This window comes from Vibrio sp. JZG10 (genome assembly GCF_054064075.1).
Window position 1 is genome coordinate 1 of sequence record NZ_JBSUGE010000006.1, and the last position, 115,343, is coordinate 115,343.

A 115,343-nucleotide genomic window follows, 5' to 3' on the forward strand; every position below is an offset into this window, starting at 1 on the left:
GCGACACACGAGGTTCGAACTCGTGACCTCAACCTTGGCAAGGTTGCGCTCTACCAACTGAGCTAGTGTCGCATTTATTCTCGAAAGCTATTCACTCTCAAAAGAAAATGGAGGCGCCTCCCGGAGTCGAACCGAGGTCCACGGATTTGCAATCCGCTGCATAGCCACTCTGCCAAGGCGCCTCATCTGTGAATAAAGCTAAGCTTTTTTCACCACCCTACTGAGCTGTGCTCTCTTGGGTACGGGATGCATTCTACGGATTCGAGCGATCGAGTCAATACTATTTTTATTTTTTTAAATCGTTTGACTAGAATTTGTGCGAAAGACGGTAGATTGCTTAGTTTTAATACTAAAAATCGCTTAAATACACTTGTTTATCATAAAACTTTGGCTACGCCTTACACTGATGGCCGTGCGTTACGTGTATTGAAGCGTTAATAATCAGGAGGCTCGCTTCTCTGAGACTCTCCAAGGGTGAAAACAAGACTTAGATCACATATGGAACTCTATCGAAGCAAAAGCCCCAGATACAAATTTCAAGCATGACCGTTAGCAAGCATTGAAAAACGTGAGAAGCAAAGAAATGCTGTAGATTATCTTAGATACAAAAAAGCAGGCTATTAAGCCTGCTTTCTAATATCAGAATTTAATGATGCTCTTCATTCAACAGATCGTCTTTCGCAGCAGCTAAATATTGAATCATTGACCAGTACGTCAAGAAAGTTGCCACATACAAGGCCGCAAAGCCTAGCCAAACCATCCATTCATCGTAACGCCATATCAACACCCATAAGGCGAACATTTGCGAAACAGTTTTTACTTTGCCAACCCAAGATACCGCAACACTCGCTCGCTTACCTATTTCAGCCATCCACTCTCGCAATGCTGAGATAATGATTTCTCGCGCGATCATCGTTACCGCAGGAATGGTCACCCAAATTGAATGATAATGTTCCGTGATTAAAATCAATGCCGTTGCCACTAGCACTTTATCAGCAACAGGATCAATAAACGCACCAAAACGAGAAGTTTGGCCAAGTTTACGGGCCAACATACCGTCAAGCCAGTCAGTAAAACCCGCTACCCAAAACACCATTGCTGCTGCAAAAGGTGCCCATGAATAAGGCAGATAAAAGACAACCACAAAAACAGGGATTAGGAACAGTCTAAGAAGAGACAGAATGTTCGGGATATTCAAACGCATTTTATTATTCTCTTACACATTGCGGCTTAATGTTGCGCGATTTTCCTTATTGTTTCAATGCTTGGAAAATAATTTCTGCTAAAGAGTGACTTATTCCCGGTACTTTGGCGATTTCTTCGACACTTGCACGTTTAAGTTCTTGTAACCCACCCATGTACTTGAGTAACGCCTGACGTCGTTTAGGGCCGATTCCCTCAATCCCTTCAAGTGCACTAGTACGTCTGGTTTTACCTCGCTTAGCACGATGCCCCGCTATAGCATGGTTATGGCTTTCATCACGAATATGTTGAATAAGGTGCAGCGCTGGAGCATCGCTTGGTAAATGAAACTCGTCCCCATCGACTGTAATCAGCGTTTCTAAGCCTGGTTTGCGAGTGACCCCTTTCGCAATACCAATCATGATGGGACGCTTTGGCCAATCACCCCAATATTGCGAAATAATATCATGCGCACGATTTAACTGGCCTTTACCACCATCGATAAAGATGATGTCGGGAATTTTCTCTACGTCCAATTGCTTCGAATAACGGCGCTCCAACGCTTGTCCCATTGCAGCGTAATCGTCACCACCGGTAATCCCAGTGATGTTATAGCGACGATACTCCTGCTTAACGGGGCCTTCATTATTGAACACCACACACGATGCAATCGTACTTTCCCCCATGGTATGGGAGATATCAAAACACTCCATTCGAGCAATAGACTCCAACTTCAATGTTTCGCGAAGCGCATGAAAACGCTGATTAATCGTCATCTTGTGATTGATTTTGGTGGTAATCGCCGTTAGTGCATTCGTGTTCGAAAGCTTGAGATACCTTGCTCGAGAGCCAGTTGGCGAGGTATGGAAATGAACCTTACGACCTGCCACTTCACTTAACGCTTTCTGTATTGGCGCAATATCTTCTGCCAACTCTTGATTCAAAATAATACGAGAAGGAATCGTGCGCGCTTCGTTATGGCTCAAATAGTATTGAGTCAGAAAACTATCGAACACTTCCTGCTGGCTTGTATTTTGTGGGATTTTCGGAAAATGGCTACGGCTACCAAGCACTTTACCTTGGCGTATCATCAGGATATGAATACACGCAATACCATTCTCCTGAGCAAACCCTAGTACATCCATATCATCCATGCTGTCTTCTGAGACGTACTGCTGCTCTTGAACACGTCTAATCGCTTGGATTTGATCGCGAAATTTAGCGGCATCTTCAAAGCGTAATTGCTGACTGGCAACTTCCATTTTCTCGATCAGTTGTTTGAGTACTTGCTGGTCTTTGCCTTGCAAAAACATGCGCACAAAGCTAACCAACTCTGCGTATTCTTCATCAGAAATGATGGTATCAACGCATGGCCCTGCACAACGGCCAATTTGGTACATCAAACATGGGCGCGTTCGGTTGGAATAGACGGTGTCTTCACACTGGCGCACAGGAAATATCTTTTGCAGCAAATGCAATGTTTCTCTTACTGCACCAGAATCTGGGTAGGGGCCAAAATATTCACCTTTGCGCTTCTTGGCGCCACGGTGGATAGAAAGCCGTGGGTGCTTATGACCGCTAATAAAGATATAAGGGTAAGACTTATCATCTCGCAGCAAAACATTGTATTTCGGTAAATACTGCTTGATGTAGTTATGCTCTAAGATGAGCGCTTCTGTCTCAGTGTGAGTCACTGTGACGTCTATTTTGGCGATATTACTGACAAGCGCGCGAGTTTTCTCACTGTCTACTTTTTTTCGAAAGTAGCTTGAAAGGCGCTTTTTTAGATCTTTGGCTTTACCTACATAGATGACAACAGCTTCGGCGTTGTACATTCTGTAAACGCCGGGCTGATGAGTTACTGTCTTGAGAAAGGAAGCCGAATCGAAGGGAGGATTCACGCTAAAGGGTCTCGGTGTCCAGCATTCCGTGGCGGATCGCTAAGTGAGTTAACTCAACGTCACCATTAATGTCCAATTTACTAAAGAGTCGGTAGCGATAGCTGTTGACTGTCTTTGGACTTAAATTAAGTTGCTCAGAAATATCCGTTACCTTTTGGCCTTTGGTGATCATAAGCATGATCTGCAATTCACGTTCGGATAAGTCTTTAAAAGGGTTCTCAGAGGCTGGAGAAAATTGACTCAATGCCATCTGCTGCGCAATCTCTGGTGAGATGTAACGCTGCCCACTATTAACTACACGAATCGCATTCACCATTTCATCAGGGCCAGCACCTTTGGTTAAATAACCAGACGCACCTGCCTGCATCACCTTGGTTGGAAACGGGTTTTCTGTATGAACGGTAAGTACGATGATTTTCACATCAGGATTCACGCGAAGAATCTTTTTAGTGGCTTCCAATCCACCAATTCCTGGCATGTTCATGTCCATTAAAACGACGTCAGCATGATTACTGCGACACCATTTTACTGCATCTTCACCGCTGTCAGCTTCTCCTGCTACGTTCATTCCACGGACGTCTTCAATAATACGTCGTATCCCTGTGCGAACCAGCTCGTGATCATCTACAAGGAAAACATTTATCAAACTTGTATCTCCACACTTTGTATTGGTTCTGCACCCACATAACCATTATTTGTTAAATGTGGATATCAGTATGACTGCCTATATACTAACGTAATCGACAAAAAATTGCTTTCTATGAATATGTGCTGAAACGCAAACTTTAGCAAGAACTTATTCATAAACCACTCTATTATTTTAGAGCGTGATGAGCAGAACCGAAATCTAAGAAAAGACAATTAACAACATTAAGTACAATAAATCAAGTAACTAGGTTTCATATTGCCCAGAGAAACACGCTATAACTTAAAATGACACTGCCCCTCTTGCACCAAAGGCTAACTTGTAATCACTAATTCCAGCAAAAATTTGAACCGCTTTCTTTACTGGTTATTTTTACAGTTCTTAATGTTAAACTAGCGTTCTTCAAGTTTTCTAAGGTTTCTCACATTTGAATATCCAACAAGGCTTTCTGCTTACTCGACAGGCACGAGACATCAAAGGTCAAACTCAAATCGAGCTGTGGCTTTCAACAGAAGCAGGTCCTACTCAGTTACTTATTAATGGTGAGAAGCCAGTATTTTTCATCGCTCAGAAACACTCAGAGCAAGCAAAAACACTCGCGCGAGAAAAAAACATACCCGTCGACATCCGCCTTTTGGATCTCAAAACGTTTGAACATACACCTCTTTCTGCATGCTATACCAACGTAACCAGAGACGCTCTCACACTTAAAGACACGTTCGCTCAAAATGATATCACCACTTACGAAAGTGATATTCGCCTCGCCGATCGCTACCTCATGGAGCGTTTTATTAAAGGCAGTATTGAGTTTACAGGCAATGTGACTCGTACCAATGGCTACCAACGCGTCCAGAACGCAAAATGCCGTGCGGGGCAATATGAGCCGAAGTTAAACGTTGTCTCGTTAGATCTAGAATGCTCTGAGAAAGGCATTCTTTACTCCATCGGGTTAGACAGCGTCATGGATTCCCGCGTTATCATGATCGGAGAACCAGAACCTTCGGATACACCGATACAATGGGTCCAGGATGAAAAGGCGCTTCTAGAAGCACTCATCGATTGGTTTAAAAAATTCGACCCCGATGTCATTGTCGGTTGGAATGTCATTGATTTTGACTTTCGTCTGTTACACAAACGAGCAGAATGGCACAACATGAAACTCATGCTTGGCAGAGCAGACCAAGCCAGTTTTTTCAGAAGCTCATCTCAAAGCCAACAAGGGTTTATTTCCATTCCCGGGCGAGTTGTAATGGACGGTATCGATACGTTAAAAACGGCGACTTATCACTTTCGGTCTTGGTCATTAGAGTCTGTATCTCAAGAACTCTTGGGGGAAGGTAAAGAAATCCACAACGTTCATGACCGTATGGATGAGATCAATCGTATGTACCGCTCCGACAAACCATCGCTGGCTAAATATAACTTACAAGACTGCGTGTTGGTGAACAAGATTTTCAATCACACTCACCTGCTCGACTTTGCAATTGAACGCTCTCGCCTCACTGGTGTAGAACTGGATCGTGTCGGTGGCTCGGTAGCGGCATTCACTAACTTATACATGCCGCAAATACACCGCGCAGGCTATGTTGCCCCGAACCTACACCCAGAAAATTGGATTGCGAGCCCCGGCGGTTACGTGATGGACTCCATCCCTAACCTATATGATTCCGTTTTAGTGTTGGACTTTAAGAGTCTATACCCATCGATTATTCGCTCTTTCTTGATTGATCCTATGGGTTTGGTTGAGGGGTTATTACTCGATATTGGTAAAGAAGATGATCAGGCAGTACCTGGCTTTCGCGGTGGTCAGTTCCATCGTACGAAACACTTTTTGCCAGAAATGATTGAAAAGCTTTGGGCGGCACGTGATGTCGCAAAAAAGAACAATGAAAAAGCTTTTTCTCAGGCAATCAAAATCATCATGAACTCCTTTTATGGCGTACTGGGCTCATCGGGATGTCGTTTCTTTGATACTCGATTAGCTTCTAGTATTACCATGCGCGGACATGAGATCATGAAGCAAACTAAAGTGCTGATTGAGGAACAAGGCTATCAAGTGATTTACGGCGATACGGATTCCACATTTGTGTCGTTGAATCGACCATACACTCAAGTAGAAGCCGACGCTGTTGGAAATCAATTAGTTGATTACATCAACTCTTGGTGGCAAGAACATCTGCGCTCTGAGTACAACCTAACATCTATGTTGGAAATTGAATATGAAACCCACTATCGCAGATTCCTTATGCCAACGATTCGTGGCGCAGAAACTGGCTCGAAAAAGCGCTATGCGGGTTTAATCGGTGAAGGAGAGCAAGAGCGGATTGTATTTAAAGGGTTAGAAAGTGCCCGTACTGACTGGACCTCGTTAGCACAGAAATTTCAAAATACACTCTATAGCATGATTTTCCATGGTGAAGACCCAAGCGACTATGTCCGAGAGATGGTTGAGAAAACTAACAACGGTGAATTTGATGAACAGTTAGTGTATCAAAAGCGACTGCGCAGAAAACTGCATGAGTATCAGAAGAACGTCCCGCCACAAGTGCGTGCAGCTCGTTTAGCGGATGAGATAAATGCCAAGCTTGGACGCCCATTACAGTATCAAAACAAAGGACGAATTGAATACATTATAACCGTGAACGGTCCTGAACCTTATGAGTACCTCAATAGCCCGATTGATTATCAACATTACATTGATAAACAACTCAAACCCGTTGCAGATGCGATTCTCCCTTTCATTGGGACGGATTTTGACAGGCTTTCAGCGCCTCAAATGGGGTTGTTTTAACCGATACGAAACTCTGTTTTCTGGTACTGTTTGACTAACCAATCACCAAACGCATCAATTAGCCCGATAACAGAACGCTTGGGAATACCCCGGCCAGAAAGTAAAATTTCTAGCCGCTCGATCTCAAGCTGCTTTTCAGGATGATAAGTTAAGAATACCTTGCCACATTGTATAGGGTCATCAAACCAACGTTTATCTCGATACATCACCAAAGAGTATGACGCTCTTAGTAACTTTTTAGCAATCACGCGCTGGGCGGCCACCTGCTCTTCTATCGTCTTCGCTTGGACGATTTTTTTGCGATACACCGTAATCCAATCTTCCACATCCATATTCCAGTGCTTAGCAATTTCCCAACTTGGGACGTAATCACCAAAACAGTCTGCTAGATCATCACCATAAACACAGACACAGCAATGCTTAAGCATAAAGCCCCAAGTGAAAATACTATCTAAATTAGCTACTTCGCTCACTAAGGCTGTACGGACCGATACACCATTAACTTGAGGGTAACTCTGCTGCGCACGCCACTTAATTGTGTTGAGCAAAGTCGCGCGATTGTGCTCAAAGGATGATTGAGTAACGACAACCAGGTCTAAGTTCGACCTCCCAGCGACCGCTGTTTTGCGAGCGACGCTACCATACACATAAACGCTGTGTAAGTTTTGCCCCAGTCCACCTTTGAGACAAGCGGTGACTTCTCTAATTAAAGGCGCAAACTCTGGTTGAAATGGTTGTTTAGGATCGATAACAGGCAGAGACATGACTTAAAACGTGATCTCAGATGGTTCAAGAAGTTGAGCTATATGTTCTCTTAGCCGACTCACTGAATCAAGTCCATTCAGGTGTTTAGTCATGGGAGTAACAGCAAGTTTCTGCAATGAATTTTAATGCTAGGCGGCTAACTTAGCGCTATAATCACCGAGTTTTGCTTAATAAGTATGAATAGGAATATACAATGCCAAAGGCAAGTGAAATCAAAAAAGGCTTCGCAATCGAGTCTAATGGTAAAACTCTTCTAGTTAAAGACATCGAAGTAACGACTCCTGGCGGTCGTGGCGGCGCTAAAATCTACAAAATGCGTTGTACAGATCTAAACACGGGCGCACGTGTAGATGAGCGTTACAAGTCTGATGACGTTGTTGAAACGGTAGAAATGAACAAACGTGCAGTTGTGTACTCATACGCTGACGGCGATGAGCACATCTTCATGGATAACGAAGACTACTCACAATACACATTCAAGCACAATGAAGTTGAAGACGACATGCTGTTCATCAACGAAGATACACAAGGTATCCACATTATCCTTGTTAACGGTGCTGCTGTGGGTATTGAACTACCATCTTCTGTTGAGCTAGTGATTGAAGAAACTGACCCTTCAATCAAAGGTGCTTCTGCATCTGCTCGTACTAAACCAGCACGCTTCGCTTCAGGTCTTGTCATCCAGGTTCCTGAGTACATTGCAACTGGTGACCGTGTTATCATTAACACAGCTGAACGTAAATACATGAGCCGAGCATAAGCATGTCTGATTTGATTTCTTACGACGACGTCATCGACGCAGCGTACGACATTTTCCTTGAGATGGCTCCAGATAATCTAGAGCCTGCTGACGTGATTCTGTTTACTGCGCAATTTGAAGATCGTGGTGCCGCAGAACTTGTTGAAACTGGTGATGACTGGGTTGAACATGTTGGCTTCGAGATCGACAAAGAAGTATATGCAGAGGTTCGTATCGGCCTAGTAAATGAGGAAAATGACGTTCTTGATGACGTATTTGCTCGTATGCTAATCAGCCGAGACCCTGAACATAAGTTCTGCCATATGCTTTGGAAACGCGATTAACGTTTCTTCATCATGATAAAAAATACCAGCCTAGTGCTGGTATTTTTTATCTGCTGTTTTTGTTTAGCTGCGATATTTTTTTATCCAAAGTACCCTTCTCTATATCGGCTTTAGATCCTTTCGCTATGTAACAGATAAGAAAAAGGCTTGCCGAATTGGCAAGCCTTTCTGATGTTTTGCTATCGATTAACGATGCTTGTTACGTGCGCCTTGGTCACCAGCAGTCTTCTTCGGCTTACGACGAGAAGGGTTGTTGCTGCGGCCTTTTGGCGTGTTAACACGCTCTTCATGGCGCTTAACTGCGCGACGAATTTTTTGGCTGCGTGCACGCTCACGTTTGCGTGACGTGTTGTCTTTGTTCAGATCAAGCATGGTTTCTTTCTCTGGACGAAGCTCTACAAGCTCACGCAAGTAGTTTACTTCTTTCAGGTCAAGCTCCATCCAACCGCCACGAGGCAGTTTCTTGTCTAAGAAAATGTCGCCGTAACGAACACGTTTCAGACGACTAACGGTACACTCTTGCGATTCCCATAGTCGACGAACTTCGCGGTTACGACCTTCGTTGATAACAACGTAAAACGTGTGGTTCATGCCTTCACCACCCGCGTAAACAACATCTTCAAAGCGAGCTAAACCGTCTTCCAGTTCAACACCTTTTACTAGATTACGAACTTTCTGTTCAGTTACTTCACCGAACACACGTACTAGATATTCACGTTCAACTTGGCGGCTTGGGTGCATTAAGCGGTTCGCCAGTTCACCATCCGTTGTGAAAAGCAGAAGACCAGAAGTGTTCGCATCCAGACGACCAACTGAAATCCAACGAGAGCCACGAATTTTTGGCAGACGATCAAAAACAGTACGACGACCTTCTGGATCGTGACGAGTACACAGTTCACCCTCGGGTTTGTAGTACGCAAGTACACGACAAATCACTTCTTCTTGAATCTTTGCAGAGACAATGTGACCATCGATACGAACTACGCTGCTCTCGTCTTCAAGTCTTTCACCAAGCTTAGCGACTACACCGTTCACGCTAACGCGACCAGATTTAATTAACGATTCAATCTCACGACGAGAACCGTGACCAGCACGTGCTAATACTTTTTGTAACTTTTCGCTCATTTATCTACCTATGTGTCGTCTTCACAGACGTCTAGACCAGGATTGGTCTGTATTTTGCTAATTACCCATTTCAGTGGGATTTTTCGGTCCGACATTATACGTAACTTTCTCAGTTAATGTAAGCTAAATCGGCGCCATTCTCCACACCCAAAATTCACTTTAGAACGTCGAAAATATTTACTCTATTCTGCAACTTTTTTCCTACTTAATACTGATATTGCCCAGCGAGAATCCCACTAATATCGGTCTTCCCGAGCCACTTTAACCGTGCAGTACCTGATAAAATTGTCAGGGTTACAACAATAACCACTTGGGGTGTGTTTACTGTTCGTATTGCTAGAAAGCAACGAAGAATAAGCCGTCCCTGTTTGCTGCTAAGTAATACCAATCATCGTGGATAAATGAGCACTCATAGCAAGACAAGAAGCATCGGTAAGTCACTATTTACTATCAAAAAATGACACTAACGTTATCGTGTATTTTAACTAGCTAGATTGGCTCTACATTTTCGGCGATTGGCATAAATCAGACAAAAAGGAATAGAACAATGTCTATGCTAAATCTAGACCTAAATTGGATTTTTGGGACATCTCAAGATGACAATATGACCGGTACAAAAGGGTCTGAAACAACCGATATTTTCTTCGGCTTCTGTGGTGATGATAAGTTCGTAGGATACGGAGGCAATGATGTCGCCTTCGGGGGCTGGGGAGACGATACCTTGCTCGGTGGCCGAGGGAACGACTTTGTTTCTGGCGGCTTTGGCAACGACTTCCTATCGGGCGGATTAGGAAATGACAAGCTCTTTGGTGGTTGTGGCGATGATACAATTTTTGATTACTCAGGCAACAACTACTTGAGTGGGGGTTGGGGTAACGACACGCTCGTCGTTGGCGATGGTGAATCAGTACTGAGCGGCGGCTGTGGAGACGACACTTTCGTGCTTACAAACCGCCTGGCTATTGGTGTACCGGATCAACCTGTATCCTCCAACGATATTGATATTAAAGCCGATATTGTCGATTTTAATATTTTTCATGACAAACTTGTCTTCGATATGGGCAGAGACACCGACAATGATGGCATTCGAGATACGTTCTTGGATTCAGCGGATGATCTGACTTTATCTTATAATGAGTGTGGCTGGGCAGTATTCTCTAGTGATGAATACAATGTCGAAGTAACATTAAACGGCGTGAGCTCTGCATACATCAACTATGCTGAACAAAATGGTATCGACATTTTCGATTTCGCTTAATCTCAATCAGCGAAGTTCGCTGAGATACTCAATAATAAGAAACTAAAATAGGAGGCGCGATGCCTCCTATTTTGTTTGACGGTGGTGTACGTCTATTAATCGAATTATTCGAATGGTGCCGGGTCACCTGATCCCAAACGCACCACAACAGGTTCACCTTCGCTAAAGTCAATGACGGTCGTAGGTTGTTCACCTAAGTAACCGCCATTAAGAATCACATCAACCGCATGTTCTAGTTTATCGCGAATATCTTCCGGATCAGACTCTGTTACGTCACTGCCAGGTAGAATCAACGACGTAGACATCATCGGTTCACCTAATGCTTCCAACAAGTCCAAGGCAATTTGATTGTCTGGAACACGGATACCGATGGTCTTACGTTTCGCGTTCATCAAACGACGCGGCACTTCTTTCGTGCCTTTGAAGATGAAGGTGTAAGGACCTGGTGTGTTGTTTTTCAGTAGTCGGAATGCAGAGTTATCCACTCGCGCATATAGAGAAAGTTCCGACAAATCACGACACAGTAATGTAAAGTTATGCTTATCATCCAGACGACGGATCTGACAGATTCGTTCCAGTGCCTGTTTGTTCTCCAACTGACAGCCAAGTGCGTACCCTGAATCGGTAGGGTACACCACAACGCCGCCGTTACGAATGATTGCTACTGCTTGATTAATCAAGCGAGCCTGTGGGTTTTCTGGGTGAACGTAAAAAAACTGGCTCATTGTAATTCCTCATTATCGAGCCTCTCGGCTCTATATTCTTATGTGGAGCTTGAATGCCGCCTTGTTGTGCTTTATCAAGTGACTTCAAGATTCAAAGTGTTGTGCAGTTCCAACGACAAGGAAAGCCACATTAATACCTAATATACACTTTCCAGTTATTTGATGCTGAAACCCACGCTTTGAGGTTACTTTGATATATCCAACGAAGGATCAATACCCCAATCTTTCCAAACTGGTTTGACGCCTGCGGGCAACCAAAGGTTCCTTCCTAGCTCCATCCAAGGGGATGGGTAGTGAAAATCACTGCCTTGAGACGCTAATAGTTTGTATTGTATAGCATAATCAGCCAAGTTGCGCCTTTCTTGTTGCGCTTGCTGTGGCTGTGCAACTTCCATCGCATCGCCGTTTGCTTCTACAAACGCTGCTAGAAGACGCTTAATCCACTTCGCTGTCAACTTATATCTTCCAGGATGCGCCAATACCGCCATCCCACCAGCCGCATGAATAGCATCAACCGCATCTTTCATCGAACACCAATTCGGTGGTACATAACCTGGGTTATTACGCGTTAGGTATTTTTTAAACACCATTTGCATGGTTTTTGCGTAACCATTATCCACCAGCCATTTCGCGAAGTGCGCTCTCGTAACAGGCGCATCACCGGCGATCTGCCTTACCTCTTCGAGCACGCCTTCCCGAGTTGCTTTTTGTAGTCGCTCTGCAATCAACTCTGACCTTGTTATGCGATACTGCTTCTGCTGCTCGATGAGGGCGGATAATTGTTCATTTTCCGGATCGATATTCAAGCCGACAATATGAATGTCTTTGTTTTGCCAGACAGTCGATATCTCAATGCCGTTGATGATTTTGATCGGCAAGTTATTGTCTTGAACGTGTTGCTTGGCTAACGCCAAACCGTCAACCGTATCGTGATCAGTGATCGCCAAAACCTCGATATCAAAACTCAGCGCCCTTTCCACTAAATCTTTAGGCTCTAACCGACCGTCCGATGCAGTGGTGTGACTATGTAAATCAATTCTCATATTTTTATCGTTTTAATGCTGTTTTGGGGTTGACTTTTTACTCTCGCACTAGTTAACTAGTACACAAATACAAAGTACGTAATTTAAGGTTCACCATGTTACAAGAATTTAACCAAAACCAAAAAGCGAAAGTTGCGGTTTGTCTTAATAAGACAAACTCATCAGATCTTGCTTGGTGGCGCACTTGGACTAGTTCTTGGTGGGCAAACGTATACTTCTAGTTTATAGAACCAAACGTTGTAAAGCCCGCTACTCAAGCGGGCTTTTTTGTTTTTTTGCTCATTTCACACTCAACTGCCTAAACATTAATCGAATATGGCTAACTCTAGATTGGGAGAACGTTTGCTTTATGCGACTATGTACGGCAGGAAGATTTAGACAGCTACAAGGAGGTCTTGTGAATAAGGCCATAGAAATCAAGAAACTTGGATGCCTAGAAGTATTAAAGACTTCGGTTCCTTACACTCAAGACCCAACACGTTTGTTCCATACCATTTGTGAGAACAAAAGAGATAGCTTGCTTCTCGAATCCGCTGAAATTGATTCGAAACAGAATCTAAAATCACTTTTAATCGTCGATTCAGCGGTGCGCATCGTTTGTTACGGCCACACTGTAAACATGCAGGCGTTAACCAACAACGGTAAAAACCTACTGTCTCACCTAAACCAGAACATCCGTGGTGACGTTGAAAGTAAGTTCGATGGCGAAACGCTGACTTTGGAGTTTAGCCAGCCATGCGACACGTTAGATGAAGATTCTCGCCTACGTAAAGCCTCTTCTTTCGATGCGCTGCGTTTGGTTCAGCATAGTTTTGATATTTCACAGCAAGACAAACACGCGATTTTCCTTGGTGGTCTGTTTGCCTACGACTTAGTCGCAAACTTCGAGCCGCTTGGTAATGCAGAAGTAACAAATCAGTGTCCAGATTACGTTTTCTACGTCGCGGAAACACTACTTGTTGTCGACCATCAAACGGAATCTTGCCAGCTTCAAGCGACGTTGTTTGTTGACGGTTCAGAGAAAACAGCGTTAGAGACTCGTATTGCAGAAATTAGCGCTCAGTGTGCAGCGCCAAAACTACTGCCAAGCGCAAAACAAATCGCTGACGTAACGGTAGAACCTAGCGTATCTGATGCAGACTTCTGCCAAACTGTTCGCGACTTAAAAGAGTTCGTAGTGAAAGGCGATGTATTCCAAGTTGTACCATCTCGCCGATTCACTCTACCTTGCCCTGCTCCACTCGCGGCTTACAAAGAACTGAAACAAAGTAATCCAAGCCCTTACATGTTCTACATGCAAGATGAGCTGTTCACTCTGTTTGGCGCATCACCAGAAAGTGCGCTTAAGTACGAAACCGACACTAACCAAATTGAAATCTACCCAATCGCAGGCACTCGTCGCCGTGGCAAGCACCCTAACGGCGAGATTGATTTCGACCTAGATAGCCGCATCGAACTTGAACTGCGCACCGACATGAAAGAAAACGCAGAACACATGATGTTGGTTGACTTGGCACGTAACGACGTCGCTCGTATTGCTCAAGCTGGCACTCGCCACGTAGCAGACCTTCTAAAAGTCGACCGCTACAGCCACGTAATGCACTTGGTATCTCGTGTGGTTGGTCAACTGCGTGAAGACCTAGACGCGTTGCACGCATACCAAGCATGTATGAACATGGGAACGCTCACTGGCGCACCAAAGATTCGTGCAATGCAGTTGATTCGCGACGTAGAAGGCGCACGACGCGGTAGTTACGGCGGTGCTGTGGGCTACCTAACTGGTGAAGGTACACTCGACACATGTATCGTAATTCGCTCAGCTTACGTTGAGAACGGCATTGCTCAAGTTCAAGCTGGTGCTGGCGTGGTGTTCGACTCTGATCCACAAGCGGAAGCAGACGAAACGCGCGGCAAAGCACAAGCGGTAATCTCTGCTATCCAAGCAGCGCATAAGTCACAATAAGGAATAGGGTTCAGAGATGGCTAATATCATTTTTATCGACAACTTTGACTCGTTCACCTACAACCTTGTGGATCAATTCCGCTCGCTAGGTCACTCAGTCAAGATTTACCGAAACAACATTCCAGCAAAAACCATTGAACAAGCAGTGAATGAGCTTGAGAACCCTGTGGTACTGCTATCGCCAGGTCCTGGTGCGCCGTCTGAAGCAGGCTCAATGCCAGAGCTAATTCAATTGCTGAAAGGCAAAGTTCCTATGATTGGTATTTGTCTTGGTCACCAAGCGATTGTTGAAGCATACGGCGGCACCGTTGCTGGCGCAGGCGAAATCATTCACGGTAAGGTCTCTATGATGGAGCACCAAAACCATGCGATTTACCAGAACCTACCATCACCACTTGCGATTGCACGTTACCATTCGCTGGTTGCGACCAAGGTTCCTGAGAGTCTAACCATCACGGCAGAAGTGGATGACTTGGTGATGTCTGTTGTACATGAAGAAGATAAAGTTTGCGGGTTCCAGTTCCACCCGGAATCTATTATGACGACCTACGGAGCAACACTGTTGGCCAATGCCATTGAATGGGCACTTGAAGAACAAACTTCAATGAACCCACTCACTGCTTAAAAAGCACTGGCACATAAGAAATTTAGGAGAGGAAATATGGACGCAATCATCAACCCTATTATTACCAAATTGTACGAGCAAGAATCGCTTACTCAGGAAGAGAGCCAACAGCTATTCGACATCATTATCCGTGGAGAACTAGACCCAATTTTAATGGCGTCAGCACTGACTGCACTAAAAATCAAAGGCGAGACACCGGATGAAATTGCGGGTGCGGCAAAAGCACTGCTGGCAAACGCAATCCCATTTCCTCGCCCAGATTACGATTTCGCAGATATCGTAGGTACCGGCGGTGACGGCCACAACACCATCAATATCTCAACCACTGCGGCGTTTGTTGCTGCAGCATGTGGTCTAAAAGTAGCAAAACACGGCAACCGCAGCGTTTCAAGCAAATCGGGTTCTTCTGACCTTCTTGATTCATTTGGTATCAACCTAGCCATGAGCGCAGAAGATACACGCAAAGCGGTCGACGATATCGGTGTTGCTTTCCTATTTGCACCTCAATACCACGGTGGTGTGCGCCATGCGATGCCTGTGCGTCAAACTATGAAAACACGAACCATCTTTAACATTCTTGGTCCGCTGATTAACCCAGCTCGTCCAAACATCGAATTGATGGGTGTTTACAGTGAAGAACTGGTTCGTCCTATCGCGGAAACCATGCTACAAATGGGTATGAAGCGCGCCGCAGTGGTACACGGAAGTGGTTTGGACGAAGTCGCGATTCATGGCGAAACAACGGTTGCAGAAATCAAAGACGGCAAGATCACAGAATACAAACTAACGCCTGCAGACTTCGGTCTAGAAGCGCACCCGTTAGAAGCAATCAAAGGTGGCGATCCTGAAGAAAACAAGGCGATCATTACCAATATCCTGACGGGTAAAGGTACAGACGCACAATTGGGTGCAGTAGCGGTGAACGTTGCTCTGCTAATGCGTCTATTCGGTAACGAAGATTTAAAAGCCAACACGCAACAAGCGATTGAGGCAATGAATTCAGGCAAGGCGTACCAATTGGTACAACAACTTGCCGCACACGCTTAAGGAATTGAAGAATATGACTGACTTCAACACTCAGCAAGCTGACAATCTGTCTGAACACGTTTCTAAGAAAGAAGCAGAAATGGCAGAAGTACTGGCAAAAATTGTCCGCGACAAATATCAGTGGGTAGCAGACCGTAAGGTATCTCAACCGCTAAGCACATTTCAGTCTGATTTGCTGCCATCGGACCGCAGCTTCTACGATGCACTGAGTGGCGAAAAGACAGCATTCATCACCGAATGTAAGAAGGCGTCTCCTTCCAAAGGTTTGATTCGTGATCACTTCGACTTGGATTACATTGCATCGGTTTACAACAACCATGCTGATGCAATTTCAGTATTAACAGACGAGAAATACTTCCAAGGTAACTTTGACTTTCTTCCTCAAGTGCGTGGTCAAGTCAAACAGCCAGTTCTGTGCAAAGACTTCATGGTAGATACCTACCAAGTTTACCTAGCACGTCATTACAGCGCTGATGCCGTGCTACTGATGCTTTCTGTCCTGAATGACGAAGAGTACAAAGCGCTAGAAGAAGCAGCACACAGCCTGAACATGGGTATCCTGACCGAAGTCAGCAACGAAGACGAGCTTCATCGTGCCGTTAAGCTAGGCGCACGCGTTATCGGCATCAATAACCGTAACCTTCGCGACCTAAGTACTGATTTGAATCGTACAAAAGAACTGGCACCGACCATTCGCGAACTGGCTCCCAACGCAACAGTAATCTCAGAATCTGGCATTTATACCCATCAACAAGTTCGTGATTTAGCGGAATACGCAGACGGCTTCTTGATTGGTAGTTCACTGATGGCAGAAGACAACCTTGAGCTTGCAGTACGCAAAGTCACGTTAGGCGAAAACAAAGTCTGTGGCTTAACGCATCCAGACGACGCAGCAAAAGCATATCAAGCTGGTGCGGTATTTGGTGGCCTGATTTTTGTCGAGAAGTCGAAGCGTGCGGTTGACCTTGAAGGTGCTCGCTTAACCATGAGCGGTGCTCCTCTGAATTATGTAGGCGTTTTCCAAAATCACGATATCGATTTCGTTGCTTCTGTCGTGACCTCTTTGGGTTTAAAAGCGGTGCAACTGCACGGTCAAGAAGACCAAGCTTACGTAAACCAACTCAAAGCCGAACTGCCAACAACAGTAGAAATTTGGAAAGCTTACGGCGTGACTGATGTCAAGCCAGAACTGCTAGCAGACAACATTGACCGCCATCTATTAGATGCGCAAGTTGGCACTCAAACCGGCGGTACCGGCCAAGTGTTCGACTGGTCACTGATCGGCAACCCAAGTCAAATTATGCTAGCGGGCGGACTGTCGCCAGAAAATGCTCAACAAGCAGCGACACTCGGTTGCTTGGGATTAGATTTAAACTCTGGTGTAGAAAGCGCACCAGGCAAAAAAGATTCACAGAAGTTGCTCGCGGCCTTCACCGCCATTCGCAACTACTAAAGCTGGATATCAGCTAAAAAATTTAAAGCTATTCGTAGCGAAAAATACGAGAAGGAATATAACGATGGCAAAACTGAATGCCTACTTTGGCGAATACGGCGGTCAGTACGTTCCGCAAATTCTAGTTCCAGCACTGGAGCAACTAGAGCAAGCGTTTATCAACGCGCAAGAAGATCCAGAATTCCGCAGCGAATTCATGACACTTCTTCAAGAGTATGCGGGCCGTCCAACGGCTTTGACTCTAACTCGTAACCTAACCAAAGGTACGAAAACCAAACTGTACCTAAAACGTGAAGACCTGCTTCACGGTGGCGCCCACAAGACCAACCAAGTGTTAGGTCAAGCTCTGCTTGCGAAACGCATGGGTAAAAACGAAATCATCGCTGAAACTGGCGCAGGTCAACACGGTGTTGCAACCGCACTAGCGTGTGCACTACTTGGCCTTAAGTGTCGCGTTTACATGGGAGCAAAAGACGTTGAGCGTCAAAGCCCGAACGTATTCCGTATGAAGCTAATGGGCGCAGAAGTCATTCCGGTTCACTCAGGTTCAGCGACACTTAAAGACGCATGTAACGAAGCGCTGCGCGACTGGTCTGCAACTTATGAAGATGCGCACTACCTACTAGGTACAGCAGCTGGTCCTCACCCATTCCCAACCATCGTGCGTGATTTCCAACGAATGATCGGTGAAGAAACTAAGAATCAGATTTTGGCACGTGAAGGTCGTCTTCCTGATGCAGTTATCGCGTGTGTGGGCGGCGGTTCAAACGCGATTGGTATGTTTGCTGACTTCATCGAAGAAGAAAGCGTTCGCCTCATTGGGGTTGAGCCAGCAGGTAAAGGTATCGATACAGACCAACACGGTGCACCACTTAAACATGGCAAAACGGGCATCTTCTTTGGTATGAAGGCGCCATTGATGCAAGATCCTAACGGCCAAGTTGAGGAGTCTTACTCTGTATCTGCGGGTCTTGATTTCCCTTCTGTAGGACCACAGCACGCGCACCTAAATGCAATTGGCCGTGCGGAATACGACAACGTAACGGACGACGAAGCGCTCGAGGCATTCCAAGAACTGGCTCGCAGCGAAGGGATCATCCCAGCTCTAGAGTCTTCTCACGCTCTAGCTCATGCATTGCGCATGGCTCGTGAGAATCCTGAGAAAGAACAACTATTGGTCGTAAACCTATCTGGTCGTGGTGACAAAGACATCTTCACCGTACACGCCATCCTAGAAGAAAAAGGAGTGATTTAATGAGCCGTTATGAGAAGATGTTTGCGCGTCTAAACGAAAAAAGCCAAGGCGCATTTGTACCGTTCGTAACGGTTTGCGATCCAAACGCAGAACACTCTTACAAGATCATGGAAACCCTCGTTGAGTCTGGTGCAGACGCCCTTGAACTTGGTATTCCATTTTCAGATCCGCTTGCAGATGGCCCAACCATCCAAGGCGCTAACATTCGTGCGCTGGATTCAGGCGCTACACCAGATATCTGCTTTGAACAAATTGGTAAGATTCGTGCTAAATACCCAGATCTGCCTATTGGCCTTCTGATGTACGCGAACCTAGTTTACTCACGCGGTGTCGAAAACTTCTACGAGCGCTGTGCAAAAGCAGGCATCGATTCTGTTTTGATTGCAGACGTACCAACCAATGAAAGTGCAGAGTTTGTTGCAGCAGCAGAGAAGTTTGGTATTCACCCAATCTTCATCGCACCGCCAACGGCAAGTGACGAAACACTGAAGCAAGTATCAGAACTGGGTGGTGGCTACACTTACTTGCTTTCTCGTGCTGGCGTGACAGGCGCAGAGACAAAAGCAAATATGCCAGTTGGTCACATGTTAGATAGATTAAACCAGTTCGATGCACCACCAGCGCTGCTTGGCTTCGGTATTTCTGAACCAGCACAGGTGAAACAAGCAATAGAGTCTGGCGCAGCAGGGGCCATCTCCGGCTCAGCTGTGGTGAAAATCATTGAAGAGAATGTCGAGCAGCCACAAATTATGCTCGATAAACTTGGTGATTTTGTGTCAGCGATGAAAGCTGCCACTCAGAAATAATTTCCATTTGATGTAACGCTATAGCGCCCGCTTAACATTCTGTTTAGCGGGCGTTTTCTTGTATGGCGTTTATACCATATCATTTTTTATTCAACGCCCGCACTTTCCAAACCAATCTAAAGCATAGCAATCAAAGAGTGATAAACTTTGCCACTTAACCAGCACAAATAATAGCTAGAGCAGGATGCAGTAAGGTTGCACATGGAAGAAGTCAAAGCATTATTAGCCAAATGTCCTGTATTATCAGGGCTGCCCGAGAAAGGACTTAGTGAAGCAGCACAAATAGCTAAAATTCGCTGTTTCGACGAAAAAGCACTGATTTGCAATAAAGGGGAACCTCAATCTTCTCTTATGGTCATAGCACAGGGTGCCGTACGAATTAATTCGATGAGTTCAAAAGGCAAAGAAGTCACATTAATGATTTTCGAGGCAGGAGGCTGGTTTGGAGACAATGTTTTTTCTCCCGGCATGCCCCGTATTTTTGGCGCAACCGCGCATTCGGGCGTGACCTTACTGGAACTACCTGGTGATAAATTTCGCCAATTACTCGCCAAATATCCTCAAAGTTACCCTACGATTCTCGACTTACTTAGCCGCCGCTTATGGTCTGCCATTTCTGTTATCGAAGATGATGCGATTAGAGGAATCGAAGAGCGGATTGCAAGAAGGTTGCTGTTGCTTGCTGAATACCAACACAACCAAGCTATCAATACTCAGCCGTGTGTCGTGAGAGTGACTAGAGAGCATATCGCCAACATGATGGGGCTAACTCGTCAAAGTGTTCATAAAGTACTAAAAAACTTAGAGAGTATTGGGATGCTAGAACTGAAATATGGTTCAGTGACCATTACCAATCCAAAACGCTTAGAAGCGCACATAAAACAACTCGAACAATAGAGTAAACAGATAGTTCATGTGTACACGCTAGCGAGAGATTGCCATCTTCTATTCTTGAGTAACGTGCACAACACCACTCGCTCCAGACAAGTGGCGCTGTGACCCGAAGTTCATTGAATTGACTAAGCCACATTCAATTCAGATTTCAATTCACGCTTTAAAATCTTTCCTGTTGCACTCATCGGGAGATGCTCACGAATTTCAACATAACGAGGATATTTAAAAGAGGCTAACTGCTCTTTGCCCCACTTTTGTAATGTTTCCGCGTCAATGTACTCTCCCGGTTTAAGCACAACGTAAGCCTTTATCTCTTCGCCATACTCTTCATTTGGAATCCCTATCACCGCTACCATTGAGATTGCAGGATGAGTCATAAACACTTCTTCAATTTCTCTAGGGTAAACGTTAAATCCACCTCGAATGATCAGATCTTTCATTCTATCGACGATAAATAGATTACCTGAACTGTCAAAACGGCCAACATCACCAGTATGGAACCAGCCATTTTGTAGCGCGGATTCAGTGACTTCCGGGCGGCCAAGGTATCCCTTCATAACATTATGCCCACGCACAACAATCTCACCTTCTTCACCGATCGGTAGCGCATTGCCTTCAATGTCGACAACTTTTACTTCAACGCCTTGAATCGCTTGACCTACCGATCCTGGTATACGTTCCTGATCTAAATGATTAAAACATGCAATAGGACTTGTTTCTGATAACCCGTATCCTTCAAGAATTGGGACATTAAATTGTTCCTCAAAGGATCTAAATATTTCGGTTGGCAACGGGGCTCCACCGCTGATAGCAACACGTAGTGAGGATGTATCAAATTGGTGTTGGACATGAAGCAAACCGATATACATCGTTGGCACTCCAGCAAACAACGTCACTTTGTGTTTTTCCATCAGCTCAAGAACATATTTAGGCTCAAACCTAGGCACTAACACCAAGGTTGCCCCGCCCAAAACACTGGCATTTAAGTGGACGGTTTGACCAAAGGTATGAAATAAAGGCAAAGTTACTAAGTGAATATCATCGGCCTGGCTGCCCATAATGTTTTGTGCCACCAGAGCATTCATTATGATGTTCTGCTGCGTCAGTTCAGCTCCTTTTGGTAAGCCTGTCGTCCCTGATGTATACAAAATAACACAAGTATCATCCGCATTACGCGGTACATAATCTGACAATGGTTTTGCATCCGCTATAAACGCATTGAGAGTTGGCACACCATTCCATTCGTTTTCACTTTGAGATTGAGTCATCACGACCATATTTTCACATATATCAGCCTGCTCAAACGCTTTAACCCCCTCTTTTGCCATTGGCAGTTCTGATGTCCCTTCAAAACAGAAGTAAAACTTCGCTTTTGAATCTTCTAAGTGATACTTAATTTCTCGCGCTTTCAAAAGCACATTTAATGGGACAGCAACCGCGCCAGCTTTTTGTATCGCATAATAAACAAACGCGAAAAAAGGAATGTTTGGGCATGAGAGCGCAATACGATCGCCCGGAACGACCCCTTTGTTGATTAAAGATGCCGCGATCTTTCCGGTAATCGCATCAAACTGCGCATAAGTTATCTCGACATCACCACATATCAACGCCGTCTTATCTGGTTTACTCGCAGCATTTCTTTGTAATGCAGCAGCAAGATTCATCATAATCGCTTCACCTCTTACTTGTTGATTTTCGTTTTATCGGCTCGGGAGCATTAACAGAGAGAGCACTCCCCTACACTAAAATGTTGGTACTTAATATTTGTCTCGCCCATTCCTGATTAACATTATGTTTACAATGCAATCAAAACTAAGAATGTAAAACAATTAACATTTCACAAAGCTAATTGGTAAAAGTGTGAGCTTGAAAGAAATTAATTGTTATAAATATCAATCCAAGTCACGCAAGACGCAGACTACGCTCGCAAACGCAAAACTCATCTCAGTTAACAAAAAATAAACAAGAAAAAGAAATAAACAAAAACAATTACACAGCTAACAGGCATAACAAAAATCAATAGCAAACGTTTGCTATTGAACAAAACTTTATCGTTCGTCAATAAAATATCGATTAATCCATCAATAATACCTTGCTGCATATTGCCAATTGTAAACGATAAGTGTAAAAAGCAAGGCGAGATAATTATCCATAAAACCATTTATGGTTAGTGGGTAATTTTAGGATTTTACATTTTATTAGCACAGAGGTTATGGAAGTGTTAAAAGAAAAGAGTTTGCTAAACAACATTGGCGTACAAGTCGTAATCGCCATGATCGTGGGCACAGCCGTTGGTGCCATGATGGGTCATGATGCGACGGTGTTCGCTCCTTTAGGTGCTATCTTTATCAACTTAATCAAAATGTTGGTTATTCCTTTGGTCGCTGTAGCCTTGATTTCTGGCGCAGCTGGTCTTGGGAACAGCCAGTCAGCAGGCAAAGTTGGCATCGTCACTCTAGGTTATTTCGGTTTAACATCCGCCCTAGCCGTTGCGCTTGCACTATTTATGGGTGAAGTATTCCAACCAGGCATGGGGATCGACGTCTCTGGCGTTGAAGGCATGTTCTCAGCAGAATACGCTTCAAAAGGTGAGCTACCTACTTTCTGGGCAACCATCACTGGTATGATCCCAACCAACGTTTTCCAATCACTAAATGAAGCAAACATCCTACAGATCCTCGTTTTCTGTATGTTCTTTGGTATTGCAATTTCTAAGCAAGCAAAAGAGCGTCGTGAGCCAATCATTAATGGTGTTAACTGCATCGTTGACGCAATGGTTTGGATGATCAACAAAGTGATGATCATTGCCCCTATCGGCGTGTTCGGTCTGATGGCAGAAGCAGTCGGTACATTCGGTTTTGGCGCACTAATGGTGGTATTCAAACTGTTCGTTGTTTACGTTGCCGCAATCCTAATCTTCGGTTTCGTTGTTTACCCAGCAATGGTGCATATTTTCACCAAGACATCAGCGAAGAAGTTCCTGTCTTCAATGAAAAAGCCACAAGCTGTTGCGCTTTCAACGGCTTCTTCTATGGCGACACTGCCTGTCACAATGGACACCTGTGAAAAAGAACTGGGCGTAAAAAATTCAACCGCGTCATTTGTTCTGCCTCTAGGCGCAACGATCAACATGTCAGGTAATGCGATTTACTATGGCTTGGTTGCTATCTTCTTTGCTCAACTGTTCAATATCGACCTAGGTATGGGCGCTTACATTGCAATTATCGTAACGTCTACATTGGGTGCGGTTGGTCAAGCGGGTGTTCCTGGTCCTTCTTTCCTAGTGGTTGCCGTACTTCTTGCCGCTGGCATTCCAATTGAAGGTCTACCACTGCTATTCGCTCTTGACCGTATTTTCGATATGATTCGTACAGCACTAAACATCACTGGTGATGCAGCATGTGCAGTTATCGTTGATGCGCTAATAGAAGAGGAAGCGGCAGAAGCTGAGCTTAAAAAGCAAGAAGCTTAGTCCTTTCTCGAATGAACTAAAAACCGCTCACTATGAGCGGTTTTTTTGTCTTTTCTTGCATTACATAACTATATAAATAGAAACCAATAGCATAAATTTATCAAAATGATATAAACCATTACAAAATATAAAAAACGTCAGAACTAGGTTATATCATGAGTCTTAAGCTGTCTTTGGAGCCCCTCGCCAGTACAGATTTGCCGATCGAGTCAAAACAACAGGCGCTGGTTGACACGGTTCTTCTTACTCTTACACCGCAAGAAAGATCTTCTCTTTTTCAACAAGTTGCTTTGTATAGAATAAAGCTTCTTAAATCCCTCTTTCCTAAATACGCATCTAAGAGTCTGTCCGTACTGTTTGAATTAATGGATTATCGAGATTTAGTACAGCAGTATCCAACGCCTTTCTCCGAAGAGGCGCTCTTAATTGAACAAATTGCCGCAGATTGTTACCCGCATTGGATGGTTTTCTGGTGTGAATGTGAGATTGCTGCGATCAAGCAAAAGCACCCTTTAAATGAAGCGACAAGACCAACTCAGCTCTCGTTTGACGACCGCGACTATTCAAGCATATTGATCGAAGATATTGCCGAATGCGACCTAAAGGTAACACTGCCAAATCACGCTGCATTAATGCCGATTTCCGAAGCAATCACACTGAGCAATCTTGAGCTCTTCGTCCAAACTGAACAATGGTTTGAGATATTGCCTCTATTATCACTCTCGCAGAAAGGTCAACACTTTGTGCTATTGTTCAAGCCGTCATCTACACCAATCATGGTCTCCTCCGCTTTGGTGCAAAACTGGCACCAAAGAAATACCTGGCTCAGCTATTCATCACCATTTAGTAGTGAGCAATGGCAGTTTTGCCTTCCTGATTATGGCTACATTACTCTTAATCAATTAGGCCTTTTTGGAGGTAACGATCTAACTCGCCAACGGACTCTTATTGAATTTGATGCGCAGTTCCAATCTCACTTGAAAAACACTGAAGCGGTTTGCGAAGTGCTGCGTCTGACAGTGGGTGGCAACATCCAACAAAAACTGTACTTTTTGTATTTGGCACAAAAAGCATTGATGAGTGAGCTATATAAAGCAGGCTATAAGCTCAGCTTTACCATTATTGAACAAATATTTATGTTAAATTTCTATCAATCTATTGATTTAGAGGCCTACTTTCACTCAGGATACCGCGACATTAACGGTGACGGTACCAAGACATACCGCGGTTTCTGGAATTTAGGTATGATGGTTGAAGCATTTCAAGACATACAGTTTCGCGACTACAAACACCGCGTACGAACAAAAAGAATTGATGAAAAGGTGAATGAACATGCTTGATATTCATCTTCACGGCCTTTTTTATCCAAAAGCAATGACGCTATACGCTACTGTACTGGTGGTGTTCGCTTGGTTGTTATATTACTGCTATCGCCTAAAACAGAAGAGTGAAACGATTTTAGGCTCGCATCATGCGCCGTACATTGCTTATTCTAGTTGCATCATCGTTTGGATCAGCAGCAATGCATACTTCCATACCGATTTATTGCCGGAGTTGGGCTCCGCTGGCGGTATTTTTATGGCGAAGTTGGCGAACTTGGCGTCATTCTTTGCCTTTGCATTCGCGTTCTATTTTTCTTGCCAGCTAGCGGCTGATATCAAAAAAACTGCGGTCAAAGCCTGGCAAAAAATCATCTTTGTGGCACTAGCAACGTACTCGCTTTACATCAACTTAGTGCCAAACCTTACTGTCGAAAATGTCACCATTAGCGGTCCAAGCCAGTTCGTGATCGAGTTTGGTCCCCATACCTCATATTTCTTTATTAGTTTGCTGACATTTGTGGTATTAACCCTGCTGAACTTGATTACCATGCGAGCGAACAGCAGCAAACTCACGCTGGCAAAAAGTAACTATATGATAGCCGGCATTTTGGTCTTCATGTTATCAACTGCAGTGATACACCTTGGAATGACTTACTTCCTTGGTGACTTTTCCTTAACCTGGTTACCACCAGCACTTTCAATTAGTGAAATGTTGTTTGTAGGCTATGCCCTGCTTACTTCTCGCTTTTATAGCGCTAAATACCTCACATACTTAACCGTTAGCGCGCTGTTTGTCTGTGCCATTTTCGTCCTCCCGCTGGGCGCAATATTTATTCCTATCTCGGAAGATAACCAATGGCTTGTAGCGGTGCCTTTATGCGCACTCATCGGTATCACTTGGCACTTGCTTTACAAACGCGTCAGTCGTTTCGCGTCCTATTTTATTTATGGGAAACGACATACACCCGTTCAACAAATTCTTGGATTAGAAGAAGAATTTAAACGCTCAATAGATGATGCAATGCGCCAGTTAGCAGCGTTACTGAATATACCAAATAATAAATTGCAGCTCGTCACCAGCAGTTACACCGAAACGTTTTATGAAGATTATCTACCGTCAAGCAAGTCTGTTCTCGTGCTTGATGAACTGTCTGAAGAAATTGATTATGCCTCCTCGTCTAAAGGCTCAATGCGCAAGCTCTACGAACGTATGCGATCCAGCAATACGGCGCTCGTAATGCCTCTTTTTGGTCGTGGAAAGTCCGTTACGCACTTACTGATTTCTTCACACAAAATGGATAATAAATTGTTTTCTAATGAAGAAATTTCAGCATTGCAAACCTTATTAGTTCGCATCCAGAGCACCATCGAGGCCGATAGAAAAGTACGCCAAAGCCGTGCGCTCGCTAACTCTATTGCGCATGAAATGCGTAACCCTCTCGCTCAAGTGCAATTACGATTTGAAGCTTTAAAACAGCATATCGAATCAAACGCTTCACTTGAGACGTTAAAGAGTGAGATTGATAAAGGAGAAGCAGCGATTCAGCGTGGTCGCCAACTTATCGACATTATTTTACGAGAAGTCAGCGACAGCTCACCTGAGCACGAACCCTTAACTATTACTTCTATACATAAAGCTGTCGATCAAGCGGTCAGCCGTTATGGCTTTGAAAACGATCAAATAATTGAAAGGATCAATCTGCCCCAAGAGCACGATTTTGTCGCGAAGTTAAACGAAACTCTGTTTAACTTTGTCATTTTCAATTTGATTCGCAATGCTATCTACTATTTTGATTCTTATCCCGATAGTCAAATTGAGATTCGTAGCCAAACGGGGGCCTACGAAAACATTCTGGTCTTCCGAGATAGTGGCCCTGGCATAGATAGCAGTATCTTACACAAGATATTTGACGACTTCTTCTCGTATCAAAAAAGTGGCGGCAGCGGCCTTGGCTTGGGCTACTGTCAACGCGTTATGCGCTCTTTTGGCGGACGAATTGAGTGCCAGTCTGAATTAGGCGAATTTACTGAGTTCTACTTGTATTTCCCGGTCGTCCCAAACGCACCCAAACCAGAGACGTTGAGAACACCGGACTTCAATGGCTGGAAAGTAAATGCACCACATTCTGAACCTCGCACAGACCAACACGTACAAGTAAGTAACGATGCACCAACAGTGCTCATTGTTGATGACAAAGAGGTGCAGCGTACTTTGGTTCAAATGTACTTAAAAAGGCTGGGAGTCAACAGCTTACAAGCAAATAATGGCGCTTCTGCGGTGGAGCTATTTCAGTCGCACAAGATTGATTTGGTGCTTATGGATGTACAGATGCCAGTGATGAATGGATTTGACGCAAGCCAACGAATTAAGCAAATTGCGCCTTCCGTTCCTATCATCGCACTATCTGGAGAGTCTGGAGCTAAAGAGCTGGAGCTCATTGCGAAACTCATGGATGACAGACTTGAAAAGCCAACCACGTTAAATGCGCTCCAAACCGTCATCAAGCGCTGGTTGCAACATGAGAGTTTTGCTACTTCCAACACTTTCTAATTTGCGAAGATAAAACTGGCACTAGATGTGCATTACTGAAGTAAATCGAATTATCCAGAGGGTCAAGCAAGCTGCAAATGGTTAGCGGATGAGCTTGATAAGGAGATCGCCATGTTACTTCATCGACACACATACTACGGCTTGATTCATCATGGAATCAAAGCACTACTACTCGATCGCTTAGGCCACTATACAGAAGAAGAATACCATCAGTATCTGAGCCTAATGACCGGCAAATCCACTTGCTTTACGATGTCTCTCGAAGAGCTTGAAGCAACCGTTGATAACCTGTTACGTGAAGGCTATTTAGAAGATGTCAAAACGCTTATTTCTCAATATCAACGTGTTGCTTAAATCTTAAATTCTATCAACTCAATTGCCGCTTTATCGCGGCAATTTTTATGCCTTCGATTTGCTACTTCATCTTTGCGAAATGTTGCTTGTTGCATCATTCAGTCAGGGGATTACTTCTCTTACCTCTAACCTTGACGGTATTCACATATTGTCAGATTCCGTTAGACTGTCTTCAATTCACTAATTAGGTAGATTTTGCCACCATGAAGCAAATCCTAGATTTTATCCCACTCATCGTCTTCTTCGCTTTGTACAAGATGTACGACATCTACGCAGCAACAGGAGCGCTGATCGTCGCAACGGCAATTCAGCTTGTCGTCACCTATGCTCTGTATAAAAAAGTCGAGAAAATGCAGCTAATTACGTTCGTTATCGTGACGATATTTGGCAGCATGACCCTTTTCTTCCACGACGACAATTTCATAAAATGGAAAGTCACCATCATTTATGTGATTCTAGCTATCGGTTTAGCAGCGAGTCACGCAATGGGGAAATCGGCCATTAAAGGCATGTTGGGCAAAGAAATTTCGCTACCTGATGCTATTTGGGCGAAGATCAACTGGGCTTGGGTCGGCTTCTTCTCATTCTTTGCTGGTCTGAACATTTATATCGCTTACGAGCTACCACTGGATGTTTGGGTCAACTTCAAAGTATTCGGAATGTTGATTGCGACATTTGCCTACATGATTGCGACTGGCTTCTACATTTACAAACACATGCCAAAAGAACAAAAAAATAACTCATCCGATGTGTCGACTGATGATTAAAAACTCAGTTTTGCTATAATCCGCGCACTTTGCAGCGACCTTCGGGTCGCTGTTTTGCTCCATGTATCACTAAACCGATCAAACGGCATACCGGAATCAGACCATTCTTGCTGCTGTAAACCAACTTTCTCTGGTCCGGTGTCTGCGGTTTTTTTAAGGACCTTTGGTTCTAGGTATTTACTATGTTGGCGCTTAGTTTGAGCGCCTTTAAGATTTAGGATGTCACAATGAGTCAAGAAATTAGCTCTCCGAAAGGTCAACTACTGCTTCGTACCCTTGCAATGCCTGCCGATACTAATGCCAATGGCGATATTTTTGGTGGTTGGATTATGTCTCAGCTCGACCTAGCAGGTGCAATTCTGGCCAAAGAGATCTCTTCTGGTCGCGTTGTTACCGTTTCAGTGTCCAGCATTACCTTCAAGAAGCCTGTAGGTGTTGGCGATGTCGTTTGCTGCTATGGCGAATGCACTAAGATTGGTCGCACCTCAATGAGTGTCGATCTGGAAGTATGGGTCAAGCCGGTAAAAGCACACGGTGTCGGCGAGCGCTTCATGGTTTGTGATGCGACTTTCAACTACGTAGCCATTGACAGTGAAGGCAAACCACGCCCGGTTCAGAATTAGTCAACCTACAGCGCTAACTGTTAGAAAGGATCTCACATTTTCTGTTGTTCACTTGTGAGAGACACAAAAAAGGCGTTAAATTAACACTTTACCCTACCAATTAAGGAACTATGCTATGTGGTATGTCATCTTTTCTCAGGACGTCGAGAACTCGCTGGAAAAACGCATGAGCGTTCGCCCGCAACACTTGGAGCGCTTACAAAAGCTTCAAGACGAAGGTCGCCTTCTTACTGCTGGCCCTATGCCTGCGATAGACTCTGACAACCCAGGAGAAGCTGGATTTACGGGCTCGACTGTCATCGCTGAGTTCGCCTCTCTAGAAGACGCTAAAGCGTGGGCAGAAGCCGATCCTTACGTAGCGGCTGGTGTTTACGATAATGTAATCGTGAAACCGTTCAAAAAAGTGTTTTAATTTATGAAAAAATTACTGTGTCTTTTCTTGGCATTTGGTGCGTTAGCGGGCTGTTCATCTACCGATGATAATCAACGCCAGCTTGAGCTATTGGCATCAAACCGAGCGGGAGTCTTGTCCGCAGGTCTCCCTTTGGAATACGGTCCACTGCAGATAATGCGTGTCTCATCCAACAAAAATGTTGTTGAAATGATGATGATTTATAACGATGACGCACTCGGTGCAAAGCCGTTAAATCAAGTACTGAATACCAGTATCTACACCTATTGCAATAACCCGGAAGTTCGTAAGCAAATTGATATGGGCTTAATGTACCGTATTAAAGTGCGTAACTCTCGCGGTCAGTTGATGGCAGATGAGTTGGTTTCCGCGCAAACTTGTACTCAAATGAAATAGTCACAGTGAGTACGTTGTTTTCGATACGAGCAATTCATCCGCTATTGCGGGATAGTATAACGACGAAAATGAACGGCTAAGAATAGAAAAACGGAGACAACGGTCTCCGTTTTTATTTGCTAAAAAGGTGCCTTACGCCAGCTCAGCACGAAGTTTCTTCGCCGCTGACACGAGGTTCGCCAATGCCGCTTCTGTCTCTGCCCAGTTACGTGTTTTCAGACCACAGTCTGGGTTCACCCACAAACGTTGTACCGGAATCTTTTCTGCCGCTTTCTTTATTAGGCCTTCAATCCACTCTTCCGTCGGAATGTTTGGTGAGTGAATGTCATAAACACCTGGACCGATTTCATTCGGGTAATTGAACTCTTCAAACGCTTTAAGCAGTTCCATATTTGAGCGTGATGTTTCAATGGTAATCACATCCGCATCGAGCGCCGCGACTGAATCAATGATTTCATTGAACTCGCTGTAACACATGTGAGTGTGAATCTGAGTCTCTGGTTTTGCACTCGCTGCCGAGATCTTAAATGCATCCACCGCCCATTCTAAATACGCTTTGTGATCGCGCTTTTTCAACGGGAGACCTTCACGAATCGCAGGCTCATCGATTTGAATGATATTGATGCCTGCATCTTGCAGATCAGAAACCTCATCACGCAGTGCCAGTGCCAGTTGCTGGGCGATTTCTTGACGAGTAATGTCTTCACGCGGGAATGTCCAACATAAAATCGTTACCGGGCCCGTCAGCATACCTTTCATCTGCTTGCAGGTTAGCGATTGTGCGTACGTCGACCATTCCACCGTAATCGGCTTTTCACGCTCAATGTCAGCAACCACAATGGCTGGTTTCACACAGCGAGAGCCATAACTCTGTACCCAACCAAATTTCGTCGTTTGGAAGCCCGCCAAGTTCTCCGCGAAGTATTCTACCATGTCGTTACGCTCAGCTTCACCGTGAACAAGCACATCTAGGTCAAGGGCTTCTTGGCGTTTTACGGCATCCGCAATATGTCCTTTTAGTGCTTGGATATAGTCGGACTCAGATAACTGGCCAGTGCGATAAGCGCTGCGCTGAACACGAATTTCACCCGTTTGAGGGAAAGAACCGATTGTCGTGGTTGGTAACAGAGGCAAGCCCAATACTTCAGCTTGATGCGCAGCACGCTCCGCGTAAGGTGCGCTGCGCTCGGCAAGTGACGCAGTAATACTGTTTAAACGTGCTTGAACTTGTGGCTTATTCACATGCGTTGCCGTTTTACGTGCTTTGATTGGCTGGCTGTAGGTATCACAAGCGAGAATCGCATCTTGATCACCATCGAGTGCGCGGCCAAGCAAGGCGACTTCTGTTACTTTTTGTTTTGCGAACGCAAACCAGCTTTTCACTTCCTCACTGAGTTCTGTTTCCAGTTCCAGATCAACCGGGCTATGTAGCAAAGAGCATGAGCTCGCAACCCAAAGGTTGTCGCCCAGTTTTTCTTTTACTGGCTGTAGGCGTTCAAGTTGCGCACTCAAATCCGAGCGCCACACGTTACGACCGTTGACCACGCCAGCAGACAGCACCCAACCCTCCGGTAGTTTGGCAACCACGTCGTCAAGCTGCTGAGGCGCGGCAGATAAATCGATATGTAAACCATCCACTGGTAGCTTTACAATTTTGTCTAGCGTATCGATTATAGAGTCAAAGTATGTCGTTAGCAGCACTTTTACATCGCTTCGAATCACTTGGTACGCTAGCTTGAACGCATCAGCCCACTTACTTTCAAGCTCTAGTGACAAAATTGGCTCATCAATCTGAACCCACTCAACACCTTGACTCGCAAGCTTTGCCAAAATAGCTTGGTAAGCCGTAAGCAATCGTGGCAGTAGCGTCAGGCGATCGAACCCTTCTTCTACCTCTTTACCTAAGTAAAGATAACTGACTGGGCCAAGCAAAACTGGCTTCACTTTATGCCCAGCTTGGGTTGCTTCGTTGACTTCTTCAAACAGTTGAGGCCAGCTCACTTCAAATGTATCGTCCTTGCTAAATTCAGGTACGATGTAGTGGTAGTTTGTGTTGAACCATTTAGTCATATCCGATGCTGCAGCGCCCGCACAGCCGCAACCCGCTTGAGATTGACCGCGACCCACTTTGAATAGCGTATCCAAATCAGGGAAACCGTTTGCGTGACGTTTTGGCACGTGACCCAGTAACAACGTGGTCGTCAGTACATGATCGTACCAAGCAAAATCGCCAGCGGTGGTAAAACTCAAGCCAGCATCTGTTTGCGTTTGCCAGTTTTTAGCGCGCAGATCTTCCCCAACCTTTTTAAGCTCTGCTTGATCAATTTCTCCGCGCCAGTATTTTTCCTGAGCGAATTTTAATTCTCGTTTTTCACCGATGCGTGGATAACCTAGTACGTGCGTTGTTGTAGCCATGTCCCTATTCCTTTTTCAATCTTGTTCAATTTGTTTGGGTCAGAGTATCTTTCGTCACAAAAGATGTCTGGATGGCTAAACTATCGCTCTCATCTGCGGTTTGAACAACGTCCATTTATTCAACTTGTTTATTAAAAAAATTCATCATGAGGAGACATGATTCGCAAATAAACACAACAAATAGACGTCTAGACGTTTACACATCCATTTTTTGTCGTTAAGTTATTTATACGATTGCTATTCTGTTCATAGCGAGCAACAAAGGATGAAAGGAATTCATGATAGAGCTAAAACATTTGCGGACACTCACTTCGCTTCGAGACACCGGCTCTCTAACCGCGACCGCGACCGCGTTGCATCTCACTCAATCGGCCTTGTCTCACCAGATCAAAGATTTAGAGGCACGGATTGGGGGACAATTATTCCTTAGAAAAACTCGTCCGGTAAAGTTCACTTCAGAGGGAGAAATCCTATTGCGTCTTGCAGAAGATATTCTTCCCAAACTCGCAAGAGCAGAAAATGATTTGGCAAGCTTGAAAGAAGACGTCAATGGTCGGTTGCATATGGCGATTGAATGTCACTCATGTTTCCAATGGCTCATGCCTGCTCTTAGGGAATATCAACTTGCCTGGCCTAGCGTAACACTGGATTTTTCATCAGGTTTTGGCTTTGAACCACTTCCTGCACTGTTAGCTGGCGAGTTGGATCTCGTTATCACGTCAGATATTCAACCTCGTTCTGAAGTGCATTATGAACCTTTATTCGACTTTGAAATGCGCTTAATTACCGCGACCAACCACCCATTGGCGGAAAAAGAAGTTATTGATCCGCAAGATCTCGCAGATCAAACCATGCTCTCTTATCCGGTTCAAAAACAAAGGCTAGACGTCGTAAAACACTTCTTGCAGCCAGCGGGTGTAGAGCCCGCCAAATGGAAGCAAGCCGACAATACTCTGATGTTAGTGCAAATGGTCTCCGCAGGATTAGGGGTTGCAGCACTGCCAAATTGGGCTATTTCTGAATTTTCGCGCCAAGGCCTTATTACCAGTAAACCTTTTGGCCAAGGCTTATGGCGTCGCTTATTTGCTGCAACGCGTCACTCAGAGAAAGATAAACGTTACTTACAAGCCTTTTTCGCAACCGCAAGGCTACAATGTAAAAGCCACCTTGACGGAATCAAGATGGCTTAGGGATATGGATTAAGAAAGGTTTAGCGTTGATATGCTTTAAATTGGTTGGTCAATGGATCGTACTGATAACCAAGCATATCAAGCTTGCCTACAACGGACTCTACATCCATTTCATACACCGATACTAACTCGTCAAAACTGTCGCACTCTAACCGTAGCTTTTCATTGACGATACCTAGCAAAATAATGCTGTCCAAATTACCTACATTGCTTAAATCCATCGCGACTCTCCTCTTCGACAAGGTATATAAACAAGCGTAGACGTAATCACGTGAATTTAAAGTGAGCGCGATCCAAAACCGTGAGTGCCTTATACTCAAGCAACCTAGAAAGGACTTGAGTACAAGCAGTATTGCTCTGTTTCTCGACTCGCGATTAAGCCGCCAGAGAGAATAAACCTTGTAGGCTCGTCATTGACGCAAGCGCGAGCAACAGGGCGACGCTCAGTTGAACCTTTTCCGGTTTTTTATGTGTGAAGATATGCCAGCACCAAACAATGATTGAAGAAATGAGCATGGCTAAAGACAATAAAATTGGTTGTGTTGCGGCGCTCAATGTCGCTTCATTTAACTGGTAAGAAGCAAATAGCGTTGCGATTACCAGCAGCATTCCAGACACAATGCCCGTAACTGGCAAAATACGGTGAAATGCCTGCAATCTGCTACGAGCGATAGTCAGAAGCAATTGAGAAAATGACGCCCCAAGGAAAAATATCATTATTGCCATCGCAATAGACGCAGGCCAGCTTGGCTGTTCAAATGCTTGAATACTTACATACGCAAAAGCCAAACCATTCGCTAAATGCATCGCCCAAAGAGGGCCTTTTTCACGCGTTTTCTTGGTTTGAACCTGAGAGTAGAAATAGAAAATAGCGAACACGATCATAAATGCTTCAATGCGAAGAGAAGCAACCGCAAGCCACAATAACGCCACTGCTGGCAACATTTTATGAAGACGGCCTCTCTGCCCCGGACAAATATCGCCCTTGATGAGAAGTAAAGTCAGTAGCGCTTGCGCGCCAAATAGCATCGGAGGAAAAGTAACCAGCAATTGTTGAATCATGTTAAATGCACGCTCAAAAGTCATTTTGGGGTGGCGATAATAGCAAATCACCTATCGTCAAACCACCGAAAGTCTATCCCCAAATGTACTAGAACAGCGAGACTTTTTATTCAACAAGAAGCGAGATACTTCAACGCATCTTCTTGAGTTAACACGCCTCTGTATTCTTCTTTTTCATCACATAAAACCCACGGGAAGCGAATGCCTGTTTTGATTAGCTCTCGAATAGCAGCGACGGACAAATGCGCATTGACGAGCACAAATTCCGTGCTCATAACCTGGTTCACTGGGCGTTTCCAAATCCAATTTTCTCGCTCAGTCTCTAATTCGGTCCCCATGGAAGGCGTTAGGTGTAAGTTAACTTGCTCTTTGGTAACTAAACCAACACAGCGCTTTTCGTTAATGACAACCAACGGCGAACTTGGACTTAAATTCATATATTCCACCGCCAACGATAATGGTTCCCCGGGATCAAGGTGCCTTACCTCTTCATGGCTCAGTGATTGCAATACATCATCTTGTTTTGGTTTGACAGCAACACCCGAAAACAAATGTTCGTAACTTTCCGCTTTCTCCATCAAATCGACAGGCCGAGCACGAGAGAACAAAAAGCCTTGCATGTAATCCACACCTATTTCAGCCAATGTTTGAAGCTCCTGTTCTGACTCCACGCCCTCGGCAACCACTTTTACATTCATTTGCTGAGCAAGATCAGTGACCATTTTGACAATATTATAACTGGTATTGCCATGCTGAATGTTCTTAACGAATTTTCGGTCGATTTTCAGTAAATCAAACTGCCCTTTCTCTAGGTAAGAAAAAGAAGAATACCCTGTACCGAAGTCATCAATCGCAATTTTAATGCCCTCTTTGCGCACTTGCTCTAGCGCTTGCGTATGCTCTTCGTCTTGCTCAAAATACGCTGTTTCCGTCAGCTCAATCGTGACTCGTTTAGGATCGACACCACTGGCTTTAATTAGGTCATGCGAACGCTGAAGAACCTGGAGCGAATCCAATTTAGTATTCAGTGAGCGATTGATGGTTAACCCTATTTCCTCGCCATATATGTCTTGCAAGCGCGGAAAGTGTTTGAGCGCGGCTTGACAAACCTCATCATCCAGAGCCGCAATCAACTCTAAATCTTCAATAACAGTAATCATCTCTTGAGTGCTATAGGCATCACTTTCATGATAAAAGCGCGCTAAGGCCTCGAACTTAACGACTTTACCAGTTCGGCTATCAATTATGGGTTGAAAATGAACATCCACCAGCCCACTGTCGATTTGCGCTTCCAAAAATGCCTCTAAATGCTGGCGTTTGACTAACTCAGAATGAAGCTCACTATTATAAAAATTAAAATAGCCACCTTCTCCAGAAAGTGAGGACAACATCGCCTGGGCTGCATGCGCTAACGCTTGCTTTGGCCTGTTTGTATCATAGCCGAGGATTGACACACCCGTTTGTCCCTCGACGATAGTGGTATGCATTTTTGTTCCCATTTCATTCCTAAGCTCAGTGAAGAACCCTTTCATTGCAATTTGAATCAAACGTAAAGGACTTAGCCATTGACAGTGAGGAGTTTGTAAACAGACAACAAACACATCCCTAGAAAGTTGACCCGCTATACTGGTGTAGCGGCTTCGCATAATAAAATCGGCGAAGCCTAGTTGCTGTTCAAGTAAGCATTTTTCAGAAAAATTTGGTCTGAGAGTCATGACGATATTGAGTTCTTTACTCCCACTTTCGTTCGCCAAATTAGCTAATTGCAGTTCGAACTCTTCTCTAGAAGGCAAAAAAGCTGACCAATCATGTTGTTGTTCACAGCGATTTTTCATCCACAACAAGGAAGCCGAAATGTCAGTAGAGAAGCCGAGATAAAGAATCCGTCCAGAATGAAACGTTAGCCGATAGATACAAAGATGATGAGCCTGATTACTACCATTTGCAGTTCTACTCAATAAATTACCGCTCCAGTATCCTTCATCATCAATATGTTGCCAGAGTTGGTCGTAAAACGCCTGACTATGGTGAGATGTGCTAAAGATATAGGTTTTAAGTCCAACCAAATCACGGTTTTGATAACCCATTTGCAATTCAAAGGCGCGGTTACAACCCAAGATTCGGGTGTCTTCGTCCGCGACTAAAACCCCTACATTCGGTAAATCAAAAATCGTTTCGAGAATTTTCGCTAACTCTTCGCAGCCAGTGATCGTCAATTGCGGGATGATAGAGCCTTGAACAATACGCTCATTGAGCTTTTCAAAGCTAATTGTGACATGTATTAAGCGAGCTTCATTAAGCATCATGCAACAAGAAAAACGACCTTGCCCACCTAGGATCTCCACTTCTAAAATTCGTTGCCTTAGTGTTTCCTGTTGCCCCATCAGCATGTGCTCAAACAAATCATCTAAGCAGGTGACTGGCGTATTTAACCCAAAAGCATTTGCCATTCCTAGCTGGTCGCATTCGAACTCGCGAGTATCAATCTTGTAAGACCATTCAATCACTGGAGTCGGATTGGATGTCGGTTGCACTTTTTCATGTGCTATTGTTGTTGAGTCACTCATTCCCTAGCCCCCTTTTTAATTAGCCTCATGCTCAAGGTTCGTAGTCAACGTGCCTTATTCCATTTGGGACCTGCTGATCCTCTTGTAAAATAGATTCTGGCAACGTAAGCCAATCGACTTAGAACCTTTTCAGAGCTTGTTCGGCTTTTTGCATTTTCCTATGCATTAATTTGATTATAGGCGTTGTTTTTAATAAGCACACCATTGCTTATTGGTTGTATTAACATTGCGACATTTTTCACGACTCGACCTATAACCATGAGGCTTTCAAGGTGATATTAGACATAAAATCGCCGATATAGCCTTGATATTTTTGCAAACCAAATAAAACTCGATGAACTAAGCTTGAATAGACGAGTTTGGTATAGATACCTGATCCTCAAATCGCTATAATTCGCGCTCCCTGGAACAGAGAGCAAAATATGACCAATAACATCACTCCTATTCATGAGTACAAAAAATACTGGGCAGAGTGTTTTGGTACGGCACCTTTCTTGCCGACCAGTTGCAAAGAAATGGACGCCCTAGGATGGGATAGCTGTGACATTATCATCGTAACCGGTGATGCTTACGTGGATCACCCAAGCTTTGGTATGGCTATCATTGGCCGTCTGCTAGAAGCACAAGGTTTCCGTGTCGGTATCATTGCTCAACCAGAATGGCAAAACAAAGATGCATTCATGCAGCTTGGTAAGCCAAATCTGTTCTTCGGGATCACTGCGGGTAACATGGACTCCATGATCAACCGTTACACCGCGGATAAAAAACTTCGTCACGATGACGCGTACACACCAAATAACGAGGGTGGCAAACGGCCAGACCGCGCGACTTTGGTTTACTCTCAACGTTGTCGTGAGGCATACAAAGAAGTACCTATTGTTTTAGGTGGTATCGAAGCCAGCCTACGCCGTGTTGCGCACTACGATTACTGGTCAGATAAAGTTCGCCGTTCGGTACTGTTTGATGCAAAAGCAGATATCCTACTTTTCGGTAACGCAGAGCGTGCACTTGTAGAAGTAGCGCATCGCATCGCAAATGGTGAAGACATCAGCACCATGACTAATATTCGTGGTACAGCCGTGAACCTGCCAGCCGCGCCAGAAGGCTACACGGTTATCGATTCTTCTCGCATTGAAAAACCTCGTAAAGAAGCGTTCGTACCAAAGAACCCATACGAAGTAGAAACTCAGTGTGAAACTAAAAAAGATGAGCCAGTTGCACAACCAATCACGATTCGCCCATCACGCCACGATGCTGCAACAACTGCGGTTCGCCTGCCTTCGTTTGAAAAGCTAAGAAACGATCGCATTCTTTATGCTCATGCAAGTCGTGTATTGCATTTAGAAACGAACCCGTACTCTGGTCGAGCGTTACTTCAAAGCCATGGTGATCGTGAACTTTGGGTAAACCAAGCCCCAATCCCATTGACGACCGAAGAGATGGACTTTGTGTTTGGCCTGCCTTACGCGCGTGTTCCTCATCCTATGTACGGCAAAGCAAAAATTCCAGCGTATGACATGATCAAAACGTCTGTGAACATCATGCGTGGTTGTTTTGGTGGCTGTTCTTTCTGTTCAATTACCGAGCATGAAGGTCGAATCATTCAAAACCGCTCGAAAGAATCTATCATCAACGAGATTGAAGAAATTCGCGACAAAGTCCCAGGCTTTACAGGCACAATTTCCGATCTTGGTGGCCCGACTGCAAACATGTACCGCCTAGGTTGCAAAGACCCAAAAGCGGAAGCGAACTGTCGTCGTCCGTCTTGTGTATTCCCGGGCATCTGTAACAAGCTAAATACAGACCACAAACACACCATCGACCTATACCGCGAAGCGCGTAAAGTAGAAGGCGTGAAGAAAGTGATGGTCGCATCTGGCGTACGTTACGACCTTGCGATTGAATCACCAGAATACGTGAAAGAGCTCGTAACTCATCACGTAGGTGGTTACTTGAAGATTGCACCGGAACATACAGAGAAAGGCCCTCTTGATCTGATGATGAAACCTGGCATGGGCACGTATGATCGCTTTAAAGAGATGTTCGAGAAGTACAGCGCAGAAGCGGGTAAGAAGCAGTACTTAATCCCTTACTTTATCTCTGCGCACCCAGGCACAGAAGACGAAGACATGCTGAACCTTGCTCTGTGGCTGAAGAAAAACAACTTCGAGTGTGACCAAGTACAAAACTTCTACCCTTCGCCAATGTGTAACGCAACGTCGATGTACTACTCAGAGACAAACCCTCTGAAACGAGTGAAGTATAAGAAACGTGAAGATGTACCTGTAGCAAAAGGTGAACGTCAACGTCGCCTACATAAAGCGCTGTTGCGTTACCACGATCCAGCAAACTGGCCAATGATCCGAGAAGCCCTAATCAGCATGGGTAAAAAACATTTGATTGGTGACAAACAAGGCTGTCTCGTTCCTGCGGAAGACATTGAAGCACAAACACCTTCACAACGTCGTAAATCTGGTCGTCACGGGGCAAACCGCTTTGCAACCAAACATACCAAAAACCAACCGGGCTTCGGTGGCCATTTGAACAAACGCTCTGAAGGCGGTTCAAAAGGTAGTCAACGCCCTGCAAGCAACGGCCAACGTCCTAGCGGCAACGGTGCAAACCGCCCAGCAGGTAGCAAGCCGCAAGGTCAAGGTCGCCTGCAAGGACAAGGCAAACCAGCTGGTCAACGTAAACCAAAGCGTCGTTAATTCTTCAGCACTTAAATACTAGAAAGGGCTCCAGAGGTAACTCTGGAGCCCTTTTGTTTTGTTCGATATTTCTCGCCAATCGTTTTGCCGGAAATGAACCGAGTGAGCTGGCTTGAACTCACTCGCTTGATTAAGACAACTTGAACTTACTCAACTCACCGTGAAGATCGCTGGCTTTTACTGTCAGTTCGTTACTGATCGCTACAGAAGATGACATGGTATCCATCACTTCCATCGCCGTATCATTAATCACAACCACATTACGGTTGATCTCTTCCGACACCGAGCTTTGCTCTTCTGCCGCTGAAGCGATCTGATTATTCATATCATTAATCACTTCAATAGCTTGGTTGATTTCGGCCAACGCCAACTGCGCTGCTTGTGTTTCTTCTTTGGTATCCACCGCTTGCTTCTGGCTTTGCTCCATCAACACGACGATTGATTGCGTTTCTTGCTCCAAACGAGCCAACATTGCACGAATTTCTTCTGTCGAGCCTTGTGTGCGCGTTGCAAGGTTGCGGACTTCATCGGCTACCACAGCAAAACCACGACCCGCTTCACCAGCACGCGCAGCTTCAATCGCAGCGTTTAGAGCCAACAAGTTGGTTTGATCGGCAATGCCACCAATCTCACTCAGAATACCCTGAATAGCCGTGCTTGAAGCCACCAAATTCTGCGTCTGGTGCTGTGCATCATTCACTTGCGAAGCGAGGTTATCCACCGCGCTTGCAGCATTGTCCATACGCGACATGCCATTCGCACTATTGCTTTGAACTTGGCTTGCCGCCGCTGCTGCTTGTACCGCAGAATTTGCCACTTCTTGTGCGGTTGCGCTCATCTCATTAATCGCCGTTGCTAGCGAGTTGACTTCGTTCACTTGAACGTTCAGTTGATCTCTCGAAGCCGCCGCGCGAGCTTGGCCTTCACTTGCGTTTTTATCAACTTGGTCTGCCGTCGCCATTACGGTTAAAAGCATTTCCTGAATACGAGCGAGGAAGGTATTAAACCAGTGCGCCAGTTGGGCGGTTTCGTCCTTACCTTTCACCTCAATGCGGTAAGTTAGGTCGCCCTCGCCTTGTGCTGCGTCTTTAAAACGCTCCACTAAGTTAGTTAACACTTTGCCCAACGAGGTCGCTATCATCGTCATCGCAACAATACCAATCAGAGCCGCAATAATCCCTGCCCACACTCCCTTTTCAAGAGCTTCTGCACTTTGTTCTTCACTCCATCGCTCGTAGTCATCCACGTTCTTTTTAAGGAAGCTACTGGGAACCGACACCATAACGATCCAAGGCGCATCGCTGGTTTCAATTGCAGTAATCGCATACTCATCCCCACCAAACGTCACAAGGCCTGCGCCTTTTTGTTTCGCAATGGATTGAATACGCGCCCATTGAGACGCCAACTCATGAGAGACTTTCTTGCCCACTTGATCTGCTTGGCTGCTGTTCGCCAGCGTGATGCCTTTCCACGAAGAAATCAGAATACGGCCTTGTCCATCAAATAAGTCGCTCGCGTAATCTTCACTTTGGATTTGTAACTCGTTCAATGACAAATCAAAACCGAGAGAGCCAATGATCTCGCCACGTAACTTGATTGGTTGGCTGATGGTCGTGATCAGTTCTTGTTTGCCGCGAACCGGATACATGTATGGTTCCATCACGAACGTTTTGCCCGTTTCGTAAGGCATCAAGTGCCAATCGTCTTTACGCTCACCGTTGTTGTTTAATTCAGTATTACTAAAGCTATCCATCGCCACAACATCAAAACTGTTGTGCGAATTTGGCGAAAAGAATGGCGCTAAGTAGCCTTCGCTATTAAAGCCAAGGCTTTTGTCTTGAATCGTTGGCTCAACCCACGATGGCTTTTCCCACACCATGTAACCAGCAAACACAGCTTTGTTCTGAGCTTCTAGCGACGCAATAAACTGTTTAACAATAATGTCTGGCGTCGCGGTCGTCTCTGCGCTTAATTCGATAATTGAACGCGCTTGCTTTAAGTTCGCCAACACTGGTTCTAACTGGTTGGAAATATTCAGCCCTTGCTGAATCGCCGTATTGCTCAGGTCGGTCGTGGTGGCTTCGGTCAGTTGAGATTTTACTTTTGTAGTGATTTGTTCATTCACTTGAGTGAACGCATTGGTTGTCATACCCATTGCAATCAATAGAGTGAAGGCCATTGCCCCACCCGCACTGACAGCAATTCGAGTGCGTATACTGTTAAACATGATAGCCTCACAAATTGATTTTTATCTGGCATTAAGCATTGGAAGGATCATGGATTTTAAACAAGTAAAGTTAATGGAAGGCTTTCATTTATGAACAGAGCAAGAACAGAAAATGTAGTTTTATTAATAAAAATAAAATAATGCAGATTTTCGCTTATACATGAAGCCATTGATTTAATTGAATTATCTCAAAAGGGAGAATCTAAGCGTTTGTATTTAAAAGCAATAACCATAATTTAAAAAAGGATTTAAGAGAAGTAAGAACTTTTTCTATGAGTGAGTCAGTAAAAATCAGCAATTACTAACAATGTGCTCAAGATCACATAAATAATTTAGTATCTTCATGTTTTATATAGAGTTAACAGAATCAAACAATCTGCCTCATTTATACACCAAGAAAAATTGATAGATATGAACAAAAGGTCGTAGATTTACTTGGATAATAAGACGGTATTTAAGCTAGACATTGAAAACCGACACAAAGGTGAGAAAATCATTATCGACAACTTTTTCACACCTATAGTGAATAATGTTCGTTAAGATCAGCATTCGAATTTATCGAGATTGGATAAGAATAAATGAAACGTGTACTTTTGGTAGAAGATAATCGTGAAATAGCGGGAATGTTGTTCGATTATTTTGAGTGTGCTGGCATGCAGCTGGATTATGCAGACAACGGTGAGCTAGGCTTAAAACTGGCGATAGATAATACGTTTGACATCATTTTGCTCGACCTCATGCTGCCGCGCATGGATGGCCTAACACTGTGCAACAAGCTGCGCGATGCGGGTAATAACACTCCGGTGTTGATGTTGACTGCACTTGATAGCCGAGACGACATGCTCAAAGGCTTCCAACACGGCGCCGACGACTACCTCACCAAACCGTTTGATCTCGATATTCTTGAAGCACGCATGACTGCATTGATTAAACGCTACCGCGGTACGGTTGCATCAACCAAACTCCAGTATGGCGAAGTGTCTATCGATCAAAAAACGCATCAAGCCTACCGTCAAGATAAGCTGTTGGCGTTGAATCCAACCACGTACACGATTCTAGAAATGCTGGTGAAAAACGCGCCAGAAGTGGTCACACGTGAGGAGATTGCTTTCCGGTTGTGGCAAGAAGACGAGCCGAATAACGATGTGCTGCGTAGCCATATTTATCAACTGCGAGGGCAGCTCGACAAACCATTCAAAGAGCACGTTTTGAAAACCATTCCAAAAGTCGGCTTCCGATTGGAGCCCGGGGCATGATTCGCCGCTTATTTAACAATACACAAAGCTTAACCGGACGCCTTGAACTCTTCTTCCTTCTAGTGTCGGTTGTGATTGGCTTGCTATGCTTCGCATTGGTTAGCGGAGCGCTATTATGGTCGGAAGATCGCGTCGGTGAACGACGTATTATGATCGATAAAAAAGAGGCGATTGAGCACTTTCGAAACCATCCTGATAGCGGAATCATCAAACTAGATTTACTGACAACGGCATACAACGACATCAATCTCGTCCCTGAGCTCTATCAACCCTTCATTCAAGATAAAAAGTACTTTCTCGCTGAAGTTGCTGACGAACCAGACACTCGCATGATTTACATGAGCACCTACACGCAAGATGGAGAGGAACATCCTATTATTCTGATCTCTCTGATTGATGAGATAGAAATTACATCTAACGAGTTCATGTTTGTTCTCGTTATGGTGCTGGCGGTTGTCATCGGGTTACTTTTGATTTTTGGCAGCCTATTATCGAGACTTTCTCTGCGTCTCATTGAACCTGTCAGTGCCCTAAAAACACAACTGGACCGCCATCAAGGTGACACTACACAAAAATTTGTTGTCCCTGAAGGCTCTGCAAATGAATTCCAAACGCTCGCAAATCAGCTTAATGAATATCGACATCAAATCAATCAAGTGATTAAACGTGAACAAGCTTTTGCACGATATGCCAGCCATGAACTGAGAACACCGCTCACAGTGATGAAAGGCTCAAGCAGCTTGCTAGCCAGAAGTCCAAGTACATCGTTTCAAGAACGTCAGATTGGCCGTATTCAAGATGCCACTTTGCAGATGTCGACCATGGTTGATGCTTTGTTGGGTTTGGTGCGATATGAACGCAACACAGACGACAGCCCCGTTCGAACCATATCAGAGCAAGAGCTTCACAACATCGTTGCTCTTAGCCAAGCGCAAGCCGATGAAAAATCGCTGGAATTTAATGTACAAATATTGGGGCATCCGCAAACCAAAGCGACCACTGCAGTTCTTAACATTACGTTGAGTAACTTAATTCGCAACGGCATTGCAGCCACGTCAGCGGGAACGATTCATATCACCATGACCGATACCACACTGTCGGTGAGAGATGAAGGCGAAGGCTTCTCTTCCGTGCCAGATGCCGAAGGCCATGGTTTGGGACTCATGATTGTGGACGACTTATGCCGACGCTATGGCTGGCAATTCACTATTGATACACATCCAAATGACGGCTGCGTGGCTACTATCGATCTTTCAACCGAGGTAACTGATGGCGAGTCGCAAGACGAAGAAATGTAGAACACAAGATCTCGATACTTTTGATCTTCATTCAATAACGGGTACACTGTGCCACCTTTTTAAATGGCAAAGGTGACACGGTTTATTCCGTCAGCATCGACATGAAACTCTCAGAAAGTCCTATCACCCAACATAGCTTTAATGGGCGCAAATTTTTCCTTAAACGTGACGACATGCTCCACTCCCACTTTTCTGGGAACAAAGCACGTAAGTTTATGACGTTAATGGAAGAGCAAAATCCCGACATCACCACGTTAATAAGCTTTGGCTCCGCTCAATCTAATGCCATGTACTCGCTAGCGGCTCTCGCCCAGATTAAAGGTTGGGCATTTGAGTTTTATGTTCATCACATTCCATCTTGGCTAAAAAGCTCCCCCATCGGAAACTATCGCGGCGCTCTCGATTTGGGTATGAAAATCACCGCCATGCAAGACATCGGTAGCGAACTCCACCCTAGTGAATACGTCCACCAGGTACGAAGATTAGATGAGTCGACATTGCTTATTCCAGAGGGTGGACGTTCCCACCTCGCTGAAGCTGGCATCAAACAGTTAGCACGAGAAATTCTTGATTGGACACGATTGAGAGGTAAAGAACAGTTTACCGTCGCCCTGCCATCAGGCACTGGCACGACCGCTTTATATCTTCATAAACATTTAAGCCCACACGGCATAGAAGTGCTAACTTGCCCTTGCGTAGGCGATGCAGATTACTTAACCGAACAGTTCAACCAGCTCGGTGAAAACAGCCACCCAACCATTTTAACCGTGCGCAACAAACACCATTTTGGCCGCTTGTACGAAGAAGATTACATCACATGGAAAGCACTCTTTGAACAAACCGACCTCGAATTTGACCTGTTATACGACCCGTATATGTGGCAATGCCTCACCCCTTGGTTGGAAGAGAACACTGATAAAACGGTGATTTACATTCACCAAGGCGGGTTACTTGGCAACGAGTCGATGTTGCCAAGATATCAACGAGAATTTGAATAGCGTGTTCAAATAAAATTGTTGCTGATTACAATGATTACACTATTTGATGAGCGCCAGAATTTCTTTGAATTCAGGTGCTCGGCAATCTTCGACCATTTCATACAAACACATTTCTAGCCCAGTGAGCACCACACCGTTAGCGGTTAACTTCGCAAGAGCGAGCGCTTTATTGGCAGCGGTTCGGGAAGATACACAATCCGTGACTAATTCAACGCGATAACCGGACTGGCGCAGAGAAACCGCGGTTTGATAGACGCAAATGTGGGATTCAATACCGCAAACCAACCAGGTATCAACTTTCGCGTTCTCCACCGCGACCTTAAACGTCGCCTCTTTGCAACCATCAAACGTGTACTTGGTAATAGGTAAATGCGTGCTTTCAAGCACTTCACGAATCGGCTCCGCGGTTGAGCCCAACCTTTCTGGATTCTGTTCTAGCCACAGAATAGGCAAATCTAGCGCTTTGGCACCCTTTACCAGTTTCGTGATATTTTCAATCAGTGCGTTGCTTTCATGCATTAATGTAGCGAGTTTGCCCTGAACATCCACCACAATCAGGCCCGTGTTTCCTTTCGATAACATTTCCATCTCCTATCTTGTGCGACCACAAACCATACTCAACAAGTTGAGCAACAGTTAATGTATCAGAACCCTTTCATGTTAGAGCAATAAAACCTAGAAAGATGACCTTTGCTCACACATTTGCCCTTATTTAAGTGTGGTTTGAACTGACTATTTAAATCTCTCTCGAATTAGTTCAATCAAGGCTTTGACTTTATTGGGCAGAAATAAGGCCGAGGGATAAATCAGAGTAAGATGCTGCTTCGGATGCGCGAATTGAGGCAGCACCTCGACCAACAAACCATCTCGCAATGCAGGCTTAGAATGAATTTGTGGAATAAACGCGATGCCGTTTCCTGCTATCGCCATCGAGCGCAGCAAGTTGAGGTCGTCCGAGCGCAACGCCACATGCAGATCTGAATCGAGCAAATCGGCATTGTAACGATTAGTTAAAAGGCGATGCTGCTTAAGATCTTCCACCGTTTTTACTGGCGGATGCGATTCTAGATAGGCTTTTGACGCAACAAAGTGACTACGATAAGGCAAAAGACTGAACTGCACATAGCTGTCATCGGTGACTTTGACCACGCTCGGAAGAAGCTGCAAATCAAACGATTGACGCTTGAGATCGACACTCTCTTGATGGTTTTCAATCTCGACCGAAATCTCCGGATACCGCGTTGTGTACTCGGTGATGATCGCGTTAAACGCGGCAGAACTCATCAATGCGGAAGGAATGGCTAAACGCACCTTGCCCGTCAGCTCTTGTTGATATTCGTGCATGGCATTTAAACCTTGCTGAATATGGTCAATAGGCTGCCCCACCAACTCAAACAAGCGTTTCCCGTGCTCCGTCAACTCAATGCTGCGTGTTGTGCGGATCAAAAGCTGTACCCCGAGCGATTTCTCTAATTCTTGCAGGCGACGACTCACTTTTGAGCGTTGTAGTTGATTCGCCTCTGCCGCTGCACTTATACCGCCGTGAACCACCGTCTGAGTGAATAGGTAAATATCATCAAAACTAACGTTCATTGTCCTATTTTTAGGTCATTTATGTTCGTATTATCATTCTACTGAATTGTGAGTGACTTCTCTATAATCCGCTATCCAATATGTTTAACGGAACTTGTAATGACGGCTGACCAAAAATTCAAACACTGGATGCGAACTTTGATTGTCCTGTTCATCGTACTTTTTTTGTACATTATCATTGCTGACCGCCACGCCCCCTTAACGACCGAAGGACGAGTGCAAGGATACGTTGTCCAAGTCGCGCCCGAGGTATCTGGTAAAGTGACCGACGTTCTCATCGAGAATAACCAGTCCGTTCAAAAAGGCGATGTGTTATTTACGATTGATGATCGTAAATACAAGATAGCGCTTGAACAGGCGGAGCTGTCTCTGCAATCCGCTTATGAAAAAGAAGCAACGCTGTATTCTCAACGCGAAGCCGCTCTTGCCAATATTGCCCGCGCACAAGCGACATTTGATAATGCACACCGCGAATACAACCGCTTACTGACGTTATCGAAGCAGAAAGTCATCTCTCAATCGACACTCGACAATGCCTTTGCCCAAAATCAGGTATCACGTGCAGCGCTTAAAGCGGAACGACAAAACTTAAAAGTCATTGAGGCGCAATTAGGCGATCAAAAAGGTCAAAGCACCGCCGTTCGAATTGCCAAAAACGGCATCGAAAAGGCGCAACTTGATTTGGCAAATACCGCGGTACTCGCTCCCAGTGATGGTGTCGTGACCAACCTGCAACTAGAAGTTGGCACGATGGCAAACACCAACATGCCATTGCTGACATTTGTACCAACAGGATCACTCTGGGTAGCCGCTGATTTTCGTGAAAAATCCGTCGCGAACGTAGACAAGACTTTCCACGCCCTGGTCACATTTGATGCCAACCCAGGTTCGGTGTACGACTTTGATTTAGCTAGCCGCGATTACGGTGTAGCAGCCGCACAACAAACGCCTAATGGCGCACTAACCAAAGTGGAAGTAAACAACCGCTGGGTACGTGATGCGCAGCGTACACGAGTGAACCTAACCAGCAGCGAAGAGTTACCACCAGCACTGTTTGTCGGCTCTCGCGCTACCATTGTTTTGTACCCAGACAACAACATTTTCTGGCAGTGGATGGCGCAAGCACAGATTCACCTCGCAAGCTGGTTCCACTTCATTTACTAGGTGGCGACAATGAAAACCTTACGAATTTGGTTCGGCTGCTCTTTAGGGCTCGCGCTAAGCATGATCTTCGGTTGGTCTTACGGATTTTTTGCCATCATGATGCCGCTGTTTATTTTGGGCAGAATGGACCACTTTAATCTTTCGGCTTTATTGATTGTGTTTTTCTCTGCGGTGTGGACAACCATACAAGCCACATTTTTACTGGAATACTTGCAGTTTCATCCAACATTAATGACCGTTGCCGTCGGAATCATGATGCTGTTTAAGTGCATTGCAATGATGAACCAGAAAACCTATTTGTTTGGTTACATGGGGCTGTTGGTGGGTTCAATTGTGTTGAACTTTGCCAGCTATAACTTCATGGATATTGAAGAGTTCAACGTTAACATGTGGGTGATGGCGTTCAGCAATATTTTTGTTTGCGCATTCGCGTATTGGTTGTTCCCGGAGCCAAAATCCTCCGCCGAGCACATTGAGATGTCGACCCCAGTGAAAAGCGATATTGACTACATCAGCCAAGTTGCCATGGGTTGGGTAGTGGCGATGGCGGCATTTATCGTATTCCAAGTAGCAGACTTATATGACTCGCTATCCGCACAAGCTTCCATTTTGATCATCCTAACCCCAATGACTTTAGCGGGCTCGCTCGCCATGGCAAAAATTCGCATCATCGGCACCGCACTAGGCTGCATCGCAGGGATGGCTGTTCAGCTGATATTGGGCAGTTGGTATGGGCATGGGCTACTCTTTTGGCTCGCCTTTACCATTGCAATGGGGCCATTCTGCTTGTGGCTCACCAAGGGGCAAATTAAAGCGGCTATCGCGTTTTCTGCCATGTCTGCCCTATCGGTTCCGCTGACGACCTCATTGGTGCCAGAACAAAAAGACGCGTTCTTTTCGATCTTGTACCGTTTCAGCTCGATTTTCGTCGCGGTTCTGCTCACCGCGATGGTGATGTGGGTAGTGCATCACTGGATTCGTGTGATGTTGCTAAAGCACCCTGAGATGAGGAACGTGGAGTTGAATTAAGCCTTGGCCGAGGCTGAAAACGGGAAATGTATGCCGCTCACTTTACTGTGAGCGGCATTTTTATTTAAAACGGTCATCCTGAACATCGAGGGACGAGCGTGATTCAGGAGCTGCCCACCGAGTGCTTTGAAGTGCGAAAGTTATCGCCATTTTCCAGTGAGTTGTTAGTAGATTCCTAGTCTCGTTTAGACTCGCTGGAATGACCCAACTTTGGATACAAACCAAATAGTTGTGTACATGAGTAACGTATATCTCAACAACCGTCATCCTGAACAGCGAGGAACGAGCGTGATTCAGGATCTACCCACAGAGTGCTTTGAAATGCGAAAGTTATCGCTATTTCCCAGCGAGCTGTAATCAGATTCCTAGTCTCGTTTAAACTCGCTGGAATGACCCTAACTTTAGTTCATGGTGCGGAGCCTAAGTATTAATATCAACCCACCAACTCTCTACGAACAATCTCCGCTCCCGCACTTAGCGCATTGAGCTTAGCGGTTGATACTTCACGAGACAAAGGCGCCATACCACAGTTGGTACATGGGTAAAGCTTGTCGGCATCAACGTACTTCAATGCCTCTCGCAGTGTGTTCGCCACTTCTTCTGGCGTTTCAATTTCGTTGGTTGCAACGTCAATCGCACCAACCATCACCTTCTTACCGTGAATCAACTCAAGTAACTCAATAGGCACTCGCGAGTTATGACATTCGAGCGAAATAATATCGATATTCGATTGCTGCAATTTAGGGAATACTTCTTCGTATTGTCGCCATTCAGTGCCTAGCGTTTGCTTCCAATCCGTGTTCGCTTTGATGCCGTAGCCATAGCAGATATGCACCGCCGTTTCACATTTCAGCCCTTCAATCGCACGCTCTAAACATGCAATGCCCCACTCGTTCACATCATCGAAGAACACATTGAACGCAGGCTCATCAAACTGAATGATGTCGACACCTGCCACTTCAAGCTCTTTCGCTTCTTGATTGAGGATCTTTGCAAATTCCCAAGCCAGCTTTTCACGGCTACCGTAATGATCATCATAAAGCGTGTCGATCATCGTCATAGGGCCTGGCAGCGCCCACTTGATAGGTTGCTTAGTTTGCTGACGCAAGAACTTTGCATCTTCAACAAACACGGGCTTTGTGCGGCTTACTGGCCCAACCACCGTCGGAACACTTGCTTCATAGCGGTTGCGAATGGTCACCGTTTTACGGTTTTCAAAATCTACGCCGCTTAAATGCTCAATAAAGGTCGTCACAAAATGTTGGCGAGTTTGCTCGCCATCACTGACGATATCAACGCCTGCCAGTTCTTGTTCTTGCAAAGCGACACGTAGCGCATCGCGTTTGCCATCAATCAGTTCTTCACCTTGTAGTTTCCACGGTGACCAAAGTTTTTCTGGTTCCGCTAGCCAAGAAGGTTTCGGCAAGCTGCCAGCCGTTGAAGTCGGTAATAGTGTTTTCATCGTCATTCCTTTCTAGATTCTCGTTGTCGGTTACGCGTAGTTTGCAGACCATTGTTCAAGCACAGATTGATAAGGTTTGATGAAATGCTCCTCGGCAAATTTCCCTTGTTCAATCGCCAGTTGGCTGCGCTCTTCTCGGTCGTAAACGATTTGAGTTAGCGAGTGGTCTAGGTTTTTTAGGTTTGGCTGGTAGCAATTACCGGCAACCGCATTGGCATTATAAATTTCTGGTCGGTAAATCTTCTGGAATGTCTCCATCGTGCTTATCGTGCTGATAAGCTCTAGGTTTGAATAGTCGTTCAACAAGTCACCGAAGAAGTAGAATGCCAACGGTGCAACGCTGTTTGGCGGCATAAAGTAGCGCACCTGTAAGCCCATCTTCTTGAAGTACTGCTCCGTCAACGAAGATTCGTTCGGCTGATATTCAAAGCCCAAAACAGGATGTTGATTTTCGGTGCGTCGGTATACTTTGTTGTCCGATACGCTCAAACAAATCACAGGCAGCTTTTTGAAATGCTGTTTATAAGACTCAGAATTAACGAAAGCTTTGAACAGTTTGCCATGCAAATCACCGAAGTTAGCTGGGATGCTGAAACGGGGCTGGTTTTTGTTGTGGTCCAACAGCAAAACGCTAAAGTCGTAATCACGAACGTATGAAGAGAAGTTGTTGCCCACAATGCCTTCGATGCGCTCGTTAGTGTTGTGGTCAACAATGTTGGTTTTAAGCACTTCAATCGATGGGAAGGCTTCACCACTGCCTTGGATATCCATATCAACAGAGATGATTTCAAGCTCTATTGAGTAGCGGTCACCTTGCGCATTATCCCAATGTGCCAAGGCATTAAAACGATTGTCGATCATTCGGAGTGCATTGCGCAGATTCTCTCGGCGGTAGTTTCCACGAGCCAGATTAGCAAAGTTGGTAGTGATTCGCGTATTGTCTGATGGTTGGTAATTCTCATCAAAGCGAATGCTTTTGATAGCAAATGTGAAATCGTTATTCATCGTGAGTTGGTATCCTATTTCCTTAGATAAAGCAGACTTTTCCTAACTCTGTGCATGGGGATATTTTTGTTTTTTGGTTTTCCCAATCGTTAGGTTGCGCGGCGTTCACGACGAACAGTTCGTACTAAAAACGGTGGTCGCAGTGCCTAACACCAGAGCAGTCCGTTTTTTATACTTGCTTCACGAGTTGAATAATATTGGTATTGTTTCACATTGAACATGAAAGAAATTCATGGTGGGAGTTCCAACCCAGAGGGAACTATCGTAGATACTGTTTTCATTGACACCAATACATGTAACTTGGCGAGCATATTGCCAATATGTGTAATTAAGAAACTGATAAGGGATTAACAGTACGTAAACCAGTTTTAAGCCTAGAAAACGCATTGTATAAACAAGACGCTACCTGGAATATAGGACAGCGTAGCTTAAATAGCACTTTTTCACACTCCATAATTTATTCAAGCATTCGTTTAATTAAAAGTACCTTACATTTTATATCCTCGGAAACATGATTATTTAATTATTTCTTTTCCTATATTTACCATCTCAAACGTAAAGTTTAATTTTTCTGTTTTAAAAGAACATATAACCTCATACACGAATATGACAAATTCATTGACGGACTTTGTCACCCAACTATTACATTAAGCTCGAAACAACCAATAATAAAACAAACATAAACCACTGTTTTAATTTAAATTAAATTCAGGAAGCCGTAATGACCACATAACGACACTTTACTTAGTTTGGCATAACAAAAACCTCAACAATAACATGGTTAACATTTATAAACTTCACTTCTATCAATAAGGAACTTAAACATAACATTAGAAAATAAAAATTAAGTAATAACTTAAAAAGGTAAGACTTAATAACCACATTCTTATTTATTATAGTTGAGTAATGAATTTAAAAACTATGAGACATTAATCCCACGAATCTATACTTTTCCTTTTTTTATTAAAAAACAAGATGCAATATTTCACCGCTCAATTATTGAGCACCAATTAATAACCTGTCCATAATTATAAAACACCCATAGAGTTATTGTTAAAAACCAATAATAACCTTTATGGGCTGACTAATAGGAAACAACAATGGAAAAACAGCATCTTTCCGCGAGTATTATCGCGCTCGCATTACTTGGTTCTCTAGCTCCAGCACATGCTGAAGATACATTAAAAGCTTACACTTCGACCTTGCTACAGCTCGATGATAGCGATGCACGCTCGAAGAAGATCCGCTTAATTTACTCCTTAGAAAATGTCTGGAACCAATCTTTGCTGCCGAATGGAGCTAAGGAAGCCAAGTTGCTTCTAAACGGAGGTTCTGGTTTCGACATGACTAATGTACCGAATAAAGAGCAGATCTATGGTTTTGCCACCGGTGGAGACTACCGTTACACAATCCCAACAGCCTTTAAACTGGCACTGAGTTATTTAAATGGTGCCCCTTTACGTCATATGAGCCATGCTCCAGAAAACACTATTGCAACAGCATCCGTAAGTGAGTCTCTGGACTTTAATCTTGGCTTCAGTGCTTCTGATTCTCCAAATATTAGCGGTGGGATCTCCTGGAGCAACCGTGTAACTTACGATCAACCAGAATTTCAGACGGTGGCTGATTTTGATCAGACCAATGAGAGCATTAATTGGCTTATCGAAAACCAGACTATCCGCCACAATACTCCACCTAAAGACTGGTTATTGTACCGTTGGACCAGCTGTGACATGGGCAACCTAATTGACTATAGCGAATTACCTGTCGTGATGCGCTCTGACTTTAAACCGCAAGTCGGTGTTGTATATCGAAAAAATGATATTCAAGATGGCCTAGATACGTCAGAAGTCAAGCTGGTTGCAGGTTGGCGAAAAACCAATTACTACTTTGGTCGTGACTGGTGTAGCTGGTATACCACCCCAGAAAATACCTGGAAGAAAAATCGTGATAGCAGTCAATGGACAGAGACTAGCCGAGCCGTAACTATCTCTTGGAATGACGCGCTCTACCACTAACTTATTAGCCTGCGGCCACGGAATGAATAAGTGGCCGCCGTATTTACTAATGAAATAAACGGTAAGACATGACAAGTAATAAAAAACTCTTGACTGGATCGGCGCTAGCACTTGGTGCAGTACTCGCCATATTTCTAATTAATTCAAATAACAAGAATTCCCAGAGCGATTCTGTTGCAAGCTTTGACGAGCAAATCAAGACAGAGAAAACTGAAACAAGAAGTGTAACGCCTCCTGAGAGCGATGCAGCTCAAGAGGTGGTTACCGTTCCAACACCACAGAATGACAATGACGCTACTTCCGATGTCATTCCAGCTACACCTTGGATATCTGCCCCATTAAATGAATTGAGCAATGAACTGTACGATTTTATTGAAGCTGAACAGGTAAGTTACATCAGCACAACCGACTATCCATTCGACGAGCAAAAGCAAAAACAATTGCGAACATTAGCTAAACAAGGGGTTCCTATCTTGTTTGACAACACGGAATCATCCTATTTGGATAGTTACGGTGTCAGCGAAACCAAAGTCGTTTCAGAGTATTTTGGTACGGCGTCTGAAGGTGATGTCATCATTGCTACCGGAGTACAGAATGAGGATGGCAGCATTCATTATCTGGTTTTGCCTTTGAAGAGCAAAGATCTCAACGATAACAGTAAATTGATTGAGGACACTAAGCTCGCAATCACTCTACTGAAAGAACAAAAGCATGACTTGATAAAAGAGAGACAAAGCGAACATCGCGAATAAAAATAAAGGAAGATAGCTTCTCCTATTCCATGGCTATCTTCCTTAAAGTAACTCCAGTCTCAATCAAGAAAAATTCATTTATCTTCCCTCCGGAGCCCTATCCGAAATCACCTTACCATCTTTGATAGTGATGATGCGCTTGGTGCGTTCTGCGAGGGCGTTATCGTGCGTCACGATGATCAAGGTTCTGCCTTCAGCGTGGAGTTGGTTGAACAAGGCTTCAATCTCTGCGCCGGATTTTGAATCCAATGCACCCGTTGGTTCATCCGCTAAGATGATTTGCGGATCGTTGACCAAGGCTCTTGCAATCGCGACCCTCTGTTTTTGACCGCCAGAAAGCTGGTTTGGTTTATGATCTAAACGATCCCCTAGCCCGACTTGCTCTAGCAATTTAGCTGCGCGCTGGCGACGTTCTTTGGCTTTGATGCCAGAGTAAACCAACGGCAGCGCCACGTTATCGAGCGCCGTCGCGTATTCCAATAAGTTAAAGCTTTGGAAGACAAATCCAATCTTGTGGTTACGAATGCCAGCCAACTCATTCGCACTTAAACTTGCTACGTTTTGGCCGCCAAGTTGGTACTCGCCATCGGTGGGCTTATCTAAACAGCCGAGCATGTTCATTAGCGTTGATTTACCCGAGCCAGACGGGCCAAGAATCGAAAGAAACTCACCTTGATTGATGGTTAAGTCTACGCCGTCGAGCGCACGTACTTCCGCCTCTCCGCTTGAGTAGTATTTGCAGATGTTGGTTAGCTCAACAAGCGGCTGGTTCGACATGTTCTCTCCAGAGTTATTGTTGTTATTCACTTTGTAGCGCCTCCAATGGGCTGACTTTTGCGGCTCGGTTTGCAGGTAACCATGCAGATGCCACACCAATTATCACTAAGGTGAGGATGACAATCGCGACAACGACCCACGACAACTCAGGGACAGGTTTACCCAGTTGTTCATAAAAGGCATTGCCTTCTAAAGGAATGGAACTGATGGCAGACACCAGCGCGTACGTCACGGCTAATCCAAGCGCGCCCCCCATCATCATTGTCAATAAAGACTGTACTAAATAGTGCATACGAATGGCCGTTGGGGTTGCACCGACTGCCATGCGCACGCCGATATCACGCGTAGATCGCTTTACGGTGGCATACATCACATTGGCAATGCCGACGCCAGCAACAGCTAACGTCACGAAGCCGATAATGCCAAGAAAACTCTGCAAACCTATCAGAAACTGCTGCATACTCTTTTGCTTAAGGAACATATCATCGACTTGGACGATCTGTTCATCGCTGACACTTGCCCCGTGTTTACGGGCAATCACTTGCCTGATCGTCTTTGCTAAGGCTTCTCGGTCTACATCCGCTTCTGGCTGCACATTGATGCCACCAATTTCACCGTTGACATGAAATCGCTTCCACGTCGCTAACGGCACAAAGCTGGAATAGTTGATAAGATCCCCCTGTTCTATTTGGGCGCTGTTTTTCTCCAATACGCCCACAACGGTGAACTCCTCATTGCCGATTTTTACCTTTTTCCCCACAGGGTTGACTTGCAATGTGACTGTCGCAAACCAACTAAAGTCCTCATTCGGGTTGAATAAGTCGGCTGCCAGTTCATAACCCAGTACAACGACTTTGCGCGTCTCTTTTTGATCGAGTGGATTTAACCATCGCCCCCCCGCCATCGGCACCAAATTGGTCATGGATTGAAACTCACTCGTGACCGCTAACGGTTCTTGCCACGAGTTTCTATCACCAACGGTGATGCGCTCTTTCCACTTCGCAGTTGGCGCAACACTTTTTACATCGGGTAACGCTCGAACGACCTCTGAATCGTCCATTTTTAATGTCAGAAACTTACCTTGGTGAAAAGCACCGTGGTCGACGGTGGCCATCCCTCCGGTCAAATAGATCAAGTTGCCGTTACCATTTTGTGCGGTTTTCAATACGCCCTGACGAATACCCTCACCTACCGCCAACATGGCAGCGATACAGAGGGTCGCCCACGCTACAGCCAGAATGGTCAAACCCAATCTCAGCTTTTCTGCGGCCATTTCTTGGAAAATTTGTCTCATCGGTAACAACATGACTACGCCCTCGCACTCAAAGCAATGACTGGCGTGAGACGCGATGCTCGCCTTGCTGGGAAATACGACGCCATCAATGCCAAGATAAGCGTCACAAGTAAAGACCAAGCAATGGAATCTGGCGTGATCACAGGCAAACCCATCCATTCCGGTAATGCCATGCTGCTTAGGACAGACACCACGGCATACGAAAACATCAGACCTAATGCCGTGCCCACAGCTACCAAAATAAGCCCTTCAAGAATAAACTGACTGAGTATGGATTTTTGAGTCGCCCCGGTCGCCAAACGCACACCGATTTCACGCGTGCGCTCCGTGACGGATAAAAACATGATGTTGGCAACGCCAAGCGCACCGACCGCCATTGTCATCGCGCCGCTCGCTCCGAGAAAAATCTGAATGCCACGCAAAATTCCACTGATGACCGCCGCACCTTCACTAAAGTCGGGTAATTCGACCGCGTCTTTATCACTTGGGTCAAAATGAAGCTGCTTGGCGAAAAAGTTCACGATATTTTGTCGAAACGACGGTGCATCCATCCCGTCTCTCGGCTTCATCAATACCATCCAAGGTTTCGCATCCCACAAATCGCGGTACGTTGTTTGAGGAATGAAAACAGTGCGGCTATCGCCAAATGAAATGCCAGTGTTCTCACCGACGGTGACACCAATCACCAAAAACGGAATGCCGTTGACTTTGAGCCTATCCCCGATTTGAATTCCGCCCATTTGCGCAATTTGATCGCCTAACACTGCCACGCGAGTGTGGTTGTTCATATCACTTGGTGACAGGTTTCTCGAACCGGATTGCAGCTTGCGTTGCATTAAAGGAAAGTAAGACGTATCAATACCGCTGACCGTACTCGATAAGTTCTGTCCTTTGAGGTTGGTGATATTCGCATCCCATTTGGCGTAGACGCTCGACGCCTGTTGCACGAAGCCTGACTGTTTGATCATGTCGACTTTTTCTTGTGGAATATCAATTTGTCGTCTTGAAGGTAACCCTTGCCACGGTTTGCTGGTACTCGACGGAAACACCACTTGCACATTGTTGATCATAAATGAAAACGACTGGGTCTGATGGCGATAAAAGCCTTCGCCAAGTGCGATTAACACCACCACAGAGATCACGCCCCAAGCAATCGCGATAATGGCTAGCACGCTCTTCATGCGATGCGCCATCAACGTTTGCCAAGTTTGTTGCAATAGACTGCTCATGAATGAAAAGCTCGAGAGATCAACGCCATGGTATCGTCATCGAGTTTCCCTGCGGTTTGCAGTAAGCCGATTCTCTTACGCCAGTAGCTGTACAAGTTGGTTTGCAGACTGTTTTTCGCCTCAAACAAGCTGTTGTGTGCGCTGATAACTTCCGACACTTCAAGCAGGCCAGCGTCGTAAAGTTTCTCTTTGCTTTGCAACACTCTGGCGCGCGACTCAACCAGCTCGTTCGCTATCAAAACTTGATTCCAGTTGATATCGACCTGCGTAAACTGCTGAATAACTCGTTTCTGAATATCAATTTCCACTCTACGCATATCTTGCTTGGCGCTTAAAATGTTCAACGATGCTTCGTCCACTTTCGCTCGCACTGCACCATTGAGGTCAATCGGCAAACTCAAACTAATCCCAGCGTTAAACTCGCCGTTTGAACGACTATCACTATCGCTGTAGCCCACACTGCCTTTGACGGTTGGGTAGTATCCACCTTTAGCTGAATCTTTCGCGAACTCGCTCGCTTTCACCATTTGCGCCGCCACCAACAGCTCTGGACTACTGTCTTTCGCCAGCTTTAGCCATTGCTCCTGAGAGTCCACCAGCATCGGTGGCTGAATTAAAGAATCCGTTCGAATTTGGTCGACACTCTCCGGCATTTGATTGATTAACACCGCAAGCTCTGCTTTTTTCACTTCGAGATCGGCTTTTGCATTGAGGATACTTGCTTGCTCGGAGACTTGATTCGCTCGCATCTCTTCAACATCAACCGACTTCACTTTGCCTGCTCGATAGCGTTTCTCAATGATGTTGAGAAGTTCCTTCCCCTCCTCCAGCTTGGACTGCGCCAATTTGAGGTCGCCCTGTGCGCTTGCCACATCTAGGTAAGCGGTGAGCAGCTTCTGCGCAAGCTCGTTATGCGATTGAGATAGCTCTAACTGTGCTTTGAGATAATTGGCATTCGCTTGATCCAGTTCCGACCACAAACTGCTATCCCAAATAGTTTGAGATAAGGTAGCGCCGTAACTGTTCGAATGGCTTGAGGACTCATTCCAATCCACTGACGCACTGGCACTTAAACCCGGTAATAACGCACTGCGGCTACTCTGTACGCCAACCTCGCCAAGCTGGACGCCGATTTTCGCTTTTTCGTAATTAGGATCGTTCTGCTTTGCTTGTTGCCAAGCTTGTTCAATAGAAATTGCGTAGGTCGGCAAACTGAGTGTGGCAGCCAACAATGCAAAGGCGATTTTTGATCGTTGCAGTTTAACCATGCGCCGCTCCCATCATGCTGTTGTCGATAACCTCTTCATCAAGCTCCACGCCGTCAAGCACTTCGACATTGATGCCATCTGACAGACCGAGTTTCACCGGTTGTTTATGAAACCCTTGTTCTGAGCTATCGGGGATCAGAACATTCGGTGCGTCACCATCAAATTGCAGAGCGCGCTCCGGTAGAGTGAGCACGTTTTCAGACTTCTTCAGAATGATTTGAGCCGTCGATGAAAAACCAGAACGAAGCAACACATCTTGTGGGATCTTGAGTTCTCCCACTTCAACCTCAAAACCGTTATCAAAACTTTTTGCAGAAGCATTGCCCTCTGGTGAGTTGAGGTTCTCAGATTGAATCGCCACTTTGGTTAGCACACCAGAAATCGCCACATCAGGATAAGGCGCCACCGTCAACATAACGGGCATTCCCGGAGACAACTGCGCAGCATCATGCTCACTGACGCTACCTTTAAAAATCAGACTGTTCATGTCGGCCAATGACATCATTTCAGTCGCGGCTTGGCTTGATTGAGTCGAGATGATCGGCTCTCCGACCTCAACTTTCTGGTTGAGTACCGTGCCATCAATTGGCGCGTAGATCGTCGACGTTAAACGTGCATCACCGATAGACGCCTCACCACTGCGGATGAGTTCGAGATTCTGGCGCTTTTGCAATACGTCCGCTTGCGCAGATTTGACTGCCGAGCGCGCACTTACGTATTCGTCGTAGTTACTTGGAATAATGTCCTGCTTGACCAAGCTTTCTAGGTTAGACAGTTTTTGTTTGGCGGATTCCAGATCGGCTTCGCTACGCATGAGTTCTGCCGATGCATCCGTTAATGCTTGGGGGGTTGGGTTTGGACGCACTTTGATCAGCGGCTGGCCTTGCTTCACCTTTTCACCAACTTTCGCGTAAATTTCACCGACAATACCGTCGATTTGTGACTTGATAGACACAGAATGTGCAGGGACAATTTTACCAACAGCCACCGCTTGTTTTTCAATCGTGCCTTTTTCCACAATCAATGTAGGCAGCAATTCTGGTTGAGCAGCAGATTGGAGATAGAAATACGTTCCACCGCCGAGCAGCGCAATGCTCACAGCGGAGACAAGCCAACGTTTCGTCATTATTTATTCCAACAATTATTGGGTAGTCTAATGACTACTCCTAAAACACAAAGTTGAAGGAATAATATCCTGCTTTAATAGCGGTTTGGTTGTCACAGTTGGTATGGTTTTGTCAGTCGCCTCTGACAATCAAAGACTAAAAAACCTCGACGAATCATTCAGCAAAGACGCTGTCTACGATGGCGACTAACAAGCTCTGTAACCGCTCGTTTCAACCGCTATCCATTTCATTCTGAACAATGTGCAAAATGGCGCTGCTCTGTATCCAAGTGAGCAGCTGTTTCTTGAGCGTTTAATATATTCTCTTGATTAGCCCCAAACTCAGCCCCTGTTCCAGGCCAATAATATGTATCTTTATCACGACATAGTGTGAGAATGACAGGATCATTGTGTATATTGGGCTCATCTCCTAGCTCGCCATACATACTGAAAGTAATCTCAGACCCAACGTCTCCACGAAGTTTCTGAATCACTTCTGCTTGAACTTTAAAGAGAACATCTTCCTCGTGTTCAGCAAACTTTTCAAAACCTGTAATTTTCACCACTGCAGAATAGGGCGTTTGAACTATCGCATCTTTGAGTACCTCATTCTGAGAGTACACTCCCTGTGAAGCACAAGCTGATAAGCTTACACAGCCTAGCAAACTTATAAATTTCTTCATATTTAACTTTCCGTTCCTGCTAAGGCAGAGCCTTTTGTATATACAGGTAAAGTACCTTTTGTTTCATCGTAGTTACTCGGTACTACGAACTTGTCCCAGACATCAATAGAGTACTTTGCTATGTTGACTTGGTTGCTTTGGTTTCCTCCTAACATGTACAAATGCCTACCATCAGGGCTCTTTCCCACGACAAAAGCAACATGCCCACCACCTTTTCTCGATTTAATCCCTAGAGCTCCATGTATAGGTTCTGAGATGTTTTTACCAAAACCCTTCCACTCCTTTGCTCGATAAGCTTCTTTTACTGGAGTGATTCCGTGTTGTTTAAAAACCCAAGCGGCAAACGAACCACACCAAGCATTTTGATCTCCAGAGTCATCAGTGCCCCAGAACTTAGATGCTGTAAAATACTCTAAAATCCTTGGATTGGCCTTAGTGCCTGAAACTTCTTTTTGTCCAATTTCTCCCAACGCTGTTTTCATCCAAGGTACTTTGGTTACTAGTTTTTGAGCATCATGAGGATCATTTTTCACTGAGCTATAGGTTGGTAATCCATTGAGCTTACGATGAGTTCTACCATTTACATCAATCCGACCATCTGGCTTTACCATATAAAGCAGCTTACGCTGACACACTTTTATTGCCTCTACTGTTTTCGATAAATGAGGGCTCCGCCCTAACGAGCCATCAACAACCAACAGTCGGGTAAACCCTATTCTCTTTTGGTTATCATTTAAAAATTGTTGAACTGCTTTAACATCATTTTTAGAGTTAGTGCCATTTATACCAACAGAACCACGGATTTTTAGTCCCATTCTCATTACCTTTATAGCTAATCATATACTTAAGAAAGTACGCCTTAGCGTGGCAACAATAAAGATGAAATATTTTTTATACGATTAGCCATACGAGGGAAATTAGGTGTTGAAAATATAGATTACAAATAAACTCAGCTCATATCACTAAAAACACCTATCTAGCATCTTTTGGTAACGCTTCAAAGCAGAACAGCCGGATGTTTTTAAACTACACGTATTAGTAGACGATAAACTGTATATGAAAGAACACTTAAATTAACATAACAAACCTATCGCTTATTATTTTCCATTTAAATAATGGTTCTTATTTTTAATATCATTCTATAATTAAAGTGCTCAAATTCTCATGTTGTATTAACTTGAGGTTTAATTTATGAAACTAACTCCTTATTTAACTGCTGTTGTTTCGGTCAGCTGCGCTTTTGGCGCAATCGCAGCCGATGATTCAAAAGCACTTTTAGAAGATGCACTGAGTGCAGCACCACCGACTATTCGTGATAAAGTAACTGTGATGGACTGGAACAATAACGTTCTTCAAGAAGGTTCTAGCCAATACACTTGCTTCCCAACGCCTCCTCAATTGGAAGGCATTGCTCCAATGTGTATGGATGGTCCTTGGATGGAATGGGCAGACGCTTGGATGAACAAAAAACCTTTCCAAGCCAAAGCATTAGGCATTTCTTACATGTTAGCGGGTGATGGCGGTGCCAGTAACACCGACCCATTTGCAGAAGGGATGACGGACGATAATCAATGGATTGTGGAAGGACCACACTTGATGATTATTACCCCAGACCAAGCGTTGCTGGACTCTCTACCAACCGATCCAAGTTATGGTGGCCCATACGTGATGTGGAAAGGCACGCCATACGCACACATTATGATTCCCGTTGGAGCGAGAAAATAAAAAGAAAAAATCCGATATTCAGTATTTTGAATATCGGATTTTTATTTCGTTATCGAGCCAACCAAATTCTCGCCAATATTCCTATCGGCGTTGTGATGCCTGTCGTAATAGAGGTCACTTCACCATTTCTTAAAATATAAATGGTTGGAGTCACGCTAATTTTCCATTCACGCATAATATCGCTTGAAGGATCGTTTATGTTTTCAAAACGATATTCTTTTGCCTGCATAAACTGCGCCACACGCTCATTCGGCCCCGATGAGCCAGAAACGCCAACTACGGCATAGTCATCACTCAGCCAGCTCACGCTTGGGCTTACAAATTTACAAGCGGGACACCAAGTCGCCCAAAAATAAATAACGACAGGTTGTTCATGACTTTGCGCGATTGCATCGAAGTATTCACCATCGCTCAATACTGAGCTCAATGGTGGTGCCTCTTGTTTAGGAATATCTTTGGTGCGATACCAATCCATCGCGATAGAAATAACGGTGACAATGAGCACCATCTGTACGATTTGAATGAGCCAATATCGGAATGTTCTACGCTGCTTTGTCGAACTCATTGAATAGTTCCCCCACTCGCTTGTTTCACCGCGCTTAAAACAACATCATCAGTCAAAATCACAGGTAACGGGATACCTTGTGGCGCCGCCGGGCCATAGACGATGTTAAACGGCACGCCGTAACGCCCATGAGCTCGTAAAAAGTCCGTTACCGAGCCGTCCGGATGTGTCCAATCCCCTTTTAGCGTCGCCACATTAGGGCTTTGCAGCAATGAGTAGACAGGATCTTGCCAGATCACGCCGATCTTGTTCGCTTTACACGTGACACACCAATCCGCAGTCACATCAACAAACACCACTCGCCCATTATTGACGTGCTCTTCAATCGCTGAATTAGAAAGCTTCTGCCACGCTAAGTCCTCAGGAAGCGGTGTCGCCCATTGGTCGGCAGTGACACTACCAAGTAACAGGCCACCAGCTATCAACACTAACGATGCGGTCCCCGATACAGCAAGTGCTTTCTCACCATACACTTTCTTAACTCTTGCCATCATTACTACAAAAGCAACCACAGCGATGAGTGCAATCCATAACATCGGTACATGATTTGCCATTAATGAAAGTAGCCAAACGCTGGTTGCCAACATCATTATGCCAAACACGATCTTAACGACATTCATCCATGGACCAGGCTTTGGTAGTTTCAGCGCGATACTTGGAAACACAGCGACTAAGATCCAAGGCAGTGCCATACCCAATGCTAATGCTGTAAAGGTTGCAAATAACGTTAATACGTCCGCGCCCAAGGCAAAAGCAACGGCAGTGCCTAAAAACGGTGCGGAACAAGGTGTCGCAAGCAAAGTGGCGAACATACCTTGAACGTAGTGACCCACTAGAGAGTTATCACCTTTCGATGCGAGCCATGTATTAGTACCCGATGACAGACGGATTTCAAATAACCCCAACATATTGGCGCCGAACAAAGCAGTGACTAGTACCATCAATCCTAGGAACCAAGGGCTTTGGAACTGTACGCCCCAACCGATCGCGTTACCCGTAAGCTTCAACACCAAAATGAATCCAGCTATCAGCCAGAACGAAGTGAGAATCCCCAGAGAAGAAGCGATAAACTGGGTACGAATTTGACGGCGCTCTACACCATGCGCAGCCACAATACTGCTGAGCTTCATCCCCAATACAGGCAGCACACATGGCATAATGTTCAAAATCAAACCGCCTAACAATGCAAATAAGAAAATACTCGCTAAAGAGGTAGTTGGCAGTGACGATGTAACCGCTCCTGCTTGTGCTTGTGTTACCTCTTCGACCAGCAAGTTATCATCTTTGATAGAAACATATAACGATTGTTCATTAAGCTCTACCTCACCCAGCCAGGTATCAACCGAGTAATTTGCTGTGACGATATCACCTTCTTGCTGAAGTCCATCCAACTTGAAGCTGTAGTCACGAATCGCATCACCAACACCATCCACCAACACTTGAGGATTTTGCCAACCTTGCGTGTTCTTTAGTTTGATTTGTAATTTGGATTGAGTCGCATCCCAGTTTGTTTGCATGACCTCAACAAAAGGCGAAGATTGAGGAACATTACTCACCGCTTGGGCGTAACTGAACATCACGTCTTCGTCCACTTTCAGCTCAGAAGGTAAGAACGTCAATTGAATTTGGTAGTCCGTCAGCACACAAATCGTCGTACAGGAAGAAAGCGTGAGCACTGCATCAATCGTGACGGGTTTCGACATATCGTCGATATGCAGCGTCATTGGGAACAAAGTGTCGCCTTTGTAACCGAGAGTCTCAATGCCCAATAACTCGAACTTTTGCGGATATGGCCATTGCCAATCAACCTTGCTCAGGTTTTGCGAGTTTTGCCAATCTATCGATGGCGCGACACCACCCTCGCCCGGCGATCGCCAATAAGTTTTCCAGTCTCCGGTTAACTTGACATCCAAATAACCTGTAAGTGTTTTGGCTTGCGGATCTTGTTGACCCGTTAGTACAAAGCGCGTTTGCACTGGAGGATGTTGCGGGTTGGTCATCCAACCGGTATCGGTAGTTTGTGCTGAAATATTCAGAGAGAACAAACTCAACGCCAGCGTCATAAAGAACATAGACGCGAACTGAGTCAGTTTGGTAGTTTGATTCATAGTAATTCCTAATAATAAAAACAAAATGTGTTAAATCGCTGACGTTATTGGTCAGAAAACACGTTTTTATTCTTGGAATACACAGAAAGTCAGATGGACTCGATACTTACGACCTATCGGCTCCGTCCAATGTTGTGCGCGAATATAAGCGCAGCACATCCAAATAGCCGACGCCAAAAGACCGACAAACAGAACAACAATAAATGCATCGAGTTGATGTTGAGAAAATTGAATTAACTTTTCAGACAATTCGCATTTGCTGGTTTCTTTAGCATCAATCGACTTGACGCTCGAACCCTCATCAGTAAGTGAAACAGCAGGCGATATCGTCTCGTACTTCATAGAGCATGACGATGCAAAGCCTGAATTTTGCATCAGACACACGACAACCACCCAGCCAATAATCGCTAGTAGCCATTTCACCCGTTTATGTGGCGTGTGATGTCGTTTAGTCAATAAACTCATAAGAATTCAGATAAAGTAGGAACGAAGAAGATAATACGCGAGTCGTCATAAAGCTCAAGTTGTATCCACAAATAACATTAAGAAGCTTCACTCACTAAGCTCTAATCTAGCTTGCCATAAATATATGCCAACTCTGCGACGGTTTTCGCTGAGAACTTTTTCAATAGGTTGGCGCGGTGTACTTCAACCGTTCGCATTGCAATGCAAAGCTCATCAGCAATTCGAATGTTCCGCTTGCCTGCAATGATCAAACGTAAAATGTCTTTTTCTCGGGGAGTGAGCGATTCATACGCCGATTTTGCCGCCGCCATATCAAGGTTTGCAGCCGACTGCACTTGCCCCTGCAAAATGGCTTGTGCCAACTCATCTCCTTTGACTGGCTTTTGGAAAAAATTGACCGCGCCAGCTTGTAATGCATCGACCGCCATCGGGACATCACCATGTCCGGTCAGGTAAATAACGGCCAAGGGACTGTTGGCTTGATTTAAAATTTGATGGACTTGCTGACCACGAAGATTTGGCATTCGACTATCAAGAATGATACACCCCGCTTGCTGAACGTCCACCTCATCGAGGAAAGACTGCCCATCAGCAAAAGTGGTGACGTTGAAGTCATGTTCTTCCAACATAAAAGCGAGCGAGTCACGCACCGATTCATCATCGTCGACTACAAAAACAGGTAACTGCTTTTCACCGCTGCTCATTGAATGCTCCTATGCCTAGTTCAGATTAGTTTTGATACGGAAACACGAGCTCAACCAAACAGCCATGTGGCGCTGTCGAGCTGATGAGAAACTCGCCACCATGCATTTCCATTACATCACGACAAATGGCTAACCCCAGCCCGAGCCCCTCTTCTTTGCTACTCACAAACGCTTGAGTTGGATTCTCTTGCTGCAACCCTGTGCCGTTGTCCAATACTCGAATGGAAAGTTGATTGACTTGGTAGTCACTATGCAGGGCAATTTTACCTTGATAACCTGACGAGTGATATTTCTCTTGGAACAAAGTACACGCATCAATCGCGTTACTGATCACATTAACTAAAACCTGTTGAACGCCCACAGCGTCGACAAGTACCGGACAGACGTTCCCTTCTATACTGGTCACAATCGAAATATTTTGCTTCTGCATTCGAAAATGGAGCAATTCAATCGTGTCATCAATAAGAACTTGAAGATCGCACGGCGCTTTGTCGACACTACGCTTGCGGATCAACGTTTTTAAGCGCTGAATAATTGCATCGGCTCGTTCAACTTGCTCCTGTATTTTCTCAAGCACTGGGACAATATCTTCATGAGGGCGTTTTTTGGCCAAGCGAAGTAAACCGCCTTCACTGTAATTGCGAATGGCCGCCAATGGCTGATTGAGCTCATGGGCAAGACTGGTGCCGATTTCACCGACAATCGCGACTCTTTGTGAATGCTCTAACTGTTCACTTTTCTCTTTTAAACGTAACGATGTCTGCTCCAACGCTTGCTTGCTCTTGCTAAATCGATACTCAAGCCAAAAGTGGTAAGCGTTCAATACAATCACAAAAATGAACAGCGCCCACGCCCATTCCTGATGACTACGCAGCCAACGCAATGCTTCTTGCCACCAAGGCTGCTGCAACGGATGGAGGTCTAGCGCCTGATAAAGTTTGTCGATGCTCAGCAAGCTGACGGGTGACGTCCAACCTGACGCGCCTGCCGCAATAATCGCAGGGTGATCTGGCGGCATAGCAAGCAAGACTTGCGCAATCTGTTTGGCGAGCTGAGCTGAGCCACGCTCTGTTTTGGCAAATGACCAGTTTGGATAAAGCGGTGTGGAAACCGCGCATAACGAGCGCTCGTTCGGCTGTTGATTTAAAACTCGGTAATTACCCGGTTGTAAAAGCCCTTCACTTAACATCTGTTCCAATAAACAAGCAGGGACGACGGCCGCTTCCACATTGCCATCACGTAATTGGTACAGGTTGGCATCAATAGGAAAACCAAGATAGCGGACATCGGAAAAGAAATCGTTTGGATTAAGCCCCATTTTGACTATTTGATAGCGCAACGTTAAGTAACCACCAAAGGCTTTTTCTGATACAGCCGCAACAGGAAGCCCTGAGACATCTTGCAATGTTTGATAGCTTGAATTGGCTCGAACCACCAGCGCCGAACCAATGCCGTAGTTCGAATTTTGCGGCGCTCGGCTGGTTAGCGTTGCCATCCACGATAGCGCGTATTGCCTACCCAATCGCACTGCCTGACCTGGGTTAGTTAAGATGAAATCCATCGTCTGAAACTTCACCGCTTCGCCCATTTCATCCAAGTTAAGGGGATGAAGAACAAAATGCACATCAGAAATTTGCTGATTGAGCCAATCAATGGTCGGTTGCCATCTCTGCTCAGCATAAAGGTGACCACGTATCGCTAACACGCCCACTTCGACTTTCTGCTTAGCCTCTGGCTGCACTGCGTTTTGCTCTTGCAGATCTGCTTGTTCAGAAACAGCGCCCTGAGCTAAAGATGCAAAGGCAACCAAGCAAAGAATCCAAAACTGAAGCAACCGTGGCGTTTTATTCATGATGAGTCGAATCGTTCCGTCAAGAGAGTGCGACAAGAATAACAGCTACCTTCCCTAAACCACATTTGTTTTAGATCAAGTTTGATCTGGGTATGTGGAAATCCACAATATAAGCCTCGCGGTGCATTTCTCACAATGGAATCAGTCAATTCAAATACAACAAAAAAAGCAGGTGAGTTATGGATTCCACCAAACGTCGCTTTCTCAGCGCGGTCACAGCCGGAGCCGCGTTAATACCAGTCGCGGGCATTGGCACGGCAACCGCGGGAAACATTATTCGCAATAACCAGTCCGCCGACCGAAAAGGACAAGTGGGGAAACGTTATGCCATGGTGGTGGATTTGCGAAAATGCGTCGGCTGCCAGGCTTGCACCGTGGGTTGCAGCATTGAAAACCAAGCACCTATCGGTCAGTTCCGAACCACAGTAAAGCAGTACGAAGTCACGCTGGATGACGGTTCGAAAGCCACGCGAGAAGCGAAAGCCTTTATGCTGCCTCGCCTTTGTAACCACTGCGAAAACCCACCCTGTGTGGCTGTCTGTCCGGTTCAAGCGACCTTTCAGCGCGAAGATGGCATCGTCATGGTGGATAACAGTCGCTGTGTCGCCTGCGCGTATTGCGTACAAGCTTGCCCTTACGATGCTCGTTTTATCAATGAGGACACCCTCACTGCAGACAAGTGCACCTTCTGTGCTCACCGGCTAGAACAAGGCCTATTACCTGCCTGCGTGGAGACCTGTGTTGGCGGTGCGCGTGTGATTGGTGATTTAAACGACCCAACAAGCGAGATTCGCCGCTTAATCAAAGAACATCAGGACGACATCAAAGTGCTGAAACCCAATGAAGGTACCAATCCACACGTGTTTTATATCGGCATGGATGAACGCTTTACCAGCCATATCGACGGGCAGCCAGCTATTTACGACCCACAAGGAGAGCGAGCATGAACATCACCGAAGTGTTAGTCCAACCTCAAGCGATGGCTTGGCTCCCGTGGGCGGTACAGTATTTCTTCTACATCGGTTCGGCTTATGCGGCTGCTATTTTATTCCTAATCGCCCTATTATTTGAAAAACACACCAGCCACAGACTGCGCGCTGCGCTTGTGCTGACGCTGGCCATCGGCGCCATCGTGGGGCCATTAGCGTTAACTGGTGATTTACACCAACCGGGACGCGCATGGCATTTTTACGCGCACATCACACCGTGGTCATGGATGTCTTTAGGATCTCTTTTCTTGCCTGTTTTCTCAGGTTTAGCGGTAGTGACTGCATGGCTGTATCTCCGCCAGGATCTGATCAACTTACGTGATCAGCCTGGGAAAGTACTGCCTCTAATTTCAAAGCTGTCACTGGGTGACTGGGCGCTATCTCGTAGAGCCATGCTTATGGTGTCTGCCATCACTGTGCTATCAGGCATCACCATTGCAGTCTATACAGGCGCTGAAATTGCGGTCGTTAAATCGCGCTCTTTATGGCACCAACCCGCGTCGCCGGTTCTTTGGTTTGTCACTGCATTTATGGGCGCGGTCGGGTTTTCTCTACTGATTTGGTTACTGCTGCCTAGCCAATCGAAGATACTGACATCTGGCGATACCCATTTACTAAAAAAATCGGTCGTCATCAGCGGTGTATTGACGCTGATACTGCTGCCAGTTTGGGCATCCAACAATTCCGCATTTTCACTCTACTCCAGTGAGCAATGGATACAAAACATCGCTCTGCTCACTTTGGTTATTTTGGGCAGCATTACCTTCGCGTTTATGACGATGAGAGACACCAAATCGTCAACAACGTCTCGTATACATCGTGTCATGGGCTCGTTGTGCCTGTCGTTGATCACGTTGGCAAGCGCATGGCTGATCCGCTGGTTCACCATCATGGAAGTGCAAACCATCGCTAAATTCGATGCTGGGCTTTATCCATACCAACTCACTGTGGATGGAAATGGTTGGATAGCCATTATCGGGATGCTCGGATTGTGGCTTGCATTGGCATTACTGGCTTCAGAGTTAATCCAGCCAAAGCAAAACTCCGAAGTGACACCAACATCACTCACCTTAACTGAACGCTAATCAAAGAGGATTTCATCATGGATAACAAACGCCGTCAGTTTTTGAAATCAGGCATTGCAGTGGGTGGGCTTGGCGCATTCGCTGCGGGTTACGCCACCACAACCAAACATATGGTCGAGGGTGCGCTCGAAGGCACCGCAGGAGAAAAAACGCGTGATATTCACAACGGTAATTCTCTTGAACCAGAGTACACGGTCAACAACAAAGGCAACCTGATCCCTAATCCAAACCAGCGCGTCGCTCCATCGATGTGCTTTGGTTGTTGGTCACTGTGCGGGTTGCGTGTGCGCATTGATAACCGTAACGACGAGATTTTGCGCATCACTGGCAACCCATATCACCCGCTGTCTCATCAGCAACACATTCCGTTTGAAACGCCAGTCAAAGATGCTTATTTGAGTTTGGCAGGAGAAGCGGGCCTTGACGGCCGTTCGACCGCCTGTGCGAGAGGAAACGGGATGCTAGAAATTCGCAACAGCCCGTACCGCATTACTCAGCCGCTGAAACGAGTTGGCAAACGCGGCGAAGGAAAATGGATTCCGATCAGCTACGAGCAATTGATAGAAGAAGTCGTTGAAGGTGGTGATTTATTTGGTGAAGGCCATGTTGATGGCTTACGCGATATTCGCGATTTAACAACGCCCGTTGATCCTGAAAACCCAGAATATGGACCGAAAGCCAACCAATTGTTAATGACCAACGCTGGTAACGAAGGCCGAGACGACATATTCAAACGCTTCGCGTTCAACAGCTATGGTACGCGTAACTTTGGGCATCACGGTTCGTACTGCGGCTACGCATTTCGTGCTGGCAGCGGTGCATTTATGAATGATTTGGATAAATTTGCCCATTTAAAACCAGACTTCGATAATGCCGAATACATCATCTTTATTGGTATGTCACCTGCTCAAGCGGGTAACCCTTTTAAGCGTCAGGCGCGCCAACTCGCCAATGCGCGAACAGAAGGCAGCTTGGAATACACCATCATCACACCAAGTTTGCCGGCGGGTTCATCGAGCTTGGCAGCAGGTGACAATAACCGCTGGATACCAATCAAACCGGGCACCGACTCTGCCCTCGTGCTTGGCATGATCCAATGGATCATCGAAAACCAACGCTACAACAAAACCTTCTTGGCGCAGCCGGGGGCGAATGCGATGAAACGTGCAGGCACAGCGCACTGGTGTAATGCTACGCATCTCGTGATAAGCGATGAGCAGCACCCGAGAAACGGCACGTTTTTACGCGCGTCGGATTTGAATCTGCCATTCGAAGGCGAAGCGTTGTCTGACTCCGATCCGTACGTCATCGTGGATGATCAAAGCGGCGAATTTGGTGTTCATACCCAGACAGGGGAAGCGGCACTGTTTGTCGATAAAACGGTTTCGCTTGCATCAGGCGAAGTGCGAGTAAAATCTTCCCTGCAAAGACTCAAAGAAGAGGCGTTTAAATACAGCCTTGAGTTCTACAGCCAACAATGTGAGATTCCTGTCGAACAAATTGTTGAACTAGCAAAGCGCTTCACCAGTTACGGAACAAAAGCGGTAGTCGATACCCACGGTGGCAACATGCACACCAATGGGTTCTATAACTCGTTTACCATCATGATGCTCAATGCGTTGATTGGAAACATCAACATGAAAGGCGGAGCGATGGCCAAAGCGGGTGGCTACCCAACTTCCGCTGCGGGTCCTCGTTACGACTTCACCAAATTTGCTGGCAAAGTCGGCCCGAAAGGCGTCTTTCTGTCGCGCAGTAAATTCCCCTACCACAAAACCAGCGAATACAAACATCGCGTTGAGGCAGGTGAATCCCCTTACCCAACTCGCGCCCCTTGGTATCCGTTTGCCGCGCCACTGCTGACAGAGCACCTATCTGCGGCTATTGATGGGTATCCATACCGCGTTAAAGCGTGGATCAACCATATGGCGAACCCAATGTATGGTGTACCCGGTTTAAAAACGCTGCTGGAAGACAAGCTTAAAGATCCAAAGCAGCTCGGTTTGATTGTGTCTGTTGATGCATTCATTAACGAAACCACCGCGTTGTCGGATTACATTGTGCCGGACACCGTGACTTACGAAAGCTGGGGCATGGCAACGCCTTGGCACGATGTTCCAGTGAAAACCGTCACCGCTCGTTGGCCGATAGTGGAAGCGCGAACAGAAAAAACCGCCGACGGTCGCTCGATTTGCTTAGAGAACTTTCTGATTGATGTCGCTAAAAAAATGCAACTGGGCGGTTTCGGTGACAACGCGATTCAAGATGCACAAGGAAATTGGCACGCTCTCCATCGCGCCGAAGATTTCTACTTACGCTCTGCGGCAAACTTGGCTTATGTGAAAGGCGGCGTGCCTGAAGTTTCGGCAGAAGACATTGCGTGGTCCGGCCTAGAGCGTTTAATGCCAGCCATGCAGAAGACGCTGACAGTAGATGAGATGAAACGTGTGGCGTTTATTTTTGCTCGCGGTGGACGCTTTGAAAATGCCAGCGAAGCGTATCAAGGTCAGCAGATGAAGCATAAATGGACACGACCAGTTGCGATATGGAATGAACGTGTCGGCAGCGCAAGAAACACCATGACCGGTGATTTCTACACCGGTTGCCCAACATGGCATCCACAAAAGCTGGCCGATGGCACACCAATGGAAGAACAGTTCCCAAGCTCAGAATGGCCATTCAGCCTGACGAACTTTAAATCCAACATTCACAGTGCGGTATCCAACCTATCGCCAAGGTTGAACTCGATCAAAGGCGTAAACCCTGTGTACATCCATCCAACCGATGCCGAGCGCGCAGGCATTAAAACGGGTGATGAGTTTGTTATCGAAACTCCATCTGCAAGCACCAAAGCACTTGCGATGATAGTCAGCGGGATTCGCCCTGGCACACTCGGGTTTGAACATGGGTTTGGCCATACCGAGCTAGGGCAACGCTCACACTGGATCGGTGATAAACAGCAACCCGTAAAAACGCGCAGCCAAGATGGCGTCAACATTAACGACATTGGCTTAATTGACCCAACCCGAGAAGGCAAAGGCGTGTTGTTGGATTGGGTGGTAGGAGCAGCGGCTCGCCAATCATTACCCGCCAAAATACGCAAGGCGTAACGCTGCAAGTTAAAATGCCTCTACCTTATAAGAGCTGCCATTTAGCAGCTCTTCACATCCTCTAAATATGTGGAAATCCACAATACCTTTCCTTATTGACAAGGCCGACAATATCGTCCCAGTGACTACCAAGTAGCACTTAGACATATTAATAAGAATTAAAGTGAGTCAGCATGTCAAAGATTCTTCCAGTGGTGACAGCCTATTTGCTAGCCACCACTATGGGCGCAAGCGCCTCGTCTATTCCGGAAAAAGCCAGCGTGTGTAGTGGTTGTCACGGCCAAGATGGTATGGGACAGCCAAATATCGCTCCGATGATCGCTGGTTTAAACGCGAATTATCTCAACACTCAAATCGAACTATTCCTTAGTGGTGAACGCCAAAACGTAGTCATGCAAGGCATGGCGAAAGAGCTTAGCGATCCTGCCGTTCGTAAAGAAGTCATGGATTACTTTGCTAACCTCCCGAGCTACGAGTTCACTAACCCAGAGCAACGCGGCGACCAAGCCGACATTCGTAACCCGTATCGTAAATTAATCTTCCAAGGTGATTGGGATAGAAACATTCCAGCTTGCGCGACTTGTCATGGAGCCAGCGGAATGGGCGTCGACAAATTCCCTCGCCTCGCAAGCCAACATGCTGATTACTTAAAAACGCAATTAATGGCATGGAAAAACGGCACTCGCAGTGGTGACCCGCTCAATATGATGAGTACTATCGCGAAAAATCTCACTGACGAAGAGATTGAAAACCTTTCCTACTACTTTGCCTCATTACGTTACTAGGAGCAGACATGAAACGTTTATATTCTTTGTTCGCATTGCCTCTCATCTCTGCTGCTACTTTGGCCAACGAGCCACTGCCGGATCGTCAAACTGAACTGCCCGCGGTGAAAAAAGAGAATCACGGTGAATATTTGCAGCCTCGCGATCTCAGCACTATTCCAAATACCGAATTTGGTGAGCAAGTAAAACGTGGTTATTCCCTATTTGTTAACTCGCAACAAATGCGCGGAAAATACGTTGGCAACGAACAAAACTGTGTGAATTGCCATATGGAAGCAGGACGAAAAGCCAACGCTGCACCTCTATGGGCGGCATACATGGCCTACCCTGCTTATCGCAAGAAAAACGATCGCGTAAACAGCTATGCTGACCGTATCCAGGGTTGTTTCGAATATTCCATGAACGGTAAAGCTCCCGCTTACGATTCGCCAGAAATTGTTGCCCTTAGTGCTTACGCCTACTGGTTGGCGATGGGCGGCTTGCTCGACAAACATGGTATGACGGATGAACCAATTCCGGAGCTAGACGCAAAAGCGTTGCAAGTTGGTGGAAAAGCAAAAGACTTCCCGCTGCCAGAAGCCATCGCGCAAGCATTACCAATTGAAGAACGAGGTAATCTCTCTGGACGTGGCTACCCAAAAATCGCCGCACCGAAGCAAGAACCATCACCAGAGCGAGGGGCTTTAGTCTACGAAAAGAACTGCGAAACTTGCCATCGCGCCGACGGCTCGGGTATCAAAGGCACCGACGGCCATTCATACATTCCTCCGCTTTGGGGCGAATTTGCGTATAACTGGGGCGCAGGTATGCACCGGATTAACACCGCGGCCTATTTTATTTATGAGAACATGCCGCTTGGGAAAAGTGTCCAGTTAAGCAAACAAGAAGCGTGGGATGTCGCGGCATACGTCAATAGCCACGAGCGTCCACAAGATCCTCGATTTAAAGGCAACGTGGGCGCAAACGCAGAGAGATATCACCAACATCAAGGCTATTACGGAAAAACAATTAGTGGAAAGCAAGTCGGATCGAATGCTTTCAAGAGCGGAACCATCGAGTAAAAAACAACCGTTCATCTTAAATACCAGTGCTCCCACCTCCCTGCTCAGGTTCTCTGAGCAGGGGTGTTTTACTCTCCTGAAGCAATTCACTTACCCTCTCCAAACCAGCAACGTTAAGTGGTTTTCGGCTTCCAACATACCAATCTTCGCAGTAAAATAATGCGCCAAACGCGACTTTGTTTATATCTTAGAGCTTCCATATACTATGGTGCCAAAAGTAAGAAACTCGTAAACTCCTGAATCAAAACAAGCGTGTCTAATTAAAAAAGAGTATTCTTAGGACAAATGAATCCAAAACCTACCCGATGAGTATTCAACCTAATTCCCGTCAGTTAATTTCATGCGAAGAGTGCGGCCTTGTTGTTCGTATTCCCGATATCGATCAAGGGCAAAAAGCTCAATGTCCTCGATGCGCGCATTCTCTGACAAAAGTGAATGCTAAGCCCTATCAAAGCGTGATCGCCATTTCATCGGCATGTTTGATCATGTTGGTGTTAAGCATTTCTTTCCCTTTTATGTCGTTCAGTGTGCAAGGGCTATCGCAAGAAATCACCTTATTGCATGCAGCCAAAATGCTGGCTGAATTTCAAAATGTACTTTTAGGTGTGTTGCTTCTCGCAACGGTCGTCGTATTGCCTGCTATCTATGTCGGTCTCATTCTCTTTCTTCATCTCGAAGCATTAAAAGCGCGTAAACATACGCCATCCAAAAAACAGCAACGAATGGCGAAAGTTTTATGTCGCCTTCTGTTTCGAGTCGAACCCTGGCTGATGGCCGATGTATTCTTGATTGGCGTATTAGTCAGCTTAATTAAAATCGCTTCTCTGGCAGACATTGGAATGGGGACTTCATTCTGGGCGTTCTGCGTTTATACCGTACTGGTAGTCAAATGTATTTCTATGGTTGACAAAAGCTGGCTCTGGGGACACTTCATTCCAGCCATCGTGCTGCCCGATGTAAATGAGGGCGATACGCACCATAACCACAACCATATTGGTTGCCATACATGTCACCAACTCAACCCAATTGAAGCGAAAAAACACCAATACTGCATTCGTTGTAAAAGCCCTATTCATAAATACAACCCAGCAGATAATTTACAAAAAGCTTGGGCGCTTTTGTTTGCGTCAGTCATTTTCTATATACCCGCGAACCTTTATCCAATGATGTATACCGTAAGCCTTGGACATTCAGAAGGCTCGACTATCATGGAAGGGGTAATACTGCTTTGGCATTTAGGTTCTTACCCTATTGCGATGGTAATTTTCTTTGCTAGCGTATTCATTCCAATGGCGAAAATGCTGGCACTCGCGTGGCTGTATTACAATGCGCAAAAAGCGCGATATCTTCCTCCTGAAGAAAGTATTTCACGCTTAAAGATATACCGCTTAACTGAGTTTATTGGTCGTTGGTCCATGATCGATATCTTTGTCGTTGCCATCTTAGTTGCACTGGTTCAGTTGCAAAACTTAATGGCGATTTATCCAGGCCCTGCTGCGCTCTCTTTCGCGGCAGTGGTCATTTTCACTATGCTTTCTGCAATGATATTTGACTCACGTTTGTTGTGGCAGTTGCCACAAAACGAAGTGCAGGAGCCGATTTCTGACAACTTAAACGAGAAAGCCAAATATGAGTGATGAGAACAACGTAACCGCTCAAATAAAACCGCAAAAGCAGATTTCTGCGATCTGGATTGTACCGATCCTTGCGCTAGCCATGGGAGCGTGGATGCTGTTCCATTACATCAACAGTACAGGCCCACAAATTACTCTCCAACTGCCAACCGCAGATGGGATTGAGGTTGGTAAAACCGAGATCCGAGCATTGAATGTTAAAGTCGGTCTGATTACCGAAGTCACTCTCAGTGAAAACTACGATCACATCATCGCTAAGGCGCAGATGAACAAAGATGCTGAACGCATGCTGCGTGACGATACCATGTTCTGGGTGGTTAAGCCTCGTATTGGCCGTGATGGCGTTTCAGGTTTAGAGACCTTGCTATCTGGCGCTTATATACAACTTCAGCCGGGTAAATCTAAAGTAGAAAAGGAGCACTTTACGGTATTAGATGTGCCACCGGTCGCTTCTCCTGATGCAGAAGGCCTACGTCTTGTATTAACACACCGCGAAGCTGGCAAACTAGGTGTTGGTGACCCGGTTATTTATAAAGGCTTTACCGTTGGTCGTGTAGAGAAAACCAGCTTTGATGTTGATACTCGCAAGGCGCTGTATCAACTCTTTATTTTCAAACCTTATGACAGTTTAGTGCGCACTCGTACTAAGTTTTGGCTGAATTCTGGTGTTGATTTACAGCTCAATGCCGAAGGGTTTGAAGTTAAGTTTGGCTCGCTAGAGAGCATGCTAACGGGTGGCGTTACCTTCGATACTGTTCCAGGTCTTGAGTCCGGTGAACCACTCACAGAAGACATGGTTAACTTCCGCTTATACGATGATATTAAGCAGCTGAGAGAAGGCATGTACGATGACTACATTGAGTTCGTCATGTTATTTGATGAATCGGTACGTGGCTTAAAAGCGAATGCGCCTGTTGAGTACCGCGGTCTTCGTATTGGTACCGTAACGAGAGTACCGATGCGTTTACCAACACCAGAAGAAAACTTCTCTGCGAAAAAAATTCCTGTTTTGGTGCGCGTTGAGCTCGGTCGAGTGTACGGAGATTTAGAATCCCAATCTTTATCTATGTTCAAAGAGAAGTTGAAGGAAGAGTTTGCTCGCGGTCTCCGTGGCACCTTAAAGACTGGTAACTTGTTAACTGGCGCGCTTTATATTGATGCAGACTTTTACCCTAATGATGATCAGTACGTTCCAAGTGAATTTGAAGGTTTAGATGTTTTCCCAACCATGCGTGGTGGTTTTGCCCAAGTTCAGCGCCAAGTTAATGACTTCCTAAATAAGATTAATAGCTTACCAATGGAAGAAACGCTTAACTCTCTCAATTCAACGTTAAAAACGTCGGAAAAGACGTTGGCGTCAGCAGAACGTGTCGCGGACAGTATTGGTAAACTTTTAAATCAAAAAGAGACGCAAGAGATCCCAACAGATATTCGCCAAAGCTTGCAGCAGTTGCAAAAAACACTCGATGGTTATGGACCAAACTCAACCATGTACAATGAAATGGAAGCCACGCTCAAAGAACTAGAAAGCGTGATGACAGAGTTTAAACCCGTACTTAAACAGCTAAACGAAAAGCCAAACTCTCTCGTGTTTGGAGAAGATGAAATCAGTGACCCAATCCCAGTTAAAGGCCAAAACTAATGAAACGAGTATTCTTTTTGTCTATCGCGCTATTTGTCGGTCTAACGGGTTGCAGTAGCACTCCAGAAACTAAAGGGGCTTTGTACCTTCTACCTAAGGCGGAACCAGTAACTCTGAGCTCTTCTGATATCTCACAGCGCCCTACTTTAGTTGTTCGTCCAGTAAAACTGGCAAGTTATTTAAACGATAGTGGTATCGTTTACCGAACCTCTGAGACTCAAGTTATCCAGGCAAGAAACAATCAATGGGCGCATAGTATTTCCGAGCAAATCACTCAGAGAGTCGTCACAGAACTACGCCACAAACAGACTCATTACTGGCCGACTGAAATGAACAACCTGTTGGATCAAAATGGTGAAGCCAAACTACAGCTTACGTTAAATAAATTTAATGGTAGCTACAAAGGAAATATCGAAATTGAGGGGGAATGGTTACTCATTAATGCTGAAGGTAAGGTAGAAAAGAGTGCACCAATACAAATCTCTCAGCCTCTACAGGACGAAGGCTATGGAGCACTTGTCGACGCACTGTCCGTCGGGTTGGAAGAACTGACTTCGGAGATTGCCAAAAAAATCTAAGATCGATGTTAATTACAGGGAAGCAAGTTGCTTCCCTTTTTTGTGCTGCGAGAAGTTTTCCGATCGAAATAGATGTAGATAATCAAGCGAGACAAATTGATCTTAGTCAGACTGCAATCCGTTCTTTGGTGCTACTCTACGGCAAAATATAAAGCCCCATCCTATGACCTTATGTAAGGTCTTGTTGATAAGGTTCTTGAGTAGCAATGTCGATTAACATTTCCGATTTAACCACCGCCCTAAATAAGGTGGAGCATATTCATAAAGTTCAGCTTGAAAATGTGCATCAGTTCTTTAAAGCAAACGAAGCTTTCTCGGTAAAAACGTTCAGCCAACTTATATCTAGTGACTCACTTGATGAGCGATTTAAAACCATCGACAAGGCCTTCTCTTTGCTTGGTGATGTGAAAACCTACCTTTTAGAAGCGTCCTACTTAGTTAAGTAAAAATAAAAAAGCCCCTGTAACTTAATTACCGGGGCTTTCATTTTTATCGCCGCTAAGTTGTGGAGTTACAACTTGTAGCGATCATCAATGACCGTTGTCTCTGGGAAGGTTTTACCCTCGTCCATCGCTTCCTCAGTCTCTTCTTTTACTTTGCTATCGATCCAGAAATTACCAATATCCATTGGATGAAGCACCCATTCTGTCGCTTTTGTCATGCCATCTTTAGGAATTTTAACCCAGCGCCAATGCGCAACTCGAGAATAAGGCACCATGTATCCAGGAACGATGATATTCGCTTTGCTGACATAGTTTTGGATTTGATGCGATAAATCGTAACGCTTCTCCTGATCAAACTCAGAGTCATAAGCTTCAATCAACTGGTCCAGCTCAGGGCTGCTGTAGTTGGTGTGAGCATTCGTTTGTGGTCGATTCGCATTATCAGAGTGCAGGTATTCCCAATACGCAGGAATCTCACCAGAACCCATATTCAAGAACGCTAACTGATGCTTTTTCTCAAGAATGTATTTAAACGCAGATGAACCATCAACCAAGTTTAACGTGAACTCAAGACCAGCAAGTTTCGCTTGCTCTTTCAAGTACGCAATACGCGGTGTCCAAGAGTTGTATCCATAGGTGATAGCAAAGCTCAAGCGTTGGCCCTTGTCGTTGACACGAATACCATCTGCGCCAACTTTGTCAAAGCCCGCTTTTTCGAAATGTTTAACCGCCGCATCGGCATCAAACTTAGGCGGTGTATTGTTAGGATCATCGTATTCGCCATGACCAAAGCCGAGTCCATGTGGTTTACGTGAATAATCTCCACGCATGATATTTTCAATCATGCCGTCATAGTCAGTGGCTGCCATAACGCCTTTGCGCACTTCTAGGTTATCCAACACCGGCATCGCGGTGTTCATCCAAAGGCCACCAGCGCCTTGTGGTGCTTCGTTAAAGCCCCAGTACTTTTGGATATAGCCTTTTTTGTACACATCACTATCGGTTTTGTCATGCCAAAAGCTTGGTAGCACCATCTCAAAGTAGTCCAAGTTGCCTTTCTCAAAGTGCTTCATGGCAATATCAGGATCGCGAATCACCTTAATGCGGACTTTTTCTACGTTGTAACGGTTTTTATAGTAGCGGTTGTTATACCCCCACCAATCTTCGCCCACGTGTTTGAATGTCACGCTCTTACCTTTCTTCACTTTATCAATGTAGTAAGGCGCCGCAGTTGGCTCAGATTTAAAGTTGAACTTTCTGACGAAGTTATCAGGCATGCCATCGTTATTTGCGTCCTTTTCTCCTTCAAAGAAGTGTTCCGGACGAGGCTGAAAACCATTACTCGGCATGTTAATCATAACCATGAGCGAGTCATGACTTTGAGCTACAGCAAGATTGACTTTGATCGTGTAGTCGTCAATTTTTTCAACACCAACAACGCTGTTCGTGAAGAAGTCGTTGTACCACGGGTCGATAATGTCTTTTGACGTGTAGTACTTCATCATAAAGACGTAATCATCTGCCGTAATTTTTTCACCATCTGACCACTCGGCCGTTTCATCAAGCTTAAAGAATACGGTTTTGTTGTCCTCTCCAAATGCCCATGACTTAGCAAGTTGGGGGATCCATTTACCAGTATTTGGATGACGCTGAGCAAGCTTTGGTGAACCATCCATTAAATATTGGCGCAAGCCAGAGTTCGCATCTGGACCAACACTTCGTAATGTCTGAGGAAAGCTCTGAATGTAAGTACGATAAGTACCACCTCGTACCGCTTCTTCAGAGGCGAACAGAGGTTCATTGTTATTTGAAATCCATTCTATATCAGCAGGTAGCTCTGCCGCACTCAGTTGAAAACTGGCAGCGGTCAGTGTTGCAAGTACTGAAAATGGCAGTTTTTTAGTCATGTTTCTTCCTTGTTGTGTTTGCGATTAAGGTCGTAGCAAGGAAGACGGCGTGTGAAAGCTGCAAATAGAAAATACGCAGATAGGAAATAATAGGAGCGTAATATGAAGTGACTTCCTGCCAGCTTCTATATTAATTTCAAAGAGTTTCACTAGGTCATCCTAGACCTTACAACGCAGTGAATGCATCTTCGCCATAGTATTCTTTAGGCTTTTGTAACGCAAGTCATCAATAATACATGGTCGCATTTTCTATGCATCACAGTGAGTTATGTTACAAAAGTGTGATCGATATAGTACCAAGCCCTACTTTCCTCATAATAAACCGTAGAACCTTTATCCGAATAAGCTCCCCCCTACACCAATTAAAGCAAGTAAGCGAGCAGATATAACTGGTAAAAATGAGCAGTTGCTTACTACGGTTGGTATTTTTATTAGATACAAAAAAGTGAGGCATCACAGCCTCACCTTTCTTTATACAATACAAGACTGTGCTTACATACTAGACAAGCTATCATTGATCGATTTCAACACTGCAGCAGGATCCACAGCTTGAGTAATTGGACGCCCAATAACAAGATAGTCAGAACCAGACTGAATAGCCTCTACTGGTGTCATGATACGGCGCTGGTCACCTTGCTCAGAGCCAGCAGGTCGGATTCCTGGTGTAACTAACTTAAAGTCTTGACCAAGTTCGCTCTTAAGCAATGAAGACTCTTGAGCTGAACATACGACACCATCTAAACCAGCGTTTTTGGTCAATGTCGCCAGACGAATAACTTGATCCTGAGGCGCAATGTTCAAACCAATACCCGCTAAATCACTTTGTTCCATACTGGTTAGTACCGTTACTCCTATCAGAAGTGGGCGTTCTTTACCGTATGGCTCAAGAATTTCACGTGATGCCGTCATCATACGCTCACCACCGCTCGCATGCACATTCACCATCCAAACCCCTAATTCCGCGGCTGCGCGGACCGCCTTAGAACAGGTATTTGGAATATCGTGAAATTTCAAATCCAGGAAGACTGAGAAACCACGTTTGTGGAGTTCACGTACGAAATCAGGACCAAATAGCGTAAACATTTCCTTGCCAACTTTTAGGCGACATGACGCAGGATCAATTCTATCTACAAACGCAAGTGCGTCTGCTTGGTTATCATAATCCAGTGCGACAATAACTTTTTGGTCGATCATTTCATCTCCTAACTATTTTGGTTCTTATTAAATAAAAAGTTAAAAAAATGCAGCGGACAGAAATTCTGCCAGCTGCATTAAAATTATTCACCATCCAATCCGCGGATTGGCTTGATCGTCCCCCACCCTTTACAGGACGGGCAGTGCCAATAAAGGGAATGAGTAGAAAACCCACACTTCCGGCATCGGTAGTGTGGTTTCACTTTTAACTGTTCACCCACCATCGCTTGTAGCGTCGATAGACTGTCCTTCGCGCGACCGTCTTCTGCTTCAGCAATGTGGTAGTCAATTAATCGATAAAAGCCCTTCATGGTTGGATTTTTCAGCAGCTGTTTGGTCAGCAGCTCTTGTGCAGCCCCTACGTTCTCGTGGTGAGCAACCAACTGAGCCAACATTAACTCGGCTGATACGCCTGCTTTCTTATCAATACAAGCTCGCAGAAACTCTACAAGTTCATCTTCCTGGCCCAAATGATGGTAGCACTCTGCAATGGTTGGTAAGACATCGCTGATAAAGTCTTTGTCTTGCTCAAGCACACCCGTTAGGTATTTTATCGTGTGTTTATAATCTTCAGACTCTAGATAAATTCGTCCCAAAGCAATACTCGCTCGAACACACTTTGGGTCTTCTGCTAGGGCTTTTTTAAAGTGCTGTATTGCCTTATTAGTATTACCATCGGCTTGGTCGAGCATGGCAATTTCACACCAAAAATGAGCAATATTCGCACGCATTCTGGAGCGTTTATTACCCAACTTAGCCAATTGATTGGCGTAATAAATTGCTTTTTCCCATTCACGCGTTTGTTGGTAAATGGTTACCAATTGCTGAAGGGCCGCTTCTTTGTAATCTGGCTCTTCGACTAACTGTTCGAAGATTTTCTCTGCACGATCGAGAAAACCAGAGACCATGTAATCTTTCGCCAACTGTTGAAGTGCAAGATTCTTTTGATCCAGTGTTAAGCCAGAGCGAGAAATGAGATTTTGGTGAATTCGGATTGCGCGGTCGACTTCGCCACGAGACCGGAACAAATTACCCAACGCAAGGTGAGTATCGATTGTCTCGTTATCAACTTGGAGCAATTCAATAAAGTGATCAACAGCCTTATCTGATTGGTCAGAGAGCAGCAGATTAAGACCCGTCATATACTGACGAGAGATTTGATGAGATTGCTTCTGCTTGTCTTGCTGAGCGCTGCGATGCCCCATATACCAGCCATACGCAGCAGCTATAGGCAATAACAAGAAGAGTAGTTCAAGCATTAAAGTTAAGCCTTATCCTTATGCCTGTTTTTCGATGGCTGGCTTATCAGCAGGTTTGTTTGCATCTGTAGGTTCGTACTTTTTCAGTTTTTTCTTTAAACGACGAACTTGTAGCTGAGTTTTCAGCTGGATACTACCAAAGATAACCCACGCTAAAGCAAAGCCAACCACAAATACCACACCTAATAGTGTAGATAAGTGGAACTCTCCTTTGGCTAGAAGATAGTTAAAAGTCACGAGCTCTTGGTTTTGGGAACCTAACGCCAATGCAATTAAAAAGAGAGCTAAAACAGCAACGATTTTTATAATTTTCATTTACATCACCCTTCTAGGAGTAAGTCGGTAAGATTATGCAGGAAAATGCTTCTTCAGACTACGTATATTAGCAATAATCTATACCCAAGTAACCTCAAGATGCTTAGTTTGTAGACACGCCTAGAAGTTAAAGTTACTTGGGTGTAGAAAGCTGCAAAGAAAACAGCCAGAATCAACAGCTCGCTTCGTTAACTGCTTGGATACATTACAAAAAAGCGGCATACACAAACGTATGCCGCTTTTTTCAAACTAATAAGAGTGCGTTAGCCAATATTTACACGCTCACGAAGCTCTTTACCAGGTTTGAAATGTGGAACGTATTTACCTTCCAATTCCACTTTATCGCCCGTTTTAGGGTTACGACCTACGCGAGGCTCGCGGTAATGAAGAGAAAAACTACCAAAGCCGCGGATCTCGATACGGTCACCGCTCTCTAGCGTAGAGGCCATGTGCTCTAAAATATCTTTTACAGCATCCTCTACCTCTTTCGCTGATAAGTGTGTTTGCTCAGCGCAGAGTCTTTCAATCAGTTCAGACTTAGTCATAGTTGCCCTCTTTGAGTATCTTTATCACTTATTATAGTAAGTAATACTAATTCCAACAAACACTTGCTGACAATTCTAGACAAATTTTATGCAAAATGCGCAATGAAGAAATGCCTTTTATTAAGATAGTTTACCGTCATTAGTATTACTACTTAAATATGCTCAAATATAAAAAAGGAGCCTTGCGGCTCCTTTTTTGCTTAAGCGAGTATATTATTCGCCTTTAGCAGCTTTGAAAGCGTCAGCCATTGCGTTACCGAATGCATTGTCATCTTGCTTGTTGATAGATGCCATTGCTTCTTGCTCGTCAGCTTCGTCTTTAGCTTTGATAGATAGGTTGATTACGCGGTTCTTACGGTCTACACCTGTGAACTTAGCTTCAACAACATCACCAGCGCTTAGGATTAGAGAAGCATCTTCTACGCGATCGCGAGATACTTCAGAAGCACGGATGTAACCTTCAACGCCTTCTGCGATTTCAACAGTAGCGCCTTTAGCGTCAACAGCAGTTACAGTAGCGTTAACTAGAACACCTTTCTTGTTGTCAGCAACGTAAGCATTGAATGGGTCGTTTTCCATTTGCTTGATGCCTAGAGAGATGCGCTCACGCTCAGCGTCTACTGCTAGAACAACTGCAGAGATCTCGTCGCCTTTCTTGTACTCACGTACAGCTTCTTCGCCAGCAACATTCCAAGAAATGTCAGATAGGTGAACTAGACCGTCGATGCCGCCTTCTAGACCGATGAAGATACCGAAGTCAGTGATAGACTTGATCTTACCAGTAACTTTGTCGCCTTTAGCTTGTGCTTCAGCGAATGACTGCCATGGGTTAGCTTTACACTGTTTCAGACCTAGAGAGATACGACGACGTTCTTCGTCGATTTCAAGAACCATAACCTCAACTTCGTCGCCAACATTAACAACTTTAGAAGGGTGGATGTTCTTGTTAGTCCAATCCATTTCTGAAACGTGAACTAGACCTTCAACGCCTTCTTCGATTTCAACGAAGCAGCCGTAGTCAGTTAGGTTAGTTACGCGACCAGTTAGTTTGTGACCTTCTGGGTAACGCTTAGCGATTGCTACCCATGGATCTTCGCCTAGTTGCTTAAGACCTAGTGATACGCGAGTACGCTCACGGTCGAACTTAAGAACTTTAACTTGGATCTCGTCACCAACGTTAACGATTTCAGATGGGTGCTTAACGCGCTTCCAAGCCATATCAGTGATATGTAGAAGACCGTCAACGCCACCTAGGTCAACGAACGCACCGTAGTCAGTAAGGTTCTTAACGATACCTTTAACTTCAGAACCTTCTTGTAGAGTTTCTAGAAGCTCGTCACGCTCAACGCTGTTTTCAGATTCGATAACAGCACGACGTGAAACAACTACGTTGTTACGTTTTTGGTCAAGTTTGATAACTTTGAACTCTAGCTCTTTGTTTTCTAGGTGAGCAGTGTCGCGGATTGGGCGTACGTCTACTAGAGAGCCAGGAAGGAAAGCACGGATACCGTTTAGTTCAACAGTGAAACCGCCTTTAACTTTACCGTTGATGATACCAACAACAGTTTCAGCTTCTTCGTAAGCTTTCTCAAGTACGATCCAAGCTTCGTGACGCTTAGCTTTCTCACGAGAAAGTTGAGTTTCACCGAAACCATCTTCAACAGCGTCTAGAGCTACGTCTACTTCAGCGCCAACTTCAACTTCAAGTTCGCCAGCAGCGTTCTTGAACTGTTCAGCAGGGATAGCAGATTCAGACTTAAGACCAGCGTCAACAAGAACGAAACCGTTCTCGATAGCTACTACAGTACCTTTAACGATGCTGCCTTGTTGGAATTCTGTTTCGTTTAGAAACTCTTCAAAGAGTTGAGCAAAAGATTCAGTCATTTAGTTAATCTTCAATAAATTAAACTTCCACGGGTATCCTACCGCATGGGGTTATTAAATTCGCCAGTCATCATCCTTGCGACCAACGCTCTTAGTCTAGCCGAGTATCATTACTCAGCTAGCTTCGATTCGATATATTGTAGTGCCTTTTCTACTACTTCGTCGATAGTCATCGACGTAGAATCTAGCACAAGCGCATCCTCAGCAGGGCGTAATGGCGCCACTGGGCGGTTACGATCTCGGTCGTCACGCTCTTGGATCTCGCTTAAAAGGTCAGCAAATTTAACATCTAACCCTTTCTCTTGCAACTGTTTAAGGCGTCGATTTGCACGCTCTTCTGCGCTCGCATCAAGGAAGATTTTCGCTTGTGCACTTGGGAATACAATTGTGCCCATATCACGACCATCAGCCACTAGGCCCGGAGCGGCTTCAAATGCACGCTGACGACGTAATAATGCTTCACGAACACGTGGCAGAGCCGCAACTTTAGATGCTGCCATACCCGTTTCTTCTTTGCGAAGCTCCCCTGACACATCTTCGCCTTCTAGAACGACCTTAACTAAGTCACCCTCTGCGATAAATTGAACGTCTAGGTGTGTTGCCAGTGGGACAAGTGCGTCTTCTGACTCTGTGTCGACACCGTGGTGAATCGCAGCGAGTGCAAGTACACGATAAATTGCGCCAGAATCTAAGAGTTGGAAACCCAACTTTTTCGCCAGCAACATACATAAAGTGCCTTTACCTGCACCACTAGGTCCATCTACGGTTACAACCGGAGTTTGAGAGGACATGTTCTTCTCCACCTATAGTTTCTTTTCAGCAATTTGCTCGGTTTTCGAGGCGCGCATTATACGGGTAATCGCCCTTTGGAGCGAGGAAAAATGTCGTGTAAAGCATTACACCTAATGCGCAATTGGATTCATCAATAAACATAAGGTTCAACAAAAACGGCGAGAGCTTCCACCCTCGCCGTTTCAAATGTCATGATCTTAGGTTCGATTAAACAATCGGTTTTTGACCACGCTCAGCTAACTTTAAGATCACACTGTCAGCAACTTTGCCCGCGACACCTGCTAGCTTGTCTGCCAGTTTTTTCTTCTGCACATAATGCACAGAAAGTACGGTTTTATCTTTGCATGCCGCAACAACGATATCATCAGATGTACTAATATCATCCACCAAACCAAGCTCTTTCGCTTGTGTACCGAACCAGTGCTCACCTGTAGCTACTTTGTCTAGGTCCAAACTAGGACGACGCTCGCGAATAAAGTCTTTAAACAAGACATGTGTTTCTTCAAGCTCTTGCTTAAACTTATCGCGCGCTTTATCGGTATTCTCACCAAACATCGTTAGCGTGCGTTTATATTCACCCGCGGTTAGTTGTTCGTACTCAATGTCATGTTTCTTCAACAGTTTGTTGAAATTAGGAATTTGTGCGATAACGCCAATAGAACCCACAATTGCAAATGGTGCAGAAACAATCTTATCTGCGACACATGCCATCATGTAACCGCCACTTGCCGCAACTTTGTCTACAGAGATAGTCAGAGGAAGGCCCGCAGCTTTGATTCGGTCCAGTTGAGAAGAGGCAAGGCCGTAGCCATGAACCATACCACCGCCAGATTCTAAACGAAGTAATACTTCATCACCTTCACGTGCGACAGCCAAAATAGCAGTGATCTCTTCACGTAGAGACGCGACTTCTTTTGCATCTATGCTACCGTTAAAATCAAGAACGAATAGGTGTGGTTCACGCTTGCTATCTAATGAACCGTCTTTGCTCGCTTGTTTGATCTCTTTTTCACGAGATTTGTTTTTCTCTTTCTCTTCTTTCTTGACCGCTTTATCTCGAGCTTTGATGAAAGCATCGTCATGCAAATGATGTTCTAACTGCTCAACAGATTGTTTGTGTTGCTCTGAAAGGTTGGTAATCTCTAACTCCCCTTTCGCCGCACCCGATTTGCCACCAGCCGATTTTGCAATAATGAGCAGAACAATTATCGCAGCAACCACCGTGATAATTTTGGCCAGAAACAGACCATAATCTAATAAAAATTCCAACGAGAGCTCCTTTATCTCATTTCAGATGACGTTAGTATGTTACGCAGAAACATCAGCGAGAAGGCAGCGCGGTTTGTAACCACTTGTTCTGATTGATAGCATACCTAACGAAAGTTCTGGAATTGGTATAACACATGAATTGGTGTATTGTAACCATCTTGTCACGATTACCAAGATTTTCCATTGAGAAACAGGCGTTTTTTAGCGTCAATTAACTATCATGGACCCTCTTACAATAATAAGGATTTATCGCCGTGAACTACTCCGTTTCAGCTGATGCTCTAAAAGGTAAAGTCATTCTTGTTACTGGCGCTGGTAATGGCATCGGCCGTCAAGCCGCGCTTTCTTATGCCGAGCACGGTGCAACTGTTATTCTTTTGGGTAGAAATGTGCAAAACCTTGAATCTATCTATGATGAGATTGAAGCAGCTGGCTATCCACAAGCCGCTATCATTCCTCTGGATCTCAAGGGCGCAACTAAGCAAAATTACATTGATATGGCAGAGACAATCGAAGGACAGTTTGGTCGTTTGGATGGCCTATTACACAACGCAGGTGTCTTGAGTTCGCTGTGTCCATTTGAGCAAATCAAAGAGGAAGACTTCGACGATATCATGCAGATCAACGTGAAAGCAGAAGTGTTAATGACTCAAGCACTACTGCCTGTGATGCGTAAATCAGAAGCTGGGCGTATTATCTTTACCTCTTCAACCGTCGGCCACTCTGGCCGCGCATTCTGGGGGCCATACGCTATCTCTAAATTTGCCGTAGAAGGCATGATGCAAGTTTTAGCTGACGAGCTGAGTGATACACCGATCCGCGTTAACGCAATTAACCCTGGTGCCACTCGTACTCGCATGCGTGAAAAAGCATATCCGGGTGAAGATGCAAATACTCTCAAAACGCCACTGGATATCATGCCGCTATATTTGCACTTAATGGATCCTGCGGTTACCGATGTGAACGGTCAGTGCATCGACGCTCAACCGAAGCGTAAATAACTCATTCAGGTTACCTCACATAATTGATTGAAAAGGCAGCAAACGCTGCCTTTTTTCATTTCTCTCTTCATAAAAATCTTGCGACTTTCTCCCACAGAAATATACTGTACATATATACAGGTATTTATTATGCAAGATATTATTCAGCACTTAAAAAGCCAACACCTTGTTTGGCAAGCAAATTTAACGAAAACAGATCCTCAGCAATTGCGGACTAGTTCCGGGTTTTCTGAATTAGATGATTTGCTCGGCGGAGGCTTTCCACCTCATGGCGTAGTGGAGATGGAATCTATTGGTAGTATTGGTGAATTGCGTTTGCTCGCTCCTTATTTAAAAGCCACTCAGACCAATGGTGTGACTGCATTTATTCAACCTCCCGCGTTAGTGAATTCTCTGTTCTTACACTACATCGGTTTGGATATAAACCAAGTGTGGGTCGTTAATCCAACTCACCCCAAAGATGCTCTTTGGGCTGCAGAGCAATGTCTGAAAAGTGGGGTATGCAGTAATGTTTTGTTATGGCAAGAAGAGCTTGAAATACATCAAGTGAAACGCTTACAGGTAGCGAGTGAACAAGGTACTTGCCCTCTTTTTATGCTTAAAACAGAGACTATCAACCGCTTGTCTTTGCCTGTGTCACTCAGTTTAAAACTGAAAGGTGACGAGCAAGGGATTAATGTTGAAGTACTAAAAAGGAAAGGAGGCTGGAATAGAGGTAGTGTCAGTATCGGCTTCCAACACCATTACCCGCAACTGGTGAAACCATCATCTAAAACTCTGCACTCGACTGTGGTCAATTTCCCACTGGCGAACCAAGGTTAGTGATATGGCTCTGTGGATTTACTTGCACTTCCCTCGCCTGCAGCTAGACGCACTCTTTGGTGATAACCAAGAACAACCCGTGGTGATTGTCGAAAGCCAACGTTGCCAGATTATTCAATACAACGAGATTGCCGAACAACAAGGTATTAAGCCTGGTATGGGCTTAGGCAGTGCTGCGTCCTTGTGTCGAGATTTACAAGTGCATCCTTATCATCCACAAACCGAATTAAATAAATTACAAGAGGTAGCTCAGTGGTTGTATTTGATCACATCTGACGTTGTATTGAGGCCAAACCAAGGTATTTTGCTGCGTGCTACTCCAATGCTCGCTCTGTATGAAGGGTTTGAAAACTATTGGAACAAAGTCAGAGATCACTTATCGGAGCTGAAACTGAGTTTTCAATTCGGATGTGGTTTTTCGCCTTTTGCTGCCAAATTGATGGCATTATCAGGAGCGAACGTCATCAGCGAAGACAAATCTGCCATACAAAAAGCCTTATCACCACTACCGTTAACACTGACAGATTTATCAATCGCTACCGTAGAGAAGTTACAACGTGTAGGCGTCACCACATTGCAAAACCTGCTTGAACTGCCGTTGCAAGACATCGCTCGACGCTTTGATATCGATTTGGTGAACTACGTTGGTCGACTGACTGGGCAGTTTAAGCATCCTGTCGACTTTTATCACCCGACCGAATCCTTCCAAGTTTATTTAGAACTGCTGTTTGAGTTCGAAAACGTTCAGTGGATTGAAAAGCCGCTGGCCAAGTTACTTCGTCAACTCGAAACCTTTCTTAAATTAAGAGATAAGGTCGCTTTTGAGCTGTGTTTAACACTCCACCAGCGTGAGAAACAAGAGCAACACCTTCAACTCACTTCTGCGCAAGGTGATTACCTATGTCAGCGTTGGCAGCAGTTAGCGAGTTTAAGCTTAGAGTCACTCTCGCTCAATGGCCCAGTCACAGGGCTAACGTTAAAAGTCGTCCGTCAAGGTGAGCCTCTTAGTGCATCACGCGATCTCTTTGCTGGGCAAAAAGGGAACATGAATGCTTTAGAACTGCTCTCTTTACTGCAAGCTAAATTGGGGAAAAGTGCTGTGTTAAAACCCAACATCGCTTGTGATCCTAGACCAGAAAAGGCCAGTCAATATCGCCCTGCTGATGCTCCAGATGAAAAGGAGCACGCCATACCATCCATACTACGCCCCGCAATGCAATTGCCCACTCCCATTGCATTGCAAGAGCAAGTCTCTTTGGTCCACGGACCTGAGCGAATCGTTTCTGGATGGTGGGATGGTGATGAGATCATGCGTGATTACTACATTGCACACACCAAGCAAGGCCGCTGGTTATGGATATTTCGCGATCAGCACAAGCACTGGTTTCTTCATGGCTATTTTTGTTAAATCGACAGTAATTTTTGTTGGGTCATTATGAGTTACGCGGAACTATTTTGTCAGTCTAACTTCTCTTTTTTGACTGGGGCTTCTCATGCAGAAGAGCTTGTACTCCAAGCTGCTTTCTATCGCTACCAAGCTCTAGCTATAACGGATGAATGTTCGGTCGCGGGCGTTGTCAAAGCCCATGCGACCATCGAACAACATAAACTCGATATCAAACAAATCGTTGGAAGTATGTTTTGGTTAAATGATGAATGCCAAATCGTACTGCTTTGCCCTTGTCGCAAGGCTTATGCCGAGTTGTGTCGTATCATCACAAACGCAAGAAGACGAAGTGGAAAAGGCAACTATCAACTGTTCGAATGGGATTTGATGTCGATTCGACATTGCTTGATATTGTGGCTGCCCACACATCAAGAGAGTGACCACTATTGGGGACGCTGGCTCAATCAACACCACGCTAATCGTTTGTGGGTAGCGATTCAGCGCCATTTGAGTAACAACGATACTGAGTACATTGCGCACTGCGAGCAGTTAGCACATGAATTTCAATTACCTATAACTGCCTGCGGAGGCGTTCTCATGCATGATGTTGAACGCTTGCCATTACAGCATGTACTTACCGCTATAAAGCATGGGTGTAGCGTCGATAAACTCGGTTTTGATCGTATTTCGAATACAGAACGAGCGCTTCGTCCTTTTAAAAAACTGGTTCGGATTTACAAACCAGAATGGCTGGAAGAAAGTACTTACATCGCCGATTTATGCGAGTTTAAGCTCTCCGATTTAAAATACGAATATCCTACCGAGCTGATCCCAGATGGTTATACACCCGACTCTTACTTACGTATGTTAGTCGAGCGTGGTAAAAAGCTGCGTTTTCCTGAAGGCGTGCCAGCAGAAGTCAATCAAACCATCGAGAATGAACTTGCGCTTATTCAAGAGCTGAAATACCACTACTACTTCCTTACCATCCACGACATCGTAATGTTCGCGAAACAACAAGGCATTCTTTACCAAGGTCGAGGTTCCGCCGCAAACTCTGTGGTGTGCTATTGCCTGGAAATTACCGCCGTCGACCCTCGACAAATCGCAGTCTTATTCGAACGATTTATCAGTAAAGAACGTAAGGAACCGCCGGATATTGATGTGGACTTTGAACACGAGCGCCGTGAAGAGGTTATCCAATATATTTACAAAAAATATGGCCGTGAGCGTGCAGCACTTGCTGCAACAGTGATCAGCTATCGCTTTAAAAGTGCCGTGCGTGAAGTCGGTAAAGCGCTAGGGATTGAAGAGACCCAATTAGATTTTTTCATTAAGAACGTTAATCGCCGAGATCGCAGCCAAGGCTGGCAAGCTCAAATTATTGAACTTGGCTTACAACCAGAATCTCTCAAAGGGCAGCAGTTTATCCAATTGGTCAACGAGATAATTGGCTTCCCACGCCACTTATCTCAGCACGTGGGTGGTTTTGTAATTTCATCTGGCCCTTTATATGAGTTAGTACCTGTTGAAAATGCCTCGATGGAAGATCGCACTATCATTCAATGGGACAAAGACGATTTAGAAAGCTTGAAGCTATTAAAAGTCGATGTGCTCGCACTCGGCATGTTAAACGCCATCAGAAAGTGCTTTCAACTGGTCGAGAAACACCACCAGCGCTCCCTCTCTATTTCCGAGATCACTCGCCGGCAAGATGATCCACACGTGTACCGCATGATTCAAAAGGCCGACACGATAGGCGTATTCCAAATTGAATCTCGTGCACAAATGAGCATGCTCCCTCGCTTAAAGCCCGCTTGTTATTACGATTTAGTGATTCAAATTGCGATTGTTCGTCCAGGCCCTATTCAGGGTGATATGGTGCATCCTTTTTTAAAACGGCGTGATCACAAAGAGCCTGTCAGTTATCCATCGGAAGAAGTAAAAAGCGTTCTTGAGCGGACTATGGGCGTCCCAATTTTCCAAGAGCAAGTCATCAAGTTAGCCATGGTAGCAGCTGGCTTTAGCGGCGGCGAGGCCGATCAACTCCGTCGAGCAATGGCATCATGGAAAAAGAATGGCGATCTCGCTAAATTCAGGCCAAAACTGATCAATGGTATGCAAGAGAGAGGTTATGAATTAGCGTTTGCTGAGCGCATTTTCGATCAGATTTGCGGCTTTGGTGAGTACGGCTTCCCTGAAAGCCATTCAGCGTCTTTCGCCGTGCTGGCATATTGTTCTGCGTGGTTAAAATATTATTACCCAGCAGAATTTTACACTGCACTGTTGAACAGCCAACCAATGGGGTTTTATAGCCCATCGCAATTAGTACAAGATGCCCGCCGACATGGAGTCGAAGTATTGCCGGTGTGCGTCAATCACTCAAAATATCAGCATCATCTCGTCTCACGTCCGAATGGCAGGCTGGGCGTGCAACTTGGTTTTCGCTTGGTGAAAGGCTTTAACGCAGAAAGTGCGCAAAGGCTTATTGAGCGCAAACCACTTAATGGTTACCGCTCGATTCAAGAAGTAAAGCAGATATTAAGAAGCCGAAGTGACATTGAATTACTGGCTTCAGCCAATGCATTTCAGATCCTATCGGGGAATCGTTATAACGCACGCTGGGCAGCAATGGATTCCTTATCTGACCTACCATTGTTTCACAAGGTCGAAGAACCCGGTGTTAGCTACCAAACTCAGCCCTCTGAATATGAAAATTTAATTGAGGATTACGCGAGCACAGGACTATCTCTTAGCCGCCACCCGATTAAATTATTAGAAGAAACGGGCAAACTCCCTCATTTTACCCGCATGAGGCAATTGGCAGAGAAACCGCATAGGTCATTGGTCACAGTGGTAGGCGTGGTAACGGGAAGACAATCTCCAGGCACCGCCGCTGGCGTGACATTTTTTACGTTAGAAGATGACACAGGCAACATTAATGTGGTCGTTTGGCAAGCGACAGCACGAGCCCAAAAGCAAGCGTATTTAGGCGCTAAAGTATTAATGGTGAAAGGCATTCTTGAAAGAGAGGGGGAAGTCACGCACGTTATTGCTGGCAAGTTGATTGATTGCACGCACTATTTGAATAATCTACAAAGTAAATCTCGCGACTTTCATTAGTACAGAGATATTAATAAGCGAGGGGTTAAAAATCAGAGGGAGAGCTGCTCCCCCCTCTGATTTCACTATATCTAATCATGCACTTTTAGAAAGCATCTGGCGTAATCGGTCTTGAGCAACTTCAACCAACAGATCTGGTTGGAATTTAGAGATAAAACGATCACAACCTACTTTTTGTACCATGGCTTCATTAAAGCTGCCGCTCAGAGAAGTGTTCAACGTAATAAACAACTTAGACATACGTGGATCTTGGCGCACTTCATGAGTCAGTTTATAACCGTCCATTTCAGGCATTTCAGCATCCGTAATCATCATCAACAGCTCTTTTTCTACGTCTTTCCCTTCATCACACCAGCGCTTTAAAACTGTTAGCGCTTCTAGTCCGTCACGACACTCGATGATATTCATACCCAATTGAGAAAGCGTATCGCGAACTTGATTACGAGCTGTAGATGAATCATCCACAATCAGAACATTACGCCCGACCATTGCTTGGGCAAGTTCTTGATCCAGAATGTCCGCTGAAATCGTGACGTCGTAATGCACGATCTCTGCTAAAACTTTTTCAACGTCAATAATTTCGACAATTTGAGAGGCATCCCCCTCTTTGATTTGCGTGATAGCTGTGAGGTAATTCGAGCGACCAGACGTGGAAGGAGGCGGCTGAATTTCAGTCCATGCCGTATTAATAATGTTTTTAACCGGACCGACTAAGAAGCCCTGCACCGTGCGGTTGTACTCTGTCACGATCAAGTTTTCTTCTTCCGCTTCACCACGCAAAGCTGGGAAACCTATCGCGCCACGCAAATCAATCACTGGCACTGCTTCACCTCGTAAAGAAGCGACCCCACGAATGTTGTAGTGTGAGCCAGGAAGCTTGGTTAACGGTGGCAGCTTGATGACCTCTTTCACTTTGAACACATTAATCGCAAACAATTGGCGACTATTTAAAGTGAACAGCAGAAGCTCTAGTCGGTTTTCACCAACCAAGTTCGTACGCTGGTCAACCGTATTTAACACTCCGGACATACTACTACCTAAATTATGGATAATTCTTATTTTTACTCAAAATCAATACAGACACATCAAGGTTCTAAGCCCAAATAACCTTAAGATATTTGTTTTTCGAGCATGGCTTGAAAGCCATTTGGGTTTATTTACTTGAGCTTTTTAGGAAATTACATGAATGGCGCAGATATAGCAATGCAGCACAACTCAAATTCACCTTCTAGTAATAGGCGATCAAAAAGGGTGAGCCGTTAAGTCTCACCCTAAATCATCTAAAAATGTATAGGCTCGACACCTAAGCACTTCATCATGTTTGAAGCAATTAGCCTTCCACAACCTTCATCAATAACTGACCATCGTACAACGCTTGCTTGATCAACGCGGCACCAGGCATTGTGGCTTGCTTATAGAAACGAGATTCCACCAGCTCAAGATCTTGGTGATAAACTGGTAAACTCTGCTCTTCGATACAGCGACGCACCGCAGGATAAAGTACATCTTTTGCTTGGTTAATCACACCACCGATCAAGATCTTCTCAGGGTTAAATAAGTTGATCACAATAGCAATTGCAGAGCCTAAATAGCGTCCAAGCTTTTCAATCACATCAACTGCCAACGGATCACCATTCGCTGCCGCTTCACAAATGCTCTCAATACTCATTTCTTCTTGCTCAGCAAGAATAGAGTCTTCGCCATCAGCAATTCGTCTTACGACTTCTTCACGAATGGCTTGAGAACTGGCAACGGTTTCCAAACAACCAATGTTGCCACAATGACAACGTTTTCCATTTGGATCGATTTGAATATGCCCAAGCTCACCAATGTTGCCGTGACGACCTTGCAAAACGCGCCCATCCAGAATGATGCCGGCACCTAAACCATGGTGAATAGAGATAAGGACGGAGTTGTCATTGTCTTGAGAATGGCCGAAAAGCTTTTCTGCTAATGCCCAAGCTCGCGTGTCATTGGCAATGAAAACTGGCAAGCCCGTTGCTTTGTATATCTCTGGTCCAAGAGCAAGATTTTCGACATTGTAATGAGGCATTTGCAGCACGACACCTTGCTCTGAATTCACAAGGCCAGGCAGCGTAATTGCAATACTGGTAACACGGTCAAGTTGATCCGCGTAAGTTTGGAAGAATTCATCAATTTCGTAGAGCAGACGCTCAAGCACATCGTCTTGGTCACGTTCGTGTATCTCGATTTTAGTATCGATCAACACATCGCCACCTAGCTCATGCAGAGCAATAGTTAAATAACCTCGCCCCAAACGCATTGACAGAAATTGCCACCCTTCGTTGTTGACCTGCAAACCGACGGCAGGTCGACCACGACTCGTCGCTTCTTGTACTGTGGTTTCATGAATCAAGTGCGCTTCAATTAATTCTCGAGTGATTTTGGTGATACTGGCAGGAGCAAGCTCACTCTGCTTGGACAAATCAATTCGAGAAATAGGACCTTTTAGGTCAATTAGTTTATATACACGACCAGCATTGACCTGTTTGATATGATCAATATGGCCCGGTTGAGCCATGTACATCTTGCACTCCGAAATTCTATAACGAGACAATTTTTTTACTTTGCGAACTAATTGTGAAGTGAATTAATAAATCCCCGTGACAAGCATCACGTATAAACCTGTTTGTTTGTGTATTCAATCAAATAACGAAGAATCTACTCCTGTTAAATTGTTTGAAAAATAACTTATTTTTATTCACTAAATTATGAAGTAACTCCTGTTACACCAGCGCATTCTCATCAATAGGGGCTGAAACCTATGGATTATCTGTCTGTTTTACCGGGATTACTCTTAATGTAAACATTCTGTGCATATACTTATACTCAAGCAGCTTTAAGGTGTGGGCTCAGCAACGAGGCAGACCTTGAGAGCGATTGAGGAAAGTAAGGATAGAGTTCAAGTTACCTTTACACATACATTCATCGGAGAATCTATGACTTCCAAACTAAGACGAACAAAAATTGTCACCACGCTTGGTCCTTCAACGGATAAGGACAATGTACTTGAGGAGATCATCAAAGCCGGTGCAAACGTTGTCCGTATGAATTTCTCACATGGAACCAGTGAAGACCACATTCAACGCGCCAAAAAAGTCCGTACTATTGCGGCAAAGCTTGGGCGTCAAGTTGCTATCCTCGGCGACTTGCAAGGCCCTAAAATCCGCGTATCGACCTTTAAAGACGGCCAAGTCATGTTAAATGTGGGCGATAAATTCACATTAGACAGTGATTTACCAAAAGGTGAAGGCAACCAAGAGTCCGTAGGGCTAGATTATAAAGAACTGCCGCAAGATGTGTCACCAAACGACATTCTGTTACTCGATGATGGACGCGTTCAACTGCAAGTCACCAGCGTCGAAGGCAATAAAGTTCATACCCGTGTGATTGTTGGTGGTCCACTATCTAATAATAAAGGGATCAACAAAAAAGGCGGCGGATTGTCAGCCGATGCGCTCACAGAGAAAGATAAAGCCGACATTCTTACCGCCGCAGAAATTCAAGTGGACTACCTTGCTATTTCGTTCCCACGTAACGGCGAAGACATGCATTACGCTCGACGTCTAGCCAGAGATGCAGGCCTTGAAGCCATGTTGGTGGCTAAAGTCGAACGAGCAGAAACCGTCGCGACCAATGAGTCTATTGACGATATTATTCTCGCATCCGATGTAGTGATGGTAGCGCGTGGCGATTTGGGTGTAGAAATCGGCGATCCTGAACTTATTGGCGTCCAGAAAAAACTGATTCGCCGCGCACGCGGCTTAAACCGTATCGTAATTACTGCGACACAAATGATGGAGTCCATGATTGCTAGCCCGATGCCGACGCGTGCTGAAGTGATGGACGTGGCCAATGCGGTTCTAGACGGCACTGACGCAGTGATGCTATCTGGAGAGACCGCAGCAGGTAAATACCCTGTAGAAACGGTCAAATCCATGGCCGAGGTGTGTGTGGGCGCAGAAAAGATGTCTGAGGCAAGCCTATCCACTTATCGCTTAGATCGCACCTTCGAAACCGCTGAAGAAACCATCGCAATGGCAACCATGTACTCTGCGAATCACATGGAAGGAATTAAAGCGATGATCTCGTTAACAGAATCTGGCAGAACTGCGTTGATGATGTCTCGCTTAAGCTCTGGCTTACCAATATTTGCCTTATCACGTAATGAATCAACGCTCAATCGAGCTGCACTATACCGAGGCGTGACACCGGTATATTTCGAGTCAAAAAGTGATGCAGGTTTACCGACAGCTCAAGCTGCGATTGCCAGCCTTAAAGAACAAGGGTTCTTGCACAAGGGTGATTTAGTCATGATCACTCAAGGCGATGTAATGGATGTCGTGGGTTCAACCAACTGCATGCGAATTCTGCAAGCATAACCTTTATACCTAACCCTATTAACCACAGAGATTAGGTACGCACACGAATGAGGCTCCGAAAACGGAGCCTCATTTATTTACACTTCACTTTGTATTTAGCTTATGTCGTTAATACAAAAGGTTATGCACTCTCTCTACCATCAATTTCAATATTCAGTTGGTCATAGAGTTGAACCAGATTAAACCCCGCCTGAAGTCCGAGTTGATAATCATGCTCTAGTGATTCTTGGTCACTTAACAAAGAAGAAGAACGAAGCCCCTCTTTAGGCGCGATTTGTAAAATGAAAGTATCGTCAGGTGGAGCAGATATAAAGGCCTGAGTGAGCTCAAATGTTTGATAGTGAATCATCAGCATGTCGGCTAAACCTGAGTCAAAATTCTCACCGATTAAATGGCTTAAACGATACAAATTATCAGCACCGAACAACCAACGGCCTCCATTCAATAGCATTTTTCCGGCAAGCTTCGACTGATGGGCGGCATTAATTTTTTGTTGGAAGAACGAAGCCCAATCCAACTTCCATCGATTCACTTTTTGCTGCCATGATTGCTGCACCGAATTGATAGACTCTCGATACCACTCGACAGGCACATCCCCTACTTCACTTTGCGCTCTCGCTTCAATCTCCGAGAACGGTTCTGTTCGGATGACAATAATGTTGCGAGCATTCTGACGCCACGCTTCTTGAACAGGGATAGAAGCCGACACACCACCATCAACAAACTTATTGCCATTAACGTCGACAGGTCCGTGGTACAACTTAGGAATCGCGCATGTTGCTAACATGGTGTTAAACCACGTATCACCCAAGATTGGTAAATATTGATCCGATAGCGTCTCTACATTTGTTACCGCGGCAAACGCACCTCGTCCTCCTAGTGCACTGCGGCCTAAATCAAGATCAAGCTTGTAAGGGAAATCTTGAATCCGCTCTAACGCCCACTCTAAACCCAAGTACTGCTGCTTTCGAATATAACGAAACAGATTAAAAAATTCAGGAGACGTTGTCAGCTCGGTAATAAAAGCTTTGCCCATACCGTGTTGACGACATAAGTAAGAGCATAAATTGAGTGCCCCAGCAGAGGTACCGTAGAATTCATCGAAAGGATCAAAGTTGGAAAGTAAAAATGCGTCTAATACGCCAGCGGTAAAAATCCCTCTCTGCCCTCCACCTTGCGTGACTAAAGCAGTTTTTCCATGCCTGAAATGCTCATAAACTTTAACATCAAGCTCAGTATGGCTTTCTGTGATTATACCGCTGTTACGTATCATAGGCTCACGCCATTTTGTTAAAACACTTGGTAAAAGTAGTTATCTTAAGCCGTTGTAATCGCAATGATGCCAAACGACAAAAGTACTGCAAAAACAGTCACCACGATGATTAATGCGGATTTTAGATCGTGTTCCATAAACACCTCCTTAATATGTAACAAATTAATAACACCAGTGTGAAATATGTTCAAGATTTGCTTAATTTAGTCGCGCAATTTTGACTAACCCATCACAATTAGCTTAGTCATAATAAGGAGATAGGACATGAACCAAAAACTCAGCTGGCTGGTAGGAAGCATACTGCTCAGCACCGCGGTAAGTGCACAAGCCAATATTATCGTTACTCCATTCATAGGCTATACAGGTGGCGGTCAAGTAGAAGACGAAGGTGGCAATACATACGACCTCGATCCCGCAGTGAACTACGCACTTTCAATCGAGACGCCTTTTGAGAAAGGAAGAATTGGATTATTTTACTCCAACCAATCAACAGAACTTGAAAAGTTATCAAATTCGGCAGATATCCATTACCTGCAATTTCAAAGCAGCATGTACTACCCTGTTGCAGAAAACTGGCAAACCTATATTGGTGTTGGCTTGGGAGCCTCTTACACCGATGTTGATTGGGTAGACAAAAAATACGGATTTTCGGCGAGCGCTTTTGCAGGGCTGGAATATGAGTTTTCAAAGAACTTTGCGTTGACAGCCCAATTAAGATGGTTGGGAACGGTCGTTGATAACGATACCTCTGGAGCCTGCACCCTACCTAATGACGGCTCAAACTGCATCATTAAGTTCGATACCGATTGGATGAACCAATTCCAATCAAATATTGGTTTTAGTTTCCGTTTCTAATTTTTTGTACACTTCACTTCGTAGGGCTCGCCACAAATAGTGCTGGGCGAGTCCTACACAAAGCAGATAGAGAATATCATCTAAACATCATCGCTTAGAAAAGTAACGAAGCATTCTCTAGCGGGGTGCGCAAAAGATAGCCGTACGCCCTAGTTCATCAAAATAGTTTTAAACACCAAGTCGATTATTGGATTCTAGTCATTTGTTCCATACAACCAACCAATCCCCCACACAAAACCATAATCAAACTCAAATTTAACAAGATTAAAACCAGACAACGCACCTGAGTTAACATTTAGATTCTATTGCGCTAAGTATTATTAGAAGTTAGTCTGATTAGTGAAAACAGATAAATATTTCAGTTTTATCAAACACACATCAAAACTTTAAGATTAATAATCTACTTTCTCTCACAGTAACCAGAATATAGCTCTAGAAAATTATAATAAGCTAGAATTAAGGATAGAAAAGCTGATGGATAACAGCGGTCCTTTCTTCCAACGGTTTGCGCAAATATTACTGTGTTACGGAGAGAGCTTCATTCCTCAGGGAGTCGTATAGGAGTCAAATATGAAGCGAGAACAATGGGGATCCCGAGCGGGATTCATCTTAGCAGCAGTCGGGTCTGCTATCGGTTTGGGAAACATTTGGCGTTTTCCATACATGGCCTATGAAAACGGTGGCGGCGCATTTTTTATTCCTTACATTTTCGCCATGATCACGGCCGGTATTCCATTTATGATCCTTGAGTTCAGTATGGGACAAAAGTACCGAGGCTCAGCACCAAAAACGCTAGCGAAAATTCATTCTAAATTTGAATGGCTTGGCTGGTTCCAAGTTGGTGTTGCAGCAGTTATCGCCGTTTACTATGTTGCAGTTATCGGTTGGTCAATTTCTTACTTTGGGTTGTCGTTCACTCAAGGTTGGGGAACCGATACAAACGCATTTTTCTTTAGTGAGTACCTAAAGTTAGGTGATAACTCACCAACAGACTTAGGCAGTATTCAATGGAAGATTGCCTTATCTATGGTGATTGCTTGGGCTATTACTTACACCGCCATTGCCAAAGGCGTGAAATCAGGGATTGAGCGCGCATCTAAAATCATGATGCCAATACTATTTTTGATGGTGATTTTTTTAATCGGACGTATGGTTTTCTTGCCAGGAGCTTTGGATGGCGTTAACTACATGTTTGAACCCGATTTCAGCAAAATTTGGGATGTGAAAGTATGGGCAGCTGCGTACGGTCAGATCTTCTTTACCCTAAGCATCGGCTTCGCGATCATGCTGGCTTACTCTAGTTATCTGCCAGAAAAGTCAGACATCACGAATAACGCGTTTATGACCGTGTTGATCAACTGTGGCTTCTCCATCCTAGCTGGTATTATGATCTTCTCTGTCTTGGGTTACATGGCTCAAGAACAAGGTAAACCGCTAACAGAAGTGGTATCTGCAGGCGTTGGCCTTGCTTTTGTTACTTTACCTGCGGCAATTAACTTATTACCCGCACCATATATTCTTGGTCCTCTGTTCTTCTTTGCACTGGTGGTTGCTGGTCTAAGTTCGCACATTTCTATCATGGAAGCCGTAACATCCGCCATCATAGATAAGCTAAAGTGGAGCCGAAAAAAAGCTGCAAACGTTGTAATCGGAACTGGTTTTGTGGTTTCTATGGCGTTCGCAACAAATGGCGGTCTATTGCTGCTAGACCTAGTAGACCACTTCGCAAACAACGTTGGCATTATGGTAGGCGGCTTGGTTGAGATTGTATTGATGGCGTGGCTATTGAAACGCGTGCCTGAAGTACGTAATTACGTAAATGAGCGCTCTGATTTCTCTATTGGTCAATGGTTTGAGATCTGTTTACGCTTCGTAACACCGATTATGCTCGCCATTATCTTAGCGACTAAGCTTTATGCTTTATTTACTGAAGGCTACGGTGGTTATGATCTAACTGTAGGCTGGGCACTTATCGCCGCACTATTTATCTTTGGTCTAGTGATTAACGCAGTGAATCGCAAGGAGACAGCGAAATGACAATCAGCGCAATTATTATGATGGTTATTGGTTTAGGTATCACTTGGGGCGGCGCGGCCGTTTGTATCAAGCGAGCCATGGATAAACAATAGCAGTATTGCATTCCAAACAAAAAACGCCGGTATTTACCGGCGTTTTTTTATGTTTCTTTTATTCTAGAAACTGTATTTGATGCCAACGGCACCACCAAGTTGTAAGTCAGCACCTTTGTAAAGATCTAGCTCTGGGTGTATTTGACCATAAAGATCCCAGCCGCGTGATAAATCCCAGTTCAAACCGAGAGGTACACGCACGCCAAACTCATCATCCCATTCATACCAACCACCAACGCCAACATACCAGGTCACAGGCATGTTTTGATCGAATGTTCCACGTTTAGCGATGTAATCAAACGCCATACCATCGTTACCGATAATGCCGCGATACTTATTATCTAACTCAACAACAACACTCAACTGTTGATCGACAGCCATACCAACAGACAAGTTCGTTGGCTCATTTGCCGCCATTGCGGTACTAGAAACTAGTCCTGCTAATAAAATTAATTTGCTCTTCATACACGTTATCAATTATTAAAAAAAACATCATGCGCTATTCAAACATAGTGGTGTTTCAATATGTCAACGATGAGTAAGCGCGATGTATGAAAAGACTGGCAAAAGTAAAGATGAGTTTAGGATCACACTCAGAAAGCACTTTTAGCAATGAGAGAGGAACTAAAAAAGGAGGCCGAAGCCTCCTTTTATTCATTGTTATGAATGACGGTGATTAGCCGTGGTTACGGATCCACTCATCCATTTCAGTTTTTAGGTTGTCAGACTTAGTACCGAAGATAGCCTGTACACCACCTGCAACAACTACAACACCAGCAGCGCCAAGTTGTTTCAGTTTGTCTTGGTCAACAGCTGCTGTATCTGCAACCGCGACACGTAGGCGAGTGATACATGCGTCTAGACCAGTAATGTTAGCTTTACCACCGAACGCTGCAACCAGTTCACCACCCATGTCAGAGCCAGAAGTTGCTGCCGCACTTTCTGTTTCATCTTCACGACCAGGAGTTTTTAGGTCAAGTGCTGTGATTACGCCACGGAACACTACGTAGTAAATCACTGCGTATACTAGACCAACAGCAATCATTAGACCCATCTTCTGAGCGTTACCAGATAGAACTAGGAAGTCGATCAGACCGTGAGAGAAAGAAGTACCGTGTACAAAGCCTAGAGTGTTAGAAACAATGTATGCAGAACCAGCTAGTAGAGCGTGGATACCGTATAGTAGTGGAGCAACGAATAGGAATGAGAATTCGATAGGCTCAGTAATACCAGTTAGGAATGAAGTCAGTGCAGCTGACGCCATGATACCCATTACTTTTGCGCGGTTTTCTGGTTTAGCACAGTGAGCAATTGCGATTGCTGCAGCTGGTAGACCAAACATCTTGAACATGTAACCACCCGCTAGCTGACCGAAGCCATTACCAGCAGCACGAGATGCTTCATCAGCAACTAGGTAACAAGTTAGTACGCCGTTTTGAGCTTCACCAGCAGCGTTAACACAAGAACCTGCTTCGAAGAAGAACGGTACGTTCCATACGTGGTGTAGGCCGAATGGGATTAGAGAACGCTCTACAACACCGTAGATACCGAATGCTAGTTGTGGGTTTTGGTGCGCAGCCCAATCAGAGAATGCAGAGATTGCACCGCCAATTGGTGGCCAAATTACAGAAAGGATAACACCAAGGATGATCGCTGCAAAACCAGTGATGATAGGCACTGCACGCTTACCAGCGAAGAAGCCAAGATACTCTGGAAGTTGAATTTTGAAGAAACGGTTGAATGCCCAAGCAGCCACACCACCGACAAGGATACCACCTAGTACACCTGTATCGATTTTCTCAACACCCATAACACCCGCCATTACACCTAGCGTTGCCGTCATGATGCCGTAACCAACGATTGCTGCAAGACCAGCAACACCGTCGTTATTAGTGAAGCCTAGAGCTACACCTACTGCAAATAGAAGTGCCATTTGGCCGAATACTGAACCACCGGCTTGTTCCATAAGATTAGAAACGATCTCTGGAATAAAGCTTAGATGGGCAGCACCCACACCTAATAAAATACCTGCAACTGGTAAAACTGATACTGGAAGCATCAGCGCCTTACCAACTTTTTGCAGGTTAGCAAAAAGGTTCTTAAACATGTTTATGCTCCTGATAAATTTATAAGTATTATTTGGGCACTAACGGCACACCCCCGTAGCCTAAAGGTTAGCACCCAATGAAAATGTAACCACAACTGCATTATATTTTCCGGCTCTAAATATATATTGATGACCCTCAAACTTTCCACACAGTTACGAAATTTAGTTTCAAAACAAGTCTTGGATCACACCCAAAAACAGCTGATGAAAAGGTTTGCATTGCAGTTATATTACTGTTTTATAAAGAGTTTATTATTTATATAATTAATTTTAAGGCGTAAATAAAATACGCTCCAATGTTATTTTTAGTAACAAAATTACATTTGTGATTTTTGAATGTTATTAAATCAACATTTTTAGTAAACATTAAACTCATGAGTATATCTGTTGTTTTTATCAACAAAAAAGGAGCATACGCTCCTTTTTTATGCTCTTATTGATTTTTCATCGCAAAAAAAGATTTCGGAAATTTTCGGTGGTTTTTTGTGCCACTTCAGAAAGAGAGCACGATTTGAGTTGCGCAATATAAGAAGCCACCTCGACAACATAAGCAGGTTGATTCTCTTTACCTCGGTGAGGGACTGGAGCCAAGTAAGGAGAATCTGTCTCAATGAGAAGCTTCTCTAGAGGTAGAGTCTTCACCACTTCTTTCAACTCTGTAGCTTGACGGAAAGTGACAATCCCCGAGATAGAAATATAAAACCCCAGCTCAAGTGCAGCTTCAGCAAATGGAAGATCTTCTGTAAAACAGTGGATAACACCACCACATTTCTCCGCCCCACCCTTACGCAAAATATCTAGAGTATCCGCACGTGCGTTTCTGGTATGGATAATTAAAGGTTTGTTAAGCTCCACCGCAAGATCAACGTGTTGCTCAAAACGCTCTTTCTGTAACGCTGCCGTTTCTGGCTTATAATGATAATCCAAGCCTGTTTCACCAATGGCAACGACTTTTTCATTCGATGCGTGGTGACGTAGCACGTCCATCGAAAAGTCGCTTTCAACATCAAGTGGGTGTACACCACACGAAGCATAAACATTCTCATAAGGCTCAATCATTTCCATCATTTTAGGGAAAGAATCCAGCGTAACTCCCACAGAAAGCAGCTCGGTTACCTTTGCTTGTTTAGCTTTGTTAATAACGTCTTCCACATTGATGTGGAGATCGTCGTAATTCAATTTGTCTAAATGACAATGAGAATCTACGAACATAATGCCTCTCGTGATTCAATTAACCAGTTCATTGATAGTAGCTCAAGGTTTAGACCAGGAAAGGCTTGCACCTGAGCTTTGAGGTCCATCAGCGCCTTCGCTGATGAGTACAAACCGTTGTAGTTGTTCGGTTGAAACTTTATAGCGCCAGGAAGCATTTGTGCTTCTGATACACCAAACTGCGCTTTCTGAGCGTCTGTCAGTAAATACCACGCCCAGTCTAGTGATTGCTCCGAGTGTTTAGCCATTAAAGAAGCACACTCAGAAATGTCTGAGGTAGAAGAAGACATCGCCTTAATAAAAGTGCGCTCAAAAGCCAAGTAAGCATCGAGATCGCCATTATTTAACGCATCCAATGTTTTTATCGGAGAGCCCATATTCAGTTTTAAGGCGTAAGCAGGAACTTGCTGCGCCCCTTGTTCGCGCATCCATTGCATCGCTTGTTCCGTTGACGGCGGCGCAACAACCCAGTGTTGGCAACGGCTACGAATCGTTGGAAGCAGGCGCTCCTGATTGTGGGTAACGAGCAAAAACAAGCACTTTGCCCCAGGCTCTTCTAGCGTTTTTAACAATGCATTCGATGCCGATTCATTCATAGCGTCCGCTGGCTCTATAACAAATAGGCGATAACCATTAAGCTGTGATGATTCCTGTGCAAGACGGTTACAAGCTCGAACTTGGTCCACCGTTATCGCTCTTCCTTCTTTTTCTGGTTTGATCCAGTGTAAATCTGGGTGGTTGTGTGATTGATTTAATTGACAGCTATGACAAAAACCGCACGCTTCACTGGCGTAATTTTGGCAAAGAAGTGCTTGGCTAAAAAACTCGATAAGTTTTTCGATGCCTAAGCCTTGCTCGCTTTGCAATAAAAGCGCACCTGGTATTCTGTCCGACTCTAGCCCTACTTTGAGGTTATCCCATACTGGTTGCAACCATGGATAATCATTTAACATGAGTCACCTAAATTTAAGTTTCACTTATTATTGACGGGCTAACCACTCGTTAAGAGCGTCCCGAATATCACGCGACACGTCTTCGATCACCTGCTCAGCGTTAATGATAATGATAGAAGGATCAGCATGAGCAATCTCCAAATAACGCTCTCGTGTACGTTCAAAGAAGCTGATATCCATCTTCTCGATACGATCGAGCTCACCACGCCCACGCGCACGCTCAAGCCCAACGCGAGGGTCGATATCCATATAGAGAGTGAAAGCAGGTTTAAAATCACCAAGCGTTGTGTCTCGAAGGTTTTTCATTAGCGACGCGTCAATTTGACGACCACCACCTTGATAAGCCTGCGACGACATATCGTGGCGGTCACCCACCACCCACTGACCGCTCGCCAAAGCTGGTTTGATCACGTTCTCAACCAACTGGACACGTGCAGCATATAGAAGAAGCAACTCCGTCATGTCTTTAAGTTCTTCGCCTTCATGCTCTTCTTTCACCAGAGCGCGCATCTTTTCTGCTAGCGGCGTGCCTCCTGGCTCACGAGTATTTACGATATTTTCAATACCTGCCGCTTTTAGCGTATCTAAAACGGTTTTAATCGCAGTGCTTTTACCCGCGCCTTCTAGGCCTTCAACGACAATAAAGTTTGCTTTCATCATTTGTTCTTTCTTAGTTCTCTTAAATAGGCTCGAACAGCACGATTGTGCTCTGCAAGGGATTTCGAAAATACGTGTCCGCCCTTTCCACTTGCTACGAAATATAAATAGTTGCTGCTTTCTGGATTCAAAGCCGCTTCAATAGAGGCTTCACCTGCCATCGCGATTGGGGTTGGAGGTAAGCCATTGATGGTATAGGTGTTATATGGTGTCGGCGTGCGCAAATCTTTCTTACGAATATTTCCGTCGTAAGCATCACCCATACCATAAATAACCGTCGGATCCGTTTGTAAACGCATGCGTTTGTTCAATCGGTTGATAAACACAGAAGCGACGCGCTCACGCTCAGAGTCAATGGCCGTCTCTTTCTCGATGATAGACGCCAGAATCAAGGCTTCATATTTGTCTTGCAATGGCAGCTTTTCTTGACGAGCTTCCCAGCTAGCATCCAGTATTTTATTGAGTTTTCGATGCGCTCGTTTTAATAACTGGCTTTCACTTGCACCCGCCGTGTAATGGTAGGTTTCTGCTAAAAACAGTCCTTCAAGCTTTTCTCGCTCAATACCCAACTTTGCTGCCATGTCTTTTTCTGATAGATCGGTTAAGTCATGCTCTAAATAAGGCGCACTTTTCAATTGCTCTACCCACTCAGAAAAGCGGCTGCCTTCAACAAAAGTGATCGCAAACTGGTATTCTTTTCCGGCATTCAGGTGCTCCAATGCTTGCGAAAGCGACATACCAGGCTCTAGTTGATAAGTACCCGCTCGCACTTGCAACAGTTCTGGATATAAGTGAGGTATTAAACGGATGTACTCCGACGTTTCAATTACCTCATCTTCAACTAAGGCACGCATGACGTGATGAAAGCTTGTACCACTTTCTACAGTAAACAGCTGAGGTTGTTCCAATAGAATAGGCTTTTCAACGTATTGTTTAGCCTGTGAAATTATATAAAAAACAGCTGCTGCGCCTATCACTGCGATCAGCACAACAAAAGCCAACAGTTTTTTAATCACGTAGTTAAATTCCCTTGCAGTCGTTGAGTCAATTTTCCTATCGGAAATATAGTCTTAGAGTTAGATGCCACTATGCTGCGAATTGGTGCGACACCTAATATTGAGTTACACATGAAAGCTTCGTCTGCGCTCAGCAAATCTGGAAGTATAAAACGTCCCTCGATGACTTCAATATGACTTACTTTTAGTAACTCAAGCACCTTACGACGCATTACGCCCGCAACGCCAGATAAGGTCAGTTCCGGTGTAAATACTTTATTACCTTTAACCCAAAAAAGGTTGGCCATTGTAGTTTCAATGACATGGTTTTGCACATTTAACGTTATTGCATCTGCAAACTCGGTATCGTCGATTTCAGCCTTGGCGAGAATCTGCTCTAAACGGTTGTTGTGCTTGTGTCCAGCAAGTAAAGGTTGAATCCCGAGACGAGTCTCACAAACGCCCAAATCCACGCCTTTTTCTTGCCAAGAAGAGTAATGAGAAGGAAACGCAAAATTGGAGATAGTCACGATAGGGCCTTCAATCCCATTAGGACTATACCCTCGCCCACCAATACCACGGCTAACGTGAATTTTCACCCCAGCTTGTGCATCAGATAAAGCCGCTTTGCTTGCCCAAGCATGCACAACTTGCCAGTCAGGGGAAGAGATCTTCAATACGTCAAGGCAGGACCTCATACGCTCAATGTGTTCTTGCCAGTAAACCAACTCTCCGTTTTGGGTCAGGATGGTGGTAAAACCTCCATCGCCGTATTGGAATGAGCGATCACCCAGTTCTACATGCGTTTGTGGAACTCCATTTACCCAAAACATTCGCGTACCTTCAAATTAGCAGACAACAAATAAAACAAAACGGCTCAATGCTAAGCATCGAGCCGTTAGAATACAAGTTTCGCTTATCTAAATAAGGTTAGATAGTGCTACTCAGCGAACTTTTTGAAGATCAAAGAACCGTTTGTACCACCAAAGCCAAACGAGTTACAGATAGCGTATTCCATACCTTCAACTTTGCGCGCAGTGTGCGGCACAAGGTCGATGTCTAGACCTTCTTCTGGATCATCAAGGTTAATCGTTGGTGGAACGATTTGGTCAACCAAAGACATAACCGTGATAATTGCTTCAACAGAGCCTGCTGCACCTAATAGGTGACCAGTCATAGACTTAGTTGATGATACAAGTACTTGCTTCGCACCTTCTTCACCAAGAGCACGTTTCACGCCCTTGATTTCTGCAACGTCACCAGCAGGAGTAGATGTACCGTGAGCATTCACATAACCTACTTGGGTGCCTGTGATGTTGGCGTCACGCATTGCCGCTTCCATCGCAAGTGCACCACCCGAGCCATCTTCGCTTGGAGAAGTCATGTGGTAAGCATCGCCAGACATACCAAAACCAACCAGTTCTGCGTAAATCTTCGCGCCACGTGCTTTCGCGTGTTCGTACTCTTCAAGCACCATCATGCCAGCACCATCACCTAGAACGAAGCCATCACGGCCTTTATCCCATGGACGAGACGCTTTTTGAGGTTCGTCATTACGAGTAGATAGCGCTTTAGCTGCACCGAAGCCAGCCATGCCAAGAGGCGTAGACGCTTTTTCTGCGCCACCAGCAACCATCGCATCTGCATCGCCGTACGCAATCATTCGTGCAGCATGACCGATGTTATGTAGGCCAGTAGTACATGCTGTAGAAATCGCGATATTTGGACCACGAAGACCACGCATGATAGATAGGTTACCTGCAACCATATTTACGATGGTCGAAGGAACAAAAAATGGGCTAACTTTGCGAGGGCCTTTTTCTACTAATGCAGTGTGACCTGTTTCAATCAGATCTAGACCGCCAATGCCTGAGCCGATAGCAACACCAACTCGAGCCGCATTTTCTTCGGTAATTTGTAAGCCAGAGTTATCAAGAGCTTGAATACCCGCTGCAATGCCGTACTGGATGAAAAGATCCATCTTACGAGCATCTTTTTTAGACATGTACTCTGTGCAATCGAAATCTTTAACAAGACCTGCAAAACGAGTTGAGAAGTTCGTAGCATCAAAGTGCTCGATATTCACGATACCACTTTGACCTTCTAGCAGGGCTTTCCAAGATGATTCTACTGTGTTGCCTACCGGTGACAACATACCCATGCCAGTGACAACTACACGACGCTTGGACACGATATAATTCTCCGGGAATTGAATATTTCTATGAGAGGATAGAAGAAGTTAGAAAGAACACAGGCGGTCTAGGAGACCGCCTGGGAGAGCTAATTACTGAGCGCTGTTTACGTAGTCGATTGCAGCTTGAACAGTAGTGATCTTCTCAGCTTCTTCGTCAGGAATCTCAGTGTCGAATTCCTCTTCTAGAGCCATAACTAGTTCTACAGTGTCTAGAGAATCAGCACCTAGATCGTCAACGAAAGAAGCTTCGTTTTTAACTTCTGCTTCGTCTACACCTAGCTGTTCAACAATGATTTTCTTTACGCGTTCTTCGATGTTGCTCATTTTTCTTTTCCTTTACAGATTTCGCCTAATGCGATGATTCCGTAGTTTATTCGAACTATTGAAAGTTGCAAGGGGGTCCTTGCTGGTCAAACCACAAAATTAGCGAATTTAACCGAATTTCAATACATTTTTGACTTAAATCATGCACAAATCTTGCGCATAAGCATGACAAGTTCATGACAGTTAACTGCAACTATAGGCTATTTTTCACAATGTAAAATAGCTTATTTTGCACAAACTGTCTCATTAAACCATGTACATGCCACCATTTACATGCAAAGTTTCACCAGTAATGTACGCTGCTTCAGGAGAAGCAAGGAAAACTACTGCTGATGCAATTTCACGTGGGTCACCTAAACGACCAGCTGGCACGTTCGACAACGTTGCCGCACGTTGCTCATCATTTAGTGCCTTCGTCATGTCAGTTTCGATGAAACCAGGGGCAACAGTGTTCACTGTTACACCACGAGACGCAACTTCACGAGCCATTGATTTAGTAAAACCAATCACGCCCGCTTTCGCTGCTGCGTAGTTAGTTTGACCTGCGTTACCCATGGTACCAACAACAGAGCCTACGTTGATGATACGACCCGCACGTTTTTTCATCATGCCGCGTAAAACCGCTTTAGACATGCGGTAGATAGGCGTTAGGTTGGTATCGATGATGTCGTTCCACTCATCATCTTTCATACGCATCAATAGGTTATCACGAGTAATACCAGCGTTATTCACCAGAATATCGATCACACCAAATTCTTCGTTGATCGTTTTTAGTGTCGCTTCGATAGACTCGACATCAGTCACGTTAAGAGCTAGGCCTTTACCGTTATCACCAAGATACTCGCTGATAGCTGCAGCGCCACTTTCAGAAGTAGCCGTACCGATAACCGTCGCACCGCGCTCTACAAGAAGTTCCGCGATCGCGCGGCCAATACCACGGCTTGCGCCGGTAACTAGCGCGATCTTACCTTCTAGATTCATCATGTTGTGTTTCCTTTTCTTATCGCAAGTTTTATCGCTTGATGGATTACTTCGCCGCGTCTAGCGACGCAACATCATTCACTGCTGCTGCAGTTAGCGTTTTCACGATACGTTTTGTTAGACCTGTTAAAACCTTACCAGGACCAAGCTCAAGAAGCTGTTCTACCCCTTGCTCGTGCATAAGCTCGACTGTTTCAGTCCAGCGAACTGGGCTATGTAGCTGACGAACAAGCGCATCTTTGATTTTTGCAGGATCTGTCTCAGCGACCACATCAACGTTGTTGATAACTGGAAGCTGTGGTGAGTTAAATTCGATAGACTCAAGAGCTAATGCAAGTTTTTCCGCTGCTGGCTTCATAAGCGCACAGTGTGATGGCACTGAAACAGGAAGAGGAAGCGCACGTTTCGCACCAGCTTCTTTACATAGTGCTCCCGCACGCTCTACTGCATCTTTGCTACCCGCGATAACTACCTGACCAGGCGAGTTAAAGTTTACTGGAGAGACCACTTCACCTTGCGCTGCGTCTTCACACGCTTTTGCAATCGCATCATCAGCCAAACCGATAATCGCGTACATAGCGCCAGTACCTGCTGGTACCGCCTCTTGCATTAGCTTACCGCGTAATTCAACCAGCTTGATTGCTTCTTTAAAGTCAATCACACCCGCACATACAAGTGCTGAATACTCACCTAGGCTGTGACCGGCTAGGTTTGCTGGTTGCTCTAAACCGAGCTCCTGCCATACACGCCAGATTGCAACAGATGAAGCTAGCAAAGCTGGTTGAGTGCGGAAAGTCTCGTTTAAATCTTCTGCAGGTCCATTTTGAACAAGCGCCCATAGATCGTAACCTAGTGCGTCAGATGCTTCTGCAAATGTTTGTTTTACTACGTCATATTGTTCGCCTAGTTCTGCAAGCATACCTACAGCTTGAGAACCTTGACCTGGAAATACGATAGCAAACTTGCTCATGTTGTTTTCCTTTAAGCAAAGTAAAAAGAAATAAGATGCAACAAGTGCACCTTAAATTTTGAATTCTCGTGAAACTTAGAACTTCACCAGAGCAGAGCCCCAAGTGAAACCGCCACCAAACGCCTCTAGCAATAAAGTCTGCCCACGTTTAATGCGACCATCGCGCACAGCTTCATCCAGCGCAGACGGTACTGTCGCCGCAGAAGTGTTCCCGTGTCGGTCTAATGTCACTACGACTTGGTCTAAAGACATTGAAAGCTTTTTCGCTGTTGCCGAAATAATTCGATAGTTCGCTTGATGCGGTACTAGCCAGTCTAGTTCAGACTTATGCATGTTGTTGGCTTCAAGCGTATCTTTAACGAGTTTAGACAGCTGAGTTACCGCAACTTTGAATACTTCGTTACCTGCCATATGAAGCCATTTGTCAGCATCTTGACCACGCTCAGGTACAGGTAGGCTTAGTAGCTCACCGAATTGACCATCC

100 protein-coding genes, 2 tRNA genes and 1 other annotated feature (1 of these 103 running past the window's edge) are annotated in these 115,343 nt (G+C 45.0%); of the genes, 47 read left to right on the forward strand and 55 right to left on the reverse strand.

Annotated elements, in window-relative coordinates; translation table 11 throughout:
• The 5 genes from ACWYVB_RS08940 to uvrY all read right to left on the reverse strand — a co-directional run bounded on the left by ACWYVB_RS08940 (position 1) and on the right by uvrY (position 3,729).
• Positions 1-72, reverse strand: a tRNA-Gly gene (locus ACWYVB_RS08940).
• A 36-nt stretch (positions 73-108) separates the two neighbouring features.
• Positions 109-182, reverse strand: a tRNA-Cys gene (locus ACWYVB_RS08945).
• 464 nt (positions 183-646) lie between these two features.
• A complete protein-coding gene (gene pgsA, locus ACWYVB_RS08950; RefSeq protein ID WP_005394805.1) occupies positions 647-1,204 on the reverse strand; it encodes a CDP-diacylglycerol--glycerol-3-phosphate 3-phosphatidyltransferase in 558 nt (185 codons plus the stop codon).
• A gap of 46 nt (positions 1,205-1,250) precedes the next feature.
• Entirely contained in the window at positions 1,251-3,083 is a 1,833-nt protein-coding gene (uvrC, locus tag ACWYVB_RS08955; RefSeq protein WP_124008300.1) for an excinuclease ABC subunit UvrC, read from the reverse strand.
• A gap of 1 nt (position 3,084) precedes the next feature.
• Positions 3,085-3,729: a UvrY/SirA/GacA family response regulator transcription factor gene (gene uvrY, locus ACWYVB_RS08960; protein ID WP_005386783.1), complete on the reverse strand. Its 645-nt coding sequence runs from the start codon at positions 3,727-3,729 to the stop codon at positions 3,085-3,087.
• A 427-nt stretch (positions 3,730-4,156) separates the two neighbouring features.
• Here uvrY and ACWYVB_RS08965 point away from each other — a divergent pair, with 427 nt between their 5' ends.
• Positions 4,157-6,520 (forward strand): DNA polymerase II, encoded by a 2,364-nt coding sequence (locus ACWYVB_RS08965; RefSeq protein WP_457528758.1) that lies wholly within the window; start codon positions 4,157-4,159, stop codon positions 6,518-6,520.
• Here ACWYVB_RS08965 and ACWYVB_RS08970 read toward each other — a convergent pair.
• Positions 6,517-7,284: a nucleotidyltransferase family protein gene (locus ACWYVB_RS08970; RefSeq protein WP_012841624.1), complete on the reverse strand. Its 768-nt coding sequence runs from the start codon at positions 7,282-7,284 to the stop codon at positions 6,517-6,519. The genes ACWYVB_RS08965 and ACWYVB_RS08970 overlap by 4 nt on opposite strands.
• Before the next feature lie 194 nt (positions 7,285-7,478).
• Here ACWYVB_RS08970 and efpL point away from each other — a divergent pair, with 194 nt between their 5' ends.
• Positions 7,479-8,045, forward strand: coding sequence for an elongation factor P-like protein EfpL (gene efpL, locus ACWYVB_RS08975; RefSeq protein ID WP_005376801.1), 567 nt, complete (start codon positions 7,479-7,481; stop codon positions 8,043-8,045).
• 2 nt (positions 8,046-8,047) lie between these two features.
• Entirely contained in the window at positions 8,048-8,368 is a 321-nt protein-coding gene (locus tag ACWYVB_RS08980; protein ID WP_005376800.1) for an HI1450 family dsDNA-mimic protein, read from the forward strand.
• 186 nt (positions 8,369-8,554) lie between these two features.
• On the opposite strand, the gene rluB is transcribed toward ACWYVB_RS08980, so the two are convergent.
• Positions 8,555-9,493, reverse strand: a complete 939-nt coding sequence (rluB, locus tag ACWYVB_RS08985; protein ID WP_005376798.1) for a 23S rRNA pseudouridine(2605) synthase RluB — start codon at positions 9,491-9,493, stop codon at positions 8,555-8,557.
• A 547-nt stretch (positions 9,494-10,040) separates the two neighbouring features.
• Here rluB and ACWYVB_RS08990 point away from each other — a divergent pair.
• Entirely contained in the window at positions 10,041-10,751 is a 711-nt protein-coding gene (locus tag ACWYVB_RS08990; protein WP_134647458.1) for a calcium-binding protein, read from the forward strand.
• A 104-nt stretch (positions 10,752-10,855) separates the two neighbouring features.
• Here the strand turns inward: ACWYVB_RS08990 and ACWYVB_RS08995 are convergent, their stop codons facing one another.
• Complete coding sequence (locus ACWYVB_RS08995) at positions 10,856-11,476, reverse strand: L-threonylcarbamoyladenylate synthase (RefSeq protein ID WP_005376791.1); 621 nt, start codon at positions 11,474-11,476, stop codon at positions 10,856-10,858.
• A gap of 185 nt (positions 11,477-11,661) precedes the next feature.
• The gene (rnm, locus tag ACWYVB_RS09000) at positions 11,662-12,519 is read right to left on the reverse strand and encodes an RNase RNM (RefSeq protein WP_248381416.1); all 858 of its coding nucleotides are present in this window, start codon (positions 12,517-12,519) and stop codon (positions 11,662-11,664) included.
• A gap of 95 nt (positions 12,520-12,614) precedes the next feature.
• Between rnm and ACWYVB_RS09005 the strand changes: the two genes are divergently transcribed.
• The 8 genes from ACWYVB_RS09005 to ACWYVB_RS09040 all read left to right on the forward strand — a co-directional run bounded on the left by ACWYVB_RS09005 (position 12,615) and on the right by ACWYVB_RS09040 (position 20,565).
• Entirely contained in the window at positions 12,615-12,740 is a 126-nt protein-coding gene (locus ACWYVB_RS09005) for a trp operon leader peptide (RefSeq protein WP_005394819.1), read from the forward strand.
• Positions 12,687-12,790, forward strand: a sequence feature (Trp leader region). (Overlaps the previous gene by 54 nt.)
• A 126-nt stretch (positions 12,791-12,916) precedes the next feature.
• On the forward strand, positions 12,917-14,482 hold the full coding sequence (locus ACWYVB_RS09010) for an anthranilate synthase component 1 (protein ID WP_248381415.1): 1,566 nt from the start codon (positions 12,917-12,919) through the stop codon (positions 14,480-14,482).
• A gap of 16 nt (positions 14,483-14,498) precedes the next feature.
• The gene (locus tag ACWYVB_RS09015) at positions 14,499-15,107 is read left to right on the forward strand and encodes an aminodeoxychorismate/anthranilate synthase component II (protein WP_248381414.1); all 609 of its coding nucleotides are present in this window, start codon (positions 14,499-14,501) and stop codon (positions 15,105-15,107) included.
• A 36-nt stretch (positions 15,108-15,143) separates the two neighbouring features.
• Positions 15,144-16,154, forward strand: coding sequence for an anthranilate phosphoribosyltransferase (gene trpD / locus ACWYVB_RS09020; protein ID WP_281189303.1), 1,011 nt, complete (start codon positions 15,144-15,146; stop codon positions 16,152-16,154).
• Positions 16,155-16,167: 13 nt separating this feature from the next.
• Positions 16,168-17,607 carry a bifunctional indole-3-glycerol-phosphate synthase TrpC/phosphoribosylanthranilate isomerase TrpF gene (gene trpCF / locus ACWYVB_RS09025; RefSeq protein WP_281189304.1) on the forward strand — a complete coding sequence of 480 codons (1,440 nt, stop codon included), beginning with the start codon at positions 16,168-16,170 and terminating at the stop codon, positions 17,605-17,607.
• Between the two features lie 64 nt (positions 17,608-17,671).
• Positions 17,672-18,862 (forward strand): tryptophan synthase subunit beta, encoded by a 1,191-nt coding sequence (trpB, locus tag ACWYVB_RS09030; RefSeq protein ID WP_258632863.1) that lies wholly within the window; start codon positions 17,672-17,674, stop codon positions 18,860-18,862.
• Positions 18,862-19,668 carry a tryptophan synthase subunit alpha gene (trpA, locus tag ACWYVB_RS09035; RefSeq protein ID WP_281189305.1) on the forward strand — a complete coding sequence of 269 codons (807 nt, stop codon included), beginning with the start codon at positions 18,862-18,864 and terminating at the stop codon, positions 19,666-19,668. The genes trpB and trpA overlap by 1 nt, the downstream gene beginning before the upstream one ends.
• A 201-nt stretch (positions 19,669-19,869) precedes the next feature.
• Positions 19,870-20,565: a Crp/Fnr family transcriptional regulator gene (locus ACWYVB_RS09040; protein ID WP_074191544.1), complete on the forward strand. Its 696-nt coding sequence runs from the start codon at positions 19,870-19,872 to the stop codon at positions 20,563-20,565.
• Between the two features lie 122 nt (positions 20,566-20,687).
• Here ACWYVB_RS09040 and ACWYVB_RS09045 read toward each other — a convergent pair whose 3' ends face one another.
• Positions 20,688-22,229: a long-chain-fatty-acid--CoA ligase gene (locus ACWYVB_RS09045; RefSeq protein ID WP_281189306.1), complete on the reverse strand. Its 1,542-nt coding sequence runs from the start codon at positions 22,227-22,229 to the stop codon at positions 20,688-20,690.
• 545 nt (positions 22,230-22,774) lie between these two features.
• On the opposite strand from ACWYVB_RS09045, the gene ACWYVB_RS09050 reads away from it, so the two are divergent.
• The 8 genes from ACWYVB_RS09050 (at position 22,775) to gspS2 (ending at position 30,459) form a co-directional block, all read left to right on the forward strand.
• The gene (locus ACWYVB_RS09050) at positions 22,775-24,034 is read left to right on the forward strand and encodes a dicarboxylate/amino acid:cation symporter (RefSeq protein WP_012841620.1); all 1,260 of its coding nucleotides are present in this window, start codon (positions 22,775-22,777) and stop codon (positions 24,032-24,034) included.
• 155 nt (positions 24,035-24,189) lie between these two features.
• Complete coding sequence (locus tag ACWYVB_RS09055; RefSeq protein ID WP_031780302.1) at positions 24,190-25,374, forward strand: acyl-homoserine-lactone synthase; 1,185 nt, start codon at positions 24,190-24,192, stop codon at positions 25,372-25,374.
• On the forward strand, positions 25,367-27,907 hold the full coding sequence (gene luxN, locus ACWYVB_RS09060; protein ID WP_395201201.1) for a quorum-sensing autoinducer 1 sensor kinase/phosphatase LuxN: 2,541 nt from the start codon (positions 25,367-25,369) through the stop codon (positions 27,905-27,907). Before ACWYVB_RS09055 ends, luxN begins: the two co-directional genes overlap by 8 nt.
• A gap of 111 nt (positions 27,908-28,018) precedes the next feature.
• Entirely contained in the window at positions 28,019-28,261 is a 243-nt protein-coding gene (locus tag ACWYVB_RS09065; RefSeq protein ID WP_005392851.1) for a hypothetical protein, read from the forward strand.
• Positions 28,262-28,464: 203 nt separating this feature from the next.
• On the forward strand, positions 28,465-29,028 hold the full coding sequence (locus tag ACWYVB_RS09070) for a septation protein A (RefSeq protein ID WP_005392849.1): 564 nt from the start codon (positions 28,465-28,467) through the stop codon (positions 29,026-29,028).
• 227 nt (positions 29,029-29,255) lie between these two features.
• Positions 29,256-29,651, forward strand: a complete 396-nt coding sequence (yciA, locus tag ACWYVB_RS09075; RefSeq protein WP_012841618.1) for an acyl-CoA thioester hydrolase YciA — start codon at positions 29,256-29,258, stop codon at positions 29,649-29,651.
• A 115-nt stretch (positions 29,652-29,766) separates the two neighbouring features.
• Positions 29,767-30,063 carry a YciI family protein gene (locus ACWYVB_RS09080; RefSeq protein WP_005392847.1) on the forward strand — a complete coding sequence of 99 codons (297 nt, stop codon included), beginning with the start codon at positions 29,767-29,769 and terminating at the stop codon, positions 30,061-30,063.
• A 3-nt stretch (positions 30,064-30,066) separates the two neighbouring features.
• Positions 30,067-30,459: a GspS/AspS pilotin family protein gene (gene gspS2, locus ACWYVB_RS09085; protein ID WP_048625727.1), complete on the forward strand. Its 393-nt coding sequence runs from the start codon at positions 30,067-30,069 to the stop codon at positions 30,457-30,459.
• A 132-nt stretch (positions 30,460-30,591) separates the two neighbouring features.
• On the opposite strand, the gene metE is transcribed toward gspS2, so the two are convergent.
• Positions 30,592-32,874, reverse strand: a complete 2,283-nt coding sequence (gene metE, locus ACWYVB_RS09090; protein ID WP_457528765.1) for a 5-methyltetrahydropteroyltriglutamate--homocysteine S-methyltransferase — start codon at positions 32,872-32,874, stop codon at positions 30,592-30,594.
• A gap of 278 nt (positions 32,875-33,152) precedes the next feature.
• Here metE and metR point away from each other — a divergent pair, with 278 nt between their 5' ends.
• Positions 33,153-34,064, forward strand: coding sequence for an HTH-type transcriptional regulator MetR (gene metR, locus ACWYVB_RS09095; RefSeq protein ID WP_005392844.1), 912 nt, complete (start codon positions 33,153-33,155; stop codon positions 34,062-34,064).
• A 20-nt stretch (positions 34,065-34,084) separates the two neighbouring features.
• Here metR and ACWYVB_RS09100 read toward each other — a convergent pair whose 3' ends face one another.
• The 3 genes from ACWYVB_RS09100 to ACWYVB_RS09110 form a co-directional block, all read right to left on the reverse strand.
• Entirely contained in the window at positions 34,085-34,285 is a 201-nt protein-coding gene (locus ACWYVB_RS09100) for a DUF4250 domain-containing protein (RefSeq protein WP_005392843.1), read from the reverse strand.
• A gap of 154 nt (positions 34,286-34,439) precedes the next feature.
• Complete coding sequence (locus ACWYVB_RS09105; protein WP_012841615.1) at positions 34,440-35,150, reverse strand: hypothetical protein; 711 nt, start codon at positions 35,148-35,150, stop codon at positions 34,440-34,442.
• An 86-nt stretch (positions 35,151-35,236) separates the two neighbouring features.
• Complete coding sequence (locus tag ACWYVB_RS09110; RefSeq protein WP_457528768.1) at positions 35,237-37,693, reverse strand: EAL domain-containing protein; 2,457 nt, start codon at positions 37,691-37,693, stop codon at positions 35,237-35,239.
• A 422-nt stretch (positions 37,694-38,115) separates the two neighbouring features.
• On the opposite strand from ACWYVB_RS09110, the gene ACWYVB_RS09115 reads away from it, so the two are divergent.
• Positions 38,116-40,404, forward strand: a complete 2,289-nt coding sequence (locus ACWYVB_RS09115; protein ID WP_457528770.1) for a YgiQ family radical SAM protein — start codon at positions 38,116-38,118, stop codon at positions 40,402-40,404.
• 130 nt (positions 40,405-40,534) lie between these two features.
• Here ACWYVB_RS09115 and ACWYVB_RS09120 read toward each other — a convergent pair whose 3' ends face one another.
• The gene (locus ACWYVB_RS09120; protein WP_395220009.1) at positions 40,535-42,631 is read right to left on the reverse strand and encodes a methyl-accepting chemotaxis protein; all 2,097 of its coding nucleotides are present in this window, start codon (positions 42,629-42,631) and stop codon (positions 40,535-40,537) included.
• Positions 42,632-43,209: 578 nt separating this feature from the next.
• On the opposite strand from ACWYVB_RS09120, the gene ACWYVB_RS09125 reads away from it, so the two are divergent.
• The 3 genes from ACWYVB_RS09125 to ACWYVB_RS09135 all read left to right on the forward strand — a co-directional run bounded on the left by ACWYVB_RS09125 (position 43,210) and on the right by ACWYVB_RS09135 (position 46,183).
• Complete coding sequence (locus ACWYVB_RS09125; protein WP_046874461.1) at positions 43,210-43,887, forward strand: response regulator transcription factor; 678 nt, start codon at positions 43,210-43,212, stop codon at positions 43,885-43,887.
• Complete coding sequence (locus ACWYVB_RS09130) at positions 43,884-45,185, forward strand: sensor histidine kinase (RefSeq protein WP_065646063.1); 1,302 nt, start codon at positions 43,884-43,886, stop codon at positions 45,183-45,185. Before ACWYVB_RS09125 ends, ACWYVB_RS09130 begins: the two co-directional genes overlap by 4 nt.
• A gap of 101 nt (positions 45,186-45,286) precedes the next feature.
• Positions 45,287-46,183 carry a 1-aminocyclopropane-1-carboxylate deaminase/D-cysteine desulfhydrase gene (locus ACWYVB_RS09135; protein ID WP_053316013.1) on the forward strand — a complete coding sequence of 299 codons (897 nt, stop codon included), beginning with the start codon at positions 45,287-45,289 and terminating at the stop codon, positions 46,181-46,183.
• A 39-nt stretch (positions 46,184-46,222) separates the two neighbouring features.
• Here ACWYVB_RS09135 and ACWYVB_RS09140 read toward each other — a convergent pair whose 3' ends face one another.
• Both ACWYVB_RS09140 and ACWYVB_RS09145 read right to left on the reverse strand, forming a co-directional pair.
• A complete protein-coding gene (locus ACWYVB_RS09140; RefSeq protein ID WP_167394169.1) occupies positions 46,223-46,765 on the reverse strand; it encodes an isochorismatase family protein in 543 nt (180 codons plus the stop codon).
• 150 nt (positions 46,766-46,915) lie between these two features.
• Positions 46,916-47,776, reverse strand: coding sequence for a LysR family transcriptional regulator (locus tag ACWYVB_RS09145; protein WP_457528773.1), 861 nt, complete (start codon positions 47,774-47,776; stop codon positions 46,916-46,918).
• A gap of 99 nt (positions 47,777-47,875) precedes the next feature.
• On the opposite strand from ACWYVB_RS09145, the gene ACWYVB_RS09150 reads away from it, so the two are divergent.
• Both ACWYVB_RS09150 and ACWYVB_RS09155 read left to right on the forward strand, forming a co-directional pair.
• Positions 47,876-48,940 (forward strand): HlyD family secretion protein, encoded by a 1,065-nt coding sequence (locus tag ACWYVB_RS09150; RefSeq protein WP_025794957.1) that lies wholly within the window; start codon positions 47,876-47,878, stop codon positions 48,938-48,940.
• A gap of 9 nt (positions 48,941-48,949) precedes the next feature.
• On the forward strand, positions 48,950-49,969 hold the full coding sequence (locus ACWYVB_RS09155) for a DUF2955 domain-containing protein (protein ID WP_457528775.1): 1,020 nt from the start codon (positions 48,950-48,952) through the stop codon (positions 49,967-49,969).
• A 433-nt stretch (positions 49,970-50,402) separates the two neighbouring features.
• Here ACWYVB_RS09155 and ACWYVB_RS09160 read toward each other — a convergent pair whose 3' ends face one another.
• Together ACWYVB_RS09160 and ACWYVB_RS09165 are read right to left on the reverse strand one after the other, a co-directional pair.
• Positions 50,403-51,431 (reverse strand): methionine synthase, encoded by a 1,029-nt coding sequence (locus ACWYVB_RS09160; RefSeq protein ID WP_457528777.1) that lies wholly within the window; start codon positions 51,429-51,431, stop codon positions 50,403-50,405.
• Positions 51,432-51,461: 30 nt separating this feature from the next.
• Positions 51,462-52,436 (reverse strand): DUF1852 domain-containing protein, encoded by a 975-nt coding sequence (locus tag ACWYVB_RS09165; RefSeq protein WP_021448859.1) that lies wholly within the window; start codon positions 52,434-52,436, stop codon positions 51,462-51,464.
• Between the two features lie 1,100 nt (positions 52,437-53,536).
• Between ACWYVB_RS09165 and ACWYVB_RS09170 the strand changes: the two genes are divergently transcribed.
• Positions 53,537-54,454 (forward strand): leukocidin family pore-forming toxin, encoded by a 918-nt coding sequence (locus ACWYVB_RS09170; RefSeq protein WP_053809756.1) that lies wholly within the window; start codon positions 53,537-53,539, stop codon positions 54,452-54,454.
• Positions 54,455-54,522: 68 nt separating this feature from the next.
• Positions 54,523-55,206 (forward strand): topoisomerase I, encoded by a 684-nt coding sequence (locus tag ACWYVB_RS09175; RefSeq protein ID WP_124008321.1) that lies wholly within the window; start codon positions 54,523-54,525, stop codon positions 55,204-55,206.
• Between the two features lie 78 nt (positions 55,207-55,284).
• Here ACWYVB_RS09175 and ACWYVB_RS09180 read toward each other — a convergent pair whose 3' ends face one another.
• From ACWYVB_RS09180 to ACWYVB_RS09210, 7 genes are all read right to left on the reverse strand, one after another.
• Positions 55,285-55,983 (reverse strand): ABC transporter ATP-binding protein, encoded by a 699-nt coding sequence (locus ACWYVB_RS09180; protein ID WP_457528832.1) that lies wholly within the window; start codon positions 55,981-55,983, stop codon positions 55,285-55,287.
• A gap of 22 nt (positions 55,984-56,005) precedes the next feature.
• Positions 56,006-57,289 (reverse strand): ABC transporter permease, encoded by a 1,284-nt coding sequence (locus ACWYVB_RS09185; protein WP_457528779.1) that lies wholly within the window; start codon positions 57,287-57,289, stop codon positions 56,006-56,008.
• Positions 57,290-57,291: 2 nt separating this feature from the next.
• Complete coding sequence (locus ACWYVB_RS09190; protein ID WP_301660291.1) at positions 57,292-58,506, reverse strand: ABC transporter permease; 1,215 nt, start codon at positions 58,504-58,506, stop codon at positions 57,292-57,294.
• Complete coding sequence (locus ACWYVB_RS09195; protein ID WP_457528782.1) at positions 58,503-59,774, reverse strand: TolC family protein; 1,272 nt, start codon at positions 59,772-59,774, stop codon at positions 58,503-58,505. The genes ACWYVB_RS09190 and ACWYVB_RS09195 overlap by 4 nt, the downstream gene beginning before the upstream one ends.
• The gene (locus ACWYVB_RS09200; protein WP_005376722.1) at positions 59,767-60,900 is read right to left on the reverse strand and encodes an efflux RND transporter periplasmic adaptor subunit; all 1,134 of its coding nucleotides are present in this window, start codon (positions 60,898-60,900) and stop codon (positions 59,767-59,769) included. Before ACWYVB_RS09200 ends, ACWYVB_RS09195 begins: the two co-directional genes overlap by 8 nt.
• Positions 60,901-61,127: 227 nt before the next feature.
• Positions 61,128-61,562, reverse strand: a complete 435-nt coding sequence (locus ACWYVB_RS09205) for a hypothetical protein (protein ID WP_052708172.1) — start codon at positions 61,560-61,562, stop codon at positions 61,128-61,130.
• A 2-nt stretch (positions 61,563-61,564) separates the two neighbouring features.
• Positions 61,565-62,377: a TIGR02594 family protein gene (locus tag ACWYVB_RS09210; RefSeq protein WP_457528784.1), complete on the reverse strand. Its 813-nt coding sequence runs from the start codon at positions 62,375-62,377 to the stop codon at positions 61,565-61,567.
• A 376-nt stretch (positions 62,378-62,753) separates the two neighbouring features.
• Here ACWYVB_RS09210 and ACWYVB_RS09215 point away from each other — a divergent pair, with 376 nt between their 5' ends.
• Positions 62,754-63,287, forward strand: a complete 534-nt coding sequence (locus ACWYVB_RS09215) for a hypothetical protein (RefSeq protein WP_005397084.1) — start codon at positions 62,754-62,756, stop codon at positions 63,285-63,287.
• A 49-nt stretch (positions 63,288-63,336) separates the two neighbouring features.
• Here the strand turns inward: ACWYVB_RS09215 and ACWYVB_RS09220 are convergent, their stop codons facing one another.
• From ACWYVB_RS09220 to ACWYVB_RS09240, 5 genes are all read right to left on the reverse strand, one after another.
• The gene (locus tag ACWYVB_RS09220; protein WP_193304704.1) at positions 63,337-63,852 is read right to left on the reverse strand and encodes a thioredoxin domain-containing protein; all 516 of its coding nucleotides are present in this window, start codon (positions 63,850-63,852) and stop codon (positions 63,337-63,339) included.
• Positions 63,849-65,960: a protein-disulfide reductase DsbD family protein gene (locus ACWYVB_RS09225; protein ID WP_457528786.1), complete on the reverse strand. Its 2,112-nt coding sequence runs from the start codon at positions 65,958-65,960 to the stop codon at positions 63,849-63,851. The genes ACWYVB_RS09220 and ACWYVB_RS09225 overlap by 4 nt, the downstream gene beginning before the upstream one ends.
• Positions 65,961-66,026: 66 nt before the next feature.
• On the reverse strand, positions 66,027-66,425 hold the full coding sequence (locus tag ACWYVB_RS09230; RefSeq protein ID WP_269043885.1) for a hypothetical protein: 399 nt from the start codon (positions 66,423-66,425) through the stop codon (positions 66,027-66,029).
• A 101-nt stretch (positions 66,426-66,526) separates the two neighbouring features.
• Entirely contained in the window at positions 66,527-67,129 is a 603-nt protein-coding gene (locus tag ACWYVB_RS09235; protein ID WP_047010025.1) for a response regulator transcription factor, read from the reverse strand.
• A 25-nt stretch (positions 67,130-67,154) separates the two neighbouring features.
• Positions 67,155-68,981, reverse strand: coding sequence for a sensor histidine kinase (locus tag ACWYVB_RS09240; protein WP_457528789.1), 1,827 nt, complete (start codon positions 68,979-68,981; stop codon positions 67,155-67,157).
• 179 nt (positions 68,982-69,160) lie between these two features.
• Between ACWYVB_RS09240 and dsrO the strand changes: the two genes are divergently transcribed.
• The 9 genes from dsrO to ACWYVB_RS09285 all read left to right on the forward strand — a co-directional run bounded on the left by dsrO (position 69,161) and on the right by ACWYVB_RS09285 (position 80,311).
• A complete protein-coding gene (gene dsrO / locus ACWYVB_RS09245; RefSeq protein WP_457528791.1) occupies positions 69,161-69,928 on the forward strand; it encodes a sulfate reduction electron transfer complex DsrMKJOP subunit DsrO in 768 nt (255 codons plus the stop codon).
• The gene (nrfD, locus tag ACWYVB_RS09250; protein WP_457528792.1) at positions 69,925-71,055 is read left to right on the forward strand and encodes an NrfD/PsrC family molybdoenzyme membrane anchor subunit; all 1,131 of its coding nucleotides are present in this window, start codon (positions 69,925-69,927) and stop codon (positions 71,053-71,055) included. Before dsrO ends, nrfD begins: the two co-directional genes overlap by 4 nt.
• A gap of 17 nt (positions 71,056-71,072) precedes the next feature.
• Entirely contained in the window at positions 71,073-74,165 is a 3,093-nt protein-coding gene (locus ACWYVB_RS09255; RefSeq protein ID WP_457528794.1) for a molybdopterin-dependent oxidoreductase, read from the forward strand.
• Positions 74,166-74,386: 221 nt separating this feature from the next.
• Positions 74,387-74,950, forward strand: coding sequence for a c-type cytochrome (locus tag ACWYVB_RS09260; protein WP_373417135.1), 564 nt, complete (start codon positions 74,387-74,389; stop codon positions 74,948-74,950).
• 8 nt (positions 74,951-74,958) lie between these two features.
• Positions 74,959-76,011, forward strand: coding sequence for a c-type cytochrome (locus tag ACWYVB_RS09265; protein ID WP_104975001.1), 1,053 nt, complete (start codon positions 74,959-74,961; stop codon positions 76,009-76,011).
• Between the two features lie 305 nt (positions 76,012-76,316).
• A complete protein-coding gene (locus tag ACWYVB_RS09270; RefSeq protein ID WP_457528795.1) occupies positions 76,317-77,648 on the forward strand; it encodes a PqiA/YebS family transporter subunit in 1,332 nt (443 codons plus the stop codon).
• Entirely contained in the window at positions 77,641-79,287 is a 1,647-nt protein-coding gene (gene pqiB, locus ACWYVB_RS09275; protein WP_457528797.1) for an intermembrane transport protein PqiB, read from the forward strand. The genes ACWYVB_RS09270 and pqiB overlap by 8 nt, the downstream gene beginning before the upstream one ends.
• On the forward strand, positions 79,287-79,865 hold the full coding sequence (locus ACWYVB_RS09280; protein ID WP_457528799.1) for a PqiC family protein: 579 nt from the start codon (positions 79,287-79,289) through the stop codon (positions 79,863-79,865). Before pqiB ends, ACWYVB_RS09280 begins: the two co-directional genes overlap by 1 nt.
• Positions 79,866-80,071: 206 nt before the next feature.
• On the forward strand, positions 80,072-80,311 hold the full coding sequence (locus ACWYVB_RS09285; RefSeq protein WP_005397103.1) for a hypothetical protein: 240 nt from the start codon (positions 80,072-80,074) through the stop codon (positions 80,309-80,311).
• A gap of 65 nt (positions 80,312-80,376) precedes the next feature.
• On the opposite strand, the gene ACWYVB_RS09290 is transcribed toward ACWYVB_RS09285, so the two are convergent.
• The 8 genes from ACWYVB_RS09290 to sohB all read right to left on the reverse strand — a co-directional run bounded on the left by ACWYVB_RS09290 (position 80,377) and on the right by sohB (position 89,473).
• The gene (locus tag ACWYVB_RS09290; RefSeq protein WP_268853576.1) at positions 80,377-82,215 is read right to left on the reverse strand and encodes an extracellular solute-binding protein; all 1,839 of its coding nucleotides are present in this window, start codon (positions 82,213-82,215) and stop codon (positions 80,377-80,379) included.
• A 492-nt stretch (positions 82,216-82,707) separates the two neighbouring features.
• Positions 82,708-83,409: an orotidine-5'-phosphate decarboxylase gene (pyrF, locus tag ACWYVB_RS09295; RefSeq protein WP_457528801.1), complete on the reverse strand. Its 702-nt coding sequence runs from the start codon at positions 83,407-83,409 to the stop codon at positions 82,708-82,710.
• A gap of 83 nt (positions 83,410-83,492) precedes the next feature.
• Positions 83,493-84,668 (reverse strand): lipopolysaccharide assembly protein LapB, encoded by a 1,176-nt coding sequence (gene lapB / locus ACWYVB_RS09300; RefSeq protein WP_005376665.1) that lies wholly within the window; start codon positions 84,666-84,668, stop codon positions 83,493-83,495.
• An 18-nt stretch (positions 84,669-84,686) separates the two neighbouring features.
• Positions 84,687-84,983, reverse strand: a complete 297-nt coding sequence (locus ACWYVB_RS09305) for a LapA family protein (RefSeq protein ID WP_005397112.1) — start codon at positions 84,981-84,983, stop codon at positions 84,687-84,689.
• 263 nt (positions 84,984-85,246) lie between these two features.
• Positions 85,247-85,528 (reverse strand): integration host factor subunit beta, encoded by a 282-nt coding sequence (gene ihfB / locus ACWYVB_RS09310; protein WP_005385816.1) that lies wholly within the window; start codon positions 85,526-85,528, stop codon positions 85,247-85,249.
• 213 nt (positions 85,529-85,741) lie between these two features.
• Entirely contained in the window at positions 85,742-87,412 is a 1,671-nt protein-coding gene (rpsA, locus tag ACWYVB_RS09315) for a 30S ribosomal protein S1 (protein WP_005385817.1), read from the reverse strand.
• A gap of 110 nt (positions 87,413-87,522) precedes the next feature.
• Positions 87,523-88,203 (reverse strand): (d)CMP kinase, encoded by a 681-nt coding sequence (gene cmk / locus ACWYVB_RS09320; RefSeq protein WP_005397113.1) that lies wholly within the window; start codon positions 88,201-88,203, stop codon positions 87,523-87,525.
• A gap of 208 nt (positions 88,204-88,411) precedes the next feature.
• Positions 88,412-89,473: a protease SohB gene (gene sohB / locus ACWYVB_RS09325; RefSeq protein WP_005385819.1), complete on the reverse strand. Its 1,062-nt coding sequence runs from the start codon at positions 89,471-89,473 to the stop codon at positions 88,412-88,414.
• 254 nt (positions 89,474-89,727) lie between these two features.
• Between sohB and ACWYVB_RS09330 the strand changes: the two genes are divergently transcribed.
• From ACWYVB_RS09330 to ACWYVB_RS09345, 4 genes are all read left to right on the forward strand, one after another.
• On the forward strand, positions 89,728-90,474 hold the full coding sequence (locus tag ACWYVB_RS09330; RefSeq protein WP_395222133.1) for a YciK family oxidoreductase: 747 nt from the start codon (positions 89,728-89,730) through the stop codon (positions 90,472-90,474).
• Between the two features lie 129 nt (positions 90,475-90,603).
• Complete coding sequence (gene imuA / locus ACWYVB_RS09335) at positions 90,604-91,296, forward strand: translesion DNA synthesis-associated protein ImuA (RefSeq protein ID WP_104974998.1); 693 nt, start codon at positions 90,604-90,606, stop codon at positions 91,294-91,296.
• Between the two features lie 4 nt (positions 91,297-91,300).
• Entirely contained in the window at positions 91,301-92,704 is a 1,404-nt protein-coding gene (locus tag ACWYVB_RS09340; RefSeq protein WP_395222134.1) for a Y-family DNA polymerase, read from the forward strand.
• 27 nt (positions 92,705-92,731) lie between these two features.
• Positions 92,732-95,806 carry an error-prone DNA polymerase gene (locus tag ACWYVB_RS09345; RefSeq protein ID WP_395222135.1) on the forward strand — a complete coding sequence of 1,025 codons (3,075 nt, stop codon included), beginning with the start codon at positions 92,732-92,734 and terminating at the stop codon, positions 95,804-95,806.
• Between the two features lie 75 nt (positions 95,807-95,881).
• Here ACWYVB_RS09345 and ACWYVB_RS09350 read toward each other — a convergent pair whose 3' ends face one another.
• Together ACWYVB_RS09350 and mlc are read right to left on the reverse strand one after the other, a co-directional pair.
• Positions 95,882-96,835 carry a chemotaxis protein CheV gene (locus ACWYVB_RS09350; RefSeq protein ID WP_005398212.1) on the reverse strand — a complete coding sequence of 318 codons (954 nt, stop codon included), beginning with the start codon at positions 96,833-96,835 and terminating at the stop codon, positions 95,882-95,884.
• A 301-nt stretch (positions 96,836-97,136) separates the two neighbouring features.
• Complete coding sequence (gene mlc / locus ACWYVB_RS09355; RefSeq protein ID WP_005398213.1) at positions 97,137-98,354, reverse strand: sugar metabolism global transcriptional regulator Mlc; 1,218 nt, start codon at positions 98,352-98,354, stop codon at positions 97,137-97,139.
• 412 nt (positions 98,355-98,766) lie between these two features.
• Between mlc and pyk the strand changes: the two genes are divergently transcribed.
• Positions 98,767-100,209 (forward strand): pyruvate kinase, encoded by a 1,443-nt coding sequence (pyk, locus tag ACWYVB_RS09360; protein ID WP_395222136.1) that lies wholly within the window; start codon positions 98,767-98,769, stop codon positions 100,207-100,209.
• Positions 100,210-100,330: 121 nt separating this feature from the next.
• Here pyk and ACWYVB_RS09365 read toward each other — a convergent pair whose 3' ends face one another.
• Positions 100,331-101,482: a patatin-like phospholipase family protein gene (locus ACWYVB_RS09365; RefSeq protein WP_005398215.1), complete on the reverse strand. Its 1,152-nt coding sequence runs from the start codon at positions 101,480-101,482 to the stop codon at positions 100,331-100,333.
• 44 nt (positions 101,483-101,526) lie between these two features.
• Positions 101,527-101,619 (reverse strand): cytochrome bd-I oxidase subunit CydH, encoded by a 93-nt coding sequence (cydH, locus tag ACWYVB_RS09370; RefSeq protein WP_005372970.1) that lies wholly within the window; start codon positions 101,617-101,619, stop codon positions 101,527-101,529.
• A 127-nt stretch (positions 101,620-101,746) separates the two neighbouring features.
• On the opposite strand from cydH, the gene ACWYVB_RS09375 reads away from it, so the two are divergent.
• The 3 genes from ACWYVB_RS09375 to ACWYVB_RS09385 all read left to right on the forward strand — a co-directional run bounded on the left by ACWYVB_RS09375 (position 101,747) and on the right by ACWYVB_RS09385 (position 104,466).
• Positions 101,747-102,337, forward strand: a complete 591-nt coding sequence (locus tag ACWYVB_RS09375) for an outer membrane beta-barrel protein (RefSeq protein ID WP_047010036.1) — start codon at positions 101,747-101,749, stop codon at positions 102,335-102,337.
• 570 nt (positions 102,338-102,907) lie between these two features.
• Positions 102,908-104,374 (forward strand): sodium-dependent transporter, encoded by a 1,467-nt coding sequence (locus ACWYVB_RS09380; RefSeq protein ID WP_005398219.1) that lies wholly within the window; start codon positions 102,908-102,910, stop codon positions 104,372-104,374.
• Positions 104,371-104,466 (forward strand): MetS family NSS transporter small subunit, encoded by a 96-nt coding sequence (locus tag ACWYVB_RS09385; protein ID WP_005372963.1) that lies wholly within the window; start codon positions 104,371-104,373, stop codon positions 104,464-104,466. The genes ACWYVB_RS09380 and ACWYVB_RS09385 overlap by 4 nt, the downstream gene beginning before the upstream one ends.
• A gap of 63 nt (positions 104,467-104,529) precedes the next feature.
• Here ACWYVB_RS09385 and ACWYVB_RS09390 read toward each other — a convergent pair whose 3' ends face one another.
• From ACWYVB_RS09390 to ACWYVB_RS09445, 12 genes are all read right to left on the reverse strand, one after another.
• Entirely contained in the window at positions 104,530-104,931 is a 402-nt protein-coding gene (locus ACWYVB_RS09390; protein ID WP_065646086.1) for a hypothetical protein, read from the reverse strand.
• A gap of 211 nt (positions 104,932-105,142) precedes the next feature.
• Complete coding sequence (gene ptsG / locus ACWYVB_RS09395) at positions 105,143-106,573, reverse strand: PTS glucose transporter subunit IIBC (protein WP_006743155.1); 1,431 nt, start codon at positions 106,571-106,573, stop codon at positions 105,143-105,145.
• 444 nt (positions 106,574-107,017) lie between these two features.
• Positions 107,018-107,785, reverse strand: coding sequence for a TatD family hydrolase (locus ACWYVB_RS09400; RefSeq protein WP_005396993.1), 768 nt, complete (start codon positions 107,783-107,785; stop codon positions 107,018-107,020).
• Complete coding sequence (locus ACWYVB_RS09405; RefSeq protein WP_337168324.1) at positions 107,776-108,738, reverse strand: DNA polymerase III subunit delta'; 963 nt, start codon at positions 108,736-108,738, stop codon at positions 107,776-107,778. Before ACWYVB_RS09405 ends, ACWYVB_RS09400 begins: the two co-directional genes overlap by 10 nt.
• 27 nt (positions 108,739-108,765) lie before the next feature.
• On the reverse strand, positions 108,766-109,398 hold the full coding sequence (gene tmk / locus ACWYVB_RS09410; RefSeq protein WP_337168325.1) for a dTMP kinase: 633 nt from the start codon (positions 109,396-109,398) through the stop codon (positions 108,766-108,768).
• Complete coding sequence (gene mltG, locus ACWYVB_RS09415; protein WP_104974990.1) at positions 109,395-110,411, reverse strand: endolytic transglycosylase MltG; 1,017 nt, start codon at positions 110,409-110,411, stop codon at positions 109,395-109,397. The genes tmk and mltG overlap by 4 nt, the downstream gene beginning before the upstream one ends.
• Complete coding sequence (gene pabC, locus ACWYVB_RS09420) at positions 110,408-111,223, reverse strand: aminodeoxychorismate lyase (RefSeq protein ID WP_301568312.1); 816 nt, start codon at positions 111,221-111,223, stop codon at positions 110,408-110,410. Before pabC ends, mltG begins: the two co-directional genes overlap by 4 nt.
• Before the next feature lie 107 nt (positions 111,224-111,330).
• Entirely contained in the window at positions 111,331-112,581 is a 1,251-nt protein-coding gene (gene fabF, locus ACWYVB_RS09425) for a beta-ketoacyl-ACP synthase II (protein WP_005396984.1), read from the reverse strand.
• A 93-nt stretch (positions 112,582-112,674) separates the two neighbouring features.
• Complete coding sequence (gene acpP / locus ACWYVB_RS09430; protein ID WP_004406112.1) at positions 112,675-112,908, reverse strand: acyl carrier protein; 234 nt, start codon at positions 112,906-112,908, stop codon at positions 112,675-112,677.
• 246 nt (positions 112,909-113,154) lie between these two features.
• Positions 113,155-113,889, reverse strand: coding sequence for a 3-oxoacyl-ACP reductase FabG (gene fabG, locus ACWYVB_RS09435; protein ID WP_031780596.1), 735 nt, complete (start codon positions 113,887-113,889; stop codon positions 113,155-113,157).
• Positions 113,890-113,935: 46 nt separating this feature from the next.
• Positions 113,936-114,859, reverse strand: a complete 924-nt coding sequence (gene fabD, locus ACWYVB_RS09440; RefSeq protein ID WP_395222137.1) for an ACP S-malonyltransferase — start codon at positions 114,857-114,859, stop codon at positions 113,936-113,938.
• Between the two features lie 75 nt (positions 114,860-114,934).
• A protein-coding gene (locus ACWYVB_RS09445) for a beta-ketoacyl-ACP synthase III (RefSeq protein ID WP_005396980.1) crosses the window boundary here: on the reverse strand, positions 114,935-115,343 show its final stretch. 542 nt of this gene lie beyond the right edge of the window; only the last 409 of its 951 coding nucleotides appear in the window; its start codon lies beyond the right edge, outside the window — the gene reads right to left on this strand; its stop codon occupies positions 114,935-114,937.

Bases quoted from the DNA above. Each gene is read 5' to 3' on its own strand.
- pgsA (WP_005394805.1), bottom strand. From the start codon at position 1,204: ATGCGTTTGAATATCCCGAACATTCTGTCTCTTCTTAGACTGTTCCTA.
- ACWYVB_RS08970 (WP_012841624.1), bottom strand. From the start codon at position 7,284: ATGTCTCTGCCTGTTATCGATCCTAAACAACCATTTCAACCAGAGTTT.
- efpL (WP_005376801.1), top strand. From the start codon at position 7,479: ATGCCAAAGGCAAGTGAAATCAAAAAAGGCTTCGCAATCGAGTCTAAT.
- ACWYVB_RS08980 (WP_005376800.1), top strand. From the start codon at position 8,048: ATGTCTGATTTGATTTCTTACGACGACGTCATCGACGCAGCGTACGAC.
- rluB (WP_005376798.1), bottom strand. From the start codon at position 9,493: ATGAGCGAAAAGTTACAAAAAGTATTAGCACGTGCTGGTCACGGTTCT.
- ACWYVB_RS08990 (WP_134647458.1), top strand. From the start codon at position 10,041: ATGTCTATGCTAAATCTAGACCTAAATTGGATTTTTGGGACATCTCAA.
- ACWYVB_RS08995 (WP_005376791.1), bottom strand. From the start codon at position 11,476: ATGAGCCAGTTTTTTTACGTTCACCCAGAAAACCCACAGGCTCGCTTG.
- rnm (WP_248381416.1), bottom strand. From the start codon at position 12,519: ATGAGAATTGATTTACATAGTCACACCACTGCATCGGACGGTCGGTTA.
- ACWYVB_RS09005 (WP_005394819.1), top strand. From the start codon at position 12,615: ATGTTACAAGAATTTAACCAAAACCAAAAAGCGAAAGTTGCGGTTTGT.
- ACWYVB_RS09015 (WP_248381414.1), top strand. From the start codon at position 14,499: ATGGCTAATATCATTTTTATCGACAACTTTGACTCGTTCACCTACAAC.
- trpD (WP_281189303.1), top strand. From the start codon at position 15,144: ATGGACGCAATCATCAACCCTATTATTACCAAATTGTACGAGCAAGAA.
- trpCF (WP_281189304.1), top strand. From the start codon at position 16,168: ATGACTGACTTCAACACTCAGCAAGCTGACAATCTGTCTGAACACGTT.
- trpB (WP_258632863.1), top strand. From the start codon at position 17,672: ATGGCAAAACTGAATGCCTACTTTGGCGAATACGGCGGTCAGTACGTT.
- trpA (WP_281189305.1), top strand. From the start codon at position 18,862: ATGAGCCGTTATGAGAAGATGTTTGCGCGTCTAAACGAAAAAAGCCAA.
- ACWYVB_RS09040 (WP_074191544.1), top strand. From the start codon at position 19,870: ATGGAAGAAGTCAAAGCATTATTAGCCAAATGTCCTGTATTATCAGGG.
- ACWYVB_RS09045 (WP_281189306.1), bottom strand. From the start codon at position 22,229: ATGATGAATCTTGCTGCTGCATTACAAAGAAATGCTGCGAGTAAACCA.
- ACWYVB_RS09050 (WP_012841620.1), top strand. From the start codon at position 22,775: ATGGAAGTGTTAAAAGAAAAGAGTTTGCTAAACAACATTGGCGTACAA.
- ACWYVB_RS09055 (WP_031780302.1), top strand. From the start codon at position 24,190: ATGAGTCTTAAGCTGTCTTTGGAGCCCCTCGCCAGTACAGATTTGCCG.
- luxN (WP_395201201.1), top strand. From the start codon at position 25,367: ATGCTTGATATTCATCTTCACGGCCTTTTTTATCCAAAAGCAATGACG.
- ACWYVB_RS09065 (WP_005392851.1), top strand. From the start codon at position 28,019: ATGTTACTTCATCGACACACATACTACGGCTTGATTCATCATGGAATC.
- ACWYVB_RS09070 (WP_005392849.1), top strand. From the start codon at position 28,465: ATGAAGCAAATCCTAGATTTTATCCCACTCATCGTCTTCTTCGCTTTG.
- yciA (WP_012841618.1), top strand. From the start codon at position 29,256: ATGAGTCAAGAAATTAGCTCTCCGAAAGGTCAACTACTGCTTCGTACC.
- ACWYVB_RS09080 (WP_005392847.1), top strand. From the start codon at position 29,767: ATGTGGTATGTCATCTTTTCTCAGGACGTCGAGAACTCGCTGGAAAAA.
- gspS2 (WP_048625727.1), top strand. From the start codon at position 30,067: ATGAAAAAATTACTGTGTCTTTTCTTGGCATTTGGTGCGTTAGCGGGC.
- metE (WP_457528765.1), bottom strand. From the start codon at position 32,874: ATGGCTACAACAACGCACGTACTAGGTTATCCACGCATCGGTGAAAAA.
- metR (WP_005392844.1), top strand. From the start codon at position 33,153: ATGATAGAGCTAAAACATTTGCGGACACTCACTTCGCTTCGAGACACC.
- ACWYVB_RS09100 (WP_005392843.1), bottom strand. From the start codon at position 34,285: ATGGATTTAAGCAATGTAGGTAATTTGGACAGCATTATTTTGCTAGGT.
- ACWYVB_RS09105 (WP_012841615.1), bottom strand. From the start codon at position 35,150: ATGACTTTTGAGCGTGCATTTAACATGATTCAACAATTGCTGGTTACT.
- ACWYVB_RS09110 (WP_457528768.1), bottom strand. From the start codon at position 37,693: ATGAGTGACTCAACAACAATAGCACATGAAAAAGTGCAACCGACATCC.
- ACWYVB_RS09115 (WP_457528770.1), top strand. From the start codon at position 38,116: ATGACCAATAACATCACTCCTATTCATGAGTACAAAAAATACTGGGCA.
- ACWYVB_RS09120 (WP_395220009.1), bottom strand. From the start codon at position 42,631: ATGTTTAACAGTATACGCACTCGAATTGCTGTCAGTGCGGGTGGGGCA.
- ACWYVB_RS09125 (WP_046874461.1), top strand. From the start codon at position 43,210: ATGAAACGTGTACTTTTGGTAGAAGATAATCGTGAAATAGCGGGAATG.
- ACWYVB_RS09130 (WP_065646063.1), top strand. From the start codon at position 43,884: ATGATTCGCCGCTTATTTAACAATACACAAAGCTTAACCGGACGCCTT.
- ACWYVB_RS09135 (WP_053316013.1), top strand. From the start codon at position 45,287: ATGAAACTCTCAGAAAGTCCTATCACCCAACATAGCTTTAATGGGCGC.
- ACWYVB_RS09140 (WP_167394169.1), bottom strand. From the start codon at position 46,765: ATGTTATCGAAAGGAAACACGGGCCTGATTGTGGTGGATGTTCAGGGC.
- ACWYVB_RS09145 (WP_457528773.1), bottom strand. From the start codon at position 47,776: ATGAACGTTAGTTTTGATGATATTTACCTATTCACTCAGACGGTGGTT.
- ACWYVB_RS09150 (WP_025794957.1), top strand. From the start codon at position 47,876: ATGACGGCTGACCAAAAATTCAAACACTGGATGCGAACTTTGATTGTC.
- ACWYVB_RS09155 (WP_457528775.1), top strand. From the start codon at position 48,950: ATGAAAACCTTACGAATTTGGTTCGGCTGCTCTTTAGGGCTCGCGCTA.
- ACWYVB_RS09160 (WP_457528777.1), bottom strand. From the start codon at position 51,431: ATGAAAACACTATTACCGACTTCAACGGCTGGCAGCTTGCCGAAACCT.
- ACWYVB_RS09165 (WP_021448859.1), bottom strand. From the start codon at position 52,436: ATGAATAACGATTTCACATTTGCTATCAAAAGCATTCGCTTTGATGAG.
- ACWYVB_RS09170 (WP_053809756.1), top strand. From the start codon at position 53,537: ATGGAAAAACAGCATCTTTCCGCGAGTATTATCGCGCTCGCATTACTT.
- ACWYVB_RS09175 (WP_124008321.1), top strand. From the start codon at position 54,523: ATGACAAGTAATAAAAAACTCTTGACTGGATCGGCGCTAGCACTTGGT.
- ACWYVB_RS09180 (WP_457528832.1), bottom strand. From the start codon at position 55,983: ATGTCGAACCAGCCGCTTGTTGAGCTAACCAACATCTGCAAATACTAC.
- ACWYVB_RS09185 (WP_457528779.1), bottom strand. From the start codon at position 57,289: ATGTTGTTACCGATGAGACAAATTTTCCAAGAAATGGCCGCAGAAAAG.
- ACWYVB_RS09190 (WP_301660291.1), bottom strand. From the start codon at position 58,506: ATGAGCAGTCTATTGCAACAAACTTGGCAAACGTTGATGGCGCATCGC.
- ACWYVB_RS09195 (WP_457528782.1), bottom strand. From the start codon at position 59,774: ATGGTTAAACTGCAACGATCAAAAATCGCCTTTGCATTGTTGGCTGCC.
- ACWYVB_RS09200 (WP_005376722.1), bottom strand. From the start codon at position 60,900: ATGACGAAACGTTGGCTTGTCTCCGCTGTGAGCATTGCGCTGCTCGGC.
- ACWYVB_RS09205 (WP_052708172.1), bottom strand. From the start codon at position 61,562: ATGAAGAAATTTATAAGTTTGCTAGGCTGTGTAAGCTTATCAGCTTGT.
- ACWYVB_RS09210 (WP_457528784.1), bottom strand. From the start codon at position 62,377: ATGGGACTAAAAATCCGTGGTTCTGTTGGTATAAATGGCACTAACTCT.
- ACWYVB_RS09215 (WP_005397084.1), top strand. From the start codon at position 62,754: ATGAAACTAACTCCTTATTTAACTGCTGTTGTTTCGGTCAGCTGCGCT.
- ACWYVB_RS09220 (WP_193304704.1), bottom strand. From the start codon at position 63,852: ATGAGTTCGACAAAGCAGCGTAGAACATTCCGATATTGGCTCATTCAA.
- ACWYVB_RS09225 (WP_457528786.1), bottom strand. From the start codon at position 65,960: ATGAATCAAACTACCAAACTGACTCAGTTCGCGTCTATGTTCTTTATG.
- ACWYVB_RS09230 (WP_269043885.1), bottom strand. From the start codon at position 66,425: ATGAGTTTATTGACTAAACGACATCACACGCCACATAAACGGGTGAAA.
- ACWYVB_RS09235 (WP_047010025.1), bottom strand. From the start codon at position 67,129: ATGAGCAGCGGTGAAAAGCAGTTACCTGTTTTTGTAGTCGACGATGAT.
- ACWYVB_RS09240 (WP_457528789.1), bottom strand. From the start codon at position 68,981: ATGAATAAAACGCCACGGTTGCTTCAGTTTTGGATTCTTTGCTTGGTT.
- dsrO (WP_457528791.1), top strand. From the start codon at position 69,161: ATGGATTCCACCAAACGTCGCTTTCTCAGCGCGGTCACAGCCGGAGCC.
- nrfD (WP_457528792.1), top strand. From the start codon at position 69,925: ATGAACATCACCGAAGTGTTAGTCCAACCTCAAGCGATGGCTTGGCTC.
- ACWYVB_RS09255 (WP_457528794.1), top strand. From the start codon at position 71,073: ATGGATAACAAACGCCGTCAGTTTTTGAAATCAGGCATTGCAGTGGGT.
- ACWYVB_RS09260 (WP_373417135.1), top strand. From the start codon at position 74,387: ATGGGCGCAAGCGCCTCGTCTATTCCGGAAAAAGCCAGCGTGTGTAGT.
- ACWYVB_RS09265 (WP_104975001.1), top strand. From the start codon at position 74,959: ATGAAACGTTTATATTCTTTGTTCGCATTGCCTCTCATCTCTGCTGCT.
- ACWYVB_RS09270 (WP_457528795.1), top strand. From the start codon at position 76,317: ATGAGTATTCAACCTAATTCCCGTCAGTTAATTTCATGCGAAGAGTGC.
- pqiB (WP_457528797.1), top strand. From the start codon at position 77,641: ATGAGTGATGAGAACAACGTAACCGCTCAAATAAAACCGCAAAAGCAG.
- ACWYVB_RS09280 (WP_457528799.1), top strand. From the start codon at position 79,287: ATGAAACGAGTATTCTTTTTGTCTATCGCGCTATTTGTCGGTCTAACG.
- ACWYVB_RS09285 (WP_005397103.1), top strand. From the start codon at position 80,072: ATGTCGATTAACATTTCCGATTTAACCACCGCCCTAAATAAGGTGGAG.
- ACWYVB_RS09290 (WP_268853576.1), bottom strand. From the start codon at position 82,215: ATGACTAAAAAACTGCCATTTTCAGTACTTGCAACACTGACCGCTGCC.
- pyrF (WP_457528801.1), bottom strand. From the start codon at position 83,409: ATGATCGACCAAAAAGTTATTGTCGCACTGGATTATGATAACCAAGCA.
- lapB (WP_005376665.1), bottom strand. From the start codon at position 84,668: ATGCTTGAACTACTCTTCTTGTTATTGCCTATAGCTGCTGCGTATGGC.
- ACWYVB_RS09305 (WP_005397112.1), bottom strand. From the start codon at position 84,983: ATGAAAATTATAAAAATCGTTGCTGTTTTAGCTCTCTTTTTAATTGCA.
- ihfB (WP_005385816.1), bottom strand. From the start codon at position 85,528: ATGACTAAGTCTGAACTGATTGAAAGACTCTGCGCTGAGCAAACACAC.
- rpsA (WP_005385817.1), bottom strand. From the start codon at position 87,412: ATGACTGAATCTTTTGCTCAACTCTTTGAAGAGTTTCTAAACGAAACA.
- cmk (WP_005397113.1), bottom strand. From the start codon at position 88,203: ATGTCCTCTCAAACTCCGGTTGTAACCGTAGATGGACCTAGTGGTGCA.
- imuA (WP_104974998.1), top strand. From the start codon at position 90,604: ATGCAAGATATTATTCAGCACTTAAAAAGCCAACACCTTGTTTGGCAA.
- ACWYVB_RS09340 (WP_395222134.1), top strand. From the start codon at position 91,301: ATGGCTCTGTGGATTTACTTGCACTTCCCTCGCCTGCAGCTAGACGCA.
- ACWYVB_RS09345 (WP_395222135.1), top strand. From the start codon at position 92,732: ATGAGTTACGCGGAACTATTTTGTCAGTCTAACTTCTCTTTTTTGACT.
- ACWYVB_RS09350 (WP_005398212.1), bottom strand. From the start codon at position 96,835: ATGTCCGGAGTGTTAAATACGGTTGACCAGCGTACGAACTTGGTTGGT.
- mlc (WP_005398213.1), bottom strand. From the start codon at position 98,354: ATGTACATGGCTCAACCGGGCCATATTGATCATATCAAACAGGTCAAT.
- pyk (WP_395222136.1), top strand. From the start codon at position 98,767: ATGACTTCCAAACTAAGACGAACAAAAATTGTCACCACGCTTGGTCCT.
- ACWYVB_RS09365 (WP_005398215.1), bottom strand. From the start codon at position 101,482: ATGATACGTAACAGCGGTATAATCACAGAAAGCCATACTGAGCTTGAT.
- cydH (WP_005372970.1), bottom strand. From the start codon at position 101,619: ATGGAACACGATCTAAAATCCGCATTAATCATCGTGGTGACTGTTTTT.
- ACWYVB_RS09375 (WP_047010036.1), top strand. From the start codon at position 101,747: ATGAACCAAAAACTCAGCTGGCTGGTAGGAAGCATACTGCTCAGCACC.
- ACWYVB_RS09380 (WP_005398219.1), top strand. From the start codon at position 102,908: ATGAAGCGAGAACAATGGGGATCCCGAGCGGGATTCATCTTAGCAGCA.
- ACWYVB_RS09385 (WP_005372963.1), top strand. From the start codon at position 104,371: ATGACAATCAGCGCAATTATTATGATGGTTATTGGTTTAGGTATCACT.
- ACWYVB_RS09390 (WP_065646086.1), bottom strand. From the start codon at position 104,931: ATGAAGAGCAAATTAATTTTATTAGCAGGACTAGTTTCTAGTACCGCA.
- ptsG (WP_006743155.1), bottom strand. From the start codon at position 106,573: ATGTTTAAGAACCTTTTTGCTAACCTGCAAAAAGTTGGTAAGGCGCTG.
- ACWYVB_RS09400 (WP_005396993.1), bottom strand. From the start codon at position 107,785: ATGTTCGTAGATTCTCATTGTCATTTAGACAAATTGAATTACGACGAT.
- ACWYVB_RS09405 (WP_337168324.1), bottom strand. From the start codon at position 108,738: ATGTTAAATGATTATCCATGGTTGCAACCAGTATGGGATAACCTCAAA.
- tmk (WP_337168325.1), bottom strand. From the start codon at position 109,398: ATGATGAAAGCAAACTTTATTGTCGTTGAAGGCCTAGAAGGCGCGGGT.
- pabC (WP_301568312.1), bottom strand. From the start codon at position 111,223: ATGTTTTGGGTAAATGGAGTTCCACAAACGCATGTAGAACTGGGTGAT.
- acpP (WP_004406112.1), bottom strand. From the start codon at position 112,908: ATGAGCAACATCGAAGAACGCGTAAAGAAAATCATTGTTGAACAGCTA.
- fabG (WP_031780596.1), bottom strand. From the start codon at position 113,889: ATGAATCTAGAAGGTAAGATCGCGCTAGTTACCGGCGCAAGCCGTGGT.
- fabD (WP_395222137.1), bottom strand. From the start codon at position 114,859: ATGAGCAAGTTTGCTATCGTATTTCCAGGTCAAGGTTCTCAAGCTGTA.